90 protein-coding genes, 1 pseudogene, 1 riboswitch and 1 other annotated feature are annotated in these 107,010 nt (G+C 49.1%); of the genes and pseudogenes, 54 read left to right on the top strand and 37 right to left on the bottom strand.

What is annotated here, in order from left to right; all coding sequences use genetic code 11:
• Window positions 1–229: 229 nt before the first annotated feature.
• Entirely contained in the window at window positions 230–2,254 is a 2,025-nt protein-coding gene (locus tag ACX93W_RS23005; RefSeq protein WP_459394718.1) for a right-handed parallel beta-helix repeat-containing protein, read from the bottom strand.
• Between the two features lie 226 nt (window positions 2,255–2,480).
• On the bottom strand, window positions 2,481–2,924 hold the full coding sequence (locus tag ACX93W_RS23000; protein ID WP_459394723.1) for a HEAT repeat domain-containing protein: 444 nt from the start codon (window positions 2,922–2,924) through the stop codon (window positions 2,481–2,483).
• A 502-nt stretch (window positions 2,925–3,426) separates the two neighbouring features.
• Here ACX93W_RS23000 and ACX93W_RS22995 point away from each other — a divergent pair.
• Both ACX93W_RS22995 and ACX93W_RS22990 read left to right on the top strand, forming a co-directional pair.
• A complete protein-coding gene (locus ACX93W_RS22995) occupies window positions 3,427–9,081 on the top strand; it encodes a fibronectin type III domain-containing protein (protein ID WP_459394717.1) in 5,655 nt (1,884 codons plus the stop codon).
• Window positions 9,082–9,383: 302 nt separating this feature from the next.
• Window positions 9,384–9,914: a phosphotransferase gene (locus ACX93W_RS22990; protein ID WP_459394716.1), complete on the top strand. Its 531-nt coding sequence runs from the start codon at window positions 9,384–9,386 to the stop codon at window positions 9,912–9,914.
• Window positions 9,915–9,971: 57 nt separating this feature from the next.
• On the opposite strand, the gene ACX93W_RS22985 is transcribed toward ACX93W_RS22990, so the two are convergent.
• Window positions 9,972–10,814 (bottom strand): bifunctional 5,10-methylenetetrahydrofolate dehydrogenase/5,10-methenyltetrahydrofolate cyclohydrolase, encoded by an 843-nt coding sequence (locus tag ACX93W_RS22985; protein WP_459394715.1) that lies wholly within the window; start codon window positions 10,812–10,814, stop codon window positions 9,972–9,974.
• A gap of 54 nt (window positions 10,815–10,868) precedes the next feature.
• Window positions 10,869–10,948, bottom strand: a riboswitch (ZMP/ZTP riboswitch).
• 234 nt (window positions 10,949–11,182) lie between these two features.
• Here ACX93W_RS22985 and ACX93W_RS22980 point away from each other — a divergent pair.
• The 3 genes from ACX93W_RS22980 (at window position 11,183) to ACX93W_RS22970 (ending at window position 14,225) form a co-directional block, all read left to right on the top strand.
• Window positions 11,183–12,580: a hypothetical protein gene (locus ACX93W_RS22980; protein WP_459394714.1), complete on the top strand. Its 1,398-nt coding sequence runs from the start codon at window positions 11,183–11,185 to the stop codon at window positions 12,578–12,580.
• A 213-nt stretch (window positions 12,581–12,793) separates the two neighbouring features.
• Window positions 12,794–13,708: a GNAT family N-acetyltransferase gene (locus ACX93W_RS22975; protein WP_459394713.1), complete on the top strand. Its 915-nt coding sequence runs from the start codon at window positions 12,794–12,796 to the stop codon at window positions 13,706–13,708.
• Window positions 13,709–13,781: 73 nt separating this feature from the next.
• Window positions 13,782–14,225 (top strand): cell wall hydrolase, encoded by a 444-nt coding sequence (locus ACX93W_RS22970; protein WP_459394712.1) that lies wholly within the window; start codon window positions 13,782–13,784, stop codon window positions 14,223–14,225.
• Between the two features lie 169 nt (window positions 14,226–14,394).
• Here ACX93W_RS22970 and ACX93W_RS22965 read toward each other — a convergent pair whose 3' ends face one another.
• Together ACX93W_RS22965 and ACX93W_RS22960 are read right to left on the bottom strand one after the other, a co-directional pair.
• The gene (locus tag ACX93W_RS22965; protein WP_459394711.1) at window positions 14,395–14,784 is read right to left on the bottom strand and encodes a methyl-accepting chemotaxis protein; all 390 of its coding nucleotides are present in this window, start codon (window positions 14,782–14,784) and stop codon (window positions 14,395–14,397) included.
• Window positions 14,785–14,850: 66 nt separating this feature from the next.
• A complete protein-coding gene (locus ACX93W_RS22960; RefSeq protein WP_459394710.1) occupies window positions 14,851–15,318 on the bottom strand; it encodes a haloacid dehalogenase-like hydrolase in 468 nt (155 codons plus the stop codon).
• On the opposite strand from ACX93W_RS22960, the gene ACX93W_RS22955 reads away from it, so the two are divergent.
• Window positions 15,303–15,737, top strand: coding sequence for an ABC transporter substrate-binding protein (locus ACX93W_RS22955; protein WP_459394709.1), 435 nt, complete (start codon window positions 15,303–15,305; stop codon window positions 15,735–15,737). The genes ACX93W_RS22960 and ACX93W_RS22955 overlap by 16 nt on opposite strands.
• Before the next feature lie 349 nt (window positions 15,738–16,086).
• Here ACX93W_RS22955 and ACX93W_RS22950 read toward each other — a convergent pair whose 3' ends face one another.
• Entirely contained in the window at window positions 16,087–17,895 is a 1,809-nt protein-coding gene (locus ACX93W_RS22950) for an S-layer homology domain-containing protein (protein WP_459394708.1), read from the bottom strand.
• A 419-nt stretch (window positions 17,896–18,314) separates the two neighbouring features.
• Between ACX93W_RS22950 and ACX93W_RS22945 the strand changes: the two genes are divergently transcribed.
• The 3 genes from ACX93W_RS22945 (at window position 18,315) to ACX93W_RS22935 (ending at window position 22,133) form a co-directional block, all read left to right on the top strand.
• A complete protein-coding gene (locus ACX93W_RS22945) occupies window positions 18,315–18,881 on the top strand; it encodes a pyridoxamine 5'-phosphate oxidase family protein (protein ID WP_459394707.1) in 567 nt (188 codons plus the stop codon).
• An 816-nt stretch (window positions 18,882–19,697) separates the two neighbouring features.
• Window positions 19,698–20,123 carry a DUF3237 family protein gene (locus tag ACX93W_RS22940; RefSeq protein WP_459394706.1) on the top strand — a complete coding sequence of 142 codons (426 nt, stop codon included), beginning with the start codon at window positions 19,698–19,700 and terminating at the stop codon, window positions 20,121–20,123.
• A gap of 45 nt (window positions 20,124–20,168) precedes the next feature.
• Complete coding sequence (locus ACX93W_RS22935; protein ID WP_459394705.1) at window positions 20,169–22,133, top strand: S-layer homology domain-containing protein; 1,965 nt, start codon at window positions 20,169–20,171, stop codon at window positions 22,131–22,133.
• A 43-nt stretch (window positions 22,134–22,176) separates the two neighbouring features.
• Here the strand turns inward: ACX93W_RS22935 and ACX93W_RS22930 are convergent, their stop codons facing one another.
• Window positions 22,177–23,184, bottom strand: coding sequence for a glycosyltransferase family protein (locus ACX93W_RS22930; RefSeq protein ID WP_459394704.1), 1,008 nt, complete (start codon window positions 23,182–23,184; stop codon window positions 22,177–22,179).
• Between the two features lie 145 nt (window positions 23,185–23,329).
• On the opposite strand from ACX93W_RS22930, the gene ACX93W_RS22925 reads away from it, so the two are divergent.
• On the top strand, window positions 23,330–23,830 hold the full coding sequence (locus ACX93W_RS22925) for a hypothetical protein (RefSeq protein ID WP_459394703.1): 501 nt from the start codon (window positions 23,330–23,332) through the stop codon (window positions 23,828–23,830).
• 577 nt (window positions 23,831–24,407) lie between these two features.
• The gene (locus ACX93W_RS22920) at window positions 24,408–25,829 is read left to right on the top strand and encodes a hypothetical protein (RefSeq protein WP_459394702.1); all 1,422 of its coding nucleotides are present in this window, start codon (window positions 24,408–24,410) and stop codon (window positions 25,827–25,829) included.
• 25 nt (window positions 25,830–25,854) lie between these two features.
• On the opposite strand, the gene ACX93W_RS22915 is transcribed toward ACX93W_RS22920, so the two are convergent.
• On the bottom strand, window positions 25,855–26,220 hold the full coding sequence (locus ACX93W_RS22915) for a winged helix-turn-helix transcriptional regulator (protein WP_459394701.1): 366 nt from the start codon (window positions 26,218–26,220) through the stop codon (window positions 25,855–25,857).
• 112 nt (window positions 26,221–26,332) lie between these two features.
• Between ACX93W_RS22915 and ACX93W_RS22910 the strand changes: the two genes are divergently transcribed.
• From ACX93W_RS22910 to ACX93W_RS22900, 3 genes are read left to right on the top strand one after another with little or no spacing between them, the layout of a single operon-like run.
• Complete coding sequence (locus tag ACX93W_RS22910) at window positions 26,333–27,949, top strand: extracellular solute-binding protein (protein ID WP_459394700.1); 1,617 nt, start codon at window positions 26,333–26,335, stop codon at window positions 27,947–27,949.
• Window positions 27,950–27,972: 23 nt separating this feature from the next.
• Window positions 27,973–28,857 carry an ABC transporter permease gene (locus tag ACX93W_RS22905; RefSeq protein WP_459394699.1) on the top strand — a complete coding sequence of 295 codons (885 nt, stop codon included), beginning with the start codon at window positions 27,973–27,975 and terminating at the stop codon, window positions 28,855–28,857.
• A gap of 23 nt (window positions 28,858–28,880) precedes the next feature.
• Window positions 28,881–29,750, top strand: coding sequence for a carbohydrate ABC transporter permease (locus tag ACX93W_RS22900; protein ID WP_459394722.1), 870 nt, complete (start codon window positions 28,881–28,883; stop codon window positions 29,748–29,750).
• A gap of 34 nt (window positions 29,751–29,784) precedes the next feature.
• Here the strand turns inward: ACX93W_RS22900 and ACX93W_RS22895 are convergent, their stop codons facing one another.
• The 4 genes from ACX93W_RS22895 to ACX93W_RS22880 form a co-directional block, all read right to left on the bottom strand.
• Window positions 29,785–30,024, bottom strand: a complete 240-nt coding sequence (locus tag ACX93W_RS22895; RefSeq protein WP_459394698.1) for a hypothetical protein — start codon at window positions 30,022–30,024, stop codon at window positions 29,785–29,787.
• Between the two features lie 328 nt (window positions 30,025–30,352).
• Window positions 30,353–31,231 (bottom strand): hypothetical protein, encoded by an 879-nt coding sequence (locus ACX93W_RS22890; RefSeq protein WP_459394697.1) that lies wholly within the window; start codon window positions 31,229–31,231, stop codon window positions 30,353–30,355.
• Window positions 31,228–31,728 carry an RNA polymerase sigma factor gene (locus ACX93W_RS22885; protein ID WP_459394721.1) on the bottom strand — a complete coding sequence of 167 codons (501 nt, stop codon included), beginning with the start codon at window positions 31,726–31,728 and terminating at the stop codon, window positions 31,228–31,230. The genes ACX93W_RS22890 and ACX93W_RS22885 overlap by 4 nt, the downstream gene beginning before the upstream one ends.
• Before the next feature lie 83 nt (window positions 31,729–31,811).
• The gene (locus tag ACX93W_RS22880) at window positions 31,812–32,237 is read right to left on the bottom strand and encodes an Lrp/AsnC family transcriptional regulator (RefSeq protein ID WP_459394696.1); all 426 of its coding nucleotides are present in this window, start codon (window positions 32,235–32,237) and stop codon (window positions 31,812–31,814) included.
• Window positions 32,238–32,360: 123 nt separating this feature from the next.
• Here ACX93W_RS22880 and ACX93W_RS22875 point away from each other — a divergent pair, with 123 nt between their 5' ends.
• Complete coding sequence (locus ACX93W_RS22875) at window positions 32,361–33,419, top strand: hypothetical protein (RefSeq protein WP_459394695.1); 1,059 nt, start codon at window positions 32,361–32,363, stop codon at window positions 33,417–33,419.
• 123 nt (window positions 33,420–33,542) lie between these two features.
• Here ACX93W_RS22875 and ACX93W_RS22870 read toward each other — a convergent pair whose 3' ends face one another.
• The 4 genes from ACX93W_RS22870 to ACX93W_RS22855 all read right to left on the bottom strand — a co-directional run bounded on the left by ACX93W_RS22870 (window position 33,543) and on the right by ACX93W_RS22855 (window position 40,251).
• Entirely contained in the window at window positions 33,543–34,544 is a 1,002-nt protein-coding gene (locus tag ACX93W_RS22870; protein ID WP_459394694.1) for a sensor domain-containing diguanylate cyclase, read from the bottom strand.
• Between the two features lie 21 nt (window positions 34,545–34,565).
• A complete protein-coding gene (locus ACX93W_RS22865; RefSeq protein WP_459394693.1) occupies window positions 34,566–35,372 on the bottom strand; it encodes an alpha/beta fold hydrolase in 807 nt (268 codons plus the stop codon).
• A 481-nt stretch (window positions 35,373–35,853) separates the two neighbouring features.
• Window positions 35,854–37,152 (bottom strand): MFS transporter, encoded by a 1,299-nt coding sequence (locus tag ACX93W_RS22860; protein ID WP_459394692.1) that lies wholly within the window; start codon window positions 37,150–37,152, stop codon window positions 35,854–35,856.
• A gap of 159 nt (window positions 37,153–37,311) precedes the next feature.
• Window positions 37,312–40,251: an S-layer homology domain-containing protein gene (locus tag ACX93W_RS22855; RefSeq protein ID WP_459394691.1), complete on the bottom strand. Its 2,940-nt coding sequence runs from the start codon at window positions 40,249–40,251 to the stop codon at window positions 37,312–37,314.
• A gap of 317 nt (window positions 40,252–40,568) precedes the next feature.
• On the opposite strand from ACX93W_RS22855, the gene ACX93W_RS22850 reads away from it, so the two are divergent.
• The 4 genes from ACX93W_RS22850 (at window position 40,569) to ACX93W_RS22835 (ending at window position 43,683) form a co-directional block, all read left to right on the top strand.
• A complete protein-coding gene (locus ACX93W_RS22850; RefSeq protein ID WP_459394690.1) occupies window positions 40,569–41,216 on the top strand; it encodes a hypothetical protein in 648 nt (215 codons plus the stop codon).
• A gap of 68 nt (window positions 41,217–41,284) precedes the next feature.
• Entirely contained in the window at window positions 41,285–42,148 is an 864-nt protein-coding gene (locus ACX93W_RS22845; RefSeq protein ID WP_459394689.1) for a DUF4085 family protein, read from the top strand.
• 31 nt (window positions 42,149–42,179) lie between these two features.
• The gene (locus ACX93W_RS22840; protein WP_459394688.1) at window positions 42,180–42,941 is read left to right on the top strand and encodes an AAC(3) family N-acetyltransferase; all 762 of its coding nucleotides are present in this window, start codon (window positions 42,180–42,182) and stop codon (window positions 42,939–42,941) included.
• A 214-nt stretch (window positions 42,942–43,155) separates the two neighbouring features.
• Window positions 43,156–43,683 carry a DUF3267 domain-containing protein gene (locus ACX93W_RS22835; RefSeq protein ID WP_459394687.1) on the top strand — a complete coding sequence of 176 codons (528 nt, stop codon included), beginning with the start codon at window positions 43,156–43,158 and terminating at the stop codon, window positions 43,681–43,683.
• Window positions 43,684–43,833: 150 nt separating this feature from the next.
• On the opposite strand, the gene ACX93W_RS22830 is transcribed toward ACX93W_RS22835, so the two are convergent.
• A complete protein-coding gene (locus ACX93W_RS22830) occupies window positions 43,834–45,525 on the bottom strand; it encodes an alkaline phosphatase (RefSeq protein WP_459394686.1) in 1,692 nt (563 codons plus the stop codon).
• A gap of 166 nt (window positions 45,526–45,691) precedes the next feature.
• Between ACX93W_RS22830 and ACX93W_RS22825 the strand changes: the two genes are divergently transcribed.
• Both ACX93W_RS22825 and ACX93W_RS22820 read left to right on the top strand, forming a co-directional pair.
• On the top strand, window positions 45,692–46,063 hold the full coding sequence (locus ACX93W_RS22825; RefSeq protein ID WP_459394685.1) for a hypothetical protein: 372 nt from the start codon (window positions 45,692–45,694) through the stop codon (window positions 46,061–46,063).
• Between the two features lie 57 nt (window positions 46,064–46,120).
• Window positions 46,121–46,507, top strand: a complete 387-nt coding sequence (locus ACX93W_RS22820) for a hypothetical protein (RefSeq protein WP_459394684.1) — start codon at window positions 46,121–46,123, stop codon at window positions 46,505–46,507.
• A gap of 432 nt (window positions 46,508–46,939) precedes the next feature.
• Here the strand turns inward: ACX93W_RS22820 and ACX93W_RS22815 are convergent, their stop codons facing one another.
• Window positions 46,940–48,721: a family 43 glycosylhydrolase gene (locus tag ACX93W_RS22815; RefSeq protein WP_459394683.1), complete on the bottom strand. Its 1,782-nt coding sequence runs from the start codon at window positions 48,719–48,721 to the stop codon at window positions 46,940–46,942.
• A 198-nt stretch (window positions 48,722–48,919) separates the two neighbouring features.
• On the opposite strand from ACX93W_RS22815, the gene ACX93W_RS22810 reads away from it, so the two are divergent.
• Both ACX93W_RS22810 and ACX93W_RS22805 read left to right on the top strand, forming a co-directional pair.
• Window positions 48,920–49,489, top strand: a complete 570-nt coding sequence (locus ACX93W_RS22810) for a TetR/AcrR family transcriptional regulator (RefSeq protein ID WP_459394682.1) — start codon at window positions 48,920–48,922, stop codon at window positions 49,487–49,489.
• Window positions 49,490–49,510: 21 nt separating this feature from the next.
• Window positions 49,511–50,338, top strand: a complete 828-nt coding sequence (locus ACX93W_RS22805) for a CPBP family glutamic-type intramembrane protease (protein ID WP_459394681.1) — start codon at window positions 49,511–49,513, stop codon at window positions 50,336–50,338.
• Here ACX93W_RS22805 and ACX93W_RS22800 read toward each other — a convergent pair.
• The gene (locus tag ACX93W_RS22800) at window positions 50,304–52,952 is read right to left on the bottom strand and encodes an RCC1 domain-containing protein (RefSeq protein ID WP_459394680.1); all 2,649 of its coding nucleotides are present in this window, start codon (window positions 52,950–52,952) and stop codon (window positions 50,304–50,306) included. The two genes, ACX93W_RS22805 and ACX93W_RS22800, sit on opposite strands and share 35 nt — an antisense overlap.
• A gap of 506 nt (window positions 52,953–53,458) precedes the next feature.
• On the opposite strand from ACX93W_RS22800, the gene ACX93W_RS22795 reads away from it, so the two are divergent.
• Window positions 53,459–55,519: a methyl-accepting chemotaxis protein gene (locus tag ACX93W_RS22795; RefSeq protein ID WP_459394679.1), complete on the top strand. Its 2,061-nt coding sequence runs from the start codon at window positions 53,459–53,461 to the stop codon at window positions 55,517–55,519.
• 336 nt (window positions 55,520–55,855) lie between these two features.
• Here the strand turns inward: ACX93W_RS22795 and ACX93W_RS22790 are convergent, their stop codons facing one another.
• From ACX93W_RS22790 to ACX93W_RS22765, 6 genes are all read right to left on the bottom strand, one after another.
• On the bottom strand, window positions 55,856–56,620 hold the full coding sequence (locus ACX93W_RS22790; RefSeq protein WP_459394678.1) for an ABC transporter permease: 765 nt from the start codon (window positions 56,618–56,620) through the stop codon (window positions 55,856–55,858).
• A gap of 33 nt (window positions 56,621–56,653) precedes the next feature.
• Window positions 56,654–57,424: an ABC transporter ATP-binding protein gene (locus tag ACX93W_RS22785; RefSeq protein WP_459394677.1), complete on the bottom strand. Its 771-nt coding sequence runs from the start codon at window positions 57,422–57,424 to the stop codon at window positions 56,654–56,656.
• The gene (locus ACX93W_RS22780; RefSeq protein ID WP_459394676.1) at window positions 57,421–58,770 is read right to left on the bottom strand and encodes an LLM class flavin-dependent oxidoreductase; all 1,350 of its coding nucleotides are present in this window, start codon (window positions 58,768–58,770) and stop codon (window positions 57,421–57,423) included. The genes ACX93W_RS22785 and ACX93W_RS22780 overlap by 4 nt, the downstream gene beginning before the upstream one ends.
• Entirely contained in the window at window positions 58,767–60,275 is a 1,509-nt protein-coding gene (locus ACX93W_RS22775) for an LLM class flavin-dependent oxidoreductase (protein WP_459394675.1), read from the bottom strand. The genes ACX93W_RS22780 and ACX93W_RS22775 overlap by 4 nt, the downstream gene beginning before the upstream one ends.
• 64 nt (window positions 60,276–60,339) lie before the next feature.
• A complete protein-coding gene (locus ACX93W_RS22770) occupies window positions 60,340–61,461 on the bottom strand; it encodes an aliphatic sulfonate ABC transporter substrate-binding protein (protein ID WP_459394674.1) in 1,122 nt (373 codons plus the stop codon).
• Between the two features lie 167 nt (window positions 61,462–61,628).
• Window positions 61,629–62,852 (bottom strand): aminotransferase-like domain-containing protein, encoded by a 1,224-nt coding sequence (locus ACX93W_RS22765; protein WP_459394673.1) that lies wholly within the window; start codon window positions 62,850–62,852, stop codon window positions 61,629–61,631.
• 155 nt (window positions 62,853–63,007) lie between these two features.
• Between ACX93W_RS22765 and ACX93W_RS22760 the strand changes: the two genes are divergently transcribed.
• The 5 genes from ACX93W_RS22760 (at window position 63,008) to ACX93W_RS22740 (ending at window position 67,457) form a co-directional block, all read left to right on the top strand.
• A complete protein-coding gene (locus ACX93W_RS22760) occupies window positions 63,008–63,898 on the top strand; it encodes a LysR family transcriptional regulator (protein ID WP_459394672.1) in 891 nt (296 codons plus the stop codon).
• Window positions 63,899–64,068: 170 nt separating this feature from the next.
• On the top strand, window positions 64,069–64,980 hold the full coding sequence (locus tag ACX93W_RS22755; protein WP_459394671.1) for an AraC family transcriptional regulator: 912 nt from the start codon (window positions 64,069–64,071) through the stop codon (window positions 64,978–64,980).
• 157 nt (window positions 64,981–65,137) lie between these two features.
• The gene (locus ACX93W_RS22750) at window positions 65,138–65,941 is read left to right on the top strand and encodes an ABC transporter substrate-binding protein (RefSeq protein WP_459394720.1); all 804 of its coding nucleotides are present in this window, start codon (window positions 65,138–65,140) and stop codon (window positions 65,939–65,941) included.
• A 107-nt stretch (window positions 65,942–66,048) separates the two neighbouring features.
• Complete coding sequence (locus ACX93W_RS22745; protein WP_459394670.1) at window positions 66,049–66,732, top strand: AraC family ligand binding domain-containing protein; 684 nt, start codon at window positions 66,049–66,051, stop codon at window positions 66,730–66,732.
• 137 nt (window positions 66,733–66,869) lie between these two features.
• Entirely contained in the window at window positions 66,870–67,457 is a 588-nt protein-coding gene (locus ACX93W_RS22740) for an NAD(P)H-dependent oxidoreductase (RefSeq protein ID WP_459394669.1), read from the top strand.
• Between the two features lie 79 nt (window positions 67,458–67,536).
• Here the strand turns inward: ACX93W_RS22740 and ACX93W_RS22735 are convergent, their stop codons facing one another.
• Window positions 67,537–67,809 carry a helix-turn-helix transcriptional regulator gene (locus tag ACX93W_RS22735; protein WP_459394668.1) on the bottom strand — a complete coding sequence of 91 codons (273 nt, stop codon included), beginning with the start codon at window positions 67,807–67,809 and terminating at the stop codon, window positions 67,537–67,539.
• A gap of 30 nt (window positions 67,810–67,839) precedes the next feature.
• Here ACX93W_RS22735 and ACX93W_RS22730 point away from each other — a divergent pair.
• Window positions 67,840–68,016 (top strand): annotated as a pseudogene (locus ACX93W_RS22730) (SUMF1/EgtB/PvdO family nonheme iron enzyme); the annotation flags it as partial.
• A 76-nt stretch (window positions 68,017–68,092) separates the two neighbouring features.
• Here ACX93W_RS22730 and ACX93W_RS22725 read toward each other — a convergent pair.
• Window positions 68,093–69,001, bottom strand: a complete 909-nt coding sequence (locus tag ACX93W_RS22725; RefSeq protein WP_459394667.1) for an EamA family transporter — start codon at window positions 68,999–69,001, stop codon at window positions 68,093–68,095.
• Window positions 69,002–69,185: 184 nt separating this feature from the next.
• Window positions 69,186–69,420 (top strand) — a binding site (T-box leader).
• A gap of 3 nt (window positions 69,421–69,423) precedes the next feature.
• On the opposite strand from ACX93W_RS22725, the gene ACX93W_RS22720 reads away from it, so the two are divergent.
• Window positions 69,424–70,341 carry a GNAT family N-acetyltransferase gene (locus tag ACX93W_RS22720; protein ID WP_459394666.1) on the top strand — a complete coding sequence of 306 codons (918 nt, stop codon included), beginning with the start codon at window positions 69,424–69,426 and terminating at the stop codon, window positions 70,339–70,341.
• Between the two features lie 116 nt (window positions 70,342–70,457).
• Entirely contained in the window at window positions 70,458–72,539 is a 2,082-nt protein-coding gene (locus ACX93W_RS22715) for an AraC family transcriptional regulator (protein ID WP_459394665.1), read from the top strand.
• A gap of 76 nt (window positions 72,540–72,615) precedes the next feature.
• On the opposite strand, the gene ACX93W_RS22710 is transcribed toward ACX93W_RS22715, so the two are convergent.
• Window positions 72,616–73,890 carry a DUF1266 domain-containing protein gene (locus tag ACX93W_RS22710; RefSeq protein ID WP_459394664.1) on the bottom strand — a complete coding sequence of 425 codons (1,275 nt, stop codon included), beginning with the start codon at window positions 73,888–73,890 and terminating at the stop codon, window positions 72,616–72,618.
• Between the two features lie 258 nt (window positions 73,891–74,148).
• Between ACX93W_RS22710 and ACX93W_RS22705 the strand changes: the two genes are divergently transcribed.
• From ACX93W_RS22705 to ACX93W_RS22665, 9 genes are all read left to right on the top strand, one after another.
• Window positions 74,149–75,168, top strand: coding sequence for an ABC transporter substrate-binding protein (locus tag ACX93W_RS22705; protein WP_459394663.1), 1,020 nt, complete (start codon window positions 74,149–74,151; stop codon window positions 75,166–75,168).
• A gap of 166 nt (window positions 75,169–75,334) precedes the next feature.
• On the top strand, window positions 75,335–76,324 hold the full coding sequence (locus ACX93W_RS22700) for a FecCD family ABC transporter permease (protein ID WP_459394662.1): 990 nt from the start codon (window positions 75,335–75,337) through the stop codon (window positions 76,322–76,324).
• Between the two features lie 29 nt (window positions 76,325–76,353).
• Window positions 76,354–77,325: a FecCD family ABC transporter permease gene (locus ACX93W_RS22695; protein WP_459394661.1), complete on the top strand. Its 972-nt coding sequence runs from the start codon at window positions 76,354–76,356 to the stop codon at window positions 77,323–77,325.
• Window positions 77,326–77,372: 47 nt separating this feature from the next.
• A complete protein-coding gene (locus ACX93W_RS22690) occupies window positions 77,373–78,950 on the top strand; it encodes a helix-turn-helix domain-containing protein (protein WP_459394660.1) in 1,578 nt (525 codons plus the stop codon).
• Between the two features lie 63 nt (window positions 78,951–79,013).
• Complete coding sequence (locus ACX93W_RS22685) at window positions 79,014–79,532, top strand: GNAT family N-acetyltransferase (protein ID WP_459394659.1); 519 nt, start codon at window positions 79,014–79,016, stop codon at window positions 79,530–79,532.
• A gap of 254 nt (window positions 79,533–79,786) precedes the next feature.
• Window positions 79,787–80,164: a PilZ domain-containing protein gene (locus ACX93W_RS22680; RefSeq protein WP_459394658.1), complete on the top strand. Its 378-nt coding sequence runs from the start codon at window positions 79,787–79,789 to the stop codon at window positions 80,162–80,164.
• A gap of 34 nt (window positions 80,165–80,198) precedes the next feature.
• Window positions 80,199–81,260 carry a suppressor of fused domain protein gene (locus tag ACX93W_RS22675; RefSeq protein WP_459394657.1) on the top strand — a complete coding sequence of 354 codons (1,062 nt, stop codon included), beginning with the start codon at window positions 80,199–80,201 and terminating at the stop codon, window positions 81,258–81,260.
• Between the two features lie 234 nt (window positions 81,261–81,494).
• The gene (locus ACX93W_RS22670) at window positions 81,495–82,367 is read left to right on the top strand and encodes a phosphotransferase family protein (protein WP_459394656.1); all 873 of its coding nucleotides are present in this window, start codon (window positions 81,495–81,497) and stop codon (window positions 82,365–82,367) included.
• 369 nt (window positions 82,368–82,736) lie between these two features.
• Window positions 82,737–83,108, top strand: a complete 372-nt coding sequence (locus ACX93W_RS22665; RefSeq protein WP_459394655.1) for an IDEAL domain-containing protein — start codon at window positions 82,737–82,739, stop codon at window positions 83,106–83,108.
• 27 nt (window positions 83,109–83,135) lie between these two features.
• Here the strand turns inward: ACX93W_RS22665 and ACX93W_RS22660 are convergent, their stop codons facing one another.
• Genes ACX93W_RS22660 through ACX93W_RS22645 form a run of 4 tightly spaced genes read right to left on the bottom strand, consistent with a single transcriptional unit; the run spans window position 83,136 to window position 87,334 of the window.
• On the bottom strand, window positions 83,136–84,251 hold the full coding sequence (locus tag ACX93W_RS22660; protein ID WP_459394654.1) for a GerAB/ArcD/ProY family transporter: 1,116 nt from the start codon (window positions 84,249–84,251) through the stop codon (window positions 83,136–83,138).
• 24 nt (window positions 84,252–84,275) lie between these two features.
• Window positions 84,276–84,521, bottom strand: a complete 246-nt coding sequence (locus ACX93W_RS22655; RefSeq protein ID WP_459394653.1) for a hypothetical protein — start codon at window positions 84,519–84,521, stop codon at window positions 84,276–84,278.
• A gap of 3 nt (window positions 84,522–84,524) precedes the next feature.
• A complete protein-coding gene (locus tag ACX93W_RS22650; protein WP_459394652.1) occupies window positions 84,525–85,700 on the bottom strand; it encodes a Ger(x)C family spore germination protein in 1,176 nt (391 codons plus the stop codon).
• Window positions 85,697–87,334: a spore germination protein gene (locus ACX93W_RS22645; RefSeq protein WP_459394651.1), complete on the bottom strand. Its 1,638-nt coding sequence runs from the start codon at window positions 87,332–87,334 to the stop codon at window positions 85,697–85,699. Before ACX93W_RS22645 ends, ACX93W_RS22650 begins: the two co-directional genes overlap by 4 nt.
• Before the next feature lie 193 nt (window positions 87,335–87,527).
• On the opposite strand from ACX93W_RS22645, the gene ACX93W_RS22640 reads away from it, so the two are divergent.
• The 7 genes from ACX93W_RS22640 to ACX93W_RS22610 all read left to right on the top strand — a co-directional run bounded on the left by ACX93W_RS22640 (window position 87,528) and on the right by ACX93W_RS22610 (window position 93,567).
• Window positions 87,528–88,073 carry a TetR/AcrR family transcriptional regulator gene (locus ACX93W_RS22640; protein WP_459394650.1) on the top strand — a complete coding sequence of 182 codons (546 nt, stop codon included), beginning with the start codon at window positions 87,528–87,530 and terminating at the stop codon, window positions 88,071–88,073.
• A gap of 196 nt (window positions 88,074–88,269) precedes the next feature.
• Window positions 88,270–89,061 carry an ABC transporter ATP-binding protein gene (locus tag ACX93W_RS22635; RefSeq protein WP_459394649.1) on the top strand — a complete coding sequence of 264 codons (792 nt, stop codon included), beginning with the start codon at window positions 88,270–88,272 and terminating at the stop codon, window positions 89,059–89,061.
• A gap of 35 nt (window positions 89,062–89,096) precedes the next feature.
• Entirely contained in the window at window positions 89,097–90,179 is a 1,083-nt protein-coding gene (locus tag ACX93W_RS22630) for an aliphatic sulfonate ABC transporter substrate-binding protein (RefSeq protein ID WP_459394648.1), read from the top strand.
• A 44-nt stretch (window positions 90,180–90,223) separates the two neighbouring features.
• Window positions 90,224–91,033: an ABC transporter permease gene (locus tag ACX93W_RS22625; protein WP_459394647.1), complete on the top strand. Its 810-nt coding sequence runs from the start codon at window positions 90,224–90,226 to the stop codon at window positions 91,031–91,033.
• On the top strand, window positions 91,030–91,872 hold the full coding sequence (locus ACX93W_RS22620) for an ABC transporter permease (protein WP_459394646.1): 843 nt from the start codon (window positions 91,030–91,032) through the stop codon (window positions 91,870–91,872). Before ACX93W_RS22625 ends, ACX93W_RS22620 begins: the two co-directional genes overlap by 4 nt.
• 121 nt (window positions 91,873–91,993) lie before the next feature.
• Window positions 91,994–93,397: an LLM class flavin-dependent oxidoreductase gene (locus tag ACX93W_RS22615; protein WP_459394645.1), complete on the top strand. Its 1,404-nt coding sequence runs from the start codon at window positions 91,994–91,996 to the stop codon at window positions 93,395–93,397.
• A gap of 14 nt (window positions 93,398–93,411) precedes the next feature.
• Window positions 93,412–93,567 (top strand): hypothetical protein, encoded by a 156-nt coding sequence (locus ACX93W_RS22610; RefSeq protein WP_459394644.1) that lies wholly within the window; start codon window positions 93,412–93,414, stop codon window positions 93,565–93,567.
• Between the two features lie 159 nt (window positions 93,568–93,726).
• On the opposite strand, the gene ACX93W_RS22605 is transcribed toward ACX93W_RS22610, so the two are convergent.
• On the bottom strand, window positions 93,727–95,340 hold the full coding sequence (locus tag ACX93W_RS22605) for a methyl-accepting chemotaxis protein (protein ID WP_459394643.1): 1,614 nt from the start codon (window positions 95,338–95,340) through the stop codon (window positions 93,727–93,729).
• 114 nt (window positions 95,341–95,454) lie between these two features.
• Here ACX93W_RS22605 and ACX93W_RS22600 point away from each other — a divergent pair, with 114 nt between their 5' ends.
• The 3 genes from ACX93W_RS22600 (at window position 95,455) to ACX93W_RS22590 (ending at window position 98,324) form a co-directional block, all read left to right on the top strand.
• Entirely contained in the window at window positions 95,455–95,859 is a 405-nt protein-coding gene (locus tag ACX93W_RS22600) for a DoxX family protein (protein WP_459394642.1), read from the top strand.
• A 163-nt stretch (window positions 95,860–96,022) separates the two neighbouring features.
• Entirely contained in the window at window positions 96,023–96,736 is a 714-nt protein-coding gene (locus ACX93W_RS22595) for an ABC transporter ATP-binding protein (RefSeq protein WP_459394641.1), read from the top strand.
• Window positions 96,723–98,324, top strand: a complete 1,602-nt coding sequence (locus ACX93W_RS22590; RefSeq protein ID WP_459394640.1) for a hypothetical protein — start codon at window positions 96,723–96,725, stop codon at window positions 98,322–98,324. The genes ACX93W_RS22595 and ACX93W_RS22590 overlap by 14 nt, the downstream gene beginning before the upstream one ends.
• 38 nt (window positions 98,325–98,362) lie before the next feature.
• On the opposite strand, the gene ACX93W_RS22585 is transcribed toward ACX93W_RS22590, so the two are convergent.
• A complete protein-coding gene (locus ACX93W_RS22585) occupies window positions 98,363–99,184 on the bottom strand; it encodes a lipoate--protein ligase family protein (RefSeq protein WP_459394639.1) in 822 nt (273 codons plus the stop codon).
• Window positions 99,185–99,430: 246 nt separating this feature from the next.
• On the opposite strand from ACX93W_RS22585, the gene ACX93W_RS22580 reads away from it, so the two are divergent.
• Window positions 99,431–99,817, top strand: coding sequence for a hypothetical protein (locus tag ACX93W_RS22580; RefSeq protein ID WP_459394638.1), 387 nt, complete (start codon window positions 99,431–99,433; stop codon window positions 99,815–99,817).
• 106 nt (window positions 99,818–99,923) lie between these two features.
• Window positions 99,924–101,534, top strand: a complete 1,611-nt coding sequence (locus ACX93W_RS22575) for a flavocytochrome c (protein ID WP_459394637.1) — start codon at window positions 99,924–99,926, stop codon at window positions 101,532–101,534.
• A gap of 36 nt (window positions 101,535–101,570) precedes the next feature.
• On the opposite strand, the gene ACX93W_RS22570 is transcribed toward ACX93W_RS22575, so the two are convergent.
• The 3 genes from ACX93W_RS22570 to ACX93W_RS22560 form a co-directional block, all read right to left on the bottom strand.
• Entirely contained in the window at window positions 101,571–102,491 is a 921-nt protein-coding gene (locus ACX93W_RS22570; protein WP_459394719.1) for a serine hydrolase domain-containing protein, read from the bottom strand.
• A 72-nt stretch (window positions 102,492–102,563) separates the two neighbouring features.
• A complete protein-coding gene (locus tag ACX93W_RS22565) occupies window positions 102,564–103,331 on the bottom strand; it encodes a DUF975 family protein (protein ID WP_459394636.1) in 768 nt (255 codons plus the stop codon).
• Window positions 103,332–103,346: 15 nt separating this feature from the next.
• Complete coding sequence (locus ACX93W_RS22560; protein WP_459394635.1) at window positions 103,347–104,159, bottom strand: AraC family transcriptional regulator; 813 nt, start codon at window positions 104,157–104,159, stop codon at window positions 103,347–103,349.
• A 189-nt stretch (window positions 104,160–104,348) separates the two neighbouring features.
• Here ACX93W_RS22560 and ACX93W_RS22555 point away from each other — a divergent pair, with 189 nt between their 5' ends.
• Entirely contained in the window at window positions 104,349–106,295 is a 1,947-nt protein-coding gene (locus ACX93W_RS22555) for an alpha-L-arabinofuranosidase C-terminal domain-containing protein (protein WP_459394634.1), read from the top strand.
• Window positions 106,296–107,010: the final 715 nt, after the last annotated feature.

The raw sequence follows: 107,010 nt of genomic DNA, 5'->3' as shown, positions 1-107,010 counted from the left end.
TATCAAATCGATTATCTTCAGATACATCATGGTCTACTACAACAGGCAGCGAATCTATACCTCTAATCCAGGGGGCTGGCCCCCAGCTATTTATCGCGAAAGAGTGCTATCACAAGCAGCCTAATAACGGGATTTCAGCATGAGTGTGTTTTCAAACTGCACTTTTATTGACAACTCCAATGTTCGGGAGGGATGAGAGACACTCGCTAGCACAACGGTTCGCCATAAACTAAATTTCAAAATCAATGATACCATTTTCGGTTAATTCAAATGGACCAGGTGTGACATTTGCATCGGGTCTCTTTTTGTCGAAAAAGTCAGAGTCAAATCGATAGGGGGTGCCGTCTGGTTCCTCATACTTCATATCGGCGTGATAAGTCTTTCCAAGCAGGTCAGTGGTGACCAGCATCGCAGAGGCACCCCGAAGCCATTCTGGTTCAGTAACCTCAATGCGAACCCTGCCTTGCGCAGGATCGATCTCAACGTTTATGCCCTTCTGAGGATGAATCCTCGCATTGGCTTCATGACTGCCTGGAACCGCATGGTTAAGATATAAATTGCCGCCCATAGCCACCGGAAGAACTGCATTTCCTATAAAGATATCCTTTGCGGCATCGCCGAGCTGGATAAGCTCCTCTTTGGTGTATTCCCACCATTTCTTATCTTTTATATCAGGATGTTTATCGTAGCCGCCTAGTCCCACAGGATGCAGATAACAAATGGAATTGTCCGGAACACCATCCATGACCGTTTTCCCGTCCTCTCCAACTGCATCCCTTGGTTTCAGTGGAAGATGCTCAAAAAAGGTGATTGGAACAGGTTCCTTATTAGGGTCATTATCACCCAAAAAGATATTGTTGTAATATCTGTCATCGCCTCCAGTGATATTGGAGTATCCTGCCATTGCCGTCTCATGAGGGAAGTGATACGGCGTTATACGGGTAATCTCGGAACGAACGACAAATCTGCCTGCAAACAAATTATGAGCAAATGCCCCGCCTTGCGCCATATTCCTGAAGTTCATGGGAGAGAGGAACAGATTATGATCGACCATATACGGACCATGGCAAACCTCAACGAAGAGGTCTTCAGAAAGGTTGTTAAAAAATACATTGCGGCTGATGCGGGTGCCTTGAGCCTGCCAGTCAAGCCAAAGGGCACGATAACAGCTATAGATTATATTTTCACAAATTTGAGTATCCAGGGAAGCATGCAGTTTAATTCCCGCTACTTCGGCACCGTGTCTGAGCCGTTTGTGGTGTATATTGTAAATACGGTTCTGGTAAATGCGGCTGAAGGCTGCTCCCATATGACCCACAATACCTGCCTGTTCACAATCATGAATCACATTATTCCGAACGATGTGACTGCCGACGCTATCCTTATGCCAGCCCGAGCGTAATGCTCGTAAAATAACCTCCTGCTCACGTTGAGTCCCGCCTTTACTATGCTTCTCCCAAGATTTGGAGTGACCTGTACCGATTTCGGTACCCAGGCTGATACCAACGCATTTGGATTCACTGATAATATTGTTTTCAATAATCCAACCCTTGCTCCAGTGAGGTCCGATCAAACCCTCCTGGTAGTCAGTAGGCGGCGCCCATTGAGGAGAGGCTTGACGAAGTGTGAAACCGCTTACGGTTATGTAGTTAAGTCCTGGTTTCTCAGGCCAGAAGCAATAAGGACGAACATTAATTTCTACATTTTCCTTGCGAGGATCTTTTTCGCCAAAATTGGCCCAGATTTTTGTTGTCGTAGGCCTAACTTCGGCATACCATTTTAACAGAGAATCCTTGGGATATTTGGCTTCGGGCCAAACCTCGGGCTTGTGAACGCTTTCAACGCTAGCGGCTTCATACAATGATTTGCCATCCAAATATACATCGCCGAGATGAACCGGGAAGGGGCCGTCAAACAACCAGTCTCCGCTCAACTCCACTTCAAAGGGATTGCGAACGGAAAACATGGAATTGAGCACTTCTGTGCTCCAAACATTATTCCCTTCAGATTTCCAGTTTGTAATTTTTTCAGCTCCCGTAATGACAACTTCCCCGTCTCCTGCGGATCGATAAATGATTCTATGCTCTCCTGTTCCTCCATAAGCCGGGTTAACCCATTCCCTGTATACCCCGGCATGAACAATAACCATATCACCAGCCATGGCATAAGCCGCAGCGCGTGATATTGTACGAAGGGGTTGATCGGCTGTTCCTCTTTGCCCATCATTCCCATGTATGGATACATGATATTCCATAGACAACTCTCCTCCTTCCCGCCCTAAAAAAGTCATAAGAATTCCTTGCAAGCTGAAGGCAGGATAATTTTATGTATTAAATTATTATACTGGAAAATAAATATAATGGGACAGGTCAGAAGATAGGTGTTCCCGAGAGGCTGGCCTTAATGAGAAATAAAGAAGCCACTCCGTTTTTCCGGAGTGGCTTTGTACTGGAAGACTACATTGTAGCTTGAAACGGCGGCTATTTTCTACCTAGTGTCTCCCAAATTCCATGGAGCCAGGAGTCGAACTCAGCATCTTTATCACCCTCGTAAGTATCGTAAATATCTGAACGTGTCTTTTGCAGTTTTTCCTTAAATTGCTCAAATGTGTGACCTTCAGGAAGGCTTTTTTTAATCCTCAGCAAAATTTTGTTAAGACCTTTAAACAGCTCGCCTTTGTTTTTGGCAGGCATTTGTACAGCTTCGCCCAACTGCTTGAGCTTGCGATATGCGGCTTCGCGCACTTGAAACACTTGATCACTTGCCAAAACATAATGCAGCAGCTGTATGGTAGGGGCTGTATCCCAGTTTCCCAATTCGTTCACCGCATTCAGTCTTTCTCTCCAGCTTGCTTTCCGATTAGCCGCTCGTTTGAGCTCTTCAAAGTTTTCTGGCAGTTCGTTAACTGCTCCAAGATCGTGGATGTTCGTCAAAGTTTAATCTCCTTAATCATCGCCATCTCGGCAAAATGATGAATGTTAATCTGGTAAACACCATTATAGCACGAACCTGGCTAAACTACTTCATTTAAGCCGATTGTTCAGCGCGGGGAAATCGAGGAATGGACGGGACAAACACCGCCTGATAACCTAAATGATACGGGAACCGCAACACAAATAGTGGTAGAGCAGAGAATGAATTGAAGGTAGAGACAGCGATACTGAATCTGCAGATAGAAGCCTAAGTGTGTTAGCGCTTTAGCATGTTGAAAATCGGGGGAAATTTTTAGTTTAGATTCTTAAAATTCATGCTATAATTTCGAGGATAATACAGATGTAATTCTCTTGCAGAATCTAAGCTTCATTACAAAGGAGAAGGAAAACAACTATGAAGAAGGCCACAGCGGAAAGAATCAGGGTACAAAAAAATTTTTTCCATGCAGCAAAACAAGCGAAGAACTATCTTAATAAGGCTTTCTCTTCATTCATGGCAATCATTCTTGTCCTCGTTAGTTTTCATTCTGTTCCTGCATCAGCCTCAGGAGGAATTACAGGCAATACTTATCCTGACTTCAATGGCATTCCATCGGCGGTGGCCAAAGCGCCAAACGGAGATATGTATATCGCATATCCTGAAATGGGAGCTGTTCAAGGTGGGCAGGGTATTCAAGATTTTAAAATCTATAAATGGAGTTCGGCAAGCAATTCTTTTTCAGAGGAAACGAGTATCAATACAGAGGTAGGACTGGACCAGCTTAATGATTATTACAGGGAAATAAAAATGGCGGTCGATTCAACCGGAACGATACACGTTGCTTTCCTAAAAACTGGTTCTATAAATGACGGAAATTGGTATTCCTACTCCAAAGGCGTATATTATGGTACATATGATACGAATAGTGGTTTGTGGTCAAGCGGATTTACCGGAATCGAGACACAGATTCTTCCTACACAAGCTTCAACGGTAGTCCATGACTACTATACATCGCTGCAAATTCAAGTTAATTCTTCGGATGCGGCTACTATTGCCTATGTCAAATATAACAACGGACCTTCAAAAGATTATCACGTGAAAATTCAAACCGGTTCGAATTCCAACACGACATGGTCCGAAGCAATACTGAATATGGCGAATAGTGGAGGTATTAATAGCCTTTTAAGTGATGAAAACGGAAATTTCAGACTTGTTTATTCAATTGATTCGGCGGCTGGAGCTAGCATATATACATCCAGCACTCCCTATTCAACAACCACAGAAGTGGTAAATGGAGATAGTGACTATTATTCTTATTATGGGTCCGCGATAGATGCGTTGGATCACATTCATATTCTTTATGGCGACTCTTGGAATGGTGGAATTGAAATCACATCCAATACGGGGAGTAACGGTTCCTGGGAAACGACAATGATCGATAACGTTGACTATGGCGCAACTGCGATGCTTGTCACGCAGCCTATGGGACCTTTTGCTATTGATGCGAACGATAATATGTTTATACTTGCAGCTTCATTTGATGAAGAATACAATATTACTTCATTTTACTATTACGGAAAATTCGCAGGAAGTAACACATGGGTTAAGGGTTTATTGGATATACCCGAATTAAACAACCTGATCGGCAAAGCATTGGACGGACTCTATCCGTTCGTTCCGTCAACTGGAAATCTGATGCTGCAGTATTTTGACGGATCCAATAGTGAGGCGGGTTATGTTTTTGGCAAACAAACCGACTTCTTCGCTTCTTCCGGCTTGAGCGGCGACGCAAGTTTGACCAGTCTATTGGGTCAGACCTTAACGACAGGTGCGGAAGCAGGGACAAGTTCAGCGCCGAAGACGGCAAGCATCAACGTAGTAAATGGAGTATCGACTGTATCGTTTGGGGATATTGTCAAGCACGACGCAGACGCAGCGGTGACTTTCTACGGAACGGACAGTACCTTCGTAACGCCTGCCGTTGGCAGTGTAAACCTTGCGTCGGGTTCAGTAACAGAGGTATACATTAAAGTCGTTGCGGCAGACAACACGACCTTGTTCTACAAGATCGGCATCAACAGGATGGCACCGATCAGCGACTTTGTCAGCTCGACGAAGACGAGCACAACAGCAACATTTAGCTGGACAGCGGCAAGCGGAGCAACCGGAATTATCATTCAGCAATCCCCAGCAGGAGCGAACACGTGGACGACGGCGTCCACGAGCGCAGCCATTGCGACGAATGGAACAAGCGCAACGGTAACGGGGTTAACTTCAGCGACAGCGTATGACTTCCGTCTTGTTGTAACGGGAGGAGCGAATGCAGGCACATCTAACGTTGTCTCCAACGTGACGACCGATAGCGTGGCACTTTCCGACTTCGCTGGGACAGCGAAGACGAGCACAACAGCAACATTTAGCTGGTCAGCGGCAAGCGGAGCAACCGGGCTCATCATTCAAAAATCTCCGGCGGGAATGAATACATGGACGACGGCTTCCACGAGCGCAACGATTGCCACGAATGCAACGAGCGCAACGATAACGGGGCTGAACCCGGCAACATCGTATGACTTCCGCCTCGTTGTAACAGGAGGAACAAATGCAGGCACATCTAACGTTGTCTTTAACGTGACGACCGATAGCGTGGCACTTTCCGACTTCGCTGGGACAGCGAAGACGAGCACAACAGCAACATTTAGCTGGACAGCGGTAAGCGGAGCAACGGGGATCATCATTCAAAAATCTCCGGCGGGAACGAATACGTGGACGACGGCTTCTACGAGCGCAACGATTGCCACGAATGCAACGAGCGCAACGATAACGGGGCTGAACCCGGCAACATCGTATGACTTCCGCCTTGTTGTGACAGGAGGAACAAATGCAGGCACATCTAACGTTGTTTCTAACGTGACGACGGATAGTGTAGAGCTCTCTGACTTCGCTGAAACAGCAAAGACGAGCACAACAGCAACATTTAGCTGGACAGCGGCAAGCGGAGCAACCGGGCTAATCATTCAAAAATCTCCGGCGGGAGCGAACACGTGGACGACGGCTTCCACGAGCGCAACGATTGCCACGAATGCAACAAGCGCGACTGTAACGAGTCTAACTCCGGCAATGTCGTATGACTTCCGCCTTGTTGTAACGGGAGGAACAAATGCAGGCACATCTAACGTTGTTTCTAACGTGACGACGGATAGTGTAGCACTTTCCGACTTCGCTGGGACTGCGAAGACGAGCACAACAGCAACATTTAGCTGGACAGCGGTAAGCGGAGCAACCGGGCTCATCATTCAAAAATCTCCGGCGGGAACGAATACGTGGACGACGGCTTCCACGAGCGCAGCCATTGCGACGAATGCAACAAGCGCAACGGTAACGGGGTTAACTTCAGCGACAGCGTATGACTTCCGTCTTGTTGTAACGGGAGGAACAAATGCAGGCACATCTAACGTTGTTTCTAACGTGACGACCGATAGCGTGGCACTCTCTGACTTCGCTGAGACAGCGAAGACGAGCACAACAGCAACATTTAGCTGGACAGCGGCAAGCGGAGCAACCGGGCTAATCATTCAAAAATCTCCGGCGGGAGCGAACACGTGGACGACGGCTTCCACGAGCGCAACGATTGCCACGAATGCAACAAGCGCGACTGTAACGAGTCTAACTCCGGCAATGTCGTATGACTTCCGCCTTGTTGTAACGGGAGGAACAAATGCAGGCACATCTAACGTTGTTTCTAACGTGACGACGGATAGTGTAGCACTTTCCGACTTCGCTGAGACAGCGAAGACGAGCACAACAGCAACATTTAGCTGGACAGCGGTAAGCGGAGCAACCGGGCTCATCATTCAAAAATCTCCGGCGGGAACGAATACATGGACGACGGCGTCCACGAGCGCAGCCATTGCGACGAATGCAACAAGCGCAACGGTAACGGGGTTAACTTCAGCGACAGCGTATGACTTCCGTCTTGTTGTAACGGGAGGAACAAATGCAGGCACATCTAACGTTGTTTCTAACGTGACGACGGATAGTGTAGCACTTTCCGACTTCGCTGGGACTGCGAAGACGAGCACAACAGCAACATTTAGCTGGTCAGCGGCAAGTGGAGCAACCGGGCTCATCATTCAAAAATCTCCGGCGGGAACGAATACGTGGACGACGGCTTCCACGAGCGCAACGATTGCCACGAATGCAACGAGCGCAACGATAACGGGGCTGAACCCGGCAACATCGTATGACTTCCGCCTTGTTGTGACAGGAGGAACAAATGCAGGCACATCCAACGCTGTCTCCAATGTGACGACCGATAGCGTGGCACTCTCTGACTTCGCTGAGACAGCGAAGACGAGCACAACAGCAACGTTTAGCTGGACAGCGGCAAGTGGAGCAACGGGGATCATCATTCAAAAATCTCCGGCGGGAACGAATACGTGGACGATGGCTTCCACGAGCGCAACGATTGCCACGAATGCAACAAGCGCGACTGTAACGGGGTTAACTTCAGCGACAGCGTATGACTTCCGTCTTGTTGTAACGGGAGGAACAAATGCAGGCACATCTAACGTTGTTTCTAACGTGACGACGAATAGCGTAGCGCTTTCCGACTTCGTGAAGACAGCGGCTACAAGCACAACAGCAACGTTTAGCTGGACAGCGGCAAGCGGAGCAACCGGGGTTATTATTCAGCAATCGCCAGCGGGAACGAACACATGGACGACGGCGTCCACGAGCGCAGCTATTGCGACGAATGCAACAAGCGCAACGGTGACGGACTTAATCCCTGCAACGGCGTATGACTTCCGCCTTGTTGTAACGGGAGGAACAAATGCAGGCACTTCCAACATTGTCTCCAACGTGATGACTAATACGGTATCCAGCGGATCGGGAGTTTTTGTTCCGCCGAGCGGGAATACCGGAGTGGACATTCTTGTTAACGGGAAAGTGGAGAGCGCGGGAACGGCTACGACATCAGAACGTAACAATCAAACCGTCATTACGATATCCGTCGACCGGGACAAGCTGGACAAAAAGCTCGAATCGGAGGGTTTTGGCGCGGTAGTAACCCTGCCGGTTAATAGCAAATCGGATGTTGTCATCGGTGAATTGAACGGCCAGATGATTAAAAATCTGGAAAATTATCGGGCAACGCTGGAGATTAAAACGGACCGGGCGACATATACGTTGCCAGCTCATCAAATAAGTATCGATGCTATATCCGCCCGAATAGGCAAAGAGTTGAACCTGCAAGACATCAAAATTCGCATCGAAATTGCCGCGCCGATTACGGATATGATGGAAGTGGTAGACCACGCGGCAGGGAAAAACGCGTTCACTCTCGTCGCTCCACCGGTGGACTTTAAGATTAGCGCAACGTATGGAAGCACAACCATTGAAGTGTCGAAATTCAAAGCATACGTTGAAAGAAGCGTTGCCCTTCCGAAGGGTATTGATCCGAACAAGATAACAACGGGCGTTGTGGTGGAGCCGGATGGAGCAGTAAGGCATGTACCGACGAAAATCGTTGTCGAGGAAGGCACGCATTACGCCCAGATTAACAGCTTGACGAATAGCACTTACTCGGTTGTCTGGCATCCGCTGGAATTCAGCGATGTTGCGAAACACTGGGCGAAACAAGCCGTGAACGATATGGGTTCCCGAATGATTGTCAGCGGTATCGGTAATGAAGAGTTCGGTCCTGACAGGGATATTACGCGCGCCGAATTTGCAGCCATCGTCGTTCGGGGACTGGGACTTAAACTCGAGAACGAGGCTACGCCGTTCTCTGATGTTAAGACTTCGGATTGGTATAGCGGCATGATCAATACAGCATACGAATATCAACTGATTGATGGCTACTCAGACGGAACCTTCCGTCCGCTGGAGAAGATCACTCGCGAGCAGGCGATGGTGATCCTCTCCAAGGCGATGACCCTGACCGGGTTAAAGGAAAAGCTATCCGTACAATCGACTGATGACACGTTGCGTTTATTCCAGGATGGGGCAAGTGTCTCTCATTGGGCACAAAGCAGCGTTGCGGAAAGCGTGCAAGCAGGTATCGTATCCGGCAGAAGTACTACAACGCTTGCCCCGAAGGCTTATATAACAAGAGCTGAAGTGGCTACGATTATTCAGAAGCTTCTGCAAAAATCTGAATTGATCTAACGGAAGCTTCAGAACAAACATAAACAGGTCAATTCGTCAATGCAGCTTAAACAAGTGTAAAACAACAAAAAGATGATTTCTGTATCGTGCAGAAATCATCTTTTTTGTATGATGTGCGGCAAGGATTGCATCTCACGCAGAGCTACTAATGGAAGCGACGATGCTGCCTTCCCGTCAACGCCGGGAGCAGCACCGTGCCGTGAGATAAAGCTGTTTTTAAAAATTTGACATAGATAATCCGATTACGGTAAAACAGGATTAAAGTAAATGATCAATCACCGCAATGAGGAGGCACAGGCATAGTGTCTCAGGAAGAAGTGTCAGGCAACGATTATCCCGAACTAGCATCTTACATGTGGTCGGATGAAACTCTTGTGGGCGTAGCGCGTCTTTTACGGCGATTTCATGATGCGACTGAAGGTTCTCCTCTCCTAACGAAGGGCAGTTGGCAGCTTAGTTATGCCGATGATCGTCAGCACCAAGTGATATGCCATAATGACGCTGCGCTGTACAATGTGGTTTTTCAAAATGGAAATCCTGTAGCGCTAATTGATTTTGACATGGCTGGACCTGGCCCGCGTATGTGGGACATTGCGTATTCTCTTTATACGTCGGTTCAGCTTGCAAGCTTTTCACCCCACCATGCTTCGGAAACAACAGTAGAGTATGAAGCTGATTTGCACGCTGCAGAGCGCCGTCGACGAATTCATTTGTTTTTTGAATCGTATGGAATTCCCGTTCCTAACGAACTGCGTCAGTGGATCATTGAACGGTTGACTACAATGTGTGATACGTTGAGAAATGGGTTTAAGGCAGAGAAAACGAGCCTATAGAGTTTCTTCTAAGGCTCGTTTTCCAGGACATGGATTTTGTGCAATTTGCTCAAGACATTATGCTAATTTATCAGCAGCATCAACGGTATGCTTCAGCAAGGTTGCAATCGTTACTGGTCCAACTCCCGCCGGAACTGGAGTAATGGCAGCGGCATTCAAGATGCAGGCATCATAATCAACATCTCCGATGTTCCCTTCGTTATAACCTGCATCTATTACAACAGCACCCGATTTTATCCAATCTCCTTGAACGAATTTTGGCTTGCCCACTGCAGCAACTACAATATCGCCTAGTGAAACAATATCGGCTAAATTAGCAGTTTTGGAGTGACAGGTGGTGACAGTTGCATTCTTGTTCAAAAGCATAGCAGAAACAGGTTTACCGAGGATGGGGCTTCTTCCAATTACAACAGCATGTTTACCTTGGAGTGGAATATTGTAATACTCCAGGATAGCAACTATTGCTGCTGGTGTACAAGACGGGAAATCAGCAAACCCGAACGCATTTTGAGCAAATCCAAGAGTTGTAACGCCATCGACATCCTTTTCAATACAAATAGCTTCAAATGCAGCCCGCTCATCAATGTGTTCAGGAACAGGGTGCTGTAACAATATTCCATGAATTTTTGAGTCGTCATTAAGTTTGTTAATAGCTGCAATTAGCTCATCTGTTGTGGTGCTGGAAGGAAGGTCAACCCGCAAGGATTGAATGCCAAGCCGTTTACATGCATTCCCTTTCATTCGCACATAAGTAGCTGATGCGGGATTATCCCCAACCAGAATAGTTGCAAGACATGGAACAATGCCTCGCCCTGACAGCCGATCGATCCGTTCTACGAGTTTCTCTTTCATGTTTTTAGCAACTGCATTGCCGTCAAGAATCATTTTTTCGTTAATCATCTTACCATCCCTTTACTGTTGTATAAAACATAAAAAGGCAAGGGATTGCTCCCTTACCTCTGCCCAGGCGTACGGCCAAGATATCCATGTGCTCCCTCATGGTTCCCCATGTTCCGCCAGTCACACACAGTTTGAATTTATATTTATGATACAAAATAGCCAGTAGGAAATCAATTGGTACATCTGAAAAATACTAATATGTTGATAGGCACTAAGTCCGATTCACATGCCGTTACAAACAGCACAGAAAACCGGGACACAGGTAGGGGGTAAATGATGGAAATTAAAGTTATGATAGCTTTATAGACGAAAAAGCAGGTCCAATAGAGTTCAGTGGGTTTAATTCAATATGAATTGAAGGGAAGACTATGATGAATAAACGTTTTGAATTTTTCCCCTTAAGCCAGCTTGCGGACAAGTTTCCGGAAGGATCTTGGTGGGCAAAGTTTTACGGTGACTTCAGCGACGATCAGCTCGTTGCTTATTATGGTGGAGATTTGACGCTGCCTTCTCTCAATCTGGACTGGGAAGAGCCTTTTCCAGAGCAAAAAGAGGTCATCCTCATTTTTATAGACGGAAACTTTACGGTTGGCCATCTCTACAATAAGGAAACAGACGCTGCCATAGGGCTTATGGTAATCGGCAATTTGAGCGCAAAAAATATAACGGCAGGCGGTCAGGAGATTTATGTGTCGGGTAATCTGGCGGTTGAAGAACTATTTTGCGGAAGCTACAACCATGGAGAAACGATTGTTAAAGGACATCTTAACGTAGCGGTTTTGGTTCAGGATGACGAATACAGGATCAACGTAGACGGGCAGAAGTCTATCCCTTGTATCGTAAGTGCCTGGGACGGAGACGGCGTTTTTCAAGAGCTTCCGGTGAGCATTCATGAGGTGTTGATCGACGAGGTTTTTGATATGGATGAGGATGATACGGGCTTTTCCTTCTGGTCTTTGGTAAATGTGATTGCAGAGGGGCGTTCTCCATTAAAAAGTCCAAATGAATCCTTTGCCCTTAAACAACCTGCTTCAATTTATTTTACCCATAACGCGATCAATGAGGAAAATATATTGAAGTTGACTCAGTGTATTTTGATGCCGAAAAATAAACCATCGTTTGATTTTCAGGAGCAAGACGCGTTTTTCAAAGTTCAAACGGAGCATATTGACGCAGACGGGGAGCAGCGGGATCTCAGCGTCTATATGAATGACAACCGGAATCACTATTATATTTGGGTGGAGCCGGATCATTCCGTCGGTTTGTTGACAAGAACGATAGAGGAAGGATCGGAGTGGGAGGATATTACGGAAGAGTCTCCTCCAGAACAGCTGGCCGAGCTTGGCGGTTGCTGGACGATGCTGCTGACCTGCGTCAATATGGCCGAGCTTTATTTGCGAAACGTGGAGGTCCAGTCTGTGCAGTCCATTTTGCAGCATCCTGCCATTCAGGAATTCCTTTATGAAGAAGAAGAGGATGAAGGATTGTGGGACGGCTCAAAATATTACACCTTCCGTAAAGCCTATGTGGATGAGGATGGAGATTACCAGTCTGCCAGGATTGAAATCAAAACTCCGGACGAAGCGTATTATTTTTATGTATTGGATAACGAAGACTACGTTTCCCGGTATTATCAGCCGCCAGATGAATGTGACTTACAGGATATGTCCTTTTTGGACCTTAGACGCTGGGAGGCGTCGGAGCGATATTTTACAAGATTTAAAGACTTTATTGCCGATAAGCTGGAAGAAAGTGCGGAGAGCTAGATTTGCTCATTTAATCAATCTGACGATCCCCGGGCAGTAAAGTTCAATATAGCTATTCATTACATTGTTCTTAAGCCGTGGTCATAGTACGATATGAATGGTTATCCACGCCGCTGCCCTTAGCTCACATGGGGGTGGCGTTTTTTAATAGTGGAGATCATCTTGGATTGTCGCAATTGGTCTTATCATAAAACAAGAGGAGAAACTGACCCTATGAAATCGATACAAAAACCCTGGATCAAATTAAAGGAAACCATTGATCAGGAGGATTATGAAGTCATTCATGAACTTCAGGAGCGTTGTTGTCACGGGGACCAGACCGCCTTGAAGCTTGAGCTAGAATATAAGCTTGGAGCTGCCCAAACCGTAGAAACAAAGTCCGGCATTATGCCTATAAATGAATTCATGTATTTTGATGACCGGCAATTAATCGGTTATATTGGACTGTCCAGCTTTGGCGGCGCCGAATCGCAAATTGAAGTGAATGGCATGGTGCATCCGGAATACAGACGACAAGGCGTGTTTAGCCGGTTATTCAAGTTAGCCGCAGAAGAATGGAATCGCCGCGACGCCCAAAGCGTGCTCCTTCTAAGCGAAAGAAAGTCGGAGGCGGGGCAAAGCTTTATTCGTGAAACCGGGGCGCGATACGACCACTCCGAATATGAAATGGTTCTGAATCAGGAGCAATTCCAGCTGCTTCACATCGAAACGAGCGGAATTACGCTCAGAAAAGCAACCAATGAGGATGCCCATGAAATCGCGAGGCAAAACGGGATTTATTTTGGCGATGAACCGGAATCACCGGATGCATTAATCCGCCCTGAGGAGGAAGAAACAAAGGGCATGACCATTTATTTTGCGGAAAAGGATAATGAGATCATAGGGAAAGTCCATGTTCAGCAGACTTCCCATGTTGGCGGTATTTATGGTTTGGGCGTACTGCCGGAGCATCGGAGGAATGGGTTTGGCCGAATCATGCTCACCATGGCTATTCAAAAACTCATCGAAGGCAATGCAAGCAGCATTATCCTTCAAGTGGCGACCGAAAATGGAAATGCATTGGATTTGTACAAATCATGTGGTTTTATAGAGTCGTCAACAATGGATTATTATGAGTTGAAAAAGTAAGAATACGCTGCTATAGTCACACATCCCATTCGCCTACAATATGATGATTCTAGAAATCAAAAGAGGTGAGCCGATGGCAGTCGTAAAAGCCAGGCAGCGGGATATTGATATGTTGGCAAGGTTGCTTCGGGCTGAAGCTGAAACCGAAGGCGAGATGGGGATGCTCCTTGTCGGGAATGTTGGCATTAACCGAATTCGAGCTAATTGCTCTGATTTTAAAGATATTCGGAACATTCCCGATATGATCAACCAGCCGCATGCGTTTGAAGCGCTGCAGCATAGTTTGTATTATCAAAATGCGAGAGACAGGGAACGACGTCTCGCGCAGCGGTCTGTAGACGGGGAGCGGAATTGGCCGGCCAAATACTCCTTATGGTATTTCCGTCCGGGATCATTCGATAATCCCGGTCCATGTCCGCCAACCTGGTATAATCAGCCGTTTGCGGGACGATGGAAGAAGCATTGTTTTTATGAACCAACAGCAGAAGAATGCATAAATGTCTATAATACGTTTTAAGATGAAGCCGGAACGAAACGGGGCTGTCCAGAAAGTGACTTTTCAGGGGTTGTACTGAAAAGTTGCTTTTCGGACAGCTCCGCTTTGCGTGGTGCCTTATATCCGCTTGCGATAGGCTCAATAATCGACCAAAGCTGTCTACTTAATCGAAATCGAATATTCGATCAAGTTATCGGAAACGCTCATCATTTTTTCGCTGGACAGATAAAACTCCGAAGCCAGCTCCGGCTTCGCCTACCCGTGCGGCTTCAATGGCGGCATTTAGCCCGAGCAGATTAGTTTGTTCGGAGATTTCCTTGATCAAGCCGGATACCTGGGACACCTTGCTGGCATTTTCCACCGCCAGTTTACTATTTTGAAGAATTTGTTCACTGGTAGCCTGAAGCTCCTCGGCATGCGCCGCCACATTCTGCACCATTCCCAAAAGTTCATTGGAAATATGTTGATTATCGCCTACAACGTCGTTTAGCTGATGCTGGTTGCTCTGGTCATACGTTGCGCAAAGAACAGCGACTATTTCATTATTTTCGTTCGTAATGGGAATGTTGATGACATCCATAGGGAAGCCGTACAATTCCTTGTCGATATGGACTAGGCTTGGTGCATTTCCGTTGGTAAGTCATTTTTATATGTTGTAACTGCAATTATTTACACTTGTGAGCTCAGCCACCAATCGATGCTCCAATTGATCGAGGTCCCATGGTTGGCTAGCAAATCGGAGCGGCTTTAAGCCTTCACGGAGCTTAAGTCGGTTTTCACCTACAATAACAGGCACGCGAGCGTTCTCCAACAAAGGAATGTCGGCAACAGCATCTCCCATGCTATGCAGATGAATACAAGCGGAAGCTTGGAATGGAGGGAGCAGCAGGGCCCGATCCTTGTCTACCCCGTAGTTGCATGCCACACCACCGGTTAATCTTCCTTCACGTTCCTCCAGCTCGAAACCGTAGATGCCCTTTATTCCAAGCTTTTCAACATATCCCCTTAGCACCTCGGCAGGAGCGCCACTCACCAAGAAGACCTCAATCTCCATTTGTCTCAGTCGTTTAAACAGAAGCGCGGCATCCGCGAAAAGACATGGTACGTAAAGCATTCAAAATAGTAGCAGCCGGCGCAATCGCGGCAGGACTGCTGTCCGGTTGCGGCGGCAATGAGAAGGAAGCGGGGACAGCGAAGACGGAATCGGTCGCTGTTATTCTGGATTGGACGCCAAACACAAACCATGCAGGACTATACGTAGCATTGGAAAAAGGATTCTATAGCGCAGAAGGGCTCAATGTCGATATTATTCAACCGTCGGAAGGCGCAACGGCAACGCTGATCGCTGCAGGTAAAGTGTACGGTGGATGGGGTTCGCCTTCTGAAGAAGCGGTGCTCAAGGCGGTTATGGAGAACAATGGAGCCGACTTTGGCAAGCTGCAGCGGGTTGATATTGGAAGTGATGACTTCTTCGCAGCCACGAGCAAAAATATAGATTTTGCCTGGATTTTTATAGGAAAAAGGTTTGATTGAAAAGGACCTGATTGTCTCCGACACGTTTACAAACGAGTTTCTGCCGCAATAGATTTTAAACAACCGGAAGCGGGATTCGGCAATGTGAAGCTGTACGTCGGAAGCTGGAGCGATTGATCTTCGTATGAGGAGATTCCGGTGGCGGTGGGGGAGAGTAGGGAGAGGAACAACATAGCAAGGGGCTATCCTAAAATTCAAGTGGAAGTAATAAATATTCAGCAGAGAGGCCGGATGGGAAAGGGTGTTTTGAGGGAGAGTATTTTGTCCGCTTTTTCCCACAAGAAAAAGGATCAAAATAAAGCGGACAAATAGATTTGATGCTTCCAAGACACCCTTTTCCGGAAGGGAGTTACTTCACTAGTCGATTGGCCATAATAACAGCTTGCTCAATCGTGGTATTCTGTTTCGGGGCAAATGTAGTTTCACTCAGCCCCTTCACAATATTTGCGGCAGACATTGCGCTCACAGCATCTTTGGCCCAACTAGAGATTTGAGCGTAGTCGGAGAAATTTTTTATACTGCCTTTTTGTAATGATTTCCCTGCTATGTCTACGGTGCGTTTTAATATTGTTGCTACTTCTTCACGTGTAATATTGGCTTGTGGAGAGAAAGTAGTTGCTGAAGTACCCTTAACAATGCCTAATTCATAAGCTTTTAGTATTTCAGGATTGTTAGTATCCTTGAAAGGATTCTTATTTGATGAAGGAGCTGATTTTTGAGCTAAATTCTCGTATAGTTTAACAGCAATTTCACTGAATTTTTCGCGTGTTATTGCTTTATTGTAACTTAACTCTTGAACGGGAAGTGTAAGCCCAGATGTTCTAGCTGAACGTAAATCAACGAGTGCCCAGTCAGAGGCATCCTTGAATATTTTTCCTTCATGTATCTTAGCTGCTGGTTTTGTCGATAACCCGTTTCCATTCATTATTTTCCTCGGTAAGAGTGATCCATTCTCACTTACTTCAATCGTGAAAACCTCGCCATTCGTTCTTACTGCATATTCTTGAAAAATAGAAGAGACGTCATCCATTATCTTGCTGTAACCATGCCCATTGTCGCCCCAAAGACTTTCATCATATTTAATATAGTAATCACGTGACCAGAGTATTCTATCTTCATAATGACTATTATAATTGGAGGATTTATAAATAGCCTTCACTTCTCGATCAACAAGATTGTGCCCATAATCATAGAGTGTTCCGTCATTTAACAAGTATAATGTTGGTGTGAAATCTTTAATATTATTACTTACTCTTTCATTCGCACTATAAAGACTACCATCTTCGAATAACATAAGTTCAGTGCTAAAATAGGAGATATAGTTTACTAGATTTTGATTTGCTGAAGTTTTGGACTCGTTCAGACCAGGGAATCCAAAGTATGCATTACCCCGTTTATCAATGAAGAATCCCCTCTCGCTCGTATATGACGTTTCGGAAAGGTAGTAATATGGACTAAGGTTTTCAATATTGTCAGCAACCTTGATCGGTGTATTTGGGACTGCTTGATAGGCAAATGGGAATAACATTTCGATAGATACCGTCGTTAGAATATCCCATCCCCTTGTAGAATTGGGGTATATTTCACGAGAAACAACGTTCAAATTTTCGGTAGTTAAGTTTTTGTTTATCTGCGGAATATCATTCGGACTCCCCATAATATATAAAGCACCATCGTCGGTAAGGATAGTTGATAAGTTTACATTCAAAACCAATTCACTATCATTTTCAATTTTATATTGTGAATATTTGTTGCTGGATGATTTCACCTCAACTGTTTCCCGCGATTTGTACAGGGGGACACTGATTTGTGATATTGACTTTACATTGCCCATTACTTTTGAAAAGCTATTTTCACTAAAATTTTCATCTGTAGACAAGAATAAATCTCCATTTTCATAAAGCAAAAAATTTACGGAATTAGAAATTGTTAAATCGCTGGCCCAATATCTTTCCCCCCAATAGTTTCCATAAGCTTCTTCACTCCACAACAAACCGGAATCGCTTGGTTGAGGTTTATTTTGTAATGTTGTACTCCAATAATGCGTCTGCATATCTCTTATGGGTAGTTGGAGAGTTTTAGCTGATGTACTGATCGGAAATAAAATACAAGTAAACAATGACAATAAAGCTAATCCGTTAATGAATTTTTTTCTCACAATATACCTCTTCTCTAGATGATTAAGTAGACTTAATTATAATGTAAAACCCAAATTAATGAAATAGAATATGACATTGTAAAAAGTATACAAATATAAAGGCAGTGAAAATAATTGGCGGCAGGAGGGGAAGTTCGGCAATGAGTTTGAAAATGCTTTGCATACGATTCCTACAAATTCATCAGCAATACGACGTTTCCGTATCTTATCGGCTGTTACAAATCAACGAATAACAAGTAACCGTCATTTGAATCTAAGGATACATTAATGATATTACAAGGGGCTGCTGAATCGTTAGCCGTCCCTTTTTTAATTGTCTAACTATAGGGAACGACTATAAGCAGTATTGCTTTTATATATTTAACATCATTGCGGAGTTCCTTTAAAATGGCTATATTATGGGAAAAAGGGTGATGTTGATGGGAAAACAGTTTTTATCCATGCTGCCGGAGCATATGGCGTTTATCAGCAAGCAACATTTGTTTTTTGTTGGCTCTTCGCCTTTGTCTCAAGACGGTCATGTTAATCTGTCGCCTAAAGGGCAGGATTCCTTTCGCATCTTGTCCGAAAACCAAGTGGCTTATCTGGATTTGACCGGAAGCGGAAATGAAACCAGCGCACATCTTATTGAAAACGGCCGGATCACCATTATGTTCTGCGCCTTTGAAGGGCCGCCGAATATTTTGCGTCTCTATGGAACGGGAAGAGTTGTGCTGCCCGAATCAGACGAGTGGGAAGGGTTAAACGCTTTGTTTCCGGCGCTGCCGGGAGCCAGGCAAATCATTGTGGCGGATATCCACAAGGTCCAGTCTTCCTGCGGCTATGCCGTGCCTTTTATGGCCTACGAGAAGGAGCGGGATACGCTTAACCGATGGGCCAGCCAAAAGGACGCAGCCGGGTTAGAGGCCTACTGGATGGAGAAAAACCGCAACACAATCGACGGTTTGCCTACGCCAATCGGGTTGAAGCTGCAAGCTAAGGAGTAACCCGAAATTCATGAACCACTTTTCATGGTGAGCCATGTTGTGGAAGCGGTTGGCCCGGAATAACGGAGGTTTGTTCGTAGCACATTGTCAATTACGGCAATGTGCTTTTTTCTTTTTTTATGGTTGCCAAACATTCTCAATATTTTTTCGGATCAAAACAGAAATTTGCGTTTGACTTCGATAGAAGTCAAACACTGCGGAACAAAGGGCCTCCGATTGCCGAATTTGCCTCTAATGGGTACGCGGCGTCTTGATGGAGTGCCAGGGCCGGAAGCTAGCTGCGTACTACGGACCTCCTGTGCACTACGGGCATCCTGTAGGCTATGGATATCCAGACGCTACAGGCATCCTGTGCTCTATGGTCATCCATACGCTATGGTCATCCATGACCGTTAAAGCCCTATTTTGATGAACTGTTCATGTTTAAAGGTCATCCATGACCGTAACAGCTTGCATTCATCCCCAAAACGCGGCTTTTGAGCGCCTAAAGGACACGGGTGACCGTTAGCTGAAGCCAATGCATCCATTCGGGGTTCTAGCGGTCATCGGTGACCGCTAGGCGGGCGAAGGGGAGCTGTCCAGGTAGTCCAGGCCATTTCGAAAAAAGGTCACCGTCTTCCGTGTTTGACGCTTTTGCTCAGTGGAAACAAGCGCTGATGATAGGGAGGAGCCATTTATTTTCCAGTTTTAATATATTGCACCGCCTTCTCTAAGAGGTGTGCTGTTATAATAGGGTTAGCTATATTGTCCCAAATAGAATTTATCGCTTTGATATGAAAATGAATTTCCAATTTTTATAAATGCGAGGTGTTTCATGTGAATTGGGAAGAAGTGCTAACGGTACATGTCTCAATAGGCAAAACGGTCAACCTGCAAAATGACGCCGGGGATTCTGTCGTTATGATCACGTTTACAGGCACGGTGACAGGTCAATATTTCCAAGGGGTCGTCCTTGATGGAGGGGTGGATACTCAAATTATTGGACGCTTCGGCGACCGCCACAGCTTATCGGCTAGATATATGCTGCAGGGGACGGATCATACTGGACAAGCTTGTGAAATGTACATCGAAAATAATGGTGAAATCCACAGGAAGCTGGAGAATGAGAATGCTCTGTTTCGCACGACGCCAAAAATCATTACAAATAGTAAAGCGCTGGACTTTTTGAACGGGGATATACTTGCCGGGGAAGGGCGTCCAACGGACACTGGCATCGATATTGTGATTTATAGAGCCCTATAAACCAACGGATCAAAACGTTATTTCATTCGAGAGGGGAACATCAGATTGCATCACAAAATGTTTGTACGCCTGGCAGCTGCATTTGTAGTAGCTGCGACCATTTCAAACGGCAACGCCTATACTAGTGGTGGGGGCAATGCCTCGTATGTAAGCGCTGCTACGACAGCTTCGGCTTTGTCTTCTGAACTGGATGTGGTAGGAAATATTAAAACGACTTCCGTCAAGACGAGCTATAAAGTGCCACAGGTTTCATGGAAGTTTCTGCACAACTGGTCCAATATTTCGCGGTCTATTCAAACGATTGTTAATGGAGATGGTACGGTTAGCGTGTTAAGCTGGGCCGAGAGTAAAAAGGATCTTGAAATTAGCGAGTTCGATGAAAATGGCTATTTTATAAAACGTGTGACTATAACGAAAGAGTTGCCATTGGTAGGTGCTTTTACGAGAGATGATGATGGCAACACCTATATTTTTTATGCGAAAGAGGTAGATGAAGGCGCGTTTTCCGAAAAAAACATGGCGCTGGTTAAATATTCGCGTACAGCCGAAAAAATAAAAACGGTTTACGTCGAGGCGCAAACAAACGATGAGAAATGGGCACGGGGTTATTCCGGTATTAAAATTCCATTCGCGAGCAGCACTTGCAAGATCGAAATTTCTGGTAACCGGATTGCCGTTTATTTTGGACGAACGATGTTCAAGAGTGGCGATGGGCTGAATCACCAGGCCTCGTATGGCTTTATTTTTGATACAAATACGTTCCAGCGTTTGACGGGGGCCGCTGAAGATTTGATGACGATGCCGTCGGCAGGCCATTCCTTTAATCAATTTATTTTACCAATAGAGAACGGATTTTTGTTTGTCGATCACGGAGATGTTGGACCGCGAGGTTTTGCGTTTAATACCGTAACCCCGTCCGGGAACAGCAGCATTGTTTCATTTCCCTTCAAGGAAGGGCCAACCTATCAATATACCTTTGCGGAGATGGGCGGCGTAGCCGAAACGGAAGACGGATACCTCTTTGTGGGAAGCTATGAAAAGTCAGCTGACGTTTCAAGGGAACGGACTGATTCCCGGAATTTATTCATCCTGACGATGAACAAATCATTAAGCATGATCAGTGATCCGGTTTGGCTGACGAATTACACGAACAAGGAGAAGGACAATGCCATTTTCCCAAAAATCGTGCGGACTGGATCGGATAGATATGTACTGCTATGGCAAAGTTACTCCGACTCCAGCATGAACGAAAACCGCACATTCTATTCCGTCATTAACGGATCGGGAACGGTCATCACACCGGCAACGGCTATTCCGTACGTTCCGCTTAATGGCTTCGACACTCTGCGTTATAACGAGAAGTCGGGTTTGATTCAATGGGCCGTAGAAGAAGGCGAAGATGCCATCACATTATATTCATTCGATCCTTCGTCGAAAGCTGCTCCCTTGAAAAATCTCGACTTGGCAAGCAATTGGGCAAAAGAAGACATCGTTGCTGCTACTCATGCCCAGCTTGTACCGGCCAATTTGCTTTCATCGTACAAACAGGCCATTACGCGCGCTGATTTTTCTCAGCTGGCTATCCGATATATCGAAGCTTCCAAAGGAATGTCCATCGACTCCTATTTGGCGTTAAAAGGTAAGGGGATTGACTTTACTGCTTTTGCAGATACAAGCGATCCCCATATACTTGCCGCACATGCGCTCGGAATCGTTAATGGAACGGGAGAGGGCATCTTTAATCCCGATGGCCGAATTACCCGTGAGCAGGCGGCGGTGATGATTGTAAATATGCAGCTTGCATTAGGGCAGAAAACAACGGTCTCCGGCAAATCAAGCTTTACCGACCGGCAGAAGACATCTTCTTGGGCGGTGGAAGCAGTTGATTACGTGACTGGGAAAGGCATCATGAACGGAGTTGGCGAGGATCGATTTAATCCAAAAGGCAACTACACCCGCGAGCAGGCGATTCTGACCTTTAACAATGCAAGGCTACAGTTTGTCAACTAAAACCGATTCTGGTTGAAAGCCGTGCTCAATGCGCGGCTTTTTACTATAGTTCCTTATAAATGTTAATTAGCTTTTGCGCGACCGCATCCATATCATGGTATTGCTGCACAAATGCCCGGCCTCGTTCACCAATGGTTTTAAAGTAGCCGGGGTTGCTCAGCAGCGATTTCAAGGTTGAATAGATTGTATCCGGGTTAGCGCTTATGACGGGGAGCTCAGCGGGATATTTGGGCCGCAAATCGTTCCTGATATAGCAGATAACGGGTTTGCCCATCGCCATCGACTCCACACTCAAATGACCGTAAGCGCCAATCAGCAGCTGATCAATGACGAGGGTGGCCTTTTCGTAAAGCTCCATTGCCTCGAGGTGAGCGAGGTTTTCGATTAACTTGAAATCAAATTCAAAGCCTTCGTTTTGAAGGTGTTCAACCGCCGCAACAATATAGTTGCTCCCTTTAATTTCTCTGTGTGTCGGGGCGTGAATTAGTAACGGCCTGGCTCCTTCCAGCGGGTAATGAGGCTGGAACTTCCCGGTATCGATGGCATGCGGCAAGATATGAACCTTTTTATAATACGGAGCTACGTAGGCATGCAATTCATAATCGTTGACGATGGCATGGTCGATGTATTGGGAGAGCTGCTTTAAATTATTGTGTATCTTCTCCTCGTCGACCCATGAATGTTTCACGGTCACATAGGGGTTCTCAAAGCTGCGGGCTACTGAAAGCATTCGCACCTCGGAGCCGCGATGGTTGACGATGAGTTTTTTGCCGTGGTCCTTTAGTATTTTCAAGTCTCGCTTATCAGGATAAAAGGTTTCCCCAAAATGAAAGTGAAAAATATCGTATTTATGCAACGCTTCTTCAAAAAAGGCATCCCTCATTTTTTCAGCCTGCTGCCGTGGATAATGCGCCAAATATAGCTGAGTGTCTGCCATATATGAATAACGGTTATACCTCAAACTGCACGACGCCGCATCAACGCCTTGTTTCCGCAAGGCTTGACTCAGTGTGCTAATGCCAATTCCGTAAGGCAAATGCAAAATTTTCATCAAAACGCCCTCCTCAGTACTCTACTATATTCAAGTTGAATACCAAGAGGGAGGGCCTTTGTCTTCGATGCAGCTAAAAAGTGTTCCAAGCCCATAAGCAGGAAAATATAATGAATTAAAAGGCGTCGAAAAAAGGAGGAAGCGTATGAGAAGATTATACTTAACCATTATTCTATTTGCTTTATTAACGGCTTGTTCTAATCAGGCAGAGGTTCAAACGATTATTTTTGAGGCCGAGGGTGAGCGGTGGGGGGCTGAAATTGAAAATAAAATAATCCAACATAATGGGAAAAGCTTTTTCCCGATTAGGTACCAGTACAAAGGCGATGCCGAAGACCTCGGAGAAGTGGAGCGGATTACGTTTGCGTTGGGCACTGCATTAGGGACACAAGTCGTTAACGTGTATGATCCTTCCTATAGAGAGAAATTAATAAATGATGGCGCATACCAGGAAGAAGATGAAGAACAATTTGGGATTATTATTGAGGACATTCAAAATAACAAAAACACGATGTTTGAGATCAACTATAATCTGATAACTGTTGAGGAGGATTATACGACAATAGATGCGGTTCAGAAGGAGGGGGTTTATATTTTGATTAACTGGGAAACGGAAAACGGTAAGTTTGAGGATCAAATTAAATAAGGATTAGGGCGTGTTTGCAAACACGCCCTTGAGCGTTTACGGACGCTCGCGACTTTTAGACTCTTGAATTTTTGTTGTTGTGTCGAGCCTATGAATTTTTGCGGGCCGAGTTCAGCTCGCTTTCGACTTGATGCCACTCTTTAATAATCGATAGATAAAAGTATCGTTCCTGGCTGTTAAGCCCTTGTGCATTTTCTTTTCTAAGCATTTTGTCCAAACGGTGTTTTAAGATGGTGCTCCGACGTCCCAACAGGTCTACATAACTCAGTGTAATCACCCTCCATTATGTTTTGAATCGGTCTTATAAAAGTATATCGAACACCAATACAGATGGAAAATGGCGTAACAGAGCATATTTTCCCGTATAAAGCTCTCAGATGGTGTGAGGTTTTCGGAGTCGGCGGCAGTCGGAAACATCCTGCCATATGCACCATATTCCTCCTTGGTCGGCCAGAGGGCAGTATCAAAATAGATACTGAGGCACAAGTTTAACAGCAGCGCACAAAATTGTGCGTACTTCTCAATTCGAGGTAATGTTTATATACTGGACAAAAGTTAAGTAAAGGGGGCAGTGTAGTTGGATTACCGGATAGTAATGGGTAAGAGCAGACTAACCATCGGTAGCCGTATCGATTTGCAACTCTTTATGGGAATTAACGAAGAAGAACGTGCCTTGTATCATTGGGAGTTGCCTGAAGGCGTGTATTTGGCAAAGGATATTGTACGCGAGGCTGGGACGCTTCTTGAGGCTATATGTATCCGTCTTGGTGACGATTCTTTTGCGGAGGCACTGTTGAATAATGTCCGGGCGAGTCTTGCGCTGACCGGCAGGGAAGCTGTTTTACCATTGGCGGAACTGTCCCAAAGCGACCATGGCTATAATGAAGTCCTGCGCCAGGCTCAAATAATAGGAGAGACGATATCGAATTTGGCAAAAGAAGGGTTCGCCTTAAAACAAGGGCGGAAGCGTTATGGCAGTCAAACACTGAGGCAACTGACATTAAGGAGCCGGTGCGATCAGCACTTGTGGACGCCTGAGGTCGTTCAAGTTTTGATGGGGCCTGGCGGAAACGCCGAATGTATGGAGTTATTTAACGAGTATTTGCATCAACTCATATTACTGCGCAATTCTTTGCTGCCGTTTGTGAACTGGCAGGAGGTGCCGATTCCAATTGGAAAAGGGCGAGTAGCAGCTGGATTGCGGTTCATCGAGCCGGCACTTGACCGTTTTATCACCAGATTGTTTGTCCGGAACATGCCGCAAAAGGAAATGGTTCACTTGGCGCAAAACCTGCTTGCACCGGAAATAGAGGAGACCGGTTATGCTTTTCAATACCGTTACGGAATTGTGCTTCCTGCAATTGTTGGAGATTCGACCTTGTCAGTGGCAAGGAGCTTGCTGCGCTGGCATCCTGCACGGCTGTCGTCGGAACCGTCTACCGCAGGAAACGAATCATTGAGTATTCCTTTTCATTACAGTTATGAAGATTACAAGAAAGCTCCTCGCAGCTTCATTGAGGTTGTGAAGCCTGCGGAATTTACTGTTAAAAGAGAGAAGCATGTTGGCATTCAAGCTAAGATTGTGCCTGTTAGGGTGGATAAGAATCGCTTTCTGCTTAGCTTGCGTTGGGTCGAGGGACAGCAAGAATATGTTATAGATGTTGGTCAAGCGGCACGGGGATATCGCTACATGTATCGCTCTCATCGCGACGACAGCCAATATATAGATGAACATCAGGCGGAGGTCGGGCAAAGTCCCCACAGAATGGAATACAAAGCGTTGCAATTGCTTGAATTAGCGGGACTTGTTGCTGGGAGCAGCAACATCAGCGGAAGCCTCTGCTATGTATCGGCAGAAGAAAGCCCGCTAATCTTCCTTGCACTGCTAGGAAAGCTGTATCCGCAAAATGTGGTTTTCGTCTCGGGCTCCCAAGCAACAGAAGAAGAGACGGAAGCAGGAAAAGGTTTTGGAACCAAGGTTCTGATATACCTGTCGTAAATCATTGAATTGCCTTTGCAGAATCTTATGCTTGATGGCTTGACTCTTTATCATGCTCCGTATCGGGAAACAGAGCCATGTAGTCCTCTCCAAAGTCGCAAAGCTGGCCCAGCATTTTTACCAGCCTTTCTCCCAGTTCGGTCAAGGAATATTCAACCTTTGGTGGGATGACAGCATACGCCCTACGGATGATCAAGCCATGTCGTTCCAGATCACGTAGCTGCATCGTCAACATTTTTTGAGTAACCTCTGGCATAAACCGTTGAAGCTCGTTGAATCTGTAGGTTCCATGTGATAAATAACCCAATATTAACGGCTTCCACTTGCCGCTTATTAAACCCAATGTAATTTCTGAAGTGCAGATAAACTCACGATTGCGATATGCGATCATGTTGTACCCCCGCCTTGTACTAAATTTGAGTATTACACTATGCTTACTTTGGATTTTATCAAAAAATAGATTCTAGTTTCAAGTACAAATTGATAAAGGAGATTGCTCGCCAATGAATAGGTTTAAACAAACGGTACTGTTTTTGATTATACTGGCTTTTGTCCTTATAGTTGCGGCTTGCTCGAGCCAAGGAGATGCAACTAAACCGTCCGCCTCGCCTTTGGACACGCCGGGAAGCAGCAGCGCCACGGGTTATCCAATCAAAACGGATACGGAATTGACTTATTGGCTGCAAAGTCAGACGACTCTGAAATCAAGCATCAACGAAGTCCCTTTTTACCAGGAATGGCAAAAGTCTATAGGGGTGCCTGTCACCTTCTCCGAGGTTTCTTCGGCACAGGCCAAGGAAGCTTTCAGCGTCTTGCTGTCCTCCGGCAATTTGCCTGATATTATCGAATACAACTGGTTGTCCGGTATAGCCGGAGGACCAGAAAAAGCGCTTGGCGAGGGATATATTATAAGATTGAACGAGCTTATCGATCAATACGCGCCTAATTTGAAAAAATATTTGCAAGAGCATCCCGAAATCGACAAATTAGTCAAGACGGACAATGGCGACTATTACGCATTTCCGTTTATAAAAGAAGGAGGAATGACGACGCAATGGGCTGGTCCTGTACTTCGCAAGGATTGGCTGGAGGAGTTGAACCTGGGGGTACCGACAACAATTGATGAGTGGCACAATGTGCTAACAGCGTTTAAAGAACGTAAGGGAGCCGCCCTGCCGCTTACTTTCAGTAGTCAAACCCATGTGTTGCAAGGATTTTTGGATGGCGCTTTTATCGGCGCGTTTGGCGTTAATCGTGATTATTTTGTCGATGAGGGGCAAGTTTATTATGGTCCGTTGCAGCCCGGCTACAAGCAGTTCCTCGAAACAATGAGCCTTTGGCGCGAAGAAGGATTACTGGACCCCAATTTTTCACAAAATGATCGTAAAACCCAGGATGCCAATATCATGACCGGCGCTTCGGGGGCAACCTTCTCATCAGGAGCCAATATTGATAAGTGGGAAGCTGCTTTAAGGGATAAGGATAAAAGCGCTGCCTTTGTATTTGCGCCTTATCCTGTTCTGGACAAAGGAGATATACCAATGTTTGGGCAGGAAACCTGGCTGTATGGAGCAGAGGCTTCCGCTGCCATTTCGGCCTCCAGCAATCATCCTGAATTGGCTGTTCAAGTACTCGATTATGCGTACGGAGAGGAAGGTTACCTCCTGTTCAATTATGGCGCGGAAGGTGTTTCCTATACGTTAAAGGATGGGAAACCGGAGTTGACTGATTTGATAACGAATAATCCCGACAATTTGTCTTATCTCGAGGCTTTGACTCTCTATACGCACACGGTTAGCCCTGGTCCATATGTCGGATCGAAGGCCTTAATTGAAAGATTGGCTATAACGAATGAAGACCACAACTATGACAAATGGAAAACTGACAATCTGAAGCATGTCCTTCCGCCTGTTTCTATTGCCGCCGGGGATTCCAATGAATATGCGCGCATTATGACCGATGTCAATACACTGGTCGACGAGACAACGTTAAAAGTCATACTTGGAGCTGCCACGGCTGAGGAAGCGCACAACGATCTCGTCAGCAAGCTTGAAAAGCTTGGCATTAACAAAGCGCTGGAAATCCAGCAGGCAGCGTATGATCGTTTCCTTAGCCGATGAACCGGCAACTGGTTCTCAGAGACTTGAGGCGTAACAAGTGGCTTTATGCGCTTGCGGTTCCAATCGTCGCCTATTATATTATCTTTCAATATTTTCCTATGTACGGCGCAGTTATTGCCTTTCAGCATTATTCGCCAATGAAAGGAATAGGGGGTAGTGAATGGGTTGGTCTGGAGCACTTCCGTTCCTTTTTTGGCAGCTATTATTTCTGGAGACTATTGCGAAATACGATATTGCTGAGCTTATACTCGCTTGTATTCGAATTTACAGCGCCAATTGTGCTGGCTTTGTTCATTAACGAGGTACGCACTGTCTTTTTTCGGTCAATTGTCCAAACCATATCCTTTTTGCCCTATTTTATTTCGTTAATTGTTGTTTGCGGGATACTCAAGGATTTGACGAGGAGCGGCGGCATCGTTAATCTGGCCTTTACTTGGCTAACTGATGGGAATGGTCAAGATTTACTGCAGCAGCCGGATCTGTTCCGCGGCATCTATGTCTTGTCCGAAATTTGGCAAAGAGCCGGCTGGGAATCCATTATTTATCTTGCCGCATTGACCGCAATTCCGAACGATCAATATGAGGCTGCGGTCATAGACGGCGCTGGTCGATGGCGTCAGATGATTAATATTACATTGCCCGGACTGCTTCCAACCATTGCGATCATGTTTATTCTGAGGATGGGATATTTGCTGGACATCGGTTATGAAAAAATATTGCTGCTCTACAATCCCGTTATCTATGAGACGGCGGATGTTATTTCAACCTTTGTCTACCGCAAAGGGCTGCTCGATAACGATTGGAGCTTCAGCTCCGCAATCGGTTTGTTTAATTCGGCGATTAATTTATTTTTGCTTGTTTTGGCTAATTGGCTTAGCCGGAAGACTGCTGGAAGCAGCCTTTGGTAAAACGTGGAAAGGAGGAGATTCACCTGAGTTTGGCAGATCGAATATTCGCTACTGTTGTATATGGTGCGCTAACCGTGCTGTTGGTCGTTACATGTTACCCGTTGTTGTATGTCCTGTTTGCCTCGCTCAGCGACGGCGATCAACTAATGGCCGCAAGCGGTTTGTTATGGAAGCCGCTTGGATTCAGCACGCTTGCCTATGAACGGGCGCTGGACAATCCGGCGCTTTGGAGCGGTTACTGGAACACAATCCGTCTGGTTGCCGGCGGAATAACGCTTAACATTTCCTTGACGATTATCGCCGCCTATGTGCTTTCCAGGCGTAATGTGCTGTGGAACAAACCGCTAATGATTTTTATTGTTGCAACCATGTTTTTTAACGCAGGGCTTATTCCATTTTATCTGGTTGTCAAAGGAATCGGTATGATGAATACCCTGTGGGCGCTGCTCATTCCATTTGCAATCAAAACATTCCATCTGATTATTATGCGTACTGCATTCCTTGCACTGCCTCCCGAGCTTGAAGAATCAGCACAGATGGATGGAGCCGGCCATGCCGTTATGCTCTTTAAACTGATTATACCGCTGTCTTTGGCGGTTATTAGTGTCATTACGCTTTACACAGCAGTCGACAAGTGGAACATGTGGTTTATTCCATCTGTGTTCATTCAAGATCGAATGTTGTATCCCCTTCAACTGATACTGCGGGAAATCCTGATCAACAATATAACCGATTCCATATCCACAGGAGCAAGCGTGGGCGAAGCGCGGAAAATAGGAGAAACCATCAAATACGCTACGATTATACTGACCACTCTGCCCGTACTGTTTATTTACCCGTTTTTGCAAAAATATTTTGTCAAAGGTGTTTTGGTCGGAGCTATTAAAGGCTGATATAACGATTAATGGTTTGGCATTCGTGGATAGATCAGCCTACGCCATCGCTTTCCAACAAATCATAAAAATGATCCCGATCTTCGTTATCGAACTTGCCAACAATCCGCACCCTTACATATTCATGTCCGCCGTGAATGTCTATTTCTTCACCATCGCTATTGTAGAGCGCAAGCAAAGTGCCTTCCTTGTCCAACTCGATGTATCCGTAACAGGGTGCTTCCGGCGTTTCTCCAAAAAGGGCTATAAATTTGATTTTGTCCACTCTGTGCATGGTTGTCCTCCTATTTATTCCGTTATTTTGTTCCTGCATTCATTCTGCTCCATCCTTTATGCGTTTAACCTTGTTTTTCCATTGAATCTCCTTCATTTTACGCCAATCACAGTAGATTGAAAAAAGGGCTACGACTCCGCATCCCTCCAAATCCCTCCAACCTAGGATAAAACAACGGGGGATTCCCCATTCAATCGCTTATTTTGTAGTTTTCTCTTGACGGGATGGCATTTGGCGATTATGATAACGTGCCGGTCGACTTCATTGTAAAAAGAAAAGGCAGACCGTTACGAAGCTTTGGCTCGTAACGGTCTGCCTATATCCATTTTTAATACGAATAGAAGACGTCGTTGGTGAGGACTTGCCCTTCGGCATTCAGGCTTTCCACGGTGTAGGGCTCCTCGCGGGAAGACATCGCTGCATACCAATAGGTATATCCATCGCTGCTATGCGGGATGATCTTTGCGCTATACTGCTCTTGATTCCCATCCGTAATCCGGATTTGGGATATTTCCGAATCAATAACCATTCCATATAGAAGAGGGTTATTGTCCAATCCGCTCCACGCCGTAATTAAACGGTCCTCGGGAACCTCTTTGTTAATTCCTCTCTGAAAGTAGAAAACACCATTTTCATCTCTTCTCATATGGTAGAAAACGCTTTGTGACGTTTTCCATTCTCCAGAGTTCCATTTCAAATAATCAAAGCCTACAGATATGGATTGATTGTCCTTGTATTCCTCCAGCTTTCTCGAAAAAACCATCGTCACGTTTTCATTTATCTTTGCCTTATCCAGAAATTCCTTGTAAGTAGATGGATTATTTTTATTAATGAGGGCTTCCCATTCCTCATCGGTTGGCGTTTGGCCGGGTTGAGTCGAAAGAGGTCCCGCCGCGGAAGTAGGGACGGATTCCGAGCTATTGCTGGAAGCAGAGTCATTGATGGAAGCCAGGCCATTGCTGGATGGAACGGCGTTGCTCTGAAGGGATTCCAATATCTCTGTTTTATTGATTAACAGCATTAACCCTATGACACCCGCTAGTATTGAAAAGCTGATCAACGATAGGCGGCGTGGCAAAGAGCCCTTTTTGATGGACGGTGACAATGCCTCGCTTTTTATTTTGAACGCCAACTGCTGACTGAACGTTTCTGTTTTTAAGGGGTTGCTTTGCATCGATTTGTACCACTCGGGAGTTTCTGGTTTCAATGGAATTCCTCCTTTTTCAATAGGACAGACATTCTCTTTCGCGCAGCAAACAACCGTGACTTGACTGTTCCCTGCGGGATTTTCAGGATATCGGCTATTTCTTTGAGGGAAAGCTGGTACTTAGCATGCAGCACGAGTACCTCCCGGTATTTTGTAGGCAGGTTGAACACTTGTGTCCAGACGGCATTTGTTGCTTCTTTTTCGATAAAAGATTGTTCTGCGGAATGATAATGTTCATCGGAAACGATATTGATGAGAAACACCTTTTTGAAAAAAGCGGAGTTGCGATAGTTGTAGCTGATGTTCCGGGTTATTTTCATTAACCAGGTTTTAACCGAGGCCTCCCCTCTAAAAGAAGTGACATGCCGGTAGACTTGAATGAAAACGTCCTGCGTAATGTCGTCGGACATGACCCTGTTTTTTGTTATAAAAAAGGCATAATTCCACACATCTTGTCCGTACTTTGTCATCAGGCTTTCCAAAGTCAGTGGATCCATTTCGGTCAAATGCTTTAAAGAATCGTGACTCAACCTTTATCACCTCTCTATATAGACAAATGATAGCTGGGATGGGTTCATTTTTAATCGGAAAATGTGGATATCTCTCCAACCACAATATTTAACCGGTAGTTGGCATAGCGCGAAAGCTCGCCCAGGAAGGAGTTAAGTTCATCGTTGGAGTGAAAGCGGCATTCCAGCAAATAACAGCCTTCTCCGCTAATTTTGAAACGTTTGAGGATATGGATGGTTTTTGTTTCGAGAAAGGAAAAAAGCGGCTGATGATCGTAGCTAATCGTTAATATCGTAATAAACGTATGTAAAGCTTGTCCTGTTTTGGCATAATTCAATGTGATTGTATAGGCTTCAATGACTCCTTCGTCCTGAAGCCGCACGACCCGGTTAGCTGCAGCCTGTCCGCTCAAATGAACCTTTTCGCCCAATTGCTTCATTGAAATTCTGCCATCTTTACTCAGTTCCTCAAGAATGCGTTTGTCCGTATAATCCACCTGTATTCAACCTCTTTCATATATCAAGTATTCTCTGCTATTTTCGTTATTTTGCAACTGTACATGCCTTTACCATCAATGATAATTTAGAATGGAAATATTGGAAAGGGAGGAATGGATCGGATGGCGGCGGAGAAACGTGTGTATGCTTTGTGGGATGACTTGGAACCATTCAATGGGGGGAATTCCGGGGCAATTCCGGGAGATTGGAAGGGAAAAAAGGCGTTATATTTGAACCAAATGAATTCGGCTTTTTTTCTGCGCGAGGAAGTGACGTTCTCTTCATTTCGTATGGAGGCAGAGGTGGCGATACCCGGTGAAGTGGGTTTTATCGGCTTAATTTTTGGGGCAAAAGACGAAAGCAACTTTGAGCTTGTTTATTTAGCGCCGGTTGAAATTCAATATGATCCAATCATCAACGGGTCGATGACCTGGCAAATTTACAATGGTCCGGCTTATCAAAAGCCGCTCCCTGATATGACAGGAGCCTGGCATCGGTTTGCCGTTGAGGTTGGACCGGAGGGAGCCAAGGTTTTTTTGGATGATCAACCTGCTCCGGCGTTTGTGCTTTCAAATCTTCAGCATGGCGGGGAACGGCTGGGCAAGGTAGGCTTCTGGAATTATGTGCCGGTATACATTAGGAATTTCTCGATTGAAGAAATTGCATCTGCTGAGGCCTTTTCTGATCCTGCGCAAGCTGAAGCTTTCGACCAGAGGCAGCCGGAACAAGAAGAATTCCTGACCGAGTGGTTGGTGAAAAAACCGCTGACGCAAGAGAAGGCTGAGCCATGGATAAAAGCTATAGCGGAGGAAAACGGCACCCTTAGCCTCAATCGGATTTGCGAAGCGAAGCCGGGTCTGGTCGTCGAAGCCAAAAGCTGTTTTAAGCTTCAAGAAGAGACAGAAACTTTGCTCACGCTTGGATACAGCGATTCGATCCGGCTGTGGGTTAACGATATCGAAGTTTATAGGGGGGATTGGCTCTGGCAGCCCCCAAGCCATGACGGACGCATACGTCCGGATTTTGCAAGCGTGCCGGTTAAATGGAGGAAAGGCGTTAATACTGTACACGCCGAAGTAACGCAGCGTGAAGGATTTGGTTGGGGAGTTGCTGTTAAAACCGGATTGCCGGGGATAACGTATCTTAGCGAAGATCACTTGAAAAGCCTGGGGCATACATAGAGGACAATGCTTCGGATATCAAAAAGCCAAAGGATACTAACATCGGTATCCTTTGGCTTTTAATATGGTTAATGTTCCAGACCGCGCTATTTTGCCATGGCTGCCGCTTTAAGCCAAGGACGCCTACTTTGTGGCAGCCTCGGCGGAAGGAGGAAGAACCGCCCAATGCGTCACGCGGTTCCGCCCGCTGCTTTTGGACGCGTAGAGTGCCGTATCGGCTTTTTGAACAATGGAGAGCTCGGTCTCCTGCGGGATTGCGGTTGCCACGCCTATGCTTATCGTAATCTGGTACCCTCCCATGGAGGTGGAAGCAGCCGCAACGCAGATACTCTCGGCAAAAGCGGTTGCGTCATCTTGAGCAGCCCCGGGCACTAACGCAACGAATTCTTCGCCGCCAAACCGGGCGAACAGGTCGCTTTCCCGGGACATGCCTTGAAGCAGCTTCGCAAGCTCCGATAACACCAGATCGCCTACGGGATGGCCGTACGTGTCATTGATATGCTTGAAATGGTCAATATCGATGATGAGAAGAGAAAGCGGCTGCTCCGTCTCCCGATGGGCCTGCAGCTCGGTTGTCAGCTTTTCCTGAAAAAATCTCCGGTTGCTGAGCCCCGTTAGAGGATCGGTAGAAGCCAACATCTCCAGCCGACGGTTCATCTCCATCAGCTCCTGCTGCTTCTTTTCATATTCGTCATGCAAGAGCTCCAGCCTTTTGTTCGCCTCGTTTGTTTCTTGATAGAGGGCTTCAAGTCGGGTCTTCGTCTGCATAGTGTCCTTCTCATGCTGAATCCGTTTGCGCATAACAAGCACTACGCAATCAATGCAAACAACGCCGTCACGGGTTTGCTTTACGCCGTTCAGCAGTACAGGCACATCCTCGCCGGCGCTTGTCCTGAGCGAAAGATACATCTCCTCCACATGGCCGTACAGTTGAATGTAAGGATAAAAATAGGTATGGAAAAAAAGCTTGTTTGTCACGGACAACGTTGACTCGAAATGGCGGCCAACCAGTTCTTGGCGGCTGTAGGACAGCATGGTCAGCAGCGTTTGATTGATAGCCTGAATGGTGCCCGCCTCGGAGATCGAAAAATATCCGCAAGGCGCATTGTCTATCCGTACATCCATTTTATATGCCTTTCTCCGTGCTTACGCGCCGGTCAAATAATCTTTTAAACATTGGATCATCTCGCCGGGATGGCTTAATTGCGGGTAATGCCCCTTGGCCGACATCTGGTGCAGCTTGCTGTTTTTGAGATGGGCGTGCAAATATTGGCCAACTTCAACTGGAGAAATGCTATCGTCCGAGCACTGCAAAATCAGCGTGGGAACCGATGCTTCATCCAGCCTGGAACGGCAATCGGAATAGAAAGTGACCTCCGCAAACTGCCTAGCGATATGCGGATCTCGCGAGCAAAAGGTTTGTTCCAGCTCCTCGGTCAATTCTTTTCTGTCATTATTCTGCATAACGATAGGCGCCAGGTAGCTGGCCCACCCGATAAAATTCAACTGCATCATGTTCAGCAGTTCGTCTATATCCTTTTTGTCGAACCCGCCGTAATAGCCCGGCTGCTCGTTCATATATCGCGGCGAAGAGCCGATCATAATAATGTTGGAAAAATAGTCCGGATTACAGATGGAAGCCAGCATGCCGATCATTCCGCTTACGGAGTGCCCGACAAAAATGGTGTTTTTCAGTTCCAGCGCTTCCAGGACATCCAGGACATCCTGCGCATAACCTTTCAAGTCGTTATATTTGTTGTGGTCATATAAATCTAGCTGCGATTTTCCTGAGCCGACGTAATCGAATAAAACGATTCTGTAGTTTTGCTCGAAGGCCGGAACGATGTGGCGCCACATGTCCTGATCACAGCCGAAGCCGTGGGCAAAAACGAGTGTCTGCTCGCCGGTTCCTGTTACCTTTACATAGTTTCGTTTAAGAATATCCACTGTCATATCGATGTCCCCTCTATGATGAAGTTGGGTAATAGCAGGGAGAGTTGGTCTTTGTCTCACTATTATATCGGAAAAAAACAATCGGAGGAAAAGGTCTGCCCAAATTGTGGCTCAACCTTATCATCAGCGCTTGATTTCACTGAGCAAGAGTCTTAGTTACGGAAAACGATAACCTTTTTTCAAAATGGACATCAACAGCTGCCTTTTGCCAGTCTAGCGGTCACCGATGACCGCTAGAGCCGCAAATGGCCACATTAGCTTTGGGTAAAGGTCACCGATGTCCATTAAATGCTCAAAATGCGCGTTTTGGGGCTGAATGTAAGCTTTAACGGTCATGCATGACCGTTAAAAGTGGACATTGCGCCAAAACAAGGCTTTAATGGTTTTGGATGTCCGTTGCGGGCGGGATGCCTGTAACGTGCAGCTAGCTTCCGGCCCCGGGCACTCCACAAAGACGCCGCTCATCGTTTACAAGCCGAATTCAGCATTTGCCTGGATGGTCAACAGCAGTTTGCGTTTCTGTGTCCCGGAAGGTTTTGCGCCCAATTAAGCCTATGAAAAGCGCCAGCAAAGTGAGTACGGCAGCTAGTAGATACAAGTTTACAATACCAATGCCTTCGGCAAGTCCCGCCATAACAAGCAGCGAAATGCAAAATACCAGATGCAGGAGGGAAGCCTGGGCAGACAACACCTTGGGCAACATGAGCTTGGCTACGCTCCGTTGAATCAGGGTCCGCCTGTTGATGATGGAAAGCTCAGCAAAAGGTCCCATGAGCAGCACCAGAATAAGCGCGATATAAGGGGAGGTGTTGAGCGCGTAGAGTACGGTCAACACGCCGTACCCCGCCATGCCAACCAGCATAGCCGCCAGATATCGGTTGCCGATGGTGCGTGCCAAAGCCAGCACCAGCAGTCCGCCGCTAACCGTTCCCGCAAAATATGCCGCGTTAATAAAGCCCCACCATTCCTCTCCTTGCCCAAGCGCGACCTGTACAAAAGCGAGCGTAAACGCGCCAACCCAGACTGAACCGCCAAGCATGTCGATCATGTCCATGAAGGTAAGCATTCGCAGGCGCGGCATCGCCCAGATCATTTTCCAGCCTTCGGTCAGCGTATGCCATCTGGAGGCGACGGGCACTTCCTGCTGCTCCGACGAAGTCTCTGGCTGGTGTTGCAAGGTTGCGCTTGCGGCATCCGCGGGCTCCTTGACGCCCAGTGTAAAAGCAGCCGCCAGACCATAAATCGCGGCGGTCAGAAGCAGCGTAGGGCTAGGGCCCATTAACGCGACGATAACGCCGCTTAATCCCCAGCCCGCAAATTGCACAACTTGGTCGCTGATGCTGATCAAGCTGTTGGCTTTAAGCAAACCTTGCTCATTCGCGATCAGCCGTGGAATAAGAGCGTTTCGCGCCGGGGTTGTCCATCCGTCGAGGAAGGACATCACGAATACAAGCGCAAAAACCAACGTAAGCGAAGAGTTTTCTCCATTTAACTGCAGGTAAACGGCCAAGCAGAGAAACAGCAGGAATTGGCCAGTTTGCGACAATAGCAGCAAGGATGGAAGCTTGAAGCGGTTGATTAGCAGCGGAGCTATCAGGCTGCTCAGCATTTGGGCGCCGCTGCGCATCAGCGGCATTAATGCAGCCGAAACCAACGAGTTGGTCTGATCCAGCACCAGCACCGTCAGCGCCATAATGTAAAGTACATCCGCAGCGTTAGCCGCAGTTTGAGTGGTCCATAGAAAGTAGAAGGGCCGGCTTAAAAAAGATGAAGATTTCATAGCATGAATAGTCTCCGTTTCCTGCTGCATAACCATAATAAAAGCAATAACTATAAGAATACGAGATAATCTATATTTTTACAAACAACAAAAATCAACCCTTTCAACTTCCAAGAATCAGGGAAGTGAAAGGGCTGCTGTACGATTTGCTTTTTCATTTTAGTCTATTAAAACGGAGTTTTGCAGCAGCCGCTCAATCATGACGGCTACCTCGGCTCTAGTAATGACAGCTTGCGGAGCCAGAATTCGGCTGTCTTTGCCCGCAACGATGCCCCCGCTTATGGCATCCTCCACGCCTGTAACCGCCCAAGCCGCTACACTCTCCCCGTCATGGTAATAATAAATTTTGGCAATGCTGCTAATGCTTTCGGCTCCTCTCAGTCCGGTCAGTTTCATGGCTTTTGATAGAATGAGCATGGCTTGCTGGCGCGTAATGCTTTCCTGCGGCCTAAAGGTGCCGTCTTCGAAACCGTTAATTAAGCCATAGGCCGATGCTGTTTGTACGGCGTCGCTGTACCAAACGTCTTGCTCCACATCCTTAAAGCTGCCCTGCGCGGGGTGGAGCTTCAATCCGAGCGCTCGTACCACAATCGCTGCAAACTCTGCGCGCGTGATGCTGCGGTCCGGAGCAAACCGGTTTTCGTTTATGCCATTAACGATCAGCCGTGCGCCCATATTATGAATACTGTTGCCAGCCCAGTGAGTTGTTGTGTCGTCATAAGCAACCGTGTTCCGGATGAGGGCGTAAACGCTGTTGCTCATGCTGTTGATTTGGGCAAAATACTGCCCGTCAATACTTACGATTTTCGTAGGCGCGTGACGAATGCTTCCATCTTCTTCAATGATAACTCCTGTTGTTATTTGCGAGGGATCAACACCTTCAGGAAGCTGAAGTGATCGCTCCACATAAGAGCCGAAAATCATATTTTCAACGGAGGAGTCACCCGATTCAGCACGAATTGTGAAACGGATTGGCGAGCCCACGATAGCCAATCGATTAGCGGAAATGGCCGCTTTTACTTTTTGAAGATCGGCATCGTTTGGTGTTGCCATCTCAATGATGAAATCGATGTTAACGGATTCGTCATCTGCTTCAAGCTGTTGAAATAAAGCTGAAAGATTGATTTCTTTTATTGGCAAGGTGTACGCCGCATGTTGGGTACGGAGAACCACTGTGGACTGGCTGTCAGCCAACAATTTCAACAATCGTCCATTCAGCTTGCCGATTACAACATCGCTACTACTGTCGAAAGGAATGGTAATAATGAGATGTTCGCCTTCGGCTTCAAGTCGTTCTGCGATCTTTCCTTCATCAACAATGATGGTTGAAACGGACTGACCATTAAAGAATTCTTTTTTTAGAACACCGGCTTTTTCCGCTTTGCCGTTAATGATGACTTCAACCTCTTCATTAGCTTGCTGAGGAGGTGGAGACACAAAAACGGGAGGTGTTGCAGGCGTGACTTGAATCAGACTGGAATAATCGCTTAATCCTCCGGCATTACCTGCTGCAACAACAAAGTTGTACGTTGTTCCGTTTGTTAGATTCAGTACAGTGTAAGAAGAGGCCGAAACCGTATCAAGGAGTTCATACTGCGCTGTTCCTGTAACACGGTAAATGTTGTAATAGGTAGCTCCCGTGACGGTATTCCAGGAGAGCAAAGCCTGTCTATTGCCCGAAGCACCGGTTGCTTGCTGCGGTATAGCAGGCAATTCCATTGCAGCAACAACTTGAGTGAAGGTAAAGCTTTCATCCGTCAAGTTCGTTGCGGAAATGGTAACGGTGACGGCATATGTCCCAGGGGCCAAGCCGGCTTTGGCATAAATGGCGAAGCTGGTAGTTGATCCCGCGGCTACATCGGCATCGGGCTGCGTCACTACAAACTGATCGGCATCGCTGCCGCTTATCTCAACCACCGTATTAGTCAAATGTCCCGTGCCGCTGTTCTTTATTGTAAGGGTTACCGGATCGCTGCTATCATAGCCTTGTACCAGTTTAGGCGCTGTTTGGTCAACAATTGGGTCAATCTCATACGTTGGATTGATCGTTACTTGTGCGATTTGGCTGTTCAAGGCGGCCGTTTTGACGCCATTGACGCTGTTGTTTGTGTTGGTGACAACGGCATAGTAGTAGAACGTGCCCGGCGCATCGGTCGGTATGGTTAACGAAGCGTTGTCTGCTCCAGGAACCAATGTGCCTCCCGTTGTACTGTTCACTGTGTTGCTATACCACTGGTAGCTCAGGTCGCCTCCGTCCTGGGATGAGGCTCCCACGTCTAATGTCACAGTATCTCCCGTATTCGCAACTTCGTTGGCGGGCTCGGACGTAATGCTCGGCGCCGAGGCATGAACCAATACGTTTACTTCCACGACATCACTAAACACACTAGTGAATTTGGAGCCGTTAACGGCATTATTAGTGTTGATGACGCCAACATAATAATAAGTGGTGCCTGCTGTATCTGTAGGGACCTCAAAGAATTCGCTATTCGCGTCTTGAATTGGAGTGCCATCGGTCGTACTGTTGGTTGTATTGCTGAACCACTGATAATTTAGCGTTCCGCTATCGCTTATGGTTGCCCATACATCCAGCATCAAAAAGGAGTCTTTGTCAACGCTTTCACCAATTGGCTGAATATGAATAACAGGCGTTGCGGCATGTACCAGTGCAATCACGTTAAAGCTGACCTGAAAGCTATGGCTGATGCCGCCGTCAGCTGTAATGGTTACGGTCTCCGTGTAATTTCCCGGGGCTAAGCCATTCTTGGGAAACACTTTGAGCGTAGCGGACTGCACGCCTGCTCCAAGCGTATCGGGAAGGACAGTGCCTGTCGCAAACCGGCTGTTTGCTCCGCCGCTAAAGCTCACGGCCAAATTCTGAATCGCGTCGCCTCCGACTTTTGTTAGCGTAATATCTTTTTTTATTCCGTTGATTTGCGTTGTCGTATAGCCTTGAAGCAGGGGGCTGAATATCACTGTGCCGGTTTCCGAGACGGTGAAGGTTGTCCCGGGAGCAGCATGGAGCGGGACAGGGATAATCGTTAGCAGCAAAGCAACAATGATAAGGCTGGCTAACCCTTGTTTCTTTTTTATCCGCATAATAATCCTCCTGATATGTCGTTTTTATTATTGGCAAGGTGCTAGTGTTACTGGATGATTGTTTTTTCCCCCTCTACTTCCTGTTATTATAAAAGATTTTTATCCAAAAAAATGTGTGCGTGGTTACATTGGTGACCGAACTCACATCTATAATAAGTTACTTATCCAGAAAATTCTAGTATTTAATTGTATCGATGGAGTGGTATGGAATTTGGAAGAATGTTGATATAATGGAGCGATCGGAAGAGCTTTTTACACGGGGCCTACACCGCTAAAGCTCTTTTCTCTAACTTATATAGAAAAAGCGGAGGATAGATATGTCGATTGTAATAGCAGCTGACGGGGAAGCGTATTGGAGCAAGCCGATTGATCTGGGTTTCATGGGCAAGTTTGATGAGATTATAATAGATTTAGATAGATGTGAAGCGGCTGGAGTTACGGAAGGCATGTCAGAAGGTGACATTTTGGAAAAAGCGACAGCTTATTACGAAGACAGATTCAAAAACCTGGAGGAGAATGCCGACAAAATCGGGGAGCAGTTCCTGATGTGGATTATCACTCATTTATGCGACATTGGATATCCTTTCTGGCAATTTGATGATAATACGATTAGTAACGGAGAATACCCGGATTATATTCATAAGGAAGTCATCAAGAAGTTTGAGGATGAGTCGGGAGCCCTGAAAACCGGTCCCAATGGTTCAAGCCCGATTTACGAGCAGCTTTATGCCTATGATCCCTATACCAACTGCGATCAGCTCACCAGCTTTCAAATCGTAGCTCAATATTTGCCGGTGCTGAATTTTGAAAAGCTTGTAGCGACAATTCGCCCCGACATGCTGGATACCTCTGATGAGTATATTCACTTTCAAGTGAGCAGCGAGGTTTGCGGTGGTATGCTGTTATGCGCGACATACGGCACAATCGATGAAAATAATGAATTGGAAGTTACACATAATTGCTAGGTCGTGTCTGAAAACTCCGCAGGGAGCAGACACGACCTGGGAAAAATAGTACAGGTTGGAGGGGTTTAATGAAGTATTTGACTAAAGAGTGGTACGAGCAGTGTCAGCAGATGGGACTTCATTTTGGGAAACGGTGTCATAAGGGAGCGTACATCCATGATGAAGAGTTGTATCGACGTCTTTATAAAAGAAAAGAAAAGGCATTTGTCCAATTTGAGCGCGAAATGTATGATAGCGATCCCCGTTCTATGCTTGAGCATGACGGCACACCTATGGTGCCGCTTAGTAAGGTGCTAAACGGGGAAGAGGTCAACGAGGAAGACCTTATTGTGTTTCAGATGCCGCCTGAGCAACGGGAGCATATTCAAAAATTAATTGAAGCTTACGATGTCCGGCCTCCTTTTGATAAGGCAGGGAGTCAGGCCGAGTTCAGTTCTCGTCACGAACGGGAGTGCGAAGGTGCGTTTCATCCACTGCCGGCGGAGCTATCTTCACGAATTGCGGACAGGCGGCTATTTGCGCTGGGGTATTGCACGAAGGAGGTTTTGCGCGAGCTGAAGAGGTTAAGCCAGGAAAATGAATGGCAAGTAAGAAAGGTCATGGATGAATGCAGGAACGCGAGGCAAGGAGAGGATGTTCCAGACTCTATTGCCCATTCCTTCGGATTCCATGATTGTAAAGTGACCGGACTGGCCGTAGGCCAAAACATTGTGATGCGGCTGGACACAGACGGTGGTTTTACAAATCTGAATAAGGTGACCTTTAAAGATGCCCAGATCATAAAACAAGATCAGTTTATTGAAGGCAGCCACTGGCTTTATGAGGAGTTGTATAAGGTGGATGGCGGTTATGAAGCCCATATGCTGTTTTCAGGTAAGAGGATGGCTGACCTCATCATACGCTGCTCAGATATTGTTGCGGAACAAGAATAGCCGGTAAGGCGGCAAGAAGGGAGGTTTGGTTTTGCATACAAAAGAAAGCTTGCTAAACCAGTTGGAACAGTTGGGCATCAATGGGGAAGGAACCCTGCTGGTACACTCTTCCATGAAAAGCATTGGGCCGGTCGAAGGAGGGGCGGACACTGTTTTGGATGCGTTTACCGAATATATGAAGGGGGGGCTTCTTGTGTTGCCCACCCATACATGGTCGTACATAAACGGGAGCAATCCTACGTTTTATGTGGGGGAGTCCGCTTCCTGCGTCGGCATTTTGACGGAGCTATTCCGCAAACGGCACGGCGTGATCCGTTCGCTGCATCCGACTCATTCGGTGGCTGTGCTAGGGAAGGATGCGCTGGAATTTACAAGCGACGATCATCTTTTTGATACGCCTTGCGCCAGAGGCTCCGCTTGGGGAAAGCTGCTTGACCGCAAGGCGACAATTCTGTTGGTGGGAGTAGACTTAAAGCGCAACACCTTTATCCACGGAATCGAAGAGTGGGCGGACATACCGGGACGATTGACGGATAGCCATGAAATGCTTTATACGGTGCTGCCCGACGGCACGGAAATTCCGGTTCCTTCCCGCAGGCACTCCGGTTTGCCGTGGTCGGAGCATTTTTGGAAAGTCGACGAAATCCTTGAGGCTGAAGGGGCAATGACCAAAGGCAAGTTTGGGGATGCCATTGTCCGCATATGCGATACGGTTGCCGTCACGGAGATCCTTACGGGGATGCTGGAGGAAAATCCGGATTTATTTTCAGATAATGAGGCCCTTTTAAGTTGAACAAAAGAGTTATTCAGCAAGCGAGGCCGTCGTGTGAACAGTTCTTCCGATCGCTATTGTTCCCAGATTTCCCTGAATGACAGAGGCTAATGGTGAAATCCGGAAACAACGGCAAACGCTTCGCTTCTCCAGAACCTTCCCCACTTTGGCTCCTCGCTTAATTCTATTGTTCAACTTAAAATTATTCTTGTAGAGAGGGGAGGAGAAAGCAACAATGATGGTGTGGTTTAAGCATTTGCCGCATAAAAGCATGGAAGGTTCGGAATGGATGCCATTTATCGGAAGCGACTGGTTCCGCGTGCACTACATGAAGCTTGTTTATGGCTGGATCGCTGTGCAGTTGTCGTTGCCGTTATGGTTGAACATGGGGATTGGCCTTCCGGATAACACGCCGCTTATTCCGCTCCTGGCGGCTATATTTATTTTGCATGAAGCGCTGCATGTTGGGGTGATTTACAGTAAAGGCGATATCAGTTTGACCTTTCGGGGGATCTTTTTCTGGTTGAATACGAATGCCGAGCTCAGCAAAGGCAGGTTTTGGATTTTTATGACGTTGCCGTTTATTGCGCTAACCGTTGTTCCGCTAGCCGCCTGCTTTGCGGTGCCGGAATCGATCAGGCCGCCGCTGCTGTTTATCGCTTGGGTCAACAGCGTGATTTCGTCCTCCGATTTTTTTAACTCCATTCTGATCTTGGTTAAACCAAACAAGGCTGTTTTTTGCAGAGGTTATTATCGGCTGTAGGCCGGACATATAAAGCAGCCCTTCCGGCTCCCGACAGGGAGAGAAGGGCTGCTTGTTCATGTTAGGCGTGCCTGCAAATACGTCTCAGGAAACACCTCTCAGGAGGAAGCGTCTTGAGCGCCGCATTTGCTCGCAAGGCGCAACAATCGCCTATTGCGTTCTTCTTTCTTCCAGCTTCTTCATGAAGGCATCTTCATTCTGGAACAGATCAACGCCCATGAGGTAAGACATAATACGCGGCAGATCAGTGTTGTTGATCAGGCCGACGAATTCCTCGGAGCCTTTGCCGTAAGCGTACAGCGGAAGCTCTTCACCGGAGTGGTGGCGGGTGCCCCAGCTAATCAGCGCATGCAGGGATACGACCGTGCCTGCCTCGTTTGCAATTGCAGTGTTGGTATTCCAGTTTACGCTCGTCAATTGGATAACATCTTCGTTTGTCAGGGGGAACCCAATGATAGGTTCAACAGCTTTTTTCACATCGACGAAATAAGCGGTGGTTTCTTCCGGCTTGTCGGCAGTTGTGCCGACAGCGGCTTGCAAGCCAACCAGGTCACCAATGGAGTTCAAGCCAATAAAAGCCGTTCCTTTTTCAACGAATAGATCAACATCTTTCGTTTGGGAGCCGATAACGGCTTTTTTGTTGCCAAGCTGCAGTTGGAAAGAAGCTCCGCCGATGCTGATATTAGCGGAGAAGGCAGCGGCATTGTAGCTCAGTTTGCCGTTCAAGCCTTCCACGATATCGCGAACAGGCAAGTAGTAGCTGCCGTTTACGTTTCTTGCGGATTCGATGTTGACAGCAAGCGCATTGGATTTTAGTGCGCCCGTTACGGTGTTGGCGCTGCCGGTTGCATTTTTCAAAATTTGAATATTTTCTTTATAGCCGCCCGGCGTGTTGCCAATGTTCATGCCGCCTGTTTCATGGTCGCCGACAACAACAACCAGCGTGTTTTTATCCTTTTTGGCAAAATCCAGCGCAACGTCAACAGCTTCTTCAAAAGCCAGCATATCCGTCACTGCGGCAATCGGATCGTTGGCATGGCCGGCCCAGTCTACTTGGCTGCCTTCTACCATCAGGAAGAAGCCGTCTTGATCCTTGCTCAAGGTGTTCACTGCCAGCTCCGTCATTTCCGCGAGGCTTGGCACATTGACTACATCGCGGTCGATTTCGTATTTCAGGTCGCTCATGGCGAACAGGCCTAACACTTTGCTGGATGTAACGTCTGAGATTTCGCTGCGGTTTGTGATGTAGTCGTAGCCTGCTGCTTCAGCTTCAGCCACCAGATTTCGTTCCGGCTGCTTTCCGCCTTCGGATTCAGGCAGGAACATATCGCGTCCGCCGCCCAGAATAACGTCTACATTAGAGATGTATTCCGTGGCGAGAGCGACTTCGTTGCCGCGGCTTGGATCATGCGATGTAAATACGGCAGGAGTGGCATGCGTGATGCGGGAGGTTGAGACCAGACCAGTCGCTTTGCCTTTTTCTCTGGCGGCATCCAGAATGGAATCCGGGCGCGAGCCATCCGGTGTAACCGCGATGACGCCGTTGTTCGTTTTGTAACCTGTAGCCATGGCCGTACCGGCTGCGGCGGAATCCGTTATGTTAGTATCATTGGAGTAAGTTTTCATTAAACCTTTGACATAGCGTTCAAAAGAAAGTTCTTCACCTTTGTAAATTCGCGTAGCGGTAAGATAGCTGATGCCCATACCGTCAGGAATCATCAAAATCACATTTTTGGTGCTGCCTTTTTCGGCTGCATTTGCAACCCCTGCCAAACTTCCGAACAGGAGAGAAGCGGCGATCATGACTTTTCCTGCTTTGCTGTTGAATTTACGTAACATCATTAATAAATTCCTCCTTTGGACAGATAGCTATACTATAGAAGAGGAGTATTAACAGTTCGTTATCGCGAACTAAATGGTTTGTAAATATTGGGGAAAGTGAGGCAGCAGCTTTTCATTTTTTTGGTAATGGTTTATTTTTGTTATAATAAAGGATGGTGAAAGCATCGTGAAATATTCTCCACAGGATTTATTTGAGGCCTATTCCCGTATGAAGTGGAACGACAACAATGGAGAAATGATATTGCCGGATGATGATACCATTGAGTTCACGCTCCATGTTCCGCGGGACAGTCATGAGGATTGGATAAAAGACATTTTAGCCAGCTTGCATGAGATTAATTATTTTGTCCAGAAGGACGCAGATGATTATATGATTGTATTTATTCATGTGTTTAAGGATAAATTAACCATTGAATATTGGGGTAATTACGTCAATACGCAATTTGAAATACATGTTTTTCGGGACGCCAAAGGCTGGTATTGCACAAGGATGGGGATGAAGGAATATGATCCTCCAGCACTCGTGGCTACAAGTTAATGAATAAAGAAGAGCAATAAATGATTGGCATTAACTATTGGAATGGAGGAACTGGATATGGAGCATCAAGAACAGGTTGAACAAAAGGGTGAAGATTTGATTTATACCCTCAATACGCAATGGGCTACCTTCCCTAACCATGATATTAATGCATCGCTTTTTACGGATATTATTGGGGAATTCAGCGAGGATTCCGAGGATTTTATCGTACTGGAGCCTAGCAAGCTGATTCAAGAGAGCTATTATCTGCAAGCCATTCCGGCCAAAGACGATAAAGGAGGCATCGTTGTCGAAATCCGGTTTAAACACGGCAAAGACGGATTTAAGCATTATAGCTATCAGACGCTCGACGCAAATGAGGTTATCGCCATGTTTCTCGACTATTGGCGACTTCAAAAGCTTCCGGATTGGGCGAACTGGACCGATATTACGGATGAGTTTTAGGCAGGATACAATCAAAAAAATACAGCATCCTTTTGCGTATTCTAGTTAGTGATCAAATGAATGATGTGGGATAAAAAGGGATAATTATGGGAATGTATCCTTAAATTCACATATTGTCAATTAATAAAATCATAAAATGCGTCAAAAAAATAAGGGGCTGTCCAAAAAGTCAAACGCTCTAACGGACACGGAAGTCCGTTAGACGCGTAAAACGCAGATTTTGAAATTCTAACGGACATCCTTGTCCGTTAGAGTCCCAAAATGGGTAATTATTGGATAATTTTCACTGTAACGGACATCAATGTCCGTTACAAACGCAAAAAGTTAAAAAATAAGCGCTAACGGACACGGATGTCCATTAGCGTTTTTAATTGAATCAGATACGCGGATCGGCTTTTTGGACAGCCCCATAATGACCTGACTATCCTGCTTCTAATCAGTGATAGTAATATTAATGGTGATTGTCGAAAGGTGAGGCTTCAGCTCTTCCTCCAAGGTCATGTTAAGCACGGGTCTGCCATCATGGGCAAAATGGATCGGTTTGATTCGCGCATGCCGACCTGGATCATCCAGTCCGCCGTCTCCGGGTTCGCCTTTAGTACGGGCGTGATAGCACAATACGATGTTGCCCTGCGCATCCCGCGTAAAGGAATTATGACCTGGGCCTTGCTGGCCGTCTTCAAAATCATAGGTCGATAAGACGGGAAACGGATTTTTTGTCCAGCTGTCCAGCTTCATTAGATCAGCATTTTCGTCCGCATGGAGATACCCCATGCAATAATTAGCATCAACGGTACAAGCAGAGAAAAACACATATACACGTCCGGCTTGTTTAATTACGATAGGCCCCTCGTCGATGCCGTGGCCACGAAGCTGCTCCCACCCATAGTTCGGTACGGCTAGCTCCATTCGTGGACTCGTCAAGCGCCATGGTTCAGTGTGATCGATTGTCGCCATGTACAATCTGGAGGTATCGGGCTTTTCAGCCCAGATGACGTAATGCTTCCCTTGATGCTCAAAATACGTCATATCCAGTGAGAAAAGACTGAAGGAGCCGTCATTCGCCTCGTTAAACGCAAAATGTCCATCGCGCGACCACGCGGAAGCATCCATCACGTCGCCGTCGCAGGGAATAAAGATAGGGCGGATACCCCACACATTGTCTGGTTCGCCGCTGGCTGTGCAGAGAATATACCATTTGCCGCCGATTTTATGAAGCTCCGGCGCCCAGATATAACGATGGCTTACATCGGAATTTTCTTCGTTCCATACCTCAATTTCCTCCGCTGTTGCCAATCCTTCAAGCGTGCGGGAACGTCTGATTATAATACGATCGTAACCATCCGCTTGTACTTCATTGTTGGCGTCATGCCCGTAGGTTGGATAGGAAGCAGTGAAATAATAGAAGCCGCTTTCATTATCATAGATAATGTAAGGGTCGGCGCGTTCCCTGATTAACGGATTTGGATATTGGACCTGCTGTATTTTTCCGGTAAGCGCATACACGCCAGGCTGTTGAAAATCGATGGAATCCGTATTCCACGAAACGCCAAATTTTTTGGTTGAACCGTCGCTGTAGGCGGCTGTAACCTGACTCGGCAAATCGAGTTCCCCAGCGCTTGCGCCGATAGGTAGAGTTATATCCCCAAACGTGTCCGCAAATCCGGTATGCTGCGGCTTGTTGTAGCGTAAAACCAGAGCTGCGCATTCCTCTGGGCTGATTTGCAACGACGAGGCTTGAATAGCATCAGTGACCGCGATATCTGCCCATGTTTTTGCATAATCTGTCGTCGTTGGTTCGCTGAATGTTCCCCAGTCCCTAGTAACGGCCATGTAGCCTTGGCTGCCATCGCTCCATTGCAGAGTGTATAGCTCATTGGTTTGGTCATAGGAGATTGAAAACTCTTTGATCGGTATGCCTGAAGCATTGACGTGGATAAAACGCTCATTCGCAAATGTCCAATCCTCTATGCAATCATACAGCAGGATAAATTCTGATCCTTCGTGATCTGCTGCCGCTAGCCCCAGACTTCCGTCCGGCTGTCTGAACAGAACGGGCGCGCCTATTTTTTTCTGTTCATTTAAGGCGAATAATACGGGGTGTCCATCATTTAATAGCGTGATCTGACCTTGGCTTTCTACAGCTAAGCACAGACTATAGTGGCGATTGGAATCTCCCGATTTAATGTAGGAATGCAGGAAAGCATGACTCATGTAGAAATAACCTCCATTTTTCAAAAATAAAAACATAGAGAAGACAGAATCTTACTTATTATCCCCCGCTGCAGATAATATGGCAATCAAAAATAGTGTGTACGTTTGACATTGATGCAAGCAATAGATAGTATATTAAGCAAGTGCTTAATGTTGAGCGCTTGCTTAATATTAAGGGTATCGGAAAGGTGAGTTATTTTGGTAACCAAACAAGAGCAGCATGAGCAGCGGAGAATTCAGATTTTGGGAGTGGCACTGGAGCATTTTGTGTCGCGGGGTTATTACGGTACGTCCACCAGGGATATTTCAAAAGCGGCGGGCATTAGCTCGGGGTTGATGTTCCATTACTTCAAGTCCAAGCAGCATGTCTACGAGGAGCTGATTCAGATTGGCTGCCAGAGGATGGATATTGATTTTTCCCCGGCAATGACTGATCCGCATGCCTTCCTACAGGCTTTGGTCTCGGAATTGCTTGTCATGCTGGAACAGCCTTTTTCGGCCAAAATGTTTGTTTTGATGGGGAATGCTTTTTTTCACCGCGACATTTCGCAAAAAGTAAATGATATGCTCGATGTTCGAAACGTCGCATTGTTAAGCAAGGAGGTTATCGTACAGGGTCAGAAGCTGGGGCAATTCAAGAATGGCGACCCCCACGCGCTTTCGCTTGTTTTCTGGAATGCCATTCAAGGAATTGCCGAACACATAGCGCTTAAACCGGAGGATCCCAGGCCAGAAGCCTCCTGGTTCATATCCATTTTAACGAAGTAGTCGTGAGGAGATGGGATCGACATGAAAGCACAGAGCACCCGAAATTTAGTTGTATTTGCTGCTGTCGTTATAGCCAGCGGATGGATCGGCGTGTTGGTGGACAGCACTCTGGAAGGGCAGCAGGAGGGCAATACGCTGGGTATGGGCATATGGCTTGTTCTTCCGCTGCTTACGGTTATTGTCCTTCGTTCATTTGCCGGAGACGGATGGAAGGGGGCAGGACTTGCCCCGCTAATCAGATCAGGCTGGCCGTGGTATTTGGTGGCGCTGCTCGTTTATCCGTTAGTCACTTCTATCGTCCTGCTGGCAGGTTACGTCACCGGATGGATTGATTTCTCAAACCTCCGGTTAGGCGCCCTGGGAGGCGTGTTCATAGGCCTCCTGCTTATCCAGTTTGTCAAAAATATATTTGAAGAGGCTGTATGGCGGGGTTATTTGACTGCCAAGCTTATGCAGCTGGGAGTCGGAGACTGGGCCCTATACGGAATTGCCGGCTTAATCTGGGGGATCTGGCATGTGCCCTACTACTTGCATTTTTTGCCCGATGAAATGATGCATACGGTATTGCCGGTAAACAAAATCCTGTTTGCTATGATTGCCGTTATTTCCATGATCGCATGGTCGGTTTTATTCGTGGAGCTTTACAGAATCGCAGGTTCGATCTGGCCTGGCGTGCTTATGCATGCGGTCGAGGACAGTCTGCTTAACCCGCTCGTAATCGACGGATACATAACGGTTGCCGCCGGTAAGGAGATATGGGTGTCGCCCATTACAGGAATTTTACCCACAGTGCTTTATGTTGCGGCGGGTTTGATCATCCGTTCGATTCGGTTGCGGCGTTTAGCTTAGCTCCCGTTGGAGTGCGTACGGCTTGAGGCGTGTCAAAATAGGATTTTGTCCCGTTGCCGAGCAGTCCCTTTGCATTGTCACGGCCGCTGACATACAGCTTCCCGTCAATGATAAAGTAAAAATTGTTCTCTTGTGGCAGGGCAAAAGAAACATTATGATTTAATTTTTTATCCAGCAGCGAATTGGATGAATAACCGAAAAATAACATTTCGTTATTGGTAGTGAGCAGCAGCGCTCCTTTACGGGATGCGCTTATTGTCCGGTAGTTCAGCTTCTTGCCTACACTTGTCAAAGAGGTTTCGGTTAAACGGTAAGGCTCGTTCGTTACTTTTACAGGGGATGTCAATGACTGTTTAATTTGGCGGCCGAGCTGGCTGGCTGTATTGTCGCCCCACGCCCAAAGGTCCCCGTTTTTGTCTAGCGCGATCACATAATCGTTATTGGCGGTTGCCGCAGACAGCAATTTGATATTTTTAAGGCCGGCAATCGCCTTTGGTTGTATCGCTTCGTCTTTAATGGTGTTGCTCCAATGCCATACGGTGCCGTCTTTGCGGATGGCGTATCCTTGAGCCCTTCCTATTCCTATGGCGGTGGCGTCGGAAATCTGTTCAACTGTACGAACAAAACTACCCCTGTACGCCAGAATTTCATCGTCCATGTAAGCCGTTCCGCCAAGCTGATATACCTTGCCCGATGCCCCCAGCGCAATTGCGGAGTAGTCATAAACGGCAATATCCTTGATGGCTTCGGAAATGAGCGTAATGGCCGTTGGTTTTTTGGCGTCCTCCAGTCCAAATCTCTTTAAATCTCCCCAGCCGTACAGTTTTCCCTTCTGGTCCACATAAAAGGAAAATCCATCGCCCGCAGCCAGCTTTTTGATGCCCTGATCCTTAGTTATAACAATGGGGCTTAAAATATCATCGCGGTTGCTTCCGTTGATTTGTCCGCTTGCATTGCTGCCCCAGCCATAGAGAGTGCCGTCGCCGCCAAGTGCCAGCATATGCTCCTTGCCCCCTGCGACGGATACGGCATTGTTTACCTTGGAGATCAGGTATGGCGCCGATGGAGCAGGATTGGTGGCGCTGATTCCGAGCTGTCCGGAAAAATTATGCCCCCAAGCAACAAGATTGCCTTCCGCATTAACGCCAAGCGTATGCTGTGAATCGGAGTAAGCGGAAACGCTCTGGGCAATGCTCCTTAGCCCCGTCAGCATGGCGACGGGTTCCCGAAAGAGAACGGGATTGCCTTCGTTCCATTCGTAATAAGCCCCGTCTGTTCCAAGCACGTAGCTGCTATTATTGAACACGGCAGCCACTCCGTGCGACACCTTGCCCGGCTTTTTGATAAAGGAATCCTTCGTCGATACATAAGACCACATCTCCGCCTCATCGCTCACGAGTAATGGATAACTTCCTATCATCGCTATTTGAGTAATGGGAGGGAAGCCTTTTAGCTGTTCGGGCTTTTGGGCCACTACGCTGGTAAACATATAGCGTCCTAATCCGTCTTCAAGCTGTTTATTTTCGTTGGTGTTTGCCTTTTGACGGGCGCTTGCAATGACGCTTAAGTCTCCCCACGCCCAAACCGCGCCGTTTTTTTGCAGCGCCAGGTGCGTCGCATAACCATACAAACTGTTGGGTGAAATTGCAATGCTGGTAATTCCGGTTAATGTAGAGATCGCTTTAACTGTTACCTTTGGAGCTTTGTAATGCCCGTTTTCATCGGTTTTTCCGTAGGATAAGGTCCAGCTGTGCACGGTCCCGTCCTGCTTCAATATTAATCCGTTGCCATCGTAGTCAACGGCGATTTCCTTGATCCCTGAAAACTTGCCAATGCGGACAAGAGCGATCCCGGCGGAACGGTAATCCCATTGCCAAATCTCGCCCTGCTTGGTAAGCAAAGCCCCGGACTTGCCTCCAACGCTTACCTGGGCGACGTTGGTTATCGCCGTAATGGGTTTGGGCTGCCTCCAGGTTGCATAAGACAAGTAGACGGCTTTGTCGAAAATGCTGGGTACCTCGCCCCATCCCCAAAGCTTTCCGTCGTTATCCAAAAAGTAGGAGGCTTGATCACCCGCAACAAGGCGTTTGGCAAGCTTAACGGCATTGCTTCCAAGTTTTTGACCTTCCTCAAATGAAAGGGCAAGCTGAGAGCTATCCATATATTTAGCATAGTTGTCCGTACGGCTAAATAACCCTGGTTCGTTTGCTTTCAGGGAAACGGGGAAGGCTTCGGAATAACCCGTTTTTTGCCCATCCTGATCCATCGCCGTAATGGTCAGCTTGTTATCCCTAAGCTTAGCGGCATCAACAGGCGGCGTTTTTACGCGAAAATAACCTTTTGCATTAAGGATGCCCTTCGTTTCGGAGAGGACGGTTTCTGCATATTCTCTGCGTCCGTTCACATTCTCATATTCGCCGGTGCTCAGTTTTATTGTTATTCCTTCGCCGGCCTTCGGCTTTTCCATAATCCCGTCAACGGTTAAGGAATTATCGTCATGCTGGATAACTCTGAAATCCACAAACCGCCAATATTGCCCCTCGGCAGCAGTCTGGCCGGATAAGGGGATAAGCAGCGCAAATGCCAGTAATATAGACAACCAACCCTTTTTCAAATCTGTCAGCTCCTGTTGTGTATGGATTTTCCTGATTCGATATATATTCGGAAGCACCTCTCCAAACTCTTAACTAAATTAACATAAAAAAGCAAGTGAAAAAAGGATGGTAAATGGTAGAATTGATCATAAGTTCCAGTTTAAAAAGGGCGTTTTTCAATAATTGGCAATCGCGAACGGGAAATCGACATCATCATTGGAAATGCACGAGGCGCTGCTAAAAGGCGGCGAAAATCCGCCGAAAATCCGCCGTATATTATGGCGGACATTCCTTGGTAGCCGATGCCGCACATTACGTTCATCACTATAAGCCGGAGCTGATAGCAGAAGAATTGTTGAAAATGGTGCAGAGATCGCTGGATGATGAAGAGCGGCCATAGGCTTTTTGCCATCATGTTGAAAAAATGAGACTTGTGTAAATTCAAAATCTAATTAAAATTAATACAAGATTAGAAGTATTAAAGTGAGCTTTGTTCACAAGACAAGACACCAAAGGAGATGACAACATGCTGCAAATTGTGAAAAAGAAGGCTTCACGTTCCTCGAGTATTGCCAATACATTGGCGCTTTTATTGTTCAGTATTATCGTTGTTGTCTTTTTTGTTCTGGGAGCGGTTATGTTTTCTAACATGCGCGGCATTCTGATTAACCAGCAAGAGACATTGCTAGAAACAAAAACAACAGCGCTTGTTAAAGAATTTGATGCGTTTTTTAAAGAAAAAGGTTCGTTGGTTAAGCAGATGTCAACCAATCAAACCTTTACGCGTTACATAGAGTCAACCGAGACTCCGCAAATGGCCAAAACATCTCCTTATGCAGCCGAGGTACAAGCAACGCTGGCCGAGATGGTTGCGATGGAGCCTTCCTTTGCAGATGCCTGGGTTGCGGGCATTGACGGAAAGGGCTACTGGATTCTGAATGACGGCTCCGTGTCCGCCCCGGATTTTGATATCCAGACACGTCCATACTATAAGCCGGTTACCGAGACGGACGGGCTTTATTACTCGGCGCCTTACCCGGACGTTACGACGGGAGATCTGCTGATGGGAATCTTTTATCCGGTCAAAAATGCTGCTGGCAGCATGATCGGATTTGTTGCGGTAGATATTGCGTTTAGCGATATTCCGACCATTATGCAGAGCTATTCGCTCGGCGAGACCGGTTTCTCCATCTTGGCTTCGGATACGGGCGAAATCCTTTATCACCCCGACGAAACAAAGGTGCTCAAGGAAAACCTGACGGATAGCCCCGGCGACTTGGGTAAAATCGGTCAAAAGATGCTGAATGGGCAATCCGGCGTTGAACTGATGCAGGATAACGGCGAGCGCCGGTACATCGGATACGCAACAAGCGAAGACACGGGATGGTCGGTAGGTTTGACGATTAGCGAAAAAGAGGTTTTGGAGCAATTAAAAGGCATGACCCAAATTACGTTGATCTCGTTTGCGGCGGCCACGCTTCTGCTGGTTGCCGGCTGCTACGTGACTTTGCGGTATCTGTTGAGATCCATTCCAAAGCTGCTGGGCAAAATGAAGCTGATCGAGCAAGGCGATTTGACCGTCAGCTTTGACGTGAAGTCCAATAACGAGATTGGCCAAATCTCCCGCGGCATGTCCAATATGGTCCAGAAGATTAACGGCATGATCGGCATGGTAGCCGACTCCGCGAATGTGCTGAACCAGTCATCACAGGAGCTTCAGTCCATCTCCTCCAAGACGGCCGCCACAATGAACGATACGGCCACAGCAATTAACGAAATTGCCAATGCTACCAATTACCAATCCGTCGAGACGGATAACATTTTCCAAAAAACCGGAACATTGTCGTCTCAAATCGATGATATTACGAATGATACCAAGGCTGTAGAGCAGATGGTGCAGACCTCCGCTGAGCAAAGCGTGCGGGGATTGGAAGTGGTTGATCTTCTCTCCAAATGGTCGCAGGACAATCAAAATGCGACGCAGGCCATGTCGTCTCTTATTCACGATATCGATTTGAGCCGCAATGAAATCGGGAGTTTTGTTGCGACTGTGCAGCAAATTGCTACCCAGACCAACCTGCTTGCGCTGAATGCTTCCATCGAGGCTGCCCGCGCAGGAGAGCAAGGCAAAGGTTTTGCCGTAGTTGCAGGGGAGGTTCGCAAGCTGGCGGAGCAGACTGCGTTGGCTACTCAGGAAATCGCCAAAAAAGTCGGCGTCATTGAAGAAAAAACCAAAACCTCCGTGCAGCATACGGTTCAAGGTTTAAAAATCGCCGAAGAAAATGCCAAGTCCGTGGAAGATACGAAGCAGGCATTCTATCACATCAGCAACGATCTGGAGGAGCTGAAGTCGAGAATGAACCGTATTAGCGGCAGCGCGTCCAGCGTCTACACCCATAAGGAAGAAATCGTAAGGGCGCTAGAAATCATCTCATCCACTACGGAGGAAAACTCAGCGTCAACGGAAGAAGTCAGCGCCAGCACGCAAGAGCAGCTTGATAGCATCGAGCAGGTTGCCGGCTTGTCCGACAAGCTGAGCGGCTTGTCCAAAAAGCTGCAGGAAGAACTGAGCCAGTTCAAGGTATAAGATATAGGCTCAAAACAGTAACGGACATCCTGCGAGCAACGGACATCCATGACCGTTATAGCCTTATTTTGAGGTAATGTCCATGTTTAAAGGTCATCCATGACCATAAAAGCTTACACTCATCTCAAAAACGCGACTTTTGAGCGTGTAAAGGACATAGGTGACCGTTAAATGAAGCCAATGCATCCATTTGGGGCTCTAACGGTCATCGGTGACCGCCAGGCGGGCAAAAGGCAGCTGTCCATATCGATTAAAAAAGCATCCAACCCCGCCTGTTGCGGGAGTGGATGCTTCTTCTTTTATATGCTATTTTCTTTTATATGCTATTTTCTTTTATCAGCCCCGGTAATTGTCCTGCCAGCGAAGCAGCTTGCGCTCCAGCAAGCGAACAAGGGAGTCCGCCAGCTTTCCGACGAAGGCAAAAATGAAAATGCCCACAAATACGGCGCCGGTTCTCACATAGGAGCGGGCATCCTGAATCAAATAACCAACGCCGCTGTCCGCGCCCATTAATTCCGCCACGACAAGGCATAACCAAGCGATGCTTAGCGAAAGCCGCAATCCCAGCAGCACATTGGGCAAAGCCGAAGGGAGCATAAGGCGGGTGATTTGCTTAATGCGGCTAAATTCCAGCACGCGCGCAACCTCAAACAGCTTTTTGTCGACATTCCGCACGCCAAGGAAGGTATTCACGTACAGCGGGAAGAAGGAGCCCATCGCGATCAGCAGTACTTTGGACAACTCGCCGAAGCCGAACCATAGAATAAACAGCGGAGTGATGGACAGTAAAGGCACAGTCCGCAGCATTTGGACGGAAGGGTCGATCAATTCTTCGGCCCGAACCGACATGCCAACCGTAATACCGACGATGAGCCCTAGCGATCCGCCCAGCAGGAAACCAAGCGCTGCGCGCATCAGGCTGACGCGGATATGGAAATAAAGCTCGCCCGACAGCAGCATGCTGTAGAAATCGTCGAAAATCGAGCTTGGCGCCGGAAACAGCTTGGGGTCCGCCGCTCCCGTCAGGGAAGCCCATTGCCAGAAAATCAGCACAGCAGCAGGAATGATGGCGCCTTTCAACCATTTTGCATAGTTTTTCATACATTCTCCTTTAGTAATGCGTGTTCCGGAGTCTTAGATGGACCAGGTTTCGTCTTCGTCCCCGGTCCTCTCCAGCGTGCGCTGGACGGTTGTGCGAAGCTCCTGAAACGAAGACCCCGATCTTGACCGGGGATAGGGCAAATCATTGGTGATTATGCCTTTGATTCGTCCCGGCCTTGCGTCCATCACCACGATTTTTTCAGCAAGGAAAACGGCTTCATCCAGATCATGGGTCACCAGCAGCATGGTGGTCCGGTTGCGGCGCCAGATGTCCAGAAGCGCTTCTTGCATATGCGCGCGCGTAAAGGCGTCAAGCGCCCCGAAGGGCTCGTCCAGCAGCAGCACCTCCGGGTTTTGCATCAGCGCGCGGGCAATGGCTACCCGCTGCGACATGCCCCCGGACAGCTCCTTGGGATAGGCGCGCCTGAACCCGTCCAGACGCACCAGCGCAATCATTTCATCAACCCGCCGCCGGATTTCCGGAACGCGCAGCGACTCGTTGGCGGCGATGTTTTCTTCTACAGTCAGCCATGGGAAGAGGCGATGCTCCTGAAAAATAAAGCCTTTTTTGCGGCTTGGCCCGCCTGCGTCCGCTCCGTTCAGCAAAACGCTCCCTTGATAATCGGAGTCCAGGCCCGCGATGATTTTGAGCAGGGTGCTTTTGCCGCAGCCGCTTGGTCCGATGATGGTAACAAACTGTCCCGGCTCGACGTTAAGCCCAATATTGTCCAATACATGGTTGACCTTGGCGGAGCGAAAGCTTTTGCTTACCTCGCTCAGCTCCAGCCGTCCCGTGGCGCTCATTCCTGCACCTCGTTCGCCGCCTTGGCGTGCCTGCTGGCCGGACGGCGCAGACCCAAATTGTCCCGCAGGGTGCGTCCTTCGTAATGCGTGCGGAACAATCCGCGCTTCTGCAATACCGGAATAACCTTGTCTACAAAATCCTCGAGCCCGCCCGGCATATAAGGCGGCATAATGTTAAAGCCGTCAGCGGCTTCCTCGTTCAGCCATTGCTCCATATGGTCCGCAATTTGCTCAGGCGTTCCAATGACCGTGGAATGTCCGCGCGCGGAGGCGAAACGCAGGTAAACCTCACGCACGGTCAAGCCTTCGCGGCGCGCGGTCTCCGTTACTAGCTGGAAGCGGCTGCGCGTGCCTTGGGCATCGGCAAGCTCCGGAAACGGTTCATCGTCTCCATAGCCGGACAAATCGATGTTGTCGAATACGCCGCCCAGAAGGGCAGTGCCGATTCGTCTGTCTACCAGCGACTGCAGCAACTGGTAGCGCTCCTGCGCTTCCTCGGGCGTATCGGCAATAATGGGGAACAGGCCGGGGAAAATTTTGATCTCATCGCTTGTTCGCCCGTGCGTTTGAGCCAGTTCCTTAACTCCTTTATAGAAGGCTTTTGCCTTTTCCAAATCGTTCTGTACGGTAAAAACGACCTCGGCATGTTTGGCGGCAAATTGCTGTCCGTCGCCGGAGGAGCCGGCCTGAATAATGACCGGTCGCCCCTGTATGGGACGCGCAACGTTAAGGGGACCTTTGACGTTGAAAAACTTGCCTTTATGATGTAGCGGATGCACTTTGTCCTCCTGGAAATAAAGCCCGCTGTCCTTGTCCGCGACAACCGCCTCTTCTTCCCAGCTGTCCCATAGGCCGGAAGCCACCTGAAGGAACTCGTCGGCGCGCTCATAGCGCAGCTCGTGTTCAAGGATGGCCTCCTGCCCGAAGTTTCGGGCTTCGTCATGCAGCGCCGAGGTCACGACATTCCAGGCAGCACGTCCGTTGCTGATGTGATCCAGGGATGCAAATTTGCGGGCGGCATGGTACGGCTCATTAAAGGTTGTGGACAAGGTGGCGGCCAGACCGATATGTTCGGTGACGGCAGCCAGATTGGATAGCAGAGTCAGCGGCTCAAGCTTGCCGTACCGGTCCGTCAGCGCGGATTTGAAGGGCAAGGGCACGGCCAGATCATCAGCCAGAAAAATGAGATCAAAAGCGCCCTTTTCCGCCGTTTGCGCCAGCTTCTGGTAATATTTCACGTTATGGCTTTGCCCCGTCTCCGTTTCGGGATGCCGCCATGCAGCGGCATGATGGCCGGTGCTTTGAATAAACAAGCCTAGTTTCAATTGCTTGCCCGCTTTGCTCATGTAACGGCCTCCCCTTGGGCGAATGCGTTGGCCCGGTTCAGCGCGAATTGGCTGACGGGGCGCTCCAGTCCCAGATGCTCGCGCAGCGTGCTGCCCGTATAGTCAGTGCGGAACAGCCCCCTCCGTTGAAGAACGGGAACGACCTGATCCACGAATTCTCCCATGCCGCCCGGCAGAAGGGGAGGCATAATGTTGAAGCCGTCGCATGCTGCGCTCTTAAACCAATCTTCAATCAGGTCGGCAATTTGCTCCGGCGTACCAGTCACCTTCATATGGCCCCTTGCTACGGCAAAATGCATACCAAGCTGTCGAATGGTTTGTTTTGTGCGACGTGCTGCTTCAACGATGATTTTGGCCCGGCTGGTATTGCCCTCCAAAGGGATATCCGGAAGCTCGTCATCCGGCGAGCAGCCCGACAAATCCGCGTTCAGCATGCGCGACAAATAAGTGATGCCTGCAGAAGGGAGGATGAGGTCATAAAATTCCTCTTCCTTGGCTTTGGCTTCAGCCTCGGTTGCGCCAACAAAAAACATAAGACCCGGCATAATTTTAACCTGCTCCGGCCGTCTTCCGAATTCCGGCAGCATGTCCTTCACTTGGCGGTAAAAGCGGATGGCTTCCTCCTTATCCTCGCATGCGGTGAATATGATGTCGGCAGACCGCGCGGCGAAGCGCGATCCTGTGGGGGAGGTGCCGGCTTGAACGATAACGGGGCGCCCTTGAGGAGAGCGCGGAATATTGAGCGGACCCAATACCGAGAAGGAATTGCCCTGATGTTCAAGGAGATGAACCTTGGACTTGTCCGCAAACACGCCGCCTTTTTTGTCCCAAACGAGTGCTTCATCCTCCCAGCTGTCCCACAGTCCGTTGGCTACATCCAGAAATTCCTGCGCCCGTTCGTAGCGCGAGCCATGCTCGGGAAGCTTATCCATGCTGTAATTCAGGGCGTCGCTTTCCTTGGTGGAGGTGACAACGTTCCAAGCGGCGCGTCCACGGCTCAAATGATCGAGGGTGGAGAAACGCCGGGCGACATTATAGGGATCGTTGAATGTAGTCGATACCGTCGCGGCCAAGCCGATCCGTTCCGTCATTGCCGTAAGCGCGCCGATGACGGCCGTTGCTTCGGGGTAGACAAAACGCGCGCTGGACTCGGCGTCGCTCAGCGGAATAGAGCCGGTATCCGCCAGGAAAAGCATATCCAGCTTGCCGCGTTCAGCCGCGGCAGCAATTTCGCGGTAATAATCGAGATTGATCACTTCGTTGGTATCCGTCTCGGGATGACGCCATGCGGCAAAGTGATGGCCGAAGGTAAAGATGAAAGCGCCCAGGTTCAATTGCGTGTTTAACTGCTGGCCGGGTTTATTACTGGATTGTTTGGTTTGCTCGCTGGGTTTATGGCTTGAATGCTCGGTTTGCTCGCTTGACTGATTGATCGCTTGCTCGTTTGCTTGCTCGTTCGATTGATCGTTCGTTTGATCGTTTAATTGCTCGTTCGCTTGCTTCATTGCAAAACACTTCCGTTCGTTGTTTTGTTTCCGTTCTTTGTTTCCGTTCATTGGTTTGTTAAATCTATTTACCGGCTGCTTCGGTTTTCAATTCTTCCAGCGCTTTCTCGAGGAAGGAATTATCAATAACTGCGGAGACATCGACCTTGGCTTTGATCTCGCCTTGCTCAAACATCAGGTCGGCCGTTTGCTGCTGGAATTTGGTTGCTTCCTCCGAGACAGGCAGGTTGGTCGGCTCCGAGCTTGGGTTGGCAAGAGAAATGCGAATGGTATCTTCGCTCGCGTTTTTGATCTGGGCATTCAGCTTAACGGCTTCGTCCAGATTGGCTCTCTGCCAATCGATCGAGCGTTGGTAGGCTTTCAGGAAAGCAACAACCAGCTCAGGGTATTTGTCAGCAAATTCGGTGCGGGAGATCACATAGCCAGGCGTAAAGATGCCTAGTGTTTTTGCTTCTGCAACAACGCGCGACCCGGAAGAGGTTTCCTGGCTGCGGTAAGGCTCGAAGATCGCCCATGCGTCTACTTGTCCGCTCTGGTAAGCGGCCTGCGCGTCGCTTGGTTGCAGGTTTACAAGCTTGACATCATCGGGAGAAACGCCCGCTTGCTTCAGGGCTAGCTGGAGCACGCCCCATGAGCTGCTGCCTTTGGCTACCGCAATGCTTTTGCCTTTCAGGTCGGCGATGGATTGAATCGGGCTGGACTCCGGAACCAGAATGGCATCCGGCGCTCCGCTGCTGCCTTCCGCCAATGATTTGAATTCGATACCGGCGGATTGAGCGGCGATCGTGCCGATAAAGCCGGTGCGGACGATATCGAGTCTTCCTGCGGCAAGAGCTTCATTGTATTGCGAAGCGCTGGCCAGTGTCTGGAATTCCACGGTCGCTCCGTATTTGGCGAATTCCTCGGCAAACCAGCCTTTTTCTTTGCCAATAATCATTGGGCCGACCTGGCTGCCTTCCAGTTGAACAACAACGCCACTGTATTTATTCGGGTCCGGCTGCTCCGCCCCTTGCGCTTCCGGGGAAGACGACGGTTCTGCGGAAGGGGAGCTTTCCGCGCTTGGAGAGGCAGCTGCGCCGCCTGTTGGATTGCCTGCATTTCCTGTATTGCTGCCGCAAGCTGCTAGTAAAACCGCCAGCGCCGTTAATAGTATCAGATTGAATAGTGCTTTCCGTTTGAGTTTCATTAGTTTGACCTCCTGTGAATGGGCGAGCATTACGCTTCGCATTATTGAGTTAGTTTGAATGATCGCTTCAAAACCGTTTGCTGCTATTGGGATTATGAGATCCCTTGACGGGAACCTCCAGACTTGCGACCTACAGAATCAGGCAAGCGTATCCTTGCCGTATTGGATTAGATAAAAGAGCCCTCGCTCCTTTCGGCGAGGTAGGCGTTGTATGCTTCCGCCAACCTTGCGACGCCTAGCTCTAAAGCGTCGGATTCGCAATAGCTGAAGGATAACCTTGCATATTGCGCTCCATCCTCCGGGTTCAAATAAAACTGCTTGCCGTCAATAAAGCTGACTCCTTTCTCCGCAGCGTAACGGACAAGTTCTCCGGTATCGATGCCTTGCTTGAAGCGAAGCCAGACAAAAAATCCTCCGCCGGGCACCGTATATTCCACGGCTTCTCCGAGATGCTTGTCCAAGGCCGCAATCAAGCTGTCGCGCTGGCTGCGGTATCGCTTGATCAACTCGTCAATATGTTGTTCAAAGCCGAAGTTTTGCAGCAGGTTGCCGACGATTTGTTGAGTGAATACGCTGGCTCGGCTGCCGTGAAAAAAAGTATTCAGCTTGCCAATCACCTCTTGCGAGGCAATCGCCCAGCCAACCCGAATGCCAGGTGCGATTGTTTTGGAGAAGGTTCCCAAATAAATCGTTCGCTGCGGTGCAAAACTATAAATAGCAGGCAAATAGTCGTTTTCAAAATTCAGCTCCGAATAGGCGTCATCTTCTAGAATGAAGAAATTATATTTCTCTGCCAGCCCCGCTAACTGCTGGCGGCGTTTAATCGATAGGCTGATTCCGCCCGGATTATGGTAGTTGGGTATGCAATACAGAAATTTGGGGAGCGGCAGATTCAAACGGAAAGCTTTTTCCAATGCTTCTTGAACGGCATCGACCTGCAGGCCGTCGCTGTCGATCGGAAACGAGGTCAAAACCGCCTCGCTTGCCCGAAACGTATTCAGAGCGCCGAAGAAGGTTGGCGACTCCACCCAGACATGGTCCCCCGGCTCCAGAATGGCGCGGCTGGCAAAATCGATTGCTTGCCCGGAGCCGTAGGTGACCAGCACCTGCTCCGGCAACACATGGATGCCGCGAAGCGAGGAGCGGGCTGCGATCCAGTTCCGCACGACCGACGGGCCGTCGGCTCCGGCGTATTGCAGGGCGGCTGCGCCTTGCGCTTGAATAGCTTGTGCGGATGCCTGCTCCAGCGCCCCATAAGGAAAGGCGTCCGAGATGGGGGAGCCGTAAGACAACGGCACGACATCGGAGCGAACGGCAGCTTGAGCCGCTCCCATCGGTGCGGATTGAGGGACGCGTTTGGCAAAAACAAAGGGAGCAATAGGTTCGCTCATCGTGTGTTCACAGCCTTTCAGTGTAATATTGTTTAATTCCGATAGGAATGTTAGGAATTAATAATTGCATTGTTGCATATTCCGATTTACAATGTAAAATATAAAATCGCAATGATTCCATAACTGCCGATTATGGCAGGAGAGGTGTACGAGGGATGCGAATCGAGCAGCTTAGATATTTGGTTGAGGTCGCGCATAGCGGTTCCATGACGCTAGCCGCCGAAAAGCTTCATTTGTCGCAGCCCAATATAAGCAACTCCATTTCCTCGCTGGAGGATGAAATCGGAGTAGCCGTTTTTACCCGAACGCGTTCGGGAACAACGCCCACTCCTGCGGGGATGAATCTGATTCAGCTTGCGGAGGAGATTTTGGCCAAATGGGACCAGTTTGCGGAAACGGCCCGAATGAACAGTTCGCTTCTGAATGAGCGGCTGGTGATCGGCGCCACGTTTGGCGCATGCACCAGCTTTTTGCCTCAATTGCTCACCGCTTATTCGGAGAAATATCCCTTTGTTGAACTGCAAATCATCGAAAGCCATCCCGCCGAGATCGAAGAGCGAATTATTGCGGGAGAGTGGGATCTTGGCCTGATCGGGACACCGGTAGAGGTTGCCTTCAAAAACCTGGTGGCTGAACGCTTTTTGAAATGCCGGATTATGGCTTGCGTAGGAAGCAAATCGCCGCTGGCGACCAAGGAAAGCTTGTCGATGGAGGAAATCAGCAAACATCCCATCATAGGAACATCGGAGAAAATCCGCGCCGAGCTTGAGGATTATGGTCCGCTCCGGCAAATGTTCCACGCCAAGCATTCCGAAGTATCCAAACGCGTCATCAGCGAAGGTTTTGGCATCGGCTTTTATTTGGATATTTCGCTAAAAAACGATCCTTATGTCATCAATGGCAATATCGTGCCGATACCGCTCCAGAAGGAGCATCCGGTCGATTTTTATTGGCTCCACGCCCAAAAGAAACTATCGCTCGCCAGCGAAACCTTCCTGAAGGAGCTGCGCTCGCTGGTTCCGCAGCTGATGAGGCTGCATATCTGACAGTGTCAGGGACAGGGAGAGCGCAGTGTTATCGCTCGCTTTGATTCATTAGCCCCGCCCCGTTTTGGAGGCGGGGCTGCTTAAATTGTAGTCAGCATCTCTCTACCATCGCAATCAGCGTTGATTGGGGCAGGAGTGGAACGTCGCGACCTTGCAGATTAATGCATCAAATGTTAGGACAACACCTTGGCGGAGCGGTAGGATGGATCGAGAAGGGGGAAGCGGGAATGGAATGGGTGGAACGCATGAACAAGGCCATAAAATATATCGAGGAGAGGCTCGCGGACGAAGTTGATTACCAATCTGCAGCCAGGATTGCCTGCTGCTCGGTGTATCACTTTCAACGCATGTTTTCGTTTATGGCGGAGGTCCCGCTGTCGGAATATATCAGGCGCAGACGGTTGACGCTGGCAGCTTTTGACCTGCAAAACAGCGAGATGAAGGTTATCGAGGTTGCCCACAAGTACGGGTATGAATCCCCGGAGGCGTTTACCCGCGCTTTTTCGCAGCTGCATGGAGCCACTCCGACTGCAGCGCGTCATGCCGGAACCAAATTAAAGGCGTATTCCCGCATTTCCTTTCAAATATCGATTAAGGGAGCTGCGGAAATGAATTACAGAATTGAACAGTTGGCCGCTTTTGCCATCACGGGAGTACAGGAAAGTATTGATCATCAGGATGCATTTGAAAAGGTACCCGCCTTATGGGGGAAAGCGGCCAGCGAAGGTCTGTTCGGCAGGCTTTGGGAAGTTCGGGCGGAGGATTTTCCGTTAAGCGGTATATTGGGGGTTTGCGCCGATGGCGATTTTGGGAGGAACGAGACGTTTCAATATATTTTGTCCATTGCTTCCAACGAAGCGCCGCCGGAAGGCATGATAAGCAGAGAGTTTCCGGCAGCGACATGGGCTGTGTTTGAGGCGGAAGGAGGGCCGGAAGGCATCGCCGGCATATGGAAACGGCTGTATACGGAGTGGTTGCCGTCCTCCGGTTATGAGCTTGCCTATCTGCCTGCCATTGAACGCTATTTGCCGCCGGAGGAAAACAGAAATGAGCTATGGGTGGCAATTGAGACCGGAAAGTGAAGAAGGATCAAACTTTCAATAACGAAGCTGCGATCAAGCTGGCGAGCTGCTCCATATTGTCTGAAAAAAATCTCCCGCTTCTCCAAGTAATGGCGAGCCGACCGCCGAGCCCTCTTCGCTAACCAAGGAATTTACTGATTCCGCTGGAACCAAGGAAATTCCGGTTAATCCGGAACGCATCTTTTCCATCAGCGCCACCACACAGCTGCTGGCTTTAGGGATTACGCCGGTTGGCGGTCTGCAATATGAAATCCAACAGGATTACTATTTAAGAGATTATGCGGACCAGATCCAAATTGCCGGAGATTACCCGCCTAATATGGAGGCGGTTCTGGAGTTAAAGCCGGACCTTATTATCGCTTCATCTTTCGTTGCTCCCGAGATCGTGGAGCAGCTTGAGCTTATCGCCCCTACCTTTCTGTATCCGTGGAAGTCCAATTTGTACGATCAATTGCGATTTGTAGGCGATATCGTCGGCAAGCAGGCAGAGGCGGAGACATGGATTGCGAATCATGAAGCAAAAGCCGAGGAGCGCAAGGCTCAGATGAGCGAAATCGTGCCTTCGGACAAAACGGTAGCCGCCATCGAGATTTTCAAGGATTCGTTCCAGGTTGCGGGCAACCGGAATATGGGGTATGTGCTGCATGATCTTTTAGGATTAAAAAGATTGCCGTTTATCGAGGAGCAAATCGAAAGCAATGGCGGTTATTTGGTCTACACGGAAGGACAGTCGCTGGAGAAGCTTCCAGAAGTTACCGCCGATTATTTGATTGTGAAGGTAAACGATACGCAGCCGGGATCGGTGGAGTTTTTTGAGGAAATGCAGAATTCCAACCTGTGGAAAAGCCTGCCCGCTGTAAAAAACAATCACGTATACATTGTTCCGTATGACAAATGGTGGTCGTATACGCTGTTTTCGACTGATGCCTTGCTTGATGATGCAATCGAATTGTTTAAATAATGTGTTGGAAAAAGCCCCCTTACTCCAGGGGCTTTTCTGCGGTTGGGAATTGTCGTACAATCAGCTTGTTAATGAGAGCTGTTTCAACCGCGGGAGGTTACCGGGCAATGAAGCCTTTACCAATAAGATGGCCAATCGATCGATCCCGCTTTGAGTGGATCGGCATCGAAGCGCGCATTATAAATTTGGGCATGGAGCAGCCGCCTTTTGCCGTCGCATCCTATGCCCTTTGGCTCATTCATGGGGGAAGCGGAATTGCGGCAATTGACGGTCAACCTGTTCATCTTCACAAAAGCCACTGCATGCTGCTTTCGCCTGGAACGTCGGTAGAATTTCAAGTAAGCTCGGGTCAAATGCTGCATATGAATGAAGTTTCATTTGACGTTCGAATAAGCGATGTAGAATTAAGCAGTCCCGATGGCGATGCTTTTGCTGAAGGGACTGGATCTGATGGAGGGAACTCCGTCATGTTGAATCTGGATGCCAACGTTCCCTTCAATGTTCATCCTTTGGCCTTTTTTATAAAAAAAATGGATGAGATCTCGCAGTACAGGGATGCGGTCAGCGGGCTGGAGCAGTTCAAACGGCTAATTCTGCTTCAGGAATTTGTTATGGTGAATGAGCAGGAGCGAGGCGCAAAAGCTTCCTTTTCCAGGCTTGGGAAGTCGGAGTATTGGCGCAGCTTAAAAGCGGTCCGATCGGGCCGTGTCCATGAGGTGCCCTACGCCAGATGGTGGATGTATTCTCCGCTTGCAGCGGAAGGGCAGGATGTCGGCACAATTCTATTGTAAAGAGACGTTTCCCCTTAGTTTGGGGAATCGTCTTTTTATTTTATACGATCGTTATTCTTATTAAAAGATAATTATCTATTGACAAGTAAATTTCGGCATGTTAATTTATTATCAAATGATAACGAAGAAGGTGCCGCATGAAAACACTGATCATATATACACATCCCAATTACAACAGCCTCAACTATGCGTTTCTGCAGAAAACCGTTGAAGGATTGAGAGAAAATCGGCTTGTGAGCGAAATACAAATACTGGACTTATATGCTGATGATTTTGATCCCAGACTGCTATTTAACGAGCATAAACGGAGAAGGGATATGCATATCGATCCCGATTTGACGGAGCACCGGAAGCAGCTGCTGTGGGCGGATAAAATCGTGTTTATTTATCCCATCTGGTGGGGGCGGCCTCCAGCCATGCTGCTGGGTTACATCGATCGGATGATGTCCGCCAATTTTGCATATCGGAAGAAGGGGGGCTTGCTGCCGGAGGGACTCCTAAAAAACAAGTCGGCCGTTATTGTCTCCACGATGGAGGGGCCAACGATGTATCCCTTTTTCTGGCTGAACAACGCGCACAAAATATTAATGAAACGGGCATTGCTCAGCTATGTCGGAATCAAAAAAACCAAGGTGTTTGAATTCGGCTCCATGGAAAAGAAAAACGGAGCGCAGGGCAAGCGGCTGGAGCAGATCTATAACTATTTCAAGAGTATAACAAGCTAGAACGCGCAATGGGGCAATAACGGTGTGAAATGAGGCAGGATGCGGAGCCAAAGCGGACGAAGGGAGCGATGGCTCCCCATCAGTCGCGTAATTGCAGAAGGTCGCCAACATTCCGCGCACGGAACTCCGACGGGGTCGTTGCCATCATTTTTTTGAACATCCGATAGAAGTACGAGGTATCGTAGTAGCCCCAATATTGAGAGATATCCGATAGCTCCATATCCGTGTGCAGCAGGAGTCGCCTGGCTTCGGCAATCCTCAGGTGACGCATGAACTGGATGGGCGATTGACCGGTTACCTCCTTGAACATGGAAGACGTATAGCTGGGCGAGCGTCCAATTAATTGGGCCAAGTCACCGATTTCTACCTGCAGCCTAAAGTGGGCGACCGCAATCCGCACGGACCCGTGAGCGGCACATCCAAAACGATGAAAGGCGGCTCTTATCTCTGCCACCATTCCTATTGCAACCGGTATCGTTCGGCGGCGCGGACCAGCAACACGCCTGACAGCTCAACGGGCAACATCGGCTTTCGCTGCGCTGCCGACGCTCCCGCCTGACCCTTTCCTGATAGTTGATAAATCGTGCAAACCAACGAAGGCAGCGGACAGCCAGATGGCCAGCCCCGAAGTACAACTACAGCTCGTCGGCAATGCCAAGCAGCGCAATACCGATCAGGACAAATACGATGACGCCGTATTGCGTTCTGCTCAGCTTCTCCTTGAGGAATATGCGGGATAGAATAATCGAGAAAATACTATAGGAAGCAATCAGGGGAGCAGCAATAATGGCATTGCTGGACATGGCGAACACATAGAAAAACTGGCCAATCGTTTCAAAAATGGCGGCATACCCTTTAATTCGTTCTCCCAGCAGGTTAAAACGCACCTTTTTTACCCCTCTCAAATAAATGAATACAAGCACCGCGCAGATAAAAAAGGTGAATTCATAAGCAAGCAATGCGGCATCCTCGCCTATAAGCTCCAACTCGTCCAAATAAATCCCGTCCGCAAACGTCCCCAATCCGTCGATCAGGCTGTACAGAAGCGGAAACAGGATGGCCATAACGCCGATTTGATATTTGGGATTAATCGTCGTTGCGCTGGCGAGCAGCGCGGCTCGTTCCGCTCTTTTTTCAAGAATGGCGATGCCGATCACGCCTGTTGTAACAACCGCGATGCCTACGATCTGCAACACACCCAGGCTATGGGTGAAAAAGATGTACAGCAGGATGGCTGTAATGGCGCCCGAAGAGTTTTGCACCGGCGAAGATATGGACAGCTCGATATAGCGCAAGCCGACGTATCCAATCGTCATAGAAATGATATAAAGCGCCGATACGGGCAAATACCGAAGCATGTCAAAAGGGGCGAAGGCGATTCCTTTAATCAACATGTAAGAGACTCCGTGAAGTCCCATGACCAGACCAACCATAACGACGATTTTGAGATGGCTGAACCGGTCTCGACTGTCGCTGCCCTTCTTATAAAATAAATCCGCGCCGCCCCAGGCGATGGCGGTTAATAACGCAAATACAAACCACATGAAGCGCAGCTCTCCTTGTTTTTAGACATATCCCATGATTATAAGGCGAGCGCCGGGGGATGAGTCTATGATGAAATTAACTTGGACGAAAAACTTTTTGGAGTGAAAATAGTAGTGGGCAATTGTAGTTTGAATTGTTGACAGAATATTGCGAATATATTATATTGAATTCTATCAATAATTGCCAAATGCAATGAAGAGGACAAGTAGATCCGGAAACGCCGTTCAGAGAACTGCCGGGTGGTGCGAGGCAGCGGATATCCGAATCCAAAAATCACCTCGGAGCTGGCCCCCGAATGATAGTAGGCGGGCCCGGAATTCTACCGTTACAAAGAAGCATCGTTGTTGGACGATGACTAAGCGGACGTTTACGATAAACGTCAATCAGGGTGGTAACGCGGAGCAGCTCCGTCCCTAATGGGATGGGGCTTTTTTGCGTCTTCATAAAATTTGGAGGGAAGGGTGGTATTGCAATGCAATTCAAACTGTATACGGATGTGCATGAGTTTTACGATGATACCTATGATGTTCTAATGCGTCATGAAGCACAAAATTTGATTCCTCTTGGCAATATCATTATTGGGCATGAAGGAAAAGACAAAACAGACTGGCGCGACCCTGTAAACTGGCTGATGGCAACGATCTCGGATGCTGGGGGCATACAACTTACCGCCCTCATGACACCGCCGCACAATATTACGCTTTATGCAACAGACAACCTCATTAACCCGGAAGCGATAAGCCGTCTGATAGAGGGGCTGAAGGACCATGAAATTCCAGGCGTGACAACCGAAAAAACCTTGGCAGAGTATTTTGCCAAAGCATATGCCTTGCGCAAGGGAACAACCTTTAAAACAATCATGAACCAGCGTATATATGAACTTACGGCAGTAAACCGGGACATCCCAAAGGTTGGCAACGTTCGATTGCTGGAAGAAGGGGATATTCACTTTTTCCCCTATTGGGCCGAAGCATTTTATGCAGGAGTGAGTTACGGCAAAACCGAAATGTCTATCCCCCAAGAGGCAGCCCCTTATCTCTACCGGATCGCATCAAAAAAGCTCTATATCTTGGAGGATAACGGGATACCCGTTTCAATGGCTGGATATACAAGGGAAATGGGGACGGCTATTGGCGTGGCATTTGTATATACTCCTCCATATGAGCGCAGGAAGGGGTATGCTTCTTCAATTGTGGCGCAAATAAGCCAGCTTGCATTGGATAAAGGGTTTTCGAAATGCGTCTTATATACGGACTTGGCAAATCCCACATCTAATAGCATTTATCAAAAGATCGGTTACACGCCAATTTGCGATTCGCTCCAGTTGAAATTTGAATAGCGGAGACATGGCTTCTGCCATCCCGGGCGCGGACTACCGCATTTCTGGCGAAACAGAACCCAAAGGGCTATACTCTTAATCATCAAAGAGATTTGCAGAAAGGAACCACCGGATTTATGCAGGACAATGAATTAATGCGGCTATGGCAGCATGCTGCCGTTCAACTGCTTGACGTGAGCAGGGGCTATGTAAAGCCGGGAAGCAGCGTGGACAGCAAACGCAGTGTAGGTAGTGAAAGCGGTGGAAGCTATGTCGACGGAGCCGGCAGGCAGCAGCTGGAAGCGGACAGGTTTATTATTTTATCTCGCGGCAGCGCCTTGCTTCATGCCGATAATGTAACATTTTTCGCCGCACATCCCTATGTCATGCACGCGCCAAAAGGCACAGTGCTGCTAGTGTTAGCGGCTGATGATCATAAAGCCGTTGAATACTATCAAATTGACTACAGCTTGGCTTTGCCTCCGGACTGGAGCAGTCCGACCCGACAGCCTCTCTACAGCATTCGCCCGGAATCCGCTGCGCTTGTGCTGCAGCAAACGGAGGAACTGTACAAGGGCTGGAATCGGCCGGGAGCAGCGCCGGATGACCATTTTCGACTGAAGGTGCAGTTTTATGTGTTGGTGGAAACGATTCTGCGTCAGCGGGTTCAATCCGGAAAGGCATTTCGTTCAGGACTGCAAGGGGGCGATCGTCAAAAAACGCTCTCCGCCAAAGTGACGGCCCATATCCGAAAACATTACGGCGAGCATTTGACGCTGGATGCGCTGGCGGAGCGTTTTAACTATAGCCCGGCTTATTTATCCGTGCAATTCAAGCGGCAGACGGGCCATAGCCCCATCGATTATCTGATCCAGGTGCGCATAGCGGAGGCCGAACGGCTGCTGCTGGAGAGTGATTGCACGCTTCAGGATATTGCCCGCAGCGTGGGCTACGAGGATCCCCATTATTTTGGCCGATTGTTCAAAAAGCATAAGGGCATGCCGCCCATGCGATACCGCAGCTTGGGCGCAAGCGGCTTGCTGCCGGAAACAACGGAAGCCGGCGAGACATGGCAGCCACCACCTAAGGATAGTCCCCTTTTTGACAAAGGATTGTCCATTGAATCCCAAAATGATCAATGGTACATTGCTGATAGTGAATATGAAACTCATTATCAACAGAGAAAAGAGGACTCATCTATGCTTAAACGTTCATTGGCGGCATCGCTGCTGCTTAGTATGACAATCATGCTGGCGGCATGCGGGGGAGGAGCCGGAGGCCAGAGTGCCGCATCCGCAACACCGGCAGGGTCGGGGGATTCAATTCCATCGCCATCTTCGGGAGCCGCTTCTTCTTCCGAGCCTGCAGCCCAGCAACGGACAAAAACGGACGCTCTCGGCAACGAAGTAGTATTGCCCGATCAACCTCAGAGAATCATTGCTTCTTATCTGGAGGATCATTTGGTGGCGCTTGGAATTAAACCGGTAGCGCAGTGGTCGGTCTATGACGGAAAAACCGTACAGTTTTATTTGCAGGACGAGTTGGCGGAAATTCCCGTCATTCCGGGCGAGCTGCCTTACGAAGTCGTTGCCGGCTTTGAGCCCGATCTTATTTTGATCGACAATGCGGAAATGGCGTCAGGCGGAAAATATGAGCAATACGCCAAAATCGCCCCCACCTACACCGTTGGGGATCAAGCCAACAACGATTGGCGGCAGGAGCTGCTAATCGTGGGTGAAGTGCTGAATAAAAGCGAAGAAGCCAAGGCGGCGTTGGAAGCATACGAGCGCAAAGCGTCGGAGGCTAAAGAGCAAATTCAGGAAACCTTTGGCAGCCCGTCCGCTGCTGTGCTGTGGGTAACGGCCAAAAGCGTTTATGTCGTTAATCCCAAGCTGTCTAGCGGCGCGGTGATTTATGAGGATCTGGGCTTTAACGTACCTGCCACGGTTCAAAAAGCGACGGAAGGCTCCGACAAAAACTGGACCTCCATCTCGCTGGAGGCGCTTGCGGGCCTGGAGGCTGACCATCTCTTTATCGTTAATACAAGCGAGCACAGCAGGGATGATCTGCTAAGCAACCCGCTGTGGTCAGGCATTCCCGCAGTAGCAAACGGCAATCTCTACGACTTTGACAACCAGCACAGCTGGCTGTATACGGGCACAATCGCCAACAGCAAAATGATCGATGACGTGCTGGAAGTGATGTTAGGCAATCAATAATCCGAAAAATCGGCACGGGATCGGGCGCGGAAGCTTCTGTTCCATCGTGCCGTTTTTTTTTATTGACGCAAACTTCTCATTGCGCCGATGTGGAAGATTCCGTTTTGTGCCGGTTCCATGGGCAAAAAGGATTCATATATGCATAACAAACCTCCTGCAGGCCTGCCTGATAAGCGGTGGGACTCCACGCAAATAGCCCCGCCAGATAGCTATCCACAAAGTCGTCATATCCCGCAAAATGACAGGTAAACAAACGATGGCTTTTCAACAGCCATGCCTCAGCTTCGTCAGTATCGTTCAACAAGCCCGTCATCAGCCCGCATCGGACAATCTGCACGAAGCGGGCAATATCAAAACCCGCCGTTGTGCGGACATGGGGGAACATGTTCCGGACGGAGCTAATTTCCTTCACGTTGGTATCGGCGCGTTGACCGGATTGCAGGAGCCAATTCAAATAATGGAACAGGCCCCGCCTGTCCGTAATTCCCCAATCGCGCGCCAGCCGTTCCAAAGCGTCGTTTTCCAACGATTCGCCTATGGAGCCGGGATAACGGCTTTTTGCATAATCAAGACTGTAGAAGATTTCGGCAAAAAAGAACGGAGTTTTGTCACCGTAGATCGTTGCCCCGCGTGTTATTTCATATAAGTCGTAAGCACTAGCCATGATGCAAAATCGGATATCGCAGCCAACCATAAATTGGATTCGGGGATCCTGCGGAAGATGTTCAAAGGTGGGGGGAAGATTCTGGGTCGTCATCGTCCGGGCATGTTGCCTGGCTTGCTGAAGAGTCAATACGGGAAGCCGCTTCTCCGGCGGCTTAAGCCTTTTGGCATAGAGATAAAAAACAGCAGGTCCTTCGTTATAAAGATCATAAAGCCCGTCTCCCGGCTCATGCCCGAAAATACAGAGCGGAAAGGTCTCTTTCCCCGCCGTCATCCAGCGCTCGGCCATTTCGAAATCATCGCCGCAGTCCAGTATGTGGCGGTTGCCAAGGGAATCGGCGATAACCACTTTGTGAAGATGGCCGTACAAGCCGGCAGTGGAGATGTACAACCATACGACACGATCGGGCTCGGCCAATAATCCGGGCCATTGCTTGACGAAACGCCTATACGCCAGGTAATCGGCGAGCTTGCTGTTCCGTATAAGCAGATTCCACAGGAAAAAAGACGAAATCAGTATAAAAAAGGCATACACATATTCAAATTGAATGGAATAAAGAACGGCGGAAAGCGCCAAAACGAAAAAAAGCAGGGCGGTAACGATTCCAAGGCGCCTAAATTCCGACTTCTTCGACAGCCGGTAGACTTCAGCCAAAGACATCAAGGGACGGTTTGATGCTCCTGTCATTTTTTTCCTCCCATTCCGCTATCGTTGGGTCTAATCGTATCAAAAAAAGTCTAATTTTGTCATGATTCAGAAGTTTGACAACCATAGTCCCGAGTCGCCGCGAGCAGTGTACGGTTATCTGACATTTTTGCGGACAGCTGGATTCAGGACCATTTTATTGCATGAAATCAAAAGGTTTGTGCATGGACATGTCAAGAAAATGGCCTTTATAATAACTAATAATGATTATCATTTTTATTAGAAAGCAGGGGGAACAACATGATTGAGACATTGACTACCGGCAGCCGAAAATGGTTTTTATTGCTTGCTTTGGCGCTAACAATGGTGCTTGTGCTGGCAGGCTGCGGAGGAAAGGCCAAGGTGAACATCGCGGAAGCAACGGTTACGCCTTCGGCAGAAGCAACGAAGGGGACGGACGGCGGCAACGCCAGCGGCAGCGAGCCCTCGCAGGATGCGCGCACCATTCAGGATGCTTATGGAGAGGTTGAGATTCCGGCCAGTCCGTCCAAAATCGTTGTATTGGATATTGGCGCGCTGGACAATTTGCTGGCGCTTGGCGTGAAGCCTATCGCTGCGCCTTCTATTTTGGCGGCAAATGATCCTTATCCGTCTTATTTGGAGGGAACGGATGGAATCCAGAATATCGGAACGGTTAACGAACCAAACCTGGAAGCTATCGATGCGCTAAAGCCCGACCTTATTATCGGGAATAAAGATACGCATGACGGCATCAGAGCACAGCTGCAGCAAATCGCTCCCGTGGTTTTTGTCGAAACGTTGGGCGTAACCTGGAAGGCAAATCTCAAGCTGCATGCCGAAGCGGTCAACAAGGCGGCTGAAGGCGAGGAGCTGCTGAAATCCTATCAAGCAGCCGCTGATGAAATAAAAGGAAAGCTTGCCGATAAGGGCGGCGTTCAGGTTTCTCTGGTTCGTCCCCGCGCGGACAAAATTCAAGTGTACCTGCAAGATACGTTTGCCGGAAGCATTATGACGGACGCGGGAGTGGCAAGACCGGCGTCGCAAAGCGAAGAAGGGTTCTCCAAGGACATTACGGAAGAACAAATTGCCGAGCTTGACGGCGATGTGGTGCTCTGGTTCAATCGCGAGCCGGACGCTTTTGCCAAACTGGAGAAAAGCCCGCTGTGGGCATCGCTGCAGGCTGTGCAAAACAATGCCGTTCACCCAGTCGAATGGGAATATTGGCTGAGCGGACTCGGCATTCAGGCCGTAAACAAAGTGCTCGGCGATTTGAATACGTTTCTGATTGAAGGACAATAGGCAGGGAGCAAAGGCGCCGCCACAAACGGGAAATTGGGCGCTTTAGCTCATCAGAAAGGCAATTAAATGCAGTGCAAGCATGTATAGAATTGAGTCGTCCGGCAGGGCGGCTCAATTCTTTGCGTATTTGCGGCTGATGTAAAAAGAAAGCAGGGGGAGAGCTGGAATGAGGGGCAAATGGGTTAACCTGGCTGTTTTGGCAGTGCTGGCGATTGCCGCCGTAATGGCCAGCATGGCGCTGGGCATCGTACGTATTCCGCTTCGCTCCGTTGCGGAGGGATTGTTTTTTTTCAACGGCTCGCAAGAACATCTCATCGTGCGGGGCGTACGTCTGCCAAGGGCAGTAATCGCCGCGGCGGTCGGGGCTTGTCTGGCGGTAGCGGGATGCTTGATGCAGGGGCTTACCCGCAACGGTCTTGCCGGACCGGAGCTGTTTGGCGTCAATTACGGAGCTGCGCTGGCAGCGGTTATTTCATCGTTTATTTTTCAAACCTCCTCGCTGGAGGTTTTTGCGGCATCCGCGTTGGTTGGAGCGGGAGCAGCAGGGGCGGGATTGCTGCTGCTTGGCTCCGTCGGATCGGGCAGGTGGACGCCCATCCGGCTTGTATTGGCGGGCGCAACATTGAATTTGCTGCTGGCTTCGCTCATGCAGGGCATTCTCATCCTGAACAACCAGTCGCTGGATACGATGCGGTATTGGCTGGCCGGCGCTTTGACGGGACGGGACATGGAGTTGTTTAAAATCGCCTTGCCGTTTATGGCGGCGGGATTGGTTGGCGCATTTGCGCTAGGCGGGCACATGAATGTCCTGCGCCTTGGAGATGAGGCCGCACAAGGACTGGGCCAGCGGGTGAAAGGAATAAAGGCGCTTTGCATAATCGCCATTGTGCTGCTTGCGGGGGGAGCGGTTGCGATTGCGGGGCCAATCGGATTTGTTGGTTTGGCGGTTCCGCATCTGGCCAGAGCGCTGGCAGGGAGCGATTACCGGTGGGCGCTGCCGTATTCGGCCCTTCTGGGAGCTTTGCTGCTGCTTGCTGCCGATATTGGCGCGAGGTTTGTGCTGCCGGGACAAGAAATTCCCGTTGGCGTCGTGACTGCGTTTGTTGGCGCTCCGTTCCTGCTGTATCTCGTGAGGCAAAGGGGGGGAACGACATAGCGGCAGGTGTTTGGAGCAGACGATGGATTATGGCGATTGTTGTATTGCTTGGGCTAAATGCCGTTATCGCGTTGTTGAGCGTAGCGCTTGGCAGCAGAGATATTCCCATTCTGGATGGTTGGGCAGCAGCGCTTGGTTTTGGGGATGGCACATATTCCTTTACCATCCGGGAGCTTCGGCTTCCCAGAATGATTACGGGTTTTCTGGCGGGCTCCAGTCTGGCGCTTGCGGGAGCTTTGCTGCAGGTTGTCACCCGCAATCCGCTTGCTTCGCCCGGCGTTATCGGCTTGAACGCGGGAGCCGCAGCCGCTGTTGTTGCCGTTCTGGTGATGGCGCCGGCATTTCCCGCCAGGATGCTGCCTTTGGCCGCGTTTGGGGGAGCTCTTGCGGCGGCTCTCATCATCTATATGCTGGCCTGGCGGAGCCGTTCCTCCATGGATGGAATGCTGCTTGCTGGCGTCGCCATTTCTGCAATGGCGGGAGCGCTGATTACTTATTTAATTGCGGTGGGACAAATTTTTCGGGTCTCCCAAGCTTATATCTGGATGGCGGGCAGCTTATATGCGCGGACCTGGGAGCATGTCTGGATTCTGCTTCACTGGATCGCCGTGCTGCTGCCGCTGACGCTGATGTTGTCCAAGCGGCTGGATGTGCTCATGCTGGATGATACTTCGGCCAAGGGGCTTGGCTCCCGTCTGGAACAGAGCCGTCTGATTTTTATTTTGATTAGTGTAGGTTTGGCAGGTTCGGCTGTGTCTATGGCTGGTACTATCCCGTTTGTCGGGCTGATGGCGCCTCACATGGCAACCAGGCTGGTTGGCGCCAGGTCGATTATAAGGCTGCCGGTGGCGGCTTTGCTTGGAGGGGCTCTCGTTATGTTGTCCGATCTTATCGGGCGAATGATCGCGCCGCCTTTTGAAATCCCGGTTGGTCTTATTGTCGCTCTTGCAGGCGCGCCTTATATGCTGATATTGTTGCTGAAACGCAAGCCTGGCTTATAATAGAAGCAAAAGGCTTCAACTATGCGGGAGGCAGGTAACGAACAACGATGGAAATGAAAGTCGGCAGCCTGGGAACGGTATATCTGTTGTCATCGGTTCGATCCAGAAAAATAAGAGGCGGAGAGGCAAGAAGCTGGCGGATCGGCGTTCATGTGCTGATTTTTATTACCGAAGGCGAAGCCGTGGCGCGGCTGGACGGCGCGCTTTGCAAAATCCGCCCGCTGGGGCTGTATCTGCTCGTTCCGGGCATGATCGTGGAGTTTCCAGAGCAGGTGAACGGATTTTCTTACTACGCTGTGTTCTTTTATCCCATTGAAATGGTTAAAGCGCACGGGGAGATTAAGGCCGCTTCGCGCCTGTCGCTTACCGGCGGATTGCTGCCGGGGAAAATAACAACGTCGCTGCCCCAGCAGTCACTGCAAACCATCCTGCGGCTGGCGGAATTGGACAAGGAGCGGAGTGAGCAAAGCCGTTTTTTGGCCAGGCTGGCTCTGGAGCAATGGATGCAGAAGCTGATCTATAGCAGCGATGCTTTATCCCAGGAAAACGATGAGCGAATACGCAGGAGCATTCAGTATATGGAGCGTTGCTTTATGGACAAAATCAGCGTTTCCGAGCTTGCGGCGGAGGCGGGGATGACATCGGCAGCGTATTCCGCGCAATTCCGCAAGGTCATGGGCCAGGCGCCGGTGGAATACCTGAATGAAATTCGAATCAATAAAGCCAAGGAACTGCTCAGGCAGCAGCACTTCCGCGTCAAGGAAGCCGCCGCCGCCGCGGGCTTCAGCAGCGAATTTTATTTTAGCCGCATGTTTCAGCGCGTCGTTGGCATTCCACCCAAGCTTTATACGCGCAAGGAGCAGCCAAGGGTAGCCATTCTTTCCTCCATGGGGTTCCAGCACTACCTTCATGCCCTGGACGTCAAACCCGTTTATGAGGGTGACTGGTTTCACTATCCCGGCGTCGACGCCGAGGCCTATCGGGAAACATTCGGCAAGCGCTGGAACGCACTGCTTGCCTCAGAGCCGGATTTGATCATTGTGGACGAATACCATTCCGAGTTTCGCGATGCCATAAAAGAAGTGGCTTTTCCGGTCATGCTGGATTTGCCTGTCTGGGATTGGCAAAAAAACTTCCTGAAGCTTGCCGGTTTGCTGCACAAGGAAGAAACGGCGGATGAGGCGCTTGGCAGTCTGGTGCTGAGGGCGGAGCAGGTGAAGCAGGCGCTTGGGGAAGCCGCGCGGCAGCGGCGTGTGACAGTGCTTCAGGTGAATCATCAAACGGTAGGCATACTTGGCACAACGGGGCACCCGTTAAGCCAATTGCTGTATGGCGAGTTGGGACTGCAGCCGGGTTTGCCCGCGGTTGTGGGCAGCTGGCGAAGCGAAATGGAGCCAGAGTCATTGCCAGCGCTGAACAGCGATCTGATGTTTGTCTACAAGCATCACGTGCTGGCGGGAAGCGAGCACATGTACAGCCGTATGGTGCGGACCGAGGTTTGGTCCGGCATCCCGGCGGTGCAAAACGGCTCGGTGCACTCCGTTAACAACTGGTTTGCGCTGAGCTGGACGCCGGCGGGCAGGTTGCATATTATGGACAGCCTGCTGGCGGCGATGAACGGTTAAGGAAGAGGCTTTTAACGGAAGGACGGTTTCAACATATTTTGAGTAATCAAAGGAGGAATGATCATGCCGTACGAATTGGAAATTAAAGAGATTGTGGGGATCGATCGCTATATCGAACCGTTTTCGGAGCTGCTTAGCGAGGTCGTAGAAGGAGGCGCATCCATCGGATTTCTGCCGCCCCTTGGTCTTGCGGAAGCCGAGGCTTATTGGAGAAGCGTGCCTGCACCGGACGTTGTTTTATTAGGCGCTTTTGCGGATGGGGCGCTGGCCGGAACTGTTCAACTGCATGTGTGCATGAAGGCCAATGGCGATCACCGGGCGGAAGTTGCCAAACTGATGACGCATCCCCGTTTCCGGCGAGGCGGAATCGGGCGTGCATTAATGGAAGCTGCAGAGACAATTGCGAAGGGGATGGGAAAAAGGCTGCTGGTGCTGGACACAAGAGATGGCGATCCTTCCAATCTTTTGTATGCATCGCTGGGCTACATCAAAGCAGGCAGCATTCCCCTTTATGCCAGGTCGGCAAACGGCAAACTGCATGCCACCAATCTGTATTACAAGGAATTAAAGCCTTCCAACTGAGGGTTTCCCCCTAAATATAGGAAAATCGTATTGCGATCTATTCATTTCCGCTGTTTTCCTGACGATGAATACGAATAAGTGCGTGTTCAAAAAGTTCGCTTTTCAGTACCGAGAAGACGGAATGTCATATTCGATGTCGGCCATGCTGCCAGGCAATCTTCTTAATGGTAAGTGGACTTTTTGAACAACCTCTATAATAATAGATAATAGCGGTTACAAGAACTAGCATTACAATGACGCTAACGGAGGCCCCAATGACCATAAATCGCCGACAGACCCCTTTTCGATATGTATTTAAAGAGCCTATCGCGTTCGAGCTTCGATTTTTGAGCATTAACGGCGTGCAGACGCCCTCGAAACCCGTTAAGGCTGTTCTCCATAATATCAGCAAGTCGGGCTGTTGCGTGTGGCTGCCGCTTCTTCTGCCAATAGAGGACCGTAAAATAGCCGTCAGCCTGGAGCTTGTTCTAAACGAGGAGCTCCTTACTCTGGTTGGGGAGCTTCGCTGGAGCTTGCCCGACGATGAAGGAAATCGCTATGGCATCGAGCTGAGCATACCGGAACAGGATCATGATCTTTTGCCGCGAGAGCTTCGGGAGTTGGCGGGTCAAGGACGCATTATCGCCGTCTAGGACTCATTGATTTCAGGTTAAAGGAGGAGTCGCTATGAGTGATGAAGTGGAAGCAATCGGCTGGAATGCCATAGACGACGCATTGGAAAAAATCTATGGGGAGCAGCAGCCGCGGCATTATGCTGCAGCGCTGCCTTATATGCTGGGAGGCAATGATCCGCTTAACGGCATTAGCGTATACAGCGCGGAGCGCCCTATTCCCCACTGGCATTACGTAACGTACGGTTTTTCCGACCTTTACGAGAAGGAAACGGATGACGAGCAATACAGCGGCTACGGCTTCGAGCTGACGATGCGTCTGGCGAAAGCGCCCGGGGAGGGCGAACCTCCCGCCTGGAGCATGAATTTGCTGCAAAATTTGGCCCGTTATGTGTTCAAAAGCGGGAACGTTTTTCAATCCGGCGACCATATGGACGCCAATAGCCCAATCAGGCTGGAGTCTGCTACGAAGCTGACCGCGCTTGGGTTTGTGACGGACCCCGAGCTTGGGGAAATATATACGCCTAACGGAATGGTAGAGTTCGTCCAGGTAGTAGGAATTACAGCGGATGAATTGCAGGCAACCCAGACGTGGAATACGAAAGGACTGCTAGACACGCTCCTGAACTATTATCCGCTATATATTACGGATTTGGAGCGGAGCTCCATTCTGGAACGCCCGGAGGCGCTTGCCGCCATTCAGGAAGGAGCACGGCGGGATGGATCCAGCACGGGCATTTTGTTCGTGGATCAGCTGGACTGGCGAAGCGGCGAGGAAGAGGGAGCCGGCACGGGCGTACATATCCTGACTCTGGGCGCCAAGCAGGCGGCTGTCATCGGCGGGTTGCTGAGCGGACGTTTGCCGCATGGCCGGACGCTTACGCTGGTTTCATCCAGTTGGCAGGTTGAGCTGGAGCCGGGAGAAAACAGTGCGGTAGAGGAGACGGAGAACGGCATTGCCTTGTTGCTGGCGCCGGAAACAGCCGAGGAATGGGGCGCTCTATTAAAGCCCGTTGCAGGCAGGATTATCCTTCAATCTTTCCGAAACGTTATTATTGAAATTGTGCCTACGCATATCAAAGACACCGAAGGCAACATCGTGCAAACGATAGGCTGATTCGGCATAAACAACCTTCGCTCTGCGTGCTGACCATAGGTTAATTCCACATATACGCCTTTATCCTCTCCCGTTCACGGCTGCTTTCAGCAATTGCCGAACGGGAGAGGATGAAGGCGTTTTTATTTAATATTGACTGCGCTTACATTTTGTTCTAAGCTGTAGAGAAACTTGCTTGTATTTCCAAAACTTTGAAGCGAGTATAACAGCACTTTCGGCAAAGGAGACTGGAAGATGACAGAGGAATGGAAGCAACAACTGGGACAAAAAATTGCCGAAGGCGGATGCTCCGAGGTGCACGCTTGGGGCAGCGGCGATCAAATTGTCAAAATCGCCAAACCCAACACGGGGTTTGATGCAATGGAGAAGGAATTTGCCAATAACAAGCTGGCATGGGAAAACGGATTGCCCGTTACAAGGCCTTTCCAGCTTTTGAAGGTGGAGGATCGACCGGCAATCGTATTTGAACGCATTTACGGTGAGACGGTCATGGAACGTTTTTTGAAAGAGTTGTCCAAAGGCCTCCCGTTTTCGGATTCACCCATTATTGAAGAGGATGTTCGGCTGACGGCTCGCGCGCTGGCCGACATTCACCGCAAGCCGCATGATGGCTCCTTGCCTTCGCAAAGGGAAAGCATGAAATATGCTATTCTTGGAGCCGGATATTTGACGAAGGATGAAACGGAAAAAATTACGGATTTTCTGGATGAATTACCCGTAAAAAATGCGATTTGCCATGGCGATCCCAATCCCAAAAATATTATGGTACGGGAAGACGGCACTTATGCCGTGCTGGATTGGATGAATGCTTCGGCGGGCAACCCGGAGGCCGACCTGGCTGAATATATCATTATGGTACGGTATGCGATTTTGCCGCCTACATTGCCGCCTTCCGCTCTGGACCACTTTGACACATTGAGAGAACCGATGATTCATGCCTTTCTGGATGAATACCGCAAAGAGACGGGGATTACCAGGGAAGAAGCCGAACTTTGGGTATTGCCATCATTGGCGCGCAAGCTTTGCGCGGACGGCATTACCGAAGCCGAGAAAGTGCTCTTGATCAAGGACATTAGAGAAAGCCTTGAGCGTCAGGCCGTGCTTTAACCGGCGTCCGCGCCAGTCCCTGCAAGAGTTGATCCAGATTAGCCTATATTCATTAATATCGTCGATTACCTGATGTACCGGCGGGCGCAGCGAAAATTGAAGCTTTTTATGGAGCGACTACAAGAAGGTGACCACACTTGAGGCTTACGTTCCTTTCATAAGCTTAGAAGCTTGGACAGCTCGGAAAATAATATTGTAGAAGCCTCCATGTCCGATAACTGATCGGATGCGGAGGCTTCTGTTCATTCACCAGGCGCACAAAGAAAGAGCGGGACTTGACAATTGTAACTGTAACTTATAGAATTACAGAAACAAGTGTAAACACTTTTGTTACAGTTAAAAATAAAAAGGGCAGAGGCGGTGCGGCATATGAGTATTCACGTGGAAGATTGGGTTACCGGCAGAACGAGGGAAGGCGCATTGATTCATGGATTTGTTGAATCCCTGGATGAAATCAGGGGGATTGCGTCCGTTTATGTGGTCAAAAGCGACCAGGAACCGTTAATCGGCAAAAAGGCAACCGTGCGTTCAATATGGCTAAGGACTCTGCCGGATGCTCGGCTTGCAGGAAGCGCGCTTGTTCCGGATCTGATTGATTTGGCATTGGCGACCGATGATGAAGCATGGTTTTTGGAGTTGTCTGATGGAGCCAATTCCGGGAAAGCTGCAGCTGCTCAGCCAGTTGGTCCAGAAGGCTGGAAGGCGGCTCCGATTAACCGTTTAGGCAAACTGACGCAATAATCGGAATGAGGGAGTAAAGCATCGTCCCTATTTCGCTGCCGGAGACTTCCCGGGTTTGCCACGGAACAGGCTGAAGGCAAAAGCCAGCAATAGCGGGCAGACATAAACGGCGCTGTCGATGATCGTCCAAAGCGTATAGCCATCACTAAAATAGGTAATTTGGTTGGGATACATGGTGATGGACAAGAGAAGGCCGATAAGGGCGACCGGACAAATCAGCAAACGGGTGTTGTTCAGCTTAAACCATTCCGATAGCAGCTGGCTCAGCATAAACAGCACAATCGTGGCTTTCATATATACGCCTATGATCAAGGAAAAGCCGATCACGGACTCTACCCGTTCCAGAATGTCCTGTATGGAGATAAGCCGGGCAAGCTGGAACAGGGAGTAGTTCAGATGTCCGGATAACGGGCCAAGTACCATAAAGGTGCAAACGATGGACATGCACAACGTTAATCCGTTGATCAGCAGGGCAAGCTGAAAAAACTTGCCCAGCGATCCGGCTTCCTTGCGTCTGGTGAACGGCAGCAGCAGAGAGAACAAAATAACCTCCGCGTACGGAAAGCCAAAAGCAATATACGTGCCGTGCAGCACCGGTTTGATGCCGTCCGGCAGAACTGGCAGCAAATATTCCGTATGAAATAGAGGGGAAGCCAGAAGCATTACGACGATGGCGAACAGGAACATAAAGATAAGCAGCAATGTAAACATACGGGCCATGACCTCGATGCCTGCCCGGGCGGTTAAGGCCGCAATGAGAAAAAACAGCGTTTGCGTTACGGCAGTAGGCGTATCCTTCATCATCGTGCTTTTGAAAAAACTGCCGATTTCGATGACGATTGCCGCAAGCTGCCAGAATACGCCCGCTGCAAAAGGAATCAGCAGAACGGAGGCAACCCCATTGCCGACGGTTTGGCGCAGGATGCCGACCCAGCCTTCTCCCTGGCTCCAATGGAACAGATAGAGGACCGCCGCAAGCAGCAGCGCCCCCATCCCGTATGCCAGCAGAAGGGAAATCCATGCCGCATTACCCGCTGCAGCGGCAAGCTGGCCGGGAATAAAAATAATGGCTGAGCCGGTGACATAGGTCAAGAACAGCGCTGCCATCTGAAGGGCGCTTACCGTTTGCTGCTTGGCATTCATGTTAACCCTCCTTTTCCAGTTTCCTCATGATTGGCTGCCCTTCAAATAGGACGTGATCTGCTCTGCCGGAATTCGAAATGCCGCACGCAGCAGCTCATCCAGATTTGGCCACGGCAGATCGGCGATGAACTGCGCCCCCAGATAGACAGAGGGAGCAAGCATGAGCCAATAGATTATACGCGAGCGTTTATCCGCGCTTCTCAACAGGGAACGGTCGCAGAGCAGCATGATCGCCGTCAAGGCGATGAGTATAACAGCTCTGGCGAGCATGGCTTATTCCCCTTTCTTCTTCCCGAATGTTTCCCCCGCATTTAACCCGATATTGAGAATATTCGCATCAACATTGATCACAAACGATGCATTGGCAAAACGTTCCTCCCAGTCCGGCTTCCATTTTTTCCACAAGGCGGGATGGCGGCGGTAGATGCTGTTGCCAATTCCCAAAGCGTCCAGCTTATGCTTTTGCAAATAAGCGATCAGCTTTTCCATATCGCCCTTCACCTGATCCGCAATCCGGTTTCGCATCGCCGTCTCATCCTTGATGGTTTGGAGGGAGGAGCAGTGAAGCTCGTTAACGGCCCCCTTTAGCCTGGTATCCACCTTAACCGTCAATTCATCGCCTTTAATGATTGGTTTTACGCTGGTGTGTATGGAGATGACCTCAAAGATTTCCCGAATATCGCCAGAAGATTGTTTTGCACCGGGGCAAGGCAATTCGATAATGCCTTGCTTATAGCGGTTCAGCAGCATGAGCAGAGGCTGGGTATTGGCCGGAGACACCAGGCTTTTGACTAATCGCTGATCCTTGAACAGAGCAGTGCCGGCCACAATGATATCCTTGTTTTTAGGAGCTTTGGACGCCATTGGCACAATAGCTACATTGGTTTCCCCTTCCAGTTGTATGGCAAGCTCATATAGCGGCAGGCTGGTGGTTTTGGCGGAAAACTGCGACACCGATTGCTCGATTTTGCGAAGCTGCTGGCCGATCGTGTATTCGATGTAAGGTTTGATTTTAATATAGTCCTTGGCGTTACCTTGCGTGGTCATAAGCAGCACTGTGGCCCTTTGCTCGTGGTTTCGCGAGAAAAAATCCAGCAGCTCGCCGATTGGATTGTTCCGCGCCGCTTTTTCGCCGATCAGAATGATCCGCATATGATCCCATTTGGCCGTTCTGCCAAAATGGAGCGGGATATCCTGCACGGCTTCGTTGACGGAGCGTGCTTGCGTTGAGATGGCGATAGCTTTTTGGGCCTGCGAGGTCGATCCGCTGCTTTCGCTGTGGGCGGTTGGATTGTAGAACAGAGTTGTCAGTTCGATATCGCCTTGCTCCATCTGGTCGATGGCTACCGCCTGAACGTAGCCGAATTCAATCAGCTCCGATTTATCCCAGCAGCCGCCTGTCAACAGGACAACCAGAAGCAGCCATAACGCTTTTGTCCAAGCCTTCATTTGGCTTCTCCCCTCTTGCAATGTCTGTGCCGGTTGCGCGGATTTTGCAGCAGCGACTTTCTTGGCAGCATCACAAGAATATCGCGGAATTGCCGGATGTTGAGCGGAGCGGCGGGAGCTAGATAAGGCTCTCCCAGTGAACGAAGCGTGCATAAATGGAGCAAAGCCAGCAGGAAGCCAAACATGATGCCAAGGCCGCCTAGCGTTGCTCCCAGTACCATCAAGGGAAAACGCAGGATGCGCAGCGCTATGGCCATGCTGTATTGAGGCAGGGCGAAGGAAGCGATCCCCGTAAGAGCAACAACGATGACCATTACCGGGGAAGCGATTTTGGCCTGAATGGCTGCTTGTCCGATGACCAGCGCCCCAACGATGCTGACGGCTGAGCCGACGGGACGGGGCAGACGGATGCCCGCCTCCCGCAGCAGCTCGAAAAATATTTCCATAATCAGCGCCTCAACAAAGGCGGGAAACGGGATGCCTTCGCGGGAATCCAATATCGCCAGCAGCAAAACCGTAGGGATCAGCTCGGAATGAAAGGTGGATAACGCGACATAGGTGCTGGGCAGCATCAGCGCGATAAAAAAAGCGCCGATGCGGAGAATCCGTACCAGCTGCGAAAACAGCGTTCGCTGATAATAATCTTCGCTGCTGGACAGAAACGCGAAAAAATTGCCCGGGCAAATGAGTACGGTCGGCGAGCCGTTGGCCAATGCGATAATTTTGCCGTCCAGCAGGGCGGCAACAACCGTATCCGGCCGCTCCGTATATCTGACTTGAGGGAAGGGAGAAAACACGGAATCGCTGATCCAGTCTTCCAGATAGGATACTTCCAAAATTTCTTCCTGGTGTATCTCCTTGATTCGATTCTCGAAATTTTCCAGAGACTCCGGATTAACTGCCCCGTCCAGATAAGCGTAAGCAATCGTTCTATGGCTTTCTTGCCCGGCGGTAAAGAAATTCACCTTTAGCCTTGGCGATGCCAGCAAATTGCGGATCATGCCGATATTGCTTTTTAAATCCTCGATCATGCTGTCGTGGGGACCTTGCACGACCGGCTCGATAATGGGCTCCGACGTCTGGCGCTTCATGGTTTCGTTTGCTTCATAACAAATGGCTTGATTCCAGCCGTCAAACAAGAGGACCTGGCAGCCCTGCGCAATAGCGGCGACTACCTCGTCCATGGTCGACAGCAGTGTTGCTTTGCGTGATGAGACGCCATGATGGCCGAAAAAATGGAACAGTTCTTCCGGCATAACCTCCTTTCCCATCCCGACTTCATGGGGGGTCATATCCTGCAGCGTCTGCCTCATTTCATTGACGTGTTGGATCGAAACCATCGTATCCAAATAAGCGGAGAGGGCTTTGCGTCCCATCTCAGGACCAAAATTCCAGGACGCCAACACAAAGTCGGAGCAACCCGCGAATTGCGATTCCAGTTGCTCGCGGTTAACCTCCAGCCGCGGAGACAGCTCGGGGGAGTATTCCCCGCAGGCTTGTCCCGCAGCGTCCGTGCGGACGTTTTCCTCGCCTTTGCCGGCTTGCCCTGTCACGCCCGTATTCGCTTGATCACGTTTAGCCGCCCCAAGCTGGGAAGTGCCCGATAAATTCCCTTGATCGCTTTGCGGAGTCATGGCAGCCGCTCCTCTCCCGATAGTCTTCCTACTATTCCCACGCGGCGAGTGGCCTATGCGGAAGGGACACCCAGCAGAACCAAATGTGCCGCGCGGAGGAAGTATGATACAATACGAAAAAAAGTCCATGAAACGAGGAATGAAGTTGTCACCCCGGAACGTTGACCGAGACATGCAGCACAGAGATCAGAAGATGAGCGACATATTGGATTCCGCCGTCTATACGATAGCAGGCAAAGGAATCGGCGCAACCAGCATGAAGGATATCGCCCAGTCAGCTGGAATCAGCATCGGCAATTTGTATCATTATTTCAAGTCAAAAGAGGAGCTGCTGGACGTGCTGTTGAAGCGGTCCCAGCAGAATTATGGCGAGCTGGTCAGGGAACTGGAACGGCTTGATGAGCCGCCGCTAGTCAAGCTGGCCAGGCTAACCGGAGATTGGCTGACGATGGAAGAAAACTGGGCGCTTACGATGATCCGCCAGAATGTACGAACAAGCCACCTGATCTCGCATCAGATTCGAAGGGGTGTAACGGACCGCTTCACGGATAACCTTGCTCCAATCGCCTCCATTATGGCGGAAGGGCAAAGGCTGGGCGAAATCAAAGACGGCGATCCAACCCAGTTGGCCTTCTATTTGGTCAGCCTGATACAGGGGCTTACGCTGCAAAGAGCGCCGGGATACGAGGTTCCGGTTGCCGTAGAAGCACAAAGCATAGTAAACCTGTTTGTGAAGTGAGAAATATCACACAAAAGCATTGACAGAGATTCCGGGCGGTGGTTATAATTCAATACAACAAACCGAATCGAGGTTCGGTTTGTTTGGCGGATGAGTATAACCAGACAGAGCGGCTTCCGGTCCGCCGGAGCAGCTATTCCTTAAGGAATCTTTTTTTTATTTATAATTCCAAGTAAATAGGGGTGAATTGTTTAAATTGACGAAAAATACAGGATTTGAACCTCTGTTGTTGGTTAATGACTTGAACAAAATTTTTGAAACGCCAGGCGGACGGGTCGAAGCGCTAAAAGATATTGGCTTAACCGTCAATAAAGGCGAACTTCTGACGATCATCGGTCCCAGCGGCTGCGGCAAAAGCACCTTGCTGAAAATTGTAGCGGGGCTGGACACCGGTTACGCCGGCTCTGTTCTGCTGAACGGGAAACCGATAAGCGGTCCCGGCGTGGATAAAGGAGTTATTTTTCAGGAGCCTCGTTTGTTTCCCTGGATGAATGTCCTGCAAAATATCGCTGGCAATTTGTCGTTGAGAGATTCCGGCATACGGGACAGAGTCCAGGAGCTGGTTGAACTGGTGAAGCTGCGCGGCTTTGAAAAAGCATATCCCCGTGAGTTGTCCGGCGGGATGGCGCAGCGGGTTGCCATCGCAAGGGCGCTGCTTCGCAATCCGGAGGTGCTGCTGCTTGATGAGCCGTTTGGCGCATTGGACGCTTTTACAAGAGTCCATATGCAGGAGGCGCTGCTGGAAATATGGGAGAAAAACAAAACAACCATGCTGCTAGTCACGCACGATATCGACGAAGCAGTCTTTTTGGGACAGCGGGTGGTCATTATGGAGCCTCGGCCGGGTCATATCCGTTCCGTTCTCCCCGTAAAGCTGGCTTATCCGCGCGAGCGCAGCGGCGCTGCTTTTCAAGATTGGAGACGCACGGTAATGAATGAATTCGAGAAAGTGGAAGGGCCATCGGTTGATTTCGGTTCACACATATAAATGAGGGTATAGCCCTCTAAAAGGAGTGGGAAAACATGAAAAAATGGTTGATGACATTAGTGGTTTTGATGACGGTAGCTCTGGTGGCCGTCGCTTGCGGCAGCAACTCGGGAGGAGGAAACTCCGGAAACGGTGCAGGGGGGAGCGCGACGGCGGAAGCAACGGCAACGCCGGAAGGCGATAAGAAGGACGGCGCAGAAGCGGCCAAGGATTATAAAGGCCTCAAGCTGGTGCTAGGCGTGCAGGGCAGCGGCGGATTATGGGGCAAAGCAAGAGAGGAAAAATGGTTTGAGGACGAGTTCGGCAAACTGGGCGTTACGATTGAATGGGCAGAGTTCCAGAGCGGTCCTCCCATGACGGAAGCAATGGCTTCCGGAAAGCTGGACTTCGCGGGGCTTGGCAACTTGCCTGTTGTGGCGGCTCAGGCTGCGGGCATCCCCTTCCGTATTATTTCCGAAGCGATTGACGGTAAAAACAACGTGGCAATCATTGTTCCGCCAGACAGCGAAGTGGCTTCGATCGGCGACCTTAAGGGTAAAAAGGTAACTGTGACGACAGGCAGCAACGCCTTTAACTTCTTGCACAGAGGCTTAAAGGAAGCCGGTTTGTCCTCGTCGGATATTGAAACGATCAACCTGCAGCCCAATGAATCGCAGCCTGCTTTTGAAGGGGGCAACGTAGATGCATGGGCAACCTGGGAGCCTTACATTACGCTGGAGACATTGACCGGCAAAGGGAAGGTGCTTGTTGATGGCAGCGACCTCGGCATCTTGTCGCAATCCTTCTACATTGTCCGGGAAAAGATAGCGGCTGATTATCCGGAACTGGTGACGCTGTACCTGTCGGTATTGGAGAAGGCCAGACTGTGGGAGGAAAACAATTACGAGGAGGCGGTGAAACGATATGCCGAGGAGCGCGGCGTGCCGGAGGCCGTCATCCAAGGAATTTTGACCAACAGCCGCCAAACCAATATTCCGGTCAGCGAAGCGACGGCGGCAGAATTGCAGAAAACGGCGGATTTCCAATTTGAGATCAAAACCATCCGCAAGGAAATTAAAGTTACGGATATCATCGACAATCAGTTCATTGACGCGGCTCTGGCGGCGGCTCGGCCTTAGTGCTGCGAGCCGGATGAGAAAACGGAAGAAAGGGGGCGGTTGAAGTGAAAAAAGAAGGAGCTGCGACACGGCTTCGCCTTGCCGCTGGAAATGCGCTGCTGGGCTGGCTTCTGCCGCTGGCGATTATAGCAAGCTGGCAGGCTGCGGCGGGGCTTGGGCTTCTCAATCCGATTTTGCTGCCGTCGCCTTGGACCATCGTGGAGGAATTTGCGGCATTGGCAAGCTCCGGTGAAATGCTGCATCATCTGGGCATTTCCGCATGGCGGGCACTGCAAGGATTTGTGCTGGGGGGCGGCGCAGGGCTGTTAGCCGGTATATGGGTAGGCTTTTCGTATCGCATGGAACGGCTGGTTGATCCTTCGATCCAGGTGCTGCGCACCTTGCCCCATCTGGTCATCGCTCCGCTGTTTATTTTATGGTTCGGCTTTGGGGAATTATCGATGGTGCTAATTATTGCCAAAGGGGCGTTTTTTCCTCTGTATGTGAATACGTTTCTGGGTATCCGTTCTGTGGACGGCAAGCTGTTCGATGTGGCAAGGGTGCTGGAGTTCAGCCGCAAGGACATGATCCTGAAGCTGATTGTGCCGGCTGCGCTGCCAAGCATATTGCTTGGCATCAGGCTTTCGCTTGGCATCGCCTGGTTAAGCCTGGTGGTCGCGGAAATGATGGGCGCAAGCTCCGGCTTTGGTTATTTGATCATGGATGCAAGATCCTTTTCCATCACCAGCCTTGTTATTGTTGGCATTAACGTATTTGCGCTGGTTGGCAAGCTTAGCGATTCATTGGTCAAAATGCTGGAGCGCAGGCTGCTGTCCTGGCAGGACACCTATAAAGCGGAGGCGGTGAAGGGATGAGCGACAAGCAAGCTGTGCTTTCAATGGTCCATACGAAAGGCCAGGCGCAAATCGACGGTCAAAGCCAAGCGAAAATCGGCCTCGCGCCTCCTTATCTGCATGGCTGGATTTTGCCCGTTGGCGTTGTGGCATTATGGCAGCTGTCCGGCACATTCGGCTGGATATCAGCCGACCAACTGCCAGCCCCAACCGCCATTATCAAAAGCTATTATACGCAGGCGGAAAACGGCGAGCTGTGGCGTCATCTGTTTATTAGTTTAAAAAGGGTTATTCTTGGGTTTGCGCTGGGTACATTGACGGGACTGCTTCTGGGGCTGTTTACGGGATTGGGGCGCATCGCGGGCAAAATGCTCGACCCTTCGCTGCAGATGCTGCGCACCGTCCCGCTGCTGGCTCTCATTCCCCTCTTTATCTTGTGGTTTGGCATTGGCGAATTTTCCAAAATATTAATGATCTCCCTGGGCGCTTTTTTTCCCGTCTACGTGAACACGTATCTTGGCGTGCGGTCAGTGGAGAGCAAGCTTTACCAGGTTACGCAAATTTTAAATTATTCGACCTGGCAGCGGCTGACCAAGCTGATTTTGCCTTCGGCCCTCCCTAATGTGCTGCTTGGTTTTCGGCTGGCTGCGGGCAATGCTTGGCTGGTGCTCGTAGTGGCGGAGATGATGGCGACCAGCGCGGGCATCGGCTATATGATTCAGGATGCCCGGACGTATACCCGAACGGATATCGTGTTTGCCGGCATCTTGATTTTTGCGCTTGCCGGCCGTTTATCGGATCTCGCCGTGCGGCGTCTGGAGAAAAAGTGGCTGGGCTGGCGCGAAGTGTACAAAGGCTAGAGACGAAGTATAAATTCAACTAAAAGCAATGGCAAAAGCAGGACAAAGTATGAATGGTTCTGGAGAAAAGCATATTTGATATTTGAATTTATAATGCGCTAGAGCAGAAAGGACGAAGAGTATGAGCTTACAGAAAAGGGACGGCCGCCTTCACTTGGGCGCCTTCATTTATTATACCGGTCATCATCATGCGGGCTGGCGCCATTCCGAGTCCGGCGCCGAAGATATGTTCAAGCTGCCCTATTATGTGGAGTTGGCCAAAACGGCGGAGCGCGGCAAGTTCGATATGTTGTTTTTGGCAAATCTATTGTACGTTCAGCCTTCCGAAGGAGCGGCCAACGGCATGCTTGATCCCGTCGTTGTTTTGTCTGCAATCGCGGGGGTTACGGAGAAGTTGGGGCTTGCGGGAACCATCTCCACAACCTACAGCGAACCTTACAATGTAGCCCGCGCCATGTCTTCGCTTGATCATATCAGCGGAGGCAGGGCGGCGTGGAATATTGTAACCTCCCAACTGGATCTGGAAGCGTTGAACTACGGCAGGGAGAAACATCCCGACCATGCCCTCCGCTACGAGATGGCGGAGGAGTTTACGGAAGTGGTGGCAAAGCTGTGGGACAGCTGGGGGGAAGACACGCTTGTGCTGGACCGGGCTGGCGGACGTTTTGCTGATTTTGGCCAGCTGAAGGAAGTGGATTACAAGGGGCGCTGGTATGGAGCCAAAGGTTACCTGAATGTGCCGCGTTCGCCGCAAGGACGTCCCGTCTTGATTCAAGCCGGCTCTTCCAGCCAAGGCCAAGGTTTTGCAGGACGTTTTGCCGATGTTGTGTTTACGGCGCAGCAATCTCTGGAATCCGCGCGACAGTTCCATGACGCTGTCGGAGACCAGTTAACCAGAGCTGGCAGGGCACGCGATAGCGCCAAAATTATGCCGGGCCTTTCGCCGATCATCGGATCGACGGATGCCGAGGCCAGACATAGACATCAGGAGCTTCAGGAGCTGATCACTCCGGCTATGGCGGTGGAGGTCATCTCGCGTTTTATTAATTATGATCTGAGCGGCTATTCCGCCGATCAGCCCTTGCCTGAACTTCCGTTTGATCTTGTGGCAAGCTCCAACGGAATGAAGAGCAGAGTTCAGCTGTTTATGGATCTTGCCTATAACAAAAAACTGTCGATTCTGGAGCTTGGACGAATCTTCCTTGGCGCAAGGGGACATCTGCAGTTTGTCGGCACGCCGGAACGTTTGGCAGACCTGATGATTCAATGGTACGAAGAGCGGGGGTGCGACGGCTTTAACATTATGCCGCCTGTATTGCCGGGCGATTTTACGCTTTTTGTCGATGAAGTGGTGCCGATTCTGCAACGGCGCGGCAAATTCCGCCAAGATTACGAAGGCGATACACTGAGGGAACATCTCGGGCTGGCCCATCCGTCCAGAAGATATCTCGCGAACGGGAAACCAGGTGTTTTCCAACCGGGTACAACGGGCGGAGTTCGACAAGCACTGGAAAACTTTCGATAACCGATAGCGGTTATGTGGTCTATACGGCACGCCGCAACGACGCCTCGTTGACCGTGCTGCTTGCCAACGGGGAGAGCAGACTGATCACGTTTCCAAAAGGCGGTACTGTTCTAGTCGGCTCCGGCGGAGTCAGCCATTATAGCAAACCCCACACCGTTCAAAATGTGTGAACGCCAAAAAGCGGTACATCCCGGCTCTTCTGGGTCAGGAATGTACCGCTTTTTTGTGCTTTGCGTTTAGCCGGGAATTGAGTATGCCAGCCAGCGCTCTGGCTGCGTTTTGGCTGTACGTTTTTGCCGGTCTTGGTCTCGTTTATGCCTGATTTCGCCTTACTCCGGCTGCTTGCCGTCTATTTCGCCGCTTACGCCCAAGCTCGTTTCGGGCGGATGGATAATGAACCTCCCGACCTCGCTTTCAAGCTCGGACGAGAGCAGGCTTAATGCTTCGGTGGAATTGGCCATGTGCTGCACGGAGCCGCTTTGCGCATCCGACGATTCCGAGATTCGTTTAATGTCATGCGAGATGCCTTGCGAGCGCTCCGCCAAAATACCCGACATGGATGCGACCTGCTGCGATCCTGCTTCAAGCTCGGCGATCAGCCCGGCCATTTGGCCAATCTGGATTTGGGCTTCTTGAGCCGAAACCAGGATTTGCTTAAACGAATCATCGGTTTGCTTGACAACAAGCATGCCTTCCTCGGCTTCTCTCATACCGGCTGCCATTGAAGTGGAAGCCGAATTCATCTCGGACTGGATTTCCCTTATTAAATCGGCTATTTGTCCCGCCGACTCGCTGGAACGGTAGGCCAACTTGCGAACCTCGCTTGCTACAACGGCAAAACCTCTTCCGTGTTCGCCGGCATTGGCGGCTTCAATGGAGGCGTTCAGCGCAAGCAGATTGGTTTGCTGCGCGATATCGTTGATGACATGGGCAACAACTCCGATTTCCTGTGAACGCAGGGCGAGCTGTTGGATGACATCGTGTATTTCCGTTGTGGTTTGTTTGATTTTTTCCATCTGTTGCGTCGTATGAACAACGACGGTGCCGCCGTTGTCCACCTCCTGCTGAACGCTTTCCGAAGCATGTCTCACTACGCGGGAAGCTTCAAGCAGATGGTTGAGACTGTCCAGATGATGCTCGGCCGTTTGTTTGGCATGCAAAGCCTCGTCATGCTGCACGACGGCGTTGCGGGAGATCGTTTCAATATAAGCGGTAATCTGCTTGGCCGCCTGGGCGCTTTGTTCGGACCCCGTATAGAGCTCGTTGGAGGATGCTGCTACCTGAACGGCACCGGCGTTGATTTTGCTGACCAGATGATGGAGACCCTGGCGCATGGCATTAATAGCGCGAGCCATATCGCCCAGCTCATCCTGTCTTGTTGCAGGCAAGTCCTTCACAAGCAAGTTGCCTCTGGCGATTTGATTAATGGTTACAGAAATAGCGGTGACGGGTGCAGAAACCATATAGGTAATCCATCTGGCCACAATAATGCCGAGCAAAATAATCAGGCAAGAAAACATCGAAAATTGAAACTCGGCCAGATGATCGGCATCCATATTGCTGAAGCGGTCCAATTTCATATCCTGCGGAGCTTGGGAGCCGGCAGCCGAAGCTTCCCGGCTAATACGCTCCTCATTCCAAGGGTCTAGTTTGTCCGCAAGCGAGCGGCTTTGTTCCGCGGCTTCAGACAGGCCAGCTACATCCGCGCCGCTTGCGGCTCCCGCCAGCTGCCCCAAAACCTCGTTGGAGGACGAGTTGACTTCTGCAGCCTGGGCCAGCAGACTCTCCAGCTCGGTATAGGCTTTTTTCTGCTGCTCCAATTCAAAATAGGTAATGCTTGACAATATCATAAGGAAAAATAAAACAATGGAAAATCCGCTCATTATTTTTGTTTTAAGCGTAATGCCAGGTATTTTGAAGGATGTATTGCTCATAGCTGCCATGTTGTGCTCCCCCTCAGAGAAATGATGACTAGCTCTATTATAATTACTTGAAGTAATTAACTGCAAATATTATATTAATAGTATTAAAAGTATACCAGCGAGGGGTTGGCAGAGTTGACGTTTAATCGGTTAGGCTTTTCGATTTTTGTGGTCCGCGTTATAGTGGGCATTACTTTCTTTATTCACGGCATGGACAAGTTTTTGAGCGGAATGAGCAATACTTCAATGTTTTTTGAAGGGTTCGGCATTGCTGGATTCCTGGCTTATGTCATTTCCACGCTTGAAGTTGTAGGCGGCGCGGCGCTTGTTTTGGGTCTTGAAACCCGGGTATTCGCGGGATTGTTTTTTGTCCAGATGGCCGTGGCGACGGCAATGGTCAAAAGCGGCATGGGCTTTGTCAACGGCTATGAGCTGGATATCATTATTGCGGCCTGCTGCGTGCTGCTGGCATTAAACGGAAGCCGCTGGCTGTCGCTCGACGCCGTGTTTCATAAGAAGCAGACAGGCGAAGAGGCATAATCAAGGAATTCATAAAGATCAAGTTAGCGCTGCGATTATCTCCAAGAGAGATGACCGGGGCGTTTTTTTTATGACTGCATAAGGAGCAGGCATCCGAAACCGGGAGCATTCTGGCGCGTATTTCCAAGAGACGTTAAAGTATGGAACGGAATGGAGAAAAAGCATGCGACTGATAGCGGAGAAGGTAACAAAGCAATTTAATGATAAGCAAGTGCTGAAGGAAGCCAGCTTTACTTTTGAAAAAGGGAAGATATACGGCTTGCTGGGGCGGAACGGAGCGGGAAAAACAACGTTGTTTAACTGTTTGAGCCGCGAACTGCCCATGGATGGCGGGAAGGTGCTGCTGGACGACGGAGGGGTCAAGAGAGAGGCGGATGAAGGGGATATCGGCTATGTGTATTCCCTGCCGCTGCTTCCGGATTTTTTGACGGGATATGAATTCATCAAGTTTTTTATGGAGGTTAACGAGGACAAGCTGGCGATGGATCAAACTATCGACGGATACTTCGATCGGATGAGCATCACTGAGGAGGATCGGCATCGGCTGATTAAGGGGTATTCCCACGGCATGAAAAACAAGATTCAAATGCTCCTTTTCCTGATTACAAAGCCGCTTGTCATTTTGCTGGATGAACCGCTCACCTCCTTTGACGTCATTGTGGCGCTGGAGATGAAAAATATGCTGAAAGAAATGAAGAAGGACCATATTCTTATTTTCTCCACACATATTTTGCAGCTGGCGTCCGACTTGTGCGACGAGCTGGTTATTTTGAACAAAGGAGAGCTGTCAGCCGTTCCGGCCGAATTGTTAAAGAGCGCAGAATTTGAAAGCACGGTCATTGAATTGCTGAAGGATGAACATCATGTCGACTATTAAAATGTTGCTGGTTCTTCGCATCTCCACTCTCACTAATCTGTTTATCTATTACGCGCAGCGTATGCCGCTGATCGGGCGTTATATTGCGGACTCTCTATATGCACGGCTGGATTTGAAAAATGGAATTGCGGCGGCGGCTTTTTTGCTTAACGTATTGTACGGATTCGCACTGCGCTTTGCTTATGTCGGTCTGATGCTGTATGCCCCGGTTGCGCTGTTTGCGGAGAACATGGACTCCGTCGGCCGCCTGAATGCATTTTATCATCTGTTGTTCATGCTCAGCTTTGTCGTTTCCGCGGTTAGCAGTGCAACCATACTGGAGCCAAAAAGAGAAAAGTTTGTTGCGGTCAAGCTGATGCGAATGTCTCCCGCTCATTATATGAAGGCGGTGCTGCTCTACAAATACGCCACCTTCCTGATTTATTTGCTGCCCGCTATGCTGTTGTTCGTCTTCCTGCTGGACGGCTCGGCGCTCGAAGCGATTGTAGTGTCACTCAGCCTGACCTTGTGGCGTGCGGGAACGGAATATCTCCATGCCAAGCTGTATGACAAAACAGGAATGATTTTAATTAAGCATGTGCTCATCGCTTGGGCGACGATCGTCGTTGGTTTGATTGCGGGTTACGTTCCCTTCTTTATTGACATGCCGCCGCTGGCTGGAGAACTGATCCGAAGCACCGTCGTTAGCTTGGTTTTTGCGGTTTTGGGTTTAGCGTTAAGTGCGGGGCTGGTGACTTATCGGGGATATGCCGGGGTCGTGGATGCCGCTACTAAAAGGGACGATCCGCTGCTTAACCTGGGAAAAATGATGGTCGACGCTCAGAAAAACAGCGTCCAAACCAAAGTAAGCGATTATGAAGAAGCCGGAAGTCTAGGCGGCAAGCTTGCTGGAAAACGGGGATATTCTTATTTAAACGACATTTTTATGGCCCGGCACGCTAACCAGATTCGGAAGCCCGTTATAAAACGTATAGCTATCATCGGAGCAGTTGGTGTTATTGCGATTCTCTTTTCGTTGACGGGGAAGGAGCGTTTGCAGGCGTTGCCATTCAGCTTGGAGGCTATCGTTCCCGCGCTTGTGCTCGCCATGTATTTTTTGTCCGTTGGCGAAAAGTTGTGCCGATCGTTTTTTTACAACTGCGATATCAATCTCTTAAGATATAGCTTTTACCGCAAATCTGCCCCTCAGCACTTCCTCATTCGACTCCAAAAAATAGTTTGGATGAATGTGCTGGTCGCGGCAGCGGTTGGTTTTACGTTAACTGTTATTTCATTGATCAGAGGCGGGGAATGGAATCTGGATTTGACCATGCTCTGGGTAAGCCTGATGGCGCTGTCTGTCTTTTTTTCGGTTCATCATTTGTTCCTGTACTACATCTTTCAGCCCTACTCCACCGAGCTGAACGTCAAAAATCCGGGTTACCACGTTATCAACTTGTCCATGTCCGTAGTGTGCGGTCTTAGCCTTGCGTTAAAGCCAACGGTGGTGGCTTTTGCACTTGTCTGGAGCGGACTAGCGTTATTGTACGTAGTTATAGCCCTTATCGCCGTGCGGAAATACAGCGTTCGAACATTCCGTGTCAAATAAGGGCGCTCTCGTTTAGGCTTGCGGACGTTCCACTGCCGCTAATTGTAACGCGTTCGGAGCTGCGAGATCATGTTCTGCAATTCATCGGCGGCCGGCATGCGCAATCTGGCGGCGGCTTCCGTCAGGCCTTCAGTCGTCTGGGTTTCCCGAATGACGTCCCTGACGGCTTGTACGAAGGAGGCGGCCGCCTGCGGGCCAAGTCCTGACAGCTCTTCAAGACTACCCGTGCTATCGCCGGTTACGATGGGGTGGCCCAGGCTATTATCGTTGCCAGAGGCGATATCATAGAAGGACCGGACGAATTCGGCGCGGTCACGCCCCGAACCTTCGGCAACAACAAAGGCCTGAATGATGGCGGCATGGACCTGTCTTCGCTGGGCGATGCCGCAAAATTTGAATCCGTCAATGCTCAGATCAAAGTCGCCGGGGCAATACGCGCCCTGGATCTCTCCCTTTTCTACGGCTTTGCCTGTATTGCGGAGGGCCTGGGCAATCAGGCGGTACATCGTTTCAAAGTCCCCGTTGTAGCCCGTTTCCGAGGTTTCGCCCTTGGGCAAAATGAGAGACAGATTGACGACGCCGCTATCCAGCGGAACTGCTGCGCCGCCGGAATTGCGCACCATGACGGGCCATCCGCTTGCTTGCAGCCATTGCTTGGCCCCATCGGCATGAGGCATCCGATTGTCCCGGGAGCCAAGGATGAAGGCGCGGGATTGTCTCCATATATGGCAGACTGCCGGCCCGCCGTTGCCTGCGCTTCGGCATAACAGCTCGTCCAATGCGAAGGCGTAGAGCGGATCGGTTTGAGTGAGATCGTTGCTCCGATCCAATAATAGTATATTTTTTCCTATGGAAGCCATGATCAGGTTCCTTTCATGCTATCGTAATCCTGGTGAGACACTCCGCTTTAATGCGGCAGCTCACCTTTAAAGGTATTCATAGGATAACAGAAACCAGCGTTTGTCTGGTAGCCGAACTTTTATAAAGGAGTCCACATGATTCCAGAATTTAAACAACAAATGCTCGCAGTGCAGCCTACTGTTTCAATTGCCGCATATTGAGGGTAATGCATAAAGAAAGGCAAAAGAACATGAGGCGGTGATTACATGAAAACCCCGTGGATTGAAATCGCTATTGGCGTGTTTGTGCTTGCGAGTTTTCTATTTATTACGCTGCCGCTTGTCGTTCGATCGTTGAAGCAAGTGGGGCGTGAAGAGAGGGAAGCGGCTAAAGCTCTGCTGGAAGATGGAATATCCTCCCGCGCGACGGTAGTGTCGATCACGCCGACTGATGTACAGCTTGACGAACAGCCCGTAGTGCTTCTTGAGCTTGATGTGCGCCTTCCTTACGGCGGGGTGGAGCGGGTTACGGTGAGGACTGCCATCCCAGTTGCCAAGGTTCCTTTGTACCAGCGAGGCTGCGAAATTGAGGTGAAATACAAGGAAATGCCGGAAGGGCTGCGGGTCGCGGTGGAGGGAGCTTATTTGCCGTAACCCCGCCTGCCGGCTTTGTTGCCTTGCTTACTTTATTTACATAAGGTTTAATACTTACGAAAGCTTCCAAAGGAGGCCCCTTTGGCATTACTATAATTGTGAAAATATGCACAAGGGGGCACGGTTTAAAATGAAAAAGCAAGCAACGGCGGCTCTTATTCTCATTCTGTCGGTTATGCTGGTTATCGCGGGTTGCGGCAGCGGAAGCAACACCGGTAAAAACGCGGAAAGTCCAGACAGCAGTCCAAGCGCAAGCAGCAAAAACGGAAGCTCCGGCAAAACGGGCGACAACAAGGAAAACGGAGCAAAGAAAGAAGTGGAGGCAGTGTCAGGCGCTTCCGAGCTAAGCTATACTCCGCTGGACCAATTGAAGAATAGCTATGACATCGTTATTGTTGGCGCTGGAGGAGCAGGCATGTCGGCGGCGTTGGAGGCCAAGGCGAAAGGAATGAACCCGGTTATTTTTGAAAAAATGCCGGTTGCGGGTGGAAACACCACCAAGTCCTCCTCCGGGATGAACGCGTCGCAAACGAAATTCCAGAAGGAACAGGGGATTGAAGACAGCAACGACTTGTTCTATGACGAAACATTAAAAGGCGGACGCGAAACCAATGATCGGGAGATGCTTCGGTATTTTGTGGACCATTCCGCTGACGCCATCGATTGGCTGGATTCCATTGGTATTCGCTTAAGCAGCATTACTATTACCGGCGGCATGAGCCAGAAGCGCACGCACCGTCCGGAGGACGGCTCTGCTGTGGGACAATATTTGGTGAACGGACTGGTCAAAAACATTCATGAACAAGGCATTCCGTTGTTCGTTAATGCGGAAGTGAAGGAAATAACGGAAAAAGACGGCGCGGCAAACGGCGTCAAGGTTGTTTTCAACCAATTGGACGAAGTGACGATTTCCGCAAAAGCTGTTGTTGTCACAACCGGCGGATTTGGCTCCAACATGGATATGATTACAAACGTACGGCCGGATCTTGAAGGCTATGTCACCACCAACCAGGCAGGCAGCACCGGGGACGGCATCACGATGATTCAGAAGATGGGCGGAGTAACCGTAGACATGGATCAAATTCAGGTTCACCCCACTGTTCAGCAGGATAAATCCTATTTGATCGGGGAAGCCGTTCGAGGCGAAGGCGGCATTCTGGTATCCGCAGAAGGCAAACGATTCGGCAACGAGCTGGACACCCGCGATAAAGTGACGGCTTCCATCAATGCCTTGCCGGAGAAATCCGCTTTTCTTGTGTTTGATTCCGGGGTCAAATCCCGCGTCAAAGCGATACAGCAATATGACAAAATGAGTTTTGTCCTTCATGGCGACACTGTCGAAGCGCTGGCTGAAGCCATGAATGTCCCTGTAGAGCAATTAAAAACCACGATGGATACATGGAACAATGCAGTGAAGGATAAGACGGACGGCGAGTTCGGAAGATCAACCGGCATCGACAATGATTTGTCTGCAGCTCCTTTTTATGCGATCAAAATCGCTCCCGGCATCCATTACACGATGGGCGGCGTCAAAATCAACACGAACACCGAAGTGCTGAACAAGGAAGGGCAGCCTATCCCGGGGTTGTTCGCAGCTGGCGAAGTAACCGGCGGTCTGCACGGGCAAAATCGGATCGGCGGCAATTCCGTTGCGGAAATCATTATTTTTGGACGCCAGGCGGGCATTCAGTCCGCTCAATACGTAAACGCCAACTAACATTACGGTCACGACAACGGTCATAAAAGCAAAGCTTTATAAATGACGCAGCAGCGCCGGAGCAATCAAGGTCTTGAAGATATGGACCTGCTGGCTTCGGCGTTTGATTTTGTCAAAGGTCACGACGGCGGTTACTTCAAGGTCCGGGACGACGGCGATGTATTGTCCGCCGAAGCCCAAGGCATAGAAATAAGGCAGGTTAGCGGCTTCTTCCGTTCCTGTTTCTCCGGTTATTTCGGAAATCCACCAATGCCAGCCGTAATCGGCTTGCGCAGGAGCTGAAGCGGGCAAGGCTGGTTTCAGCGCCTCTTGTACGATCTCGCGGGAAAGCAGCTGTTGACTCTCCCAATTTCCTTGCGCAAGGAAGAGTTGTCCAAATTTCAGCATATCAGGAGGAGTCAGCTTCAGGCCGAACCCACCGGTATGGTTGCCTTGAGGATCCGTTTCCCAGCTATAGTTTCCGATGCCAAGCGGACCAAACAGATATTGCTCCGCAAAGTCTGCCGTCGACATGCCCGACGCCTCTCTAAGAATGGCGGACAGCAGCTGGGAGCAGCCTGAATTGTATACCATGACTTCTCCTGGGGAGTCCGCCATCGGCTGCTCCAGCACATGCTTAATCCAATTGGGTTGCTTCGTCATGACGGGAAAGGAGTTTAAGCCACCGAATTCATTCCACCGGAATCCTGCCGACATCGTCAGGAGATGGGCGATTGTAATCTCCCGTTTTCTTTTGTCGGCGGATTGAAGCAAATCGGGGAAAAAAGCGGAAATCGGCGTATTCCAATGAGGAAGCATCCCCCGGTCAATGGCTATACAGATTAAGGCGGACAACACACTTTTGGTGCAGGAATTAATTTTCGCCGGAGAATCCGCCATTTGTTCTTCTCTATAATAGGTTAGCAAAGTTGTTTGGTTGCGAGTAACAAGACAGCTGCCCGTTTCGTGGGCAGCCAGCTCGGGCAGCAGAGATGTCAGCGTAATGGAGGTTCATCCTTTCAATGGTTGTTCAAAATTCTTCACTTTCATTTACTGAATGGGATAATCCAGATTCAGCTCTCCCCGTGTGGTCAGGCCCTTTTCGACTGCATTTTGGCGAAGAACGAGGTAAAGCTGCGCATTTGTTGCATTAATATAAGGGAGGACAAACAAAACCCCGATACCAAACGCCAGTATGCCCAGAAGAATCCACCCTATAAAGCTCAGGCTCAATACAAACATTCTAAACTTGTGTCCCCGCGTCATCTCATTGCTTAGCTCCACAGCTCGTCTATACCCGATATTAGGGTTATCAGCCAAAATGAAAGGAACCATACTATAGGCGTAGGATTTTATGATGCCCGGAATGATGAACAGCAATGTCCACAAAAAGGTTAGCAGGCCTCTCCAAAACATGGCTTTCACAATAGTGAAGTAGCGGCCGGGGACAAACGAAAAGCCCATATCGCTCAGATTAATGATGTCCTCCGACGAACGTTTGAAGAAGCGGAATGTACCAACCTCAAGCGGAGCGCCAAGGAAAATCCGGAAGGCAATCGAAAAACCTATCACAACAATGAAGATCGTGATGCCTATTATAATAAATGGCATCAACAGCTCCCAATCCCACTCCGAGGGATAAAAGATGGAAGGTTCAGAATTCGGATTGCGGAGATTAAATATATTCGAAAAATTAAATCCGCCGCTCCCTCCGCCGCCGCCGACCAGCGACAGTACGAAACTTACCAAAAATGCTTTCCAGTAAGAAAAGCGAAGCACATCCTTAGCTTGCGTTTTTAACTCCCTGCGTTCCCACATGTCAGATTCCTCATCTCATCCTGTTTTGTTAGATTTTATCATGGATGCTCCGTTAATGCTCTCCCTATATTGAGAAGGCGTTTGCTGCACATGCTGCTTGAATTGCCTCATAAAATGAATCTCATTGTTGTATCCGCACATATCCGCGATCTTTTTGACCACAAAATCGGTGTTGGACAGCAAATATTTGGCGTGCTCAATACGGCTTTGAATGACATCGTTAATGGGGCTAACGCCAAAAAAAGACTTGTACAGATGCGAAAAGCAGGATTTGCTCATGGTCAGCTCATGAGCCAGATCGGCGAGTGTCCAATTCAGAAACGGCTGATTGTATATTTTGGTGCGAATCAGCGACATTTTGTTGAAGTGCGTGCTGTTGATTTCGCTGCTTTGATCATGGAGCCTGTTGCTGAGCTTGATAAAAAACAGGCGTAAATACAAGCTGATCAGCACTGTTTTGTGACGGCTGGATGAATAGTTCTCATAGCACAAATGGTTAATAAGCAAGGAGAGCTCGTTCAAGTCGCCAACCGGCATAGGCTGCTCCAAAGGAATGCCCAATTCCTCCAGCCATTTTTCATCGTTGTCCTCCAGGCGGAAATGAAACCAGTCATTGCAAAATTGCGCTCCGCTGGCCCTGTAATGCTGAGGCCTATTTTCGCCGTAAAGGATAAAGGAACCCGCTTCTGCCAAAGTATCCGACCCCGAAAAGGTAAAGATGGCAGGTGTTTTGAGCAGGATCAGCAGACAGTCCCCGGAGCCTTGCGGACGATTGATCAGAAAGTCGCTGTCATGGCTATGGTTAAAGCCGATATTTGTTATATACATATGCGGCCTCCGGCATCCTAGAATATGCCCATTGTATAGCCAGGTTTTTAGGTTGTAAATAGAATTTGCACGATAGGTTAGTCAATAAACGCAATAAATCATTGAATGGCATGTGTGGCTGGACTATCCTGAATAGGAAAGGTTAATGCTTTTTTTCCTATTCCAAACCTAAAAGCGAGGTCATGATTCATGAAGCTAACCATTACGAAAGAACGCGGAGCAGCTATTCAAAAAGGCATGATCGGTTTGTTTTTTGAGGATATCAATTACGGTCTAGACGGCGGCCTGCATGCGGAAATGATTGAAAACCGCTCTTTTGAATTTAGCAAAGCATGGGGAGATAGAGGCAGTTACGGGGAATCATTTGACGGTTTGTACGGCTGGAGCGCCTATCCGCAGAGCGGGAGCGGGGCTGAACTGGAGATAAGGGAGGATAAACCGCTTAACGACGTTAATCCTCATTATTTGTCTTTCACAGCTGTTGAAAATCAGAAAGCGTTTACGAATAAAGCGTATGATGGGATCAGCTTAAAAAAAGGCTTGAGTTACCATATTTCATTTTATGCAAGGAGCGAAGATTACAAAGGTGCCGTTGGAGTACGGGTCGTGGAAAAAGGCGAGGTTAAGGCGCATGTCGAGTTGGCCGCTTCCGTGACAGGGGAATGGGTGCAATATAAGGCGGAGCTTCGGGCCGAGCAGGATATATCCTACGGCGATTTTGTTATTGCTTTAAGCGAGCGGGGTACCGTATGTTTTGATTTCATATCCATGGTTCCTTCGGATGCCGTGTTGGGATTGTTCCGCCGGGATATGGCAGAGCTGCTTGCGGAAATGAAGCCGGGTTTTCTGCGTTTTCCGGGCGGATGCATTATTGAGGGATATTCGTTGGACAACCGGTACCAATGGAAGCATAGCGTTGGCAAAGCGGAAGAGCGGAAGCCCAATATCAACCGTTGGGCGCTGCATGGCAATCATGAGGGGAATGATTACATCAGCCAGTATAGTCACTATAATCAAACGTTGGGTATTGGCTATTATGAATATTTCCTGCTGTGCGAATATTTGGGGGCCAAAGCAATTCCCGTCGTAAACGTTGGTCTTGCGTGCCAATATCAATCCACGGAGCTGGTTTGTGTTGATTCCCATGATTTTCAGGCATATCTGGACGATGCGCTGGATTTGATCCAGTTTGCGAACGGCCCCGTCGACACCAAGTGGGGAAGTCTTCGTGCGGAGATGGGGCATCCCGAACCGTTTGGCCTGGATATGATCGGAATCGGCAATGAGCAATGGGAAACGGAGCACGTTGATTTTTACAGGCGTTACGAGCTGTTCCAGCAGGCCATTCATGTCCAATATCCGTATATGAAAATAATCGGCTCCGCCGGGCCGGATGTGTCCTCATCCTATTACTCCTCCGCCTGGAGTTATTACGAGAAGGCATCGGCGATCAATCCCGATTTTGTATACGCGGTAGACGAGCATTATTACGTCAAGCCGCAATGGCTGATCGACAATGTGCATTTTTACGATAACTATTCCAGGGATGTTAAGGTGTTTGCCGGCGAATATGCGGCTCATCACGGCAACGGGATGAACTCCCCGCATTTCAACAATTGGAGCGCCGCGCTAGCCGAAGCGGCATTTATGACGGGCCTCGAGCGGAACGCGGATGTTGTGGTGCTAGCCTCCTATGCGCCGTTATTTGCGAGAATGGGATATGCCCAGTGGTCGCCCAATCTGATTTGGCTGGACGGCGAACGGCTTTACGGCACGCCGAGCTACTACGTGCAGAAGCTGTACGGAACTTTGATGGGCTCCGATGTGCTGAAGGTTATAAATGACGAGGAAGAAATTCCGTTTGTCGTGTCCTACAGCGAGGAGGATAAAGCGATCTATATCAAGCTGGTTAACCACCTGGACCGCTCTGTTCGCGTGAAGCTGGACAGTGAGTTTGCGCTGACGAACGAAGGCGAGGTCCATATTATGCAAGGCGGCGACGAAGACGTCAACACCTTTGAAGAACCGCTTCGCGTAGCGCCGGAGAAACGTTCCATCACCGCGGAAGACATCTTGGACTACGAGATTGGAGCCAAGTCCTTCCATGTCATCAAGCTGAACGTGAAGGCTGATTAAGCTATAAGCTAATGAACCACGGCAACAAGACAGCATGACGGCAAAAACACCAAAGCAACAAGACGCGATGGTAACAAGACAGCAAGACATCGAGACGTCAAGACATCGAGACGTCAAGACAACTGGAAAACTAGAGAACAAGCCACCAAGACAGTACGATTCAAAGCAAAAAGACAACAAGACGGCAAGACAGCAAGAGCACCAAGGCACCAAGACACAAAGACAGCACGACAGCAAGAGCACCGAGACATCGAGCCGTCAAGGCATCAAGCTACTAAGACAGCAAGACATTGAGACAGCGAGACACCAAGGACACAAGACAGCACGACAGCAAGAGCACCGAGACATCGAGCCGTCAAGGCATCAAGCTACTAAGACAGCAAGACATTGAGACAGCAAGACACCAAGGAGACAAGACATTTGAGACATACAAACCTACTGGACATGACTGTTTGACCAGCAGTTGCAACAATCTAACGGTCATGTGTGGCCGTTAAACGTCAAAAAATGGGGTAAGTCACTTTCTAGCGGTCATACATGACCGTTAGCGCGTCAAAAGCAGCTCAAAACCGTGTAAAGACGGGTTTAATGGCACTAGCCATGCAAATAACCTGACGTTACCAGCAACAAATATTACGAGATTGCTTTTTTAATCATTTGTTCAATATATTTACAGTCCGTTTTGTGGCTTAGATTCAAAAAGAAGAATGTCTGC

This window comes from Paenibacillus sp. CAU 1782 (genome assembly GCF_054551715.1).
The sequence above is the reverse complement of the archived record's forward strand: the minus strand, read 5'-3'. Positions and strand labels throughout refer to the sequence as shown.

Coding starts and splice junctions, on each gene's coding strand:
- ACX93W_RS23005 (WP_459394718.1), bottom strand. CDS start 2,254: ATGGAATATCATGTATCCATACATGGGAATGATGGGCAAAGAGGAACA.
- ACX93W_RS22690 (WP_459394660.1), top strand. CDS start 77,373: ATGGAAATGAAAGTCGGCAGCCTGGGAACGGTATATCTGTTGTCATCG.
- ACX93W_RS22960 (WP_459394710.1), bottom strand. CDS start 15,318: ATGCTTTACGTACCATGTCTTTTCGCGGATGCCGCGCTTCTGTTTAAA.
- ACX93W_RS22765 (WP_459394673.1), bottom strand. CDS start 62,852: ATGAGCGAACCTATTGCTCCCTTTGTTTTTGCCAAACGCGTCCCTCAA.
- ACX93W_RS22725 (WP_459394667.1), bottom strand. CDS start 69,001: ATGTGGTTTGTATTTGCGTTATTAACCGCCATCGCCTGGGGCGGCGCG.
- ACX93W_RS22715 (WP_459394665.1), top strand. CDS start 70,458: ATGCAGGACAATGAATTAATGCGGCTATGGCAGCATGCTGCCGTTCAA.
- ACX93W_RS22965 (WP_459394711.1), bottom strand. CDS start 14,784: ATGGATGTCATCAACATTCCCATTACGAACGAAAATAATGAAATAGTC.
- ACX93W_RS22875 (WP_459394695.1), top strand. CDS start 32,361: ATGGCGGCGGAGAAACGTGTGTATGCTTTGTGGGATGACTTGGAACCA.
- ACX93W_RS22575 (WP_459394637.1), top strand. CDS start 99,924: ATGCACAAGGGGGCACGGTTTAAAATGAAAAAGCAAGCAACGGCGGCT.
- ACX93W_RS22980 (WP_459394714.1), top strand. CDS start 11,183: ATGATGAATAAACGTTTTGAATTTTTCCCCTTAAGCCAGCTTGCGGAC.
- ACX93W_RS22565 (WP_459394636.1), bottom strand. CDS start 103,331: ATGTGGGAACGCAGGGAGTTAAAAACGCAAGCTAAGGATGTGCTTCGC.
- ACX93W_RS22885 (WP_459394721.1), bottom strand. CDS start 31,728: ATGGATCCACTGACTTTGGAAAGCCTGATGACAAAGTACGGACAAGAT.
- ACX93W_RS22915 (WP_459394701.1), bottom strand. CDS start 26,220: ATGATCGCATATCGCAATCGTGAGTTTATCTGCACTTCAGAAATTACA.
- ACX93W_RS22695 (WP_459394661.1), top strand. CDS start 76,354: ATGGCGATTGTTGTATTGCTTGGGCTAAATGCCGTTATCGCGTTGTTG.
- ACX93W_RS22755 (WP_459394671.1), top strand. CDS start 64,069: ATGTTAGGACAACACCTTGGCGGAGCGGTAGGATGGATCGAGAAGGGG.
- ACX93W_RS22855 (WP_459394691.1), bottom strand. CDS start 40,251: ATGCGGATAAAAAAGAAACAAGGGTTAGCCAGCCTTATCATTGTTGCT.
- ACX93W_RS22555 (WP_459394634.1), top strand. CDS start 104,349: ATGAAGCTAACCATTACGAAAGAACGCGGAGCAGCTATTCAAAAAGGC.
- ACX93W_RS22660 (WP_459394654.1), bottom strand. CDS start 84,251: ATGAATGCCAAGCAGCAAACGGTAAGCGCCCTTCAGATGGCAGCGCTG.
- ACX93W_RS22615 (WP_459394645.1), top strand. CDS start 91,994: ATGAGCTTACAGAAAAGGGACGGCCGCCTTCACTTGGGCGCCTTCATT.
- ACX93W_RS22740 (WP_459394669.1), top strand. CDS start 66,870: ATGAAAACACTGATCATATATACACATCCCAATTACAACAGCCTCAAC.
- ACX93W_RS22560 (WP_459394635.1), bottom strand. CDS start 104,159: ATGTATATAACAAATATCGGCTTTAACCATAGCCATGACAGCGACTTT.
- ACX93W_RS22830 (WP_459394686.1), bottom strand. CDS start 45,525: ATGATGTTACGTAAATTCAACAGCAAAGCAGGAAAAGTCATGATCGCC.
- ACX93W_RS22985 (WP_459394715.1), bottom strand. CDS start 10,814: ATGATTAACGAAAAAATGATTCTTGACGGCAATGCAGTTGCTAAAAAC.
- ACX93W_RS22640 (WP_459394650.1), top strand. CDS start 87,528: ATGAGCGACATATTGGATTCCGCCGTCTATACGATAGCAGGCAAAGGA.
- ACX93W_RS22655 (WP_459394653.1), bottom strand. CDS start 84,521: ATGCTCGCCAGAGCTGTTATACTCATCGCCTTGACGGCGATCATGCTG.
- ACX93W_RS22865 (WP_459394693.1), bottom strand. CDS start 35,372: ATGACAGTGGATATTCTTAAACGAAACTATGTAAAGGTAACAGGAACC.
- ACX93W_RS22770 (WP_459394674.1), bottom strand. CDS start 61,461: ATGAAACTCAAACGGAAAGCACTATTCAATCTGATACTATTAACGGCG.
- ACX93W_RS22835 (WP_459394687.1), top strand. CDS start 43,156: ATGATGGTGTGGTTTAAGCATTTGCCGCATAAAAGCATGGAAGGTTCG.
- ACX93W_RS22995 (WP_459394717.1), top strand. CDS start 3,427: ATGGCAATCATTCTTGTCCTCGTTAGTTTTCATTCTGTTCCTGCATCA.
- ACX93W_RS22705 (WP_459394663.1), top strand. CDS start 74,149: ATGATTGAGACATTGACTACCGGCAGCCGAAAATGGTTTTTATTGCTT.
- ACX93W_RS22595 (WP_459394641.1), top strand. CDS start 96,023: ATGCGACTGATAGCGGAGAAGGTAACAAAGCAATTTAATGATAAGCAA.
- ACX93W_RS22645 (WP_459394651.1), bottom strand. CDS start 87,334: ATGACTCCGCAAAGCGATCAAGGGAATTTATCGGGCACTTCCCAGCTT.
- ACX93W_RS22745 (WP_459394670.1), top strand. CDS start 66,049: ATGAAGCCTTTACCAATAAGATGGCCAATCGATCGATCCCGCTTTGAG.
- ACX93W_RS22850 (WP_459394690.1), top strand. CDS start 40,569: ATGTCGATTGTAATAGCAGCTGACGGGGAAGCGTATTGGAGCAAGCCG.
- ACX93W_RS22805 (WP_459394681.1), top strand. CDS start 49,511: ATGAAAGCACAGAGCACCCGAAATTTAGTTGTATTTGCTGCTGTCGTT.
- ACX93W_RS22785 (WP_459394677.1), bottom strand. CDS start 57,424: ATGAGCGCCACGGGACGGCTGGAGCTGAGCGAGGTAAGCAAAAGCTTT.
- ACX93W_RS22845 (WP_459394689.1), top strand. CDS start 41,285: ATGAAGTATTTGACTAAAGAGTGGTACGAGCAGTGTCAGCAGATGGGA.
- ACX93W_RS22630 (WP_459394648.1), top strand. CDS start 89,097: ATGAAAAAATGGTTGATGACATTAGTGGTTTTGATGACGGTAGCTCTG.
- ACX93W_RS22710 (WP_459394664.1), bottom strand. CDS start 73,890: ATGACAGGAGCATCAAACCGTCCCTTGATGTCTTTGGCTGAAGTCTAC.
- ACX93W_RS22680 (WP_459394658.1), top strand. CDS start 79,787: ATGACCATAAATCGCCGACAGACCCCTTTTCGATATGTATTTAAAGAG.
- ACX93W_RS22670 (WP_459394656.1), top strand. CDS start 81,495: ATGACAGAGGAATGGAAGCAACAACTGGGACAAAAAATTGCCGAAGGC.
- ACX93W_RS22795 (WP_459394679.1), top strand. CDS start 53,459: ATGCTGCAAATTGTGAAAAAGAAGGCTTCACGTTCCTCGAGTATTGCC.
- ACX93W_RS22910 (WP_459394700.1), top strand. CDS start 26,333: ATGAATAGGTTTAAACAAACGGTACTGTTTTTGATTATACTGGCTTTT.
- ACX93W_RS22720 (WP_459394666.1), top strand. CDS start 69,424: ATGGGGCTTTTTTGCGTCTTCATAAAATTTGGAGGGAAGGGTGGTATT.
- ACX93W_RS22820 (WP_459394684.1), top strand. CDS start 46,121: ATGGAGCATCAAGAACAGGTTGAACAAAAGGGTGAAGATTTGATTTAT.
- ACX93W_RS22685 (WP_459394659.1), top strand. CDS start 79,014: ATGCCGTACGAATTGGAAATTAAAGAGATTGTGGGGATCGATCGCTAT.
- ACX93W_RS22975 (WP_459394713.1), top strand. CDS start 12,794: ATGAAATCGATACAAAAACCCTGGATCAAATTAAAGGAAACCATTGAT.
- ACX93W_RS22895 (WP_459394698.1), bottom strand. CDS start 30,024: ATGCACAGAGTGGACAAAATCAAATTTATAGCCCTTTTTGGAGAAACG.
- ACX93W_RS22760 (WP_459394672.1), top strand. CDS start 63,008: ATGCGAATCGAGCAGCTTAGATATTTGGTTGAGGTCGCGCATAGCGGT.
- ACX93W_RS22870 (WP_459394694.1), bottom strand. CDS start 34,544: ATGGATGTACGGATAGACAATGCGCCTTGCGGATATTTTTCGATCTCC.
- ACX93W_RS22955 (WP_459394709.1), top strand. CDS start 15,303: ATGGTACGTAAAGCATTCAAAATAGTAGCAGCCGGCGCAATCGCGGCA.
- ACX93W_RS22585 (WP_459394639.1), bottom strand. CDS start 99,184: ATGGCTTCCATAGGAAAAAATATACTATTATTGGATCGGAGCAACGAT.
- ACX93W_RS22620 (WP_459394646.1), top strand. CDS start 91,030: ATGAGCGACAAGCAAGCTGTGCTTTCAATGGTCCATACGAAAGGCCAG.
- ACX93W_RS22780 (WP_459394676.1), bottom strand. CDS start 58,770: ATGAGCAAAGCGGGCAAGCAATTGAAACTAGGCTTGTTTATTCAAAGC.
- ACX93W_RS22775 (WP_459394675.1), bottom strand. CDS start 60,275: ATGAAGCAAGCGAACGAGCAATTAAACGATCAAACGAACGATCAATCG.
- ACX93W_RS22665 (WP_459394655.1), top strand. CDS start 82,737: ATGAGTATTCACGTGGAAGATTGGGTTACCGGCAGAACGAGGGAAGGC.
- ACX93W_RS22945 (WP_459394707.1), top strand. CDS start 18,315: ATGGGAAAACAGTTTTTATCCATGCTGCCGGAGCATATGGCGTTTATC.
- ACX93W_RS22675 (WP_459394657.1), top strand. CDS start 80,199: ATGAGTGATGAAGTGGAAGCAATCGGCTGGAATGCCATAGACGACGCA.
- ACX93W_RS22930 (WP_459394704.1), bottom strand. CDS start 23,184: ATGAAAATTTTGCATTTGCCTTACGGAATTGGCATTAGCACACTGAGT.
- ACX93W_RS22925 (WP_459394703.1), top strand. CDS start 23,330: ATGAGAAGATTATACTTAACCATTATTCTATTTGCTTTATTAACGGCT.
- ACX93W_RS22815 (WP_459394683.1), bottom strand. CDS start 48,721: ATGAGTCATGCTTTCCTGCATTCCTACATTAAATCGGGAGATTCCAAT.
- ACX93W_RS22650 (WP_459394652.1), bottom strand. CDS start 85,700: ATGAAGGCTTGGACAAAAGCGTTATGGCTGCTTCTGGTTGTCCTGTTG.
- ACX93W_RS22590 (WP_459394640.1), top strand. CDS start 96,723: ATGTCGACTATTAAAATGTTGCTGGTTCTTCGCATCTCCACTCTCACT.
- ACX93W_RS22700 (WP_459394662.1), top strand. CDS start 75,335: ATGAGGGGCAAATGGGTTAACCTGGCTGTTTTGGCAGTGCTGGCGATT.
- ACX93W_RS22605 (WP_459394643.1), bottom strand. CDS start 95,340: ATGGCAGCTATGAGCAATACATCCTTCAAAATACCTGGCATTACGCTT.
- ACX93W_RS22790 (WP_459394678.1), bottom strand. CDS start 56,620: ATGAAAAACTATGCAAAATGGTTGAAAGGCGCCATCATTCCTGCTGCT.
- ACX93W_RS22860 (WP_459394692.1), bottom strand. CDS start 37,152: ATGAAATCTTCATCTTTTTTAAGCCGGCCCTTCTACTTTCTATGGACC.
- ACX93W_RS22970 (WP_459394712.1), top strand. CDS start 13,782: ATGGCAGTCGTAAAAGCCAGGCAGCGGGATATTGATATGTTGGCAAGG.
- ACX93W_RS22580 (WP_459394638.1), top strand. CDS start 99,431: ATGAAAACCCCGTGGATTGAAATCGCTATTGGCGTGTTTGTGCTTGCG.